Genomic DNA, 113,985 nt, shown 5'->3' on the forward strand with positions numbered 1-113,985 from the left:
ATCAGAAATCTGCTGCCAATAGTCGGGCTCATCCGCGCAGCGCGTGAAGAACTCACTGATTAACTCAGCGGCCTGCTCGCCATGATTGGGGTCGATATGAAAGCCCGAATGGCCATGTTCAATGATTTCTAGTGGTCCGCCATATTGTGTAGCAAAGGTCGGTAAGCCAGAGACCATGGACTCAATCACCGTCAACCCAAAGGCCTCAAACAGCGCTGGCTGCACGAAAATGCCGCGACGATCGGCGATAAACCGATAAAGCTCCCCGGACAGCGTCTTGTCCAAACGTACGCCCAACCAGCGAACCTGTTCATCCAAGCCATGCTCATCAAAAAGAGCGTGCATTCGAGCGATCTGCTCTCGCTCTTCACGATCATCGGATTGACTGCTATCCACATGGCCGGCAATCAGCACCAAATTGGCCTGTTCGCGAAGCCTTGGGTTCTGTGCATACCAAGTCAGCAGCCCAGTGATGTTCTTGATGTGATCCAAGCGCGCCATGGAAAACACCACTGGCTTTTCTGGATCTGCCAACACGCCTCGCGCATCTTCAGAGGGCCCGCCGAACAGCATTTCCTCAAGTTCAGTGTGCAGCCCACTAAGGCGCCGCTCGGAATTGGTGTAGGCATAGTAGACCTCGGCATCAGCACCCGGCGAGACAATGTTAAAGCGCGGATCGAACACATCCACGCCATTGACCACCCGATATAAATCCGGCAGCGTGAATTGGCCGTAGCTTTCGTACTGGCCGATGCTGTAATCCGTACCGGCGATCTCCTGAAAGGTGCTGGTGATAATAAAATCTGCCGCATTCATGGCAATCAAATCCGCCGTAAACTGACAAGAAAAATGGTACTGCGGCTCATTGTCCTGCCAGTACAAATCTGAATAGAGATACTTGGTCTTCTCTAGCGCATGGGCGATATTACACTGAGTCACATGAAGGCGATTGGCCAGCAGCGTGGCTACCAAATTACCGTCGGAATAGTTACCCACAATCAGATCCGGACGACCACCCAGTTCGGCCAATACCCGCGTCTCGGCATCGTCGGCAAAGCGTTCCAAATAGGGCCAAATCTCAAAACGGGAGATCCAACTGGGCAGGATTTCGCCATCGCTGCTGCGAAATGGTACGCGCAGAATGCGGGCGTTGCGCGTACCGCGAATGGGTTCCTCGGCCTGATCACAGGTCGTGCCCTGAGCATCGGGCAACAGGCGTGTTACCACCAGAATATTGGGGTGGATATCTAAGCCTTGTTCCACCAGACGCTGGCGCATCTCACGCTCCAAAGCCCGGACCTGATCCAAGATATAGACCACTTGACCACCGGTATCGGGCCGCCCCAAAACATTATCCTGCCCAAAAAAGCCATGTGGCGAGAGAATCAACAGACTGAAGATCATGGGGATACGCGCGAGGAATCGCTCCAAAGTATCGGGCGAGGGCGCCTCTAACAGTTCGGAAAGCAGCTGCAGAGTATCGATGGCGCGCGACGCATCACCACCCCAGCCGACCTCAAAACCAAGATCTTGCAAACGATGTGCGTGCGCCTTCCAAGGAGTCTCAGCGGGAGACTTGCGTAAGACCCGAATGGCCTCGCGGATTGCTTTGCGCAGACTATCCACATCGGCAATACGATCATTGAGCATCAACTGCTCGCCCTGACAGCGGTGTTCTCTTAAAAACCGCAGCAACTGTGTCAGACCGCGACCTTGCTGATCGAATAGTTCGCTGGACAGCTTGCGGTTAAGAAAGGAAACCCCCTGACCAATGGAGCGCGACTCTCGCATACGCGGCACATTGCGGTTAAATGCTCCGATATCAAATACCAGAGGATGTTGCTCAGCCAATGCCGGAATCACCAAGCGCTCTTTGAATGCCAGAAAATGTGAAACATCCATAGGTTCAAGCGTCAGGTCATCGGCATGCAAGCTCAGATAATAGGTACGGCCAACTCGGGGGCGCAGCGCTAAGGCTACGACCGGCCAAGCGATAGCCAGCTCCTGGATATCTTCCATCAAGCGCGCCAGCGGACTGTCTTCCTCATCCTCCATGTCGCGCTCAGCAAGCATGGCTAGGTAATGGTCTTTGACATCCGAGCGCAACAGAAAAGGTCGGCCCAAAGACTGATATCGGCGCAACAGCAGGTAAACCAGTTCTCGATGATCGCTGAGAGCCTGACGTAACTCCTTCAGCATGGCGTTCTCCCGTTTCCCACAACGAAGGGTGAATTTGAGCACTTCGGGGATAGGTGGTAGGGTAACAAAAGATCCTCAACCCATGCGATGCACTCCTGCCTGGCAGCTCTGCCTGTCGTTTCGATTAGGCAGCCAAAAGGCTGAATATTGATGACCGACAAACCCGTTTCGATCAATATCGACCGACTCAGGCGTGATGTTGAAGCGCTGGCGGCTATAGGCCGCGGCCCAGATCAGGGCATCTACCGCATGGCCTTTAGTGAAGGCGATCTGGCTGGTCGTCGCTGGCTGCAAAGCCAGATTGAGGCCGCTCACCTCGATTATTTCGAAGATGGCGCTGCCAATCAACACGGTCGCTTGGCTTGGGATGGGCAATCGCCCAGCATCATGATCGGCTCGCACCTTGATACGGTTCCTGGCGGCGGACCCTTGGATGGCGCCCTTGGCGTGCTGGTGGGCTTGGAGATTCTGCGCAGTATTCAAGAATCCGAAACACCACTGCGCCATCCCATGGAAGTGGTCAATTTTACAGATGAAGAAGGTCGCTTTGGCGGCTTATTTGGTTCTCAGGCGATGGCCGGCCAGCTCACTCCGGCGATGATCCATGAGGCCCGGGATCTTGAGGGGGTTTCTCTGACCGAGGCAATGGCAGCTTGGGGTATGGATGCCAATGCCGCGTTATTTGCTCGTCGGCCACGCGATGCCATCAAAGCTTATTTAGAGCTACATATTGAACAGGGCCCAGTGTTGGATCGCGGTGATATCAGCATCGGCGTGGTGGAAGCCATCACCGGACTATTCAAGTGGGAAGTGACCCTAAAGGGGCAAACCAACCATGCGGGCACCACGCCCATGCACATGCGTCAAGACAGTTTTCAGGGACTGGCTGAGTTCGCTTTTGCCATTGACCGCATTCTAGAAGAACATGGCAGCCCGCATAGCCGCGCGACCATTGGTCGTGTTGAGCTCTCCCCGGGAGCTGCCAATACCGTTCCGGGCAGCACGGCTTTCTCACTGGATGTGCGCGACACCGATGCCGATGTGCTCTCCAACCTCAGCGATGCGTTCCGGCGAACGCTATCAGCACTGGCCAGACGTCGGCAACTGATGTTCGAGTTTGAGGTGCTCTCAGAGATTACACCCCAGCGATGTGACGCTGGCTTGGTGCAGCTGTTGAGCGATAAGGCCCGCGCCTTGGATCTTAAGCATATGTGCCTGCCCAGTGGTGCTGCTCATGATGCACAAATCATGGCCAGCATGACGCGCACCGGCATGGTGTTCGTGCCCAGTATTGAGGGTCGCAGTCATTCCGCAGCCGAGTGGACCAATTGGGAAGATATTGAGCGAGGGGCCAATGTGCTGCTGCAAGCCTCCCTCTCATTGGCAGTGGGTACAGGAGAAACTTTACGATGAATGAGTTGGATGCACAGCGCGATACCCGCTTCGATAATCTCGACCCCTTGCGCGAGCAATATCGCGAGACCTTAATCAGTAATCGCGCCCTGAGCCGGGCTTTGGGCGCGCATCATGCGGCACTGTTATGTATTGATTTGCAGTATCTGGATGCTGCCCGAGGCTGGGGTATTTTCGCCGATGCCGAGCGTTCGGGACTGCCGGCGGAGGCTCAGGATTATTATTTTGAGCGTTTGGATAATCTGGTGCTGCCCAATGTGCGGCGGCTGCAAGATGGTTTTCGCTCGCTGGGTCTGGAGGTCATTCATACCCGCATCCAATCTATGACCCATGATGGACGCGATCGCGGACCAGGCCATAAACGTTTGGGCCTGCATGCCGCACCCGGCTCCAAGGAGGCGGAGTTCCTAGAAATCGTCGCTCCTCAAGGCGATGAGATCATCATCAATAAAACCGCCAGTGGCGTCTTCACTTCCACCAATATTGAGTACGTTCTGCGCAATCTGGAAGTGACCGCCTTATTCATCGTTGGCGTTTACAGCAATGAATGCGTCAGCACAGCCATCCGCGACGCCTGTGATCTGGGTTTTTACACCACCTTGATCAGCGATGCCGTGGCCACCGTGACCCCCGAGTTGGAGCGGGCAACCATTTTGACCATGAAAGATCGCTATGCGCGGGTTATGACGACCGAACAGGCGTTGTTGGAAATCTCCAAAATTGAGGTCGACAGCGCAGACGCCCAAGTTTCCACCGCCCTCATGGAAGAACCTCGATGAACTGGGAATCCCAACTACAAAAGCCACTCAGCCCCAAAGATGGCACGGCCGGTATTGAACGACCTCGGGCGCTGGCCGAACAAATCAGTGAGGACCCCAATCCCTTACTGACACTCTCCAATCGCCACGTGGTCTCAGCGCGGCAGTTTGATCGAGACACATTAACTCAGTTGTTTCGTTTGGCGGCTCAATATGAGAGCACTCCGGCACTGATGCATCTGCCACTGCAAGGTAAAATCCTGATCAGTGCCTTTTATGAACCCAGCACCCGCACGCGTCTGTCTTTCGAGAGTGCTTGGCACCGCCTAGGCGGTGACATCATGTCGATTACCGACCCAAAGAGCACGGGGATGGCCAAAGGCGAGTCGCTTGCCGATATCGCGGAGATGTTTAACAACTATGGCGATGTCATCGTCCTGCGTAATAACCAGAACGACTCGGTTTATGAAATGTTGGATGCCCTGCGCATTCCCATTGTGAACGCAGGCAATGGCATTGATGAGCATCCCACGCAGGCGATGGCCGACCTGTACACGATTTTTAAATGGCATCCGAACCTTTTGGATACCTCGCTAGCGGAAGCAGAGCGCATCCGCATCGGTATCATCGGCGTTCCCGGACGCATGCGCACGGTACGTAGCTTGCTCATCCTGTTATCTAAGTTCGCCTCAGCGATTTCCGAGGTGGTGATTATCAGTGATGAAGATCAGCCGTTTAGCGAGGGTCAGGAAACAGAACTGCTTGCAGCAGGGCTCTCCATTCGCGTCGCACGTAGCTTGAATACTGAGCTACCTGCTTTGGATGTGGTGTACATCAATGCCATCGCTTGGGTGGGGGACAGCTTTGAGGCCATGGGCTCGGAACTGAGGCTTTCGCAACGTTCACCACTAAAACCTGATGCCATCATCCTGCATCCTCTCGCTCGCGGTGAGGAACTGTCCACTGATTTAGATAACACGCCCCATAATTGGTATTTCGCCCAAGCCCGTGGTGCCGTGTTTATCCGCATGGCTTTGCTTACTTGTATTGTTCGACGCATCAGCGAAGTGATGGATACACCCTGAAGTTTTAAGGAGTTTTTTATGTGTGGTATTGCCGGCGTGATGCACGCCGACCCCCAAAAACCTGTTGATCCCAACACACTGGTGGCAATGGCCGCGATTCAGCACCACCGCGGTCCGGATGGCTTTGGCTATGAGGTGCAGAAAGATCGTGGCGTTGGCTTTTCTCATGCCCGCCTGACCATTATCGATTTAGACGAAAATCGCGCCCGCCAGCCTTTTGTCAGTGCGGACAAACAGCTGATGCTGGCGGTCAATGGTGAGCTTTATGACTACAAACGCATTCGCGCGGATTTGGTTTCACGCGGCGCGCGCTTTCGCACTAAGAGCGATTCGGAGATGGTCTTGCACCTCTACCCGCGCTTGGGCTTGGAAGACATGCTTCCACAGCTGCGCGGCGAGTTTGGCATTGCACTTTATGATCGCCACCGCGATCGCTTGATGCTGATTCGCGACCGCTTTGGCGTTAAACCTTTGTACTGGACCGAGGTCAATGGCACGTTAGTCTTCGGCTCGGAATTGAAAGTGTTGTTTGCGCACCCCGAAGTACCTCGTCGCTTTGAGGCGCAGGGACTGTATCACCAACTGATGCAGACTATGGTGCCGGGTCACACCGCCTTTGATGGTATCCATCAGGTCAAACCAGGGCATTGTCTGATCATTGAGCGCAGCCATGGGAAGCTGCAAATTCGTGATGAACGCTACTGGGACATGGATTTCCCACTACTCGAAGAACGCGGTCAAGAACGCGACGAGGATTTCTACATCGAGGGCATTCGCGAAACGCTCATGGAGTCGGTGCAGCTGCGTCTGGAGGCCGATGTACCTGTGGCCTGTTATCTATCCGGTGGCATTGATTCCTGTATCACGCTGGGCTTAGCAGCGGCGTCGCAGCAGTCAGCGGTCAAAGCCTTCACCATCGGCTTTGACAATGTGGACTACGATGAAACGGCAATTGCTCAGGAGATGGCCCAGAGCGTGGGCGCCGATCAAGACATCATGCGCCTCAAAGCCGAGCATCTCTATGACAATCTAGTCGAAACGCTTTGGCATGCCGAGCGCACCATCTACAACACCTTGGGCGTTGCGAAGCTGCTGATGAGCCGCCATGTCAATCAAGCCGGTTATCGGGTCGTGGTCACGGGTGAAGGCTCGGATGAGCTATTTGGCGGCTATCCCTCGTTTCGCCGCGATATGTTCCTGCATGGACTCGATACCTTAAGTCCAGCAGAGCGCGCCAGCTGGCAACAGCTGCTGTCCGAGAGTAATCAGCTGTTCTCCGGCGCCATGCTGGCGGAAAACGAATGGCGTGATCCGGCCTTGGATAAACTCGTTGGTTTTACGCCCTCCTGTTTGCAGCCATGGTTGGCTAGCGCGATACACACACCAGGGCTGATGTCGGAGTCCATGCGCGATCAAATCCATGGCTATGAGCCGGGCCGGGCGATTGCTGAAGCGCTTGATGGCGACATGATCCGCGGCCGCCATCCCTTGGATAAGGCGCAATATGTGTGGATCAAGACCATGCTAGAGGGACAAATTCTCACTTGGGGCGGTGATCGGGTAGATATGGCCAATTCCATGGAAGCGCGGCCGCCGTTTTTGGATCATCATCTCGCTGAACGCGCTGTACATCTGCCGCCGTCGATGCGCATCAAGGGCCGCACCGAAAAATATGTACTGCGTGAGGCCATGAAAGGCCTACTGCCCAAGGTGTTGTACGAGCGCGAGAAGTTCGCGTTTATGGCGCCTCCAGCGCATACCGACCCCAAGAAATGGGCGGCAATGCGGGCCTTGGCCGACCAATATTTGTCTGACCAAGCGATCCAAGATGCTGGGTTATTGGATGTGAATGGTGTCAAAGCCTTATTCCAGTTACATGAAGCCGCCGACACCAGCGCTTCGACTCAAGTGCAACTCGATGCGGTGATCAACCACATGATTGGCGTGCAGGTTCTGCACCACCAGTTCGTGGCACAAGACATCCCGGCATTGGCACGCAAGCGTGCCGCTGAGTTGGGCTGGGCGGCCTAGGAACCCATCATGGAATTCGTCGTTGAATATTTCTTGGAAGTCGCTTGGCAGGATCTGATCTTCGCCAGCCTGCGCATTTTGCTGGTAGTGGTAATCGCCTGGCTGATTGCCAGCTTCCTGAAATCCGGGCTGCGGCGTCTCGAGAAATCCCTGATCGAACGCGGCAAGCAACAAGGTGAGGTCCCCTCAGAAGCCAGCAAACGTGCCGAAACGTTGGTGCGCTTGCTGCGTCAGGCCATGGTCATCATGATTTGGGTGGTTTCCATTCTCGTGATACTCAATGAGTTCGGATTATCCATTGCGCCAATCATAGCCAGCGCAGGGGTGGTAGGACTGGCCGTGGGCTTTGGTGCCCAGAACCTGGTTCGCGATGTGATCAGTGGCTTTTTCCTGATTCTTGAGAATCAGGTGCGAGTGGGTGATGTGGCTGTGGTCAACGGCACCGGTGGTCTTGTAGAGTCGATTAATTTTCGCACCCTGCAGCTAAGAGATCTCGAGGGCAAGGTGCACATCTTTCCCAATGGCTCGATCAGTTCCATGACCAATCTCACCTACGGCTGGTCGGCCTACGTGTTTGACATCCCCGTCGCCTACAAAGAAAACACCGATCGCGTGGTGAAGCTGATTGAAAAAGTCGGTCAGGAACTGCGGGATGATCCCGAGTATCACACCAGCATTTTGGACGATATTGAAATCTTCGGCGTGGATAAATTCGACGACTCGGGCGTCATCATCAAAGGTCGAATTCGCACCCTACCGATCAAACAGTGGTTTGTGGGTCGCGAATTCCTGCGCCGCATTAAGCTATGTTTTGACGACGAAGGCATCGAAATTCCCTTCCCGCATCGCACGCTTTATCTAGGGCAGGGCGAAGAGGCCAAACTGACGGCGGCCATGCTTAATCGTGAGCAAAGCTAAGGATTAGGACCAATCCGATTTGGCTTCGATGTAGAACAATGGATCGTCAGTAGTTGCGCCGCGCATCGCGCAGATGGCGGCGGCATAAACCGATGCGCGCTGCAGAATCAACGGCCATGGCCACGCTTCAATCAGGCCGATGAGAGTGACGGCAGTAAATGCGTCGCCAGCGCCAACCGTGTCAATGAGTTGAGGTACAGCTGGGGCCGGTGTCTCAAACACACTTCCATCGCGACTCACCACGAAAGCGCCTTGCGCCGCGCGCGTCACGATCACTGCCTCAAGCTGACATTCATCGCGCAAGCACTGCGCCTGCTCAATCGGCGCAGACTCGGGTCGTGAGGACAAGATGGCCAACTCCTGCTCATTGAGTTTGGCCCATGTGGCTTGCTGCAAATACCCCACCACCTCATCATGTTGCCACCAAGGATCTCTGAGGTTGACGTCGAGAAAAATGCGCGGCTGGGTCTGATCACACAAATGCTGAAAATTTTGCCGTGAGACCTCTCCACGCAACGCCAAAGAGCCGTGATAGAGCAGCCCATGCTGCGGCATCTTCTCAAGAACCTGGCTGGCATCAATATGATCGTAAGCCTGATCGGCGAGGATTTTGTAGCTGGGCTCGCCGTTTTTTAGGTGCACCTCGACGCGACCCGTGGGGTGGTTTTCTGACATACCCAAGCCGGCAAGCGACATATGCCAGGTACGCATCGATGCAATCACACGTTGGCCTAAGGCATCATGACCCACGGCACCGACGAATAGGGGGTTTCGCCCCAAACCCTTAAGATTCCAGACGACATTAAAGGGCGCACCACCCAGCACCTGCTGATCGTCAAAACAATCAAACAGCACCTCACCAAACACCAAAATGTCGGGTGAATCAGGCATTTAATTGAATTAAAGGCTCGCCATAGAATTGGTTTAAGCGCACGCCCTCAGGCACCGTCAGCTCAACGCCCACGGGCAGATGATCCGAATAGTTCAGATTATAGACATGCACTTTTTCCACACCCAGGCCAGGAGTGACTAGGATATGGTCAAATGCGTGTATGGGCCGCCAACTGGGATAGGTCTTGGCCGATTGCAGGGGTTCTTGAAGGCGGGTTGAACGCACGAGGCGCTGGACTTCCAAGGAATGTGCTGGAGTATTCATATCCCCCATCACGACCACATGTTCGTGATCCCGCAGCACCTCACTGATGTAGTGCATTTGCTCGAGGCGGGCTTTTTTGCCCAGTGACAAATGCACCAACATGATCACTAGGGAGTTATCGCCCTCAGGCGCACCGAAATGTGCCTCTATCGCACCGCGCCCGGGAATTCGGCCAGGCAAGCGGTGCTCTACCACAGAATGCGGTTGGTATCGGGATAAAAGACCGAGGCTGTGCTGGGCGAGCTTACCCAGCTTGCGGTTGGTCTGACTGTACCAATAAGTCAGCTGGCTTTGATTGGAGAGATATTCGGCCAGATTAATGAAGTTGCTGCGCAGCGAACCGGCATCCAGCTCCTGTAGCCCCACCAAGTCAAAACCAGCAATGAACCGGGCGATACTGTCGAGATTGCCCATGCGGCCGTGATAGGGCAGCACATGCTTCCAACTGTTGGTGAGATAGTGGTGGTAGCGACCAGAGGATATTCCAACCTGGACGTTGTAGCTGAGCACCCGCAGGCTCTGGCCCGTCGGTGAGGGTGCTTCTGCTAAAGGAAGGGTGGCCGAAGCCACCCCGAGATTTTCATGCATAAGCCTTTAGTTGGCGCTGAGCGTTGCCATGAATTCAGAAACGGCGGCCATCTCCTCGTCGGTCATGCGGCCTGCGACATTGCGCATCATGCGACCGGGGTCATTGGCGCGCACGCCATCACGAAACTGGTGCAGCTGATCGCGCGAATAGGCGCCATGCTGCGCAGCCACGCTGGGGAAAATAGCCGCAGGATTACCTTTTCCGGTGGGTCCGTGACAGGCCACACAAGCAGCGACACCAGAGGCCATGTTGCCGCCAAAGTAGATTTGCCGACCCAGCGCCAGGGTTTCTTCATCAGCCGCACTGCGTCCCGGAGCGGTCGTTTGCGCGGCGAAATAAGTCGCCAAGTCGCGCATATCCTGATCGCTTAAGTTAGCCACTTGAGGCATCATCAGCGGATTGTTGCGGCGACCTTCTTTGTAGTCAGACAGCTGCTTATACAGGTAGCCTGCGTCTTTACCGGCAATTTTCGGCCAGGCAGGGTTCACGCTATTGCCATCAGCCATGTGGCAGGCGATACACGGGGTCGACAAACCTTGGCCCCGCTGGGCATCTCCACCGAGATTCTCAACCGCATTAGCGGAAAAACTCAAACCAAGGGTGGCAACGGCTAAAATAAGGTACTTTTTCATTTTGATCGGGCTCCCGGACCGCAATTCGACCAGCTGCTAACGTATACCACACAAACCTTTAAGCCGCAAAAGCAAATCCTTATGAATTCCTACTACAATCAAGCCAACTTCCTACTCAGCGCATCACGCCTTTCCGGACTGCCTGAGGACTCTGGATATGAGGTAGCTTTTGCCGGCCGCTCCAATGCAGGCAAATCCAGCGCCATTAATACCTTGTGCCGCCGGCGCGGACTTGCCCGTGCCAGTAAGACACCGGGACGCACGCAATTGATCAATTTTTTTTCGCTAGACGAGGAGCGACGCTTGGTCGACCTCCCGGGCTATGGCTACGCCAAGGTGCCTGAGGAAATCCGTCGCAAGTGGGGCAAACTCATGCGCGACTATTTGGGCAAGCGTGAGTGCCTCAAAGGATTGGTGCTGATCATGGACATTCGCCACCCGCTCACCGAGGGTGACTGGCAGATGCTGCACTGGGCCCAAGAGCACGCACTCGCCATTCACATACTCTTGACCAAGGCCGATAAGCTCAAACGCGGCCCGGCACTTACCACCGCCCATCAAGTGGCTGCTGCCCTCGGCGATGCCGATATCGAAGCCACCGTACAACCCTTTTCCTCTCTCAAGGCCGAGGGCATCGAAGATCTGCACAGCATCTTAGACGCCTGGCTCGGCTGGACTTAACAAATGGGGTACGACCCCAAATGGGGTCGTACCCCATTTGTTAAAGTTCTGGCGAAAAAAAGCCCCGGGGCCATCGGGGGAAGGCCGTATCCGGGGCAGAGCTTGGCCCGACTTGAGGGGTAACGGGCCAACCCGCTCAGGGAGGTTAGCGGGGAGCGCCGGGCTACAGCGCTCGAGTACATTGGAACATGAAATGACTGAAAAGTGTAGTAATTTACTCAGGTATTATGGGGTTACTCCACAGAAAACAATGGAGTCGTACCCCAGTGTAAAAAAAGCCCCGGCCAAAAGACCGGGGCAATCTTGGGCTCGACTTGGGGAGTCAGAGCAACCCGCTCAGGGGGTAAGCGGGCAGCGCTCAGGGGAGAGCGCTTACCCGTTATGACTCTAGTGCAAAAACAAAGTTCCCTCAAAAATCACATTGTGGTGTAGGCCACACTATGCCCATAAGTCGTATTCGCGAAGTGCTCCAAGCTTTCCTGCTTGTGGGCCATCGACTTAAAACTGCAACGCGCATGCCCAAGAACTTAAACAGGATGTTCATAGGCCTTTCAAGAAACTTCCATCGGCATTAAACATTCGCGCGTCAAGCTGCGCCCTGGGTTGCAGGACATGTCGTCCTGTTGATTTCACTTGACCTTGGGGAGCACCCTGTAATGAAACGTAAACTACTGCTTGCAGCAATGATCTCTGCGGGTATGGCCATGCCGGCCATGGCCGACACCACACTTTATGGCCGCGCCAATCTGTCGGTTGATTACTTGGACGACGGCAAAGACTATTCGGAAGTCAACGTCTCGAGTAACTCCAGCCGCTTGGGCTTCAAAGGCGAGCGCGACTTTGGTGTCGTTACCGGCATTTTCCAGATCGAAGGCGAAATTTTATTTGACACGGGCAGTGACAACACGGACATCTCTAGCCGCGATACTTTTGCAGGCATTAAAGGTGACTGGGGCATGCTGCGTATTGGCAAGTTCGACACGCCCTTCAAGAGGGCTCGCGGTCCTGCCAATTTCTTTGGTGACATCGTTGGTGACATGCGCAACTTAGCTCGGACCACCGACTTTGGCCGCTTCGATGAGCGCTTTAAGAACAGCATTCATTATCGCAGCCCCTCGATGAGCGGTTTGGTGCTTGATTTGCAGTACTCCCCAGAAACCAGTGACGCCGATACTAGTGATGGAAACAAGCGTTCGGCCGTCAGCACGTCTCTAAGCTATAGCAGCGGCCCCTTCCGCGCAGCCCTGGCTTTCGAGCAGCAGGGTATCACCGCTACTAGTATGGATGACTTCACAGCTGATGCCATCCGTCTTGCTGCCTCCTATCGAGTTAGTAGCGATCTCACTTTGGGTGGCTTCTATCAGCAATCAGAGCGCACTCGTGACGTCACTACCGCCACCAAAGGTGATAAGGCCGATGTCTATGGTTTTGGTGGTCAATACCGCTTGAGCCCAGCGTGGTTCTTGAATGCACACTACTTCACGCTGAAAGCCGACAACTTAAACGATAAAGATGCGGATCTTTATGCGGTTGGCGTTGAGTATCGCGTCGACCGCAATCTGCGCTTCTACGGTGTTTACGCTGCCACCAGCAATGACGGCGGCTCGAGCCTGACTTCATGGTCTGCTGCCCGCAGCGCCACACCCTCCGGCGCTGCTGGTCAGACTGCAAGTGCTCTATCAGCTGGAATGCGTTTGGACTTCTAAGGACTTGCTCCCCGGGCAGGGATGCCCATGTCCTCCTCTGCGCCGCTCACTCGGCGAGCTTCGGCCCGACACTGTCGGGCCTTTTTTTCATCGGCTCATCACATTGAGCATTCTCTCAAGCAGCCTGTTCAAAAACGGGCGTCAACACTTTCTTGGGTGCCTCAAGACGCACGCTTGGCCAATGCAGCAACTCCAGATTGCCATCCATATCCTCGGTAATGGCGGTGCAGTGCTCCACCCAGTCGCCGCAATTGGCATAGAGTAAATGTTCGTGCTGGCTGAGCGCCGCCTTGTGGATGTGGCCGCAAACAAAACCGTCATAGTCCTCCGCTAAAGCCCTGCCCACTGCCGCCTGCTCAAACCGAGCCACATACTCGCGGGCCATGCCCACGCGTCCTTTGATGTGTGCGGACAATGACCAGTAGGGATAACCCAACTTAGCACGCACGGCATTTAATGGCCGATTCAGGCGCAACAATATCTTGTAAGCGCTGTCACCCAATAATCTCGCCAAGCGATTGTGGGTGACCATGCCGTCGAACTCATCGCCATGGCTGACCAACAGGCGCCGCCCACTGAGCGTGGTGTGTTCGGCTCTCTGTTGAATATGTATGCCGTGGAACACGCTGCCGATCAGATCACGCACGGCTTCGTCGTGATTGCCCGGAATATAGATGACCCGAGTTCCCTTGCGCGCTTTGTGCAAGATCGTCTGGATGACGGCGCTGTGCTCACCTTTCCAATGCACGCTGCGACGCATCGACCATAAATCAAAAATATCCCCCACGAGGTAGAGATAGTCGGACTCGGTGTGGCGCAAAAACTCGAGAAGGTAATCTGCTCGACAGGCAGCAGAGCCCAGGTGGAAGTCGGAAATAAAGATACTGCGGCGGTCTAGGGTTTGCATCACACAACCCTCATCTGATGGGCTTGTCGCTATGGTGACTGAGACCTACCCCCCGGAGATCAACGGGGTCGCCAAGACTTTGCAGCAGATGGTGGTCGGCATGCTCGATCGCGGTCATGCAGTGCAGCTGATTCGCCCCGGTCAGGGCGCCGATGACCACGGTAACCGAACGCATGCCTTTGACGCCGAAGAAATCATTGTTCCCGGCGCGCCGCTACCGGGCTACAACGGCCTGCGCTTCGGGCTTTGGTGCAAGCGCCGCCTGCTTCGCCATTGGTCGGCGATTAGGCCGAACATTATTTATGTAGCGACCGAGGGACTCCTCGGCCATTCCGCTATGGCTGCCGCCCGCGACTTGGATATTCCGGTGATCACCGGGTTTCATACGCAGTTTGATCACTACAGCCGACATTACCACCTAGGGCTTTTAGAGCCGGCGATACGCCGCGTGCTGCGACGCTTTCACAATCGCGCGGAATGCACACTCGTGCCAACGCAAGACCTGCGCAAGAAACTTGAGCATCAGGGCTTTGGCAAGTGCCGAGTGATGTCCCGCGGTGTGGACATCCGCTTGTTTAGCCCGGAGCGTCGCGACCCTGCTTTGCGCGCCGAGTGGGGCCTCGGTGATCAAGACATCGCTTTGATTCATGTGGGTCGGCTTGCGCCTGAGAAAAATCTCCCGCTGGTGATCAAAGCGTTTGAAGCTTTCCGTCAGAAATTACCCAATACACGCTGCGTTTTGGTGGGCGATGGTCCGGACCGGGAAAAGCTGCAGCGCGAATATCCTGATGTGGTGTTCGCCGGCATGCGCACCGGCGAGGATCTGGCTAGGCATTACGCCAGCGGCGATTTATTCCTGTTTCCCTCGGTCACCGACACTTTTGGGAATGTGGTGTTAGAGGCGATGGCCTCCAGCTTGCCCGTGCTTGCCTTCGACTATGCCGCGCCCAGAGAGCATATTCGCTCGGGAATCAGCGGGTTTTTAGCACCCTATGGTGATGCGGCGGCATTTTGCCGAGCCGCGGCCAATCTGGCTGCGCGGGCAGAAATGATCCCCGCTATGGGACGATCGGCCCGCGGCATTGCCGAGGGCTTGGATTGGTCAAATGAGTACGACCGACTTGAAGCCCTGTTTCTCTCTTACGTGAGACGTCCTCTGGGTCGCGAGGTAGCCGCATGAGCTTGATGCAGCGATTGGATGCCGCGGAGTTAGGCCTGTGTCTGAGATTTAATCGGGCCTCGCAGCGATGGTTGATCGCACACTCTTTCGCTTTGATCAGCCGCTTGGGTAATGGGCTTTTTTGGTATGTCTTGATGCTGGCTATACCGTTGGTGTTTGGCTGGCAGGCCAGTTTGGTCAGTTTGCACATGGGCTTAGTGGGTTTGCTGTGTTTGCCGGTGTACCGCATTCTAAAAGCGGGCACCTCGCGCACGCGCCCTTGTCACGCACACGGCGGCATCATCCAATCGGTACCCCCATTGGATCAGTTCAGTTTTCCCTCGGGCCACACCATGCATGCCGTGGCCTTCACGATTATCCTGCTGGCTTATCTGCCGGCCTGGGGTTTCTGGGTTCTGCCGTTCACTCTGCTGGTGGCCCTGTCTCGATTAATATTGGGCCTGCATTACCCCAGCGATGTGCTGGCTGGCGCCGCCATTGGTGCGGGCATTGCACTGGTCAGTCTGTGGGTCATTCTGTAGAGTCGCTGGAATCATGACGAAGATACGAGTCGGTATTAATGGGTTCGGCCGCATGGGCCGCCTGCTGCTGCGCGCTGGCTGGGATAGCCCATCGGTGCAATTCGTGCGCATCAATGAGATCGCCATGAATCCCTATGGCGCGGCGCATCTACTGCAGTTCGATACCGTACATGGTCAGTGGCCGCTTGAGTGCATTGGCAGCAGCCAAAGACTTTACGTGAATGGTCATGGTCTGGAATACAGTCAGCATACCCAGCCAGCCGGTGCGACTTGGAGCGATTGCGATATCGTGATTGAAGCTACAGGCATCCACCATAAACGCCCGGGACTGTTGAATACTTATTTTGGGCAGGGCGTGAAAAAAGTCCTGGTAGCCGCGCCAACCGAGGGTGCGCTGAATTTGGTTTATGGTGTGAACCATAATACCTACGACGCTGCTCAGCATCGCTTGGTCACTGCTGCCTCCTGCACCACCAATTGCCTAGCACCGCTGGTGCAGGTGATGCATGAACGCATCGGCATCCGCCATGGCACCATGACCACCCTGCATGCACTAACCAATACCCAAGAGGTATTGGATCATGGGCATAAAGATTTGCGCCGCGCTCGCGCCTCAGGCGAATCCTTGATCCCCACGACCACAGGCTCGGCCAAAGCCATCACGCAAATCTTCCCGGAGCTCAAAGGGCGCTTGAATGGCCTGGCCGTGCGCGTACCACTACTGGGTGCTTCATTGACCGATTTTGTGTTTGAAGCGCAAAAGCCGGTGACGGTTGAAGAGGTCAATACCGCCTTTCGCGAAGCCGCCCAAGGCCGATTAGAGGGGATTTTGGGTTACGAGGAACGCCCCTTAGTGTCGATTGACTATCGCCACGACCCCCGCTCGAGCATTGTCGATGCATTATCCACCATGGTTATTAATGATACTCAGGTCAAAGTGCTGGCTTGGTATGACAACGAGTGGGGCTATGTAAACCGAATGTTGGACATTCTGCATCTGCTCGCACGTGAGCTTTGAGCGCCTATACTGGTCTGATGCAAGACGCGCTTAAGCAGTACTTCACCATCACCGGAAATTACTGGGCATTCACGCTGACGGATGGCGCCATCCGTATGCTGGTGGTTTTGCATTTTTATGCCTTGGGCTACAGCCCGTTTGAGATTGCCCTGCTGTTTCTCTTCTATGAGTTCTTCGGCATCGTCACCAATTTAGGTGGCGGCTGGATGGCGGCGCGGCTGGGCCTTAATCTCACCATGCAAGTGGGAACGGCCCTGCAAATTTTCGCGCTGTTGATGTTGACAGTACCCGATGCTTGGCTGGGCGTCGTGTATGTGATGATCGCCCAAGCGCTCTCGGGCATTGCCAAAGACCTCAATAAGATGAGCGCCAAAGCGGGCGTCAAGCTGGTCTCCGGCAATACCGATGAACGCCTGTTTCGCTGGGTGGCTTGGATTACCGGTTCTAAAAATGCCCTCAAAGGCGTGGGATTTTTCCTTGGCGCTCTACTGTTAGCCACACTTGGCTTTCGCGGTGCGCTATTGGCGCTAGCTGGCTTGCTGAGCGTGTCACTGCTGGTCACCTTGGGGCTGCCGCGCGGCATGGGCGCAGTCAAAACCAAACCGGCTTTTGCCAGTATCTTCGCCCGCGAACCGGCAATTAACTGGCTTTCAGCGGCTAGGGTATTTTTATTCGGTGCTCGCGACGTCTGGTTTGTGGTGGCCTTGCCCGTATTCTTGGTTTCGATTGGCTGGGGCTTCGAAGCGGTCGGCGCTTATCTGGCGTTGTGGGTGATTGGTTATGGCATGGTGCAGGCCTTAGCACCGCAACTATTAAAGGCTCGGGAACGTCAATTGGGTGCTGCCAGCGTCGCCTTTTGGACCACGCTATTAACCGGTATCCCATTATTAATATGGGCGGGGCTTTTTTATGCGCTCAACCCCTCGGTGGTTTTGGTGGGGGGACTGGCGCTGTTTGGCGTGGTGTTTGCCATGAACTCAGCGCTGCATTCGTATCTGATTTTAAAATATTCAGACTTTGACAAGGCCGCCATGGATGTCGGCTTTTACTATGCCGCCAATGCCGGCGGCCGCTTAGTCGGCACCGTTTTATCGGGGTTTGCGTACCAACAGATCGGTATCGAGGGCTGTTTGTTGATCAGCGCGGGCTTTGTGGCCATAGCTGCTGTCATCACCTGGTTGTTGGCGCGACGAGAGGCCTCGTCGCACCAACAACCGGCTTAGATCACCTTAACTACTCGCGGCCATCACCCGTGGCCTCAATGGCCATCTGTTCAAAACTGGTGTGGCGAACGTCTTTGCCTTTGACGAAGTAGATCACGTACTCGCAGATGTTGCCGGCACGATCACCAATGCGTTCTAGGGCGCGCGTCGCCCAGACCAGATCCATTACCCGCGGAATAGAATCCGGGTCTTCGCGCATCAAAGCCATCAACTGGCGAATGATTTCCTCATAGAGGCTATCGATCTGAATATCCATTTTTACGGCGCGCACCGCTTGATCAGCGTCCATGCGAACAAAGGAGTCCAGCGCGTTGTGGATCATCTGTTGTACGTGCCCCCCCATGGCCTTAAACTCTTCCATGGGTGCTACTTCCCGATCTTTCTCCAGTACATGCAGCGCCATGCGGCCAATACGCTCGGCCTCATCGCCCATGCGCTCAAGGTCGGCAATGGCTTTGATCACCGCCATAACTAAGCGTAAATCGGAAGCAGTTGGCTGACGGCGTGCCAGAATCTGAGTGCAGGTCTCATCCAGAGCCACTTCCATAGCGTTAATCTTGTAATCACTGGTGATCACGGTCTCGGCCTTTTCGACATTGCCCGTCACCATGGCCTCAACCGCATCGATAGTCTGCTGTTCAACTAGGCCACCCATGGCCATGATGCGTTTGATAATCCCCTCCAGCTCGGCATTGAATTGCTGGGAGATGTGCTGCTTGAAAAAATCGCTGTCCATGGTCTATGTCCTAGGGTCTGGGTAACAAATCAGCCAAAGCGGCCGGTAATGTAGTCTTCGGTCTCTTTCTTGGTTGGCGTCGTAAAGAGCTTACTGGTGCTGCCATATTCGACCAGTTCGCCAAGGTACATATAGGCGGTGTAGTCCGAGACACGTGCGGCCTGTTGCATATTGTGGGTGACGATAACGATGGTGTATTGGTCCTTGAGCTCGACCATCAGCTCTTCGATCTTCAGGGTAGAGAGCGGATCCAAAGCCGAGCAGGGCTCATCCAGCAGCAAGACCTCTGGCTCAATGGCAATGGCGCGGCCAATCACCAGACGCTGCTGCTGTCCACCCGACAAACCAAACGCATTGCTCTGCAGGCGATCTTTAACTTCATCCCACAGGGCCACGGATTTAAGCGAACGTTCAACCACCTCATCCAAGACGCGTTTGTCGCGAACCCCTTGGAGGCGAAGACCATAAGCAATATTTTCATAGATCGACTTAGGGAAGGGATTGGGTTTTTGAAACACCATACCGACCCGGCGACGCAGTTCCGCGGTGTCCGTGCCCTTGGCATAGATGTCATCACCGTGCATACGAATAGCCCCCTCAATACGACAGCCATCGACCAAGTCATTCATGCGGTTAAAACAGCGCAGCAAGGTCGACTTACCGCAGCCGGAGGGACCGATGAATGCGGTCACGCACTTCGAGGGGATACTCATGTTGACGCCATGTAGGGCCTGGGTGTTGCCGTAAAATAACTTCAAGTCCTCAACCGTTAAGGCGATGTCCTCCTGACTCAAGGAGCGACTGGCGCCGCCTTGTCCGGCGAACAGGCTCGGGTCAAATCCAGTTTCTGGGCTCATAATAAATCTCCAATAATCATTAGGCTAAGCATCAGTCGCTCTCGGCGCGGTACTTCTCGCGCAGGTGGTTTCGAATCGTAATGGCGGACAGATTGAGCACAACAATCAACAGCACCAGGATCAGCGCCGTGGCATAAACCAGCTGCTCAGCTGCCTCAGCATGGGGACTTTGGAAGCCCACATCATAAATATGAAAACCCAAGTGCATGATCTTTCGCTCGAGGTGCACAAAGGGGAAATTGCCATCGATCGGCAGGGTGGGGGCGAGCTTTACCACACCCACCAGCATCAGCGGCGCCACCTCGCCAGCCGCGCGCGCAATCGCCAAAATCAAGCCGGTCATCATCGCTGGCGTCGCCAGAGGCACCACCACCTTCCACAAGGTCTCACTCTTGGTAGCGCCCAGGGCCAAGGAACCTTGACGAATGGTGGAAGGAATGCGCGCCAGACCCTCCTCGGTAGAGACAATCACGACAGGCAGAGTTAACAGCGCCAGCGTCAGCGATGCCCAAAACAAGCCAGGGGTACCAAAAGTAGGCGCTGGCAATGCCTCCGGATAGAAGGCTTGGTCCACCTGACCGCCCACGAAGTAGACGAAAAATCCCAGACCAAATACCCCGAACACAATCGAGGGCACGCCCGCTAAGTTATAGACGGAAATGCGAATGGTCTTAAGCAGCGCCCCCTGCTTGGCATACTCCCGCAGATAAATCGCAGCCAGGACACCAAACGGGGTCACGATGATGGACATCACCAACACCATCACCACAGTGCCAAAGATCGCTGGGAAAATGCCGCCTTCGGTATTGGCTTCCCGTGGATAGCCAAAAATAAATCCGAAAAAGTCGTTGACGTAGAAGCCGACCTTCGAAGGAATAGACATATTATTGGGCTGCCACGCTTTAACAATATCCGCTAGACGAATCGTCACCTCGCGACCGTCCGCAACTTGCAAGACAAGGCTGTCACGCGCCGCATCGGCGTATAGCTGATTCAGCTGTCTTTCCAGAATCGCATACTCGGCATCTAAGGACTGGCGGCGCTGAATGAGTTCTTCACGCACCTCGGCCGTTAACTGCTCGCGCAGTTCCGCACGCCGCTGATCCAAACGCACCCGCTCTAGGGCGAAATTAATGCGTCCGATCGCGCCCCGCTCAATAGAGCGGATCTCATCGAAAAGGGCATTACTGCGCGAAAGCCGCGCTTGAAACTCTGGCCAAAGCGCATCACCCTCGGCCACAACACGCCCCTCCTCCAACAAACGCAGCGGACGACCATAGAAATCGCCCCATTCGCGCCGCTCTAGCACCGCCATCTCCCGGGGGTACTGCCAGGGCGTCATGAAATCGTCAACGAAGTAACCAAAGTCTTTACCGGTCACATCGCGATTTCCCTGTTTGATGAGATGACGAGTCACCAATACCTGCTCTAGCGGAATATCTACCCCAGCATCGCGCATGGCCTGACCGGTGAGCGTTTCAGAGCGGCGCAATTCACCGATCACCGTTTCGATCTCACCGGTGCGTGGGTCCTGATACTCTGCCTCCAGCACGGCATGAGGCCAAAAGCTACCGAAGCCACGCACCAGAATCAGCAACAACAGGCCAAAGACCATGATCATGCTGATGGTGACAGCGCCACCTGTGAGCCAGATCCAGGGCGTTCCGCCTTTCCACCAGGTCTTCATCAGATCATCCTCAACTTAAAACCGTTACAGGGACGCATAGCGCTTGCGCAGCCGCTGGCGCACAATTTCCGCCAGTGTGTTCAGTAAGAAGGTGAACACCAGCAGCACCAGCGCTGAGAGGAACAAGACTCGGAAGTGGGTTGATCCCACGGCGGTCTCGGGCAACTCCACGGCGATATTGGCCGCCAGAGTGCGCATCCCTTCAAAGAGATTGAAATTCACCACTGGACTGTTGCCCGAGGCCATCAGAACGATCATGGTCTCGCCAACCGCCCGACCAAAGCCGATCATGATGGCCGAGAATATTCCCGGGCTGGCGGTCAACAGCACCACACCCACGACGGTCTGCCAGGGCGTCGCACCGAGCGCCAATGAGCCTTGGGTCAGATGTCTGGGCACGCTGAATACCGCGTCCTCAGCGATGGAAAAGATCGTTGGGATCACGGCAAAGCCCATGGCCATTCCAACGATCAAAGCATTGCGCTGGTCATAAGGAATACCCACATCGGAAAACCACTGACGCATCGACCCGTCGAAAAAGGCGATCTCGATCCAGGGGCTACTACTGACCACCAACCAGCCAGTGCCAATCACCACCGGAATCAGCAGGGCAGCCTCCCAACCCGGGGGGACGGCATTGCGAATACGTTCGGGGAAACGGCTCCAAGCAATGGCGGCCAACAAAATAAACAGCGGGAAGAATAGGGCACCGGTAACCAAAATCGGCAGGTTGTTTTCCACATAGGGCGCCAACCAAATCCCCGCTAAGAAGCCCAAAATAACGGTTGGCAAGGCCTCCATCAGCTCAATAGAGGGCTTTACCAAGCGACGAATTTTTGGTGACATGAAATAGGCGGTGTAGATCGCCCCCATAATCGCTAGCGGGGTCGCTAGCAGCATCGCAAATAACGCTGCTTTCAGCGTCCCAACGGACAAAGGCACGATGCTGTACTTGGCCTCAAAAGCATCGTCTGCAGATGAGGACTGCCAGATGAATTCCGGCTCGCTGCGACCTTCATACCAGACCTTGCCCCATAGGCCACTCAAGGTGGTTTGTGGGTGTGGATTATCAATCTTGAGAACACCAATGCCGGTATCGTTCTCAGTGAGCACCAAAGCCAAGGAGTTGTTGGGGCCAATGGCGAGCTGGCTAATGGCATTTTCAGACACGGGCTTCATGGCCAAAGTAACATGAGAGGTGGCGTAGTGCAGTCCCACGGTGCCGCTGTCATCACCGACCAAGAAGCCTTTGCGCAGATACTCGGGCTCGATCACCATCACCGCGCCAGGATGGCTACTGAATTCGCGAATCATGCGGAGGCGTGAAATCCCCGCGTCCTCATCGCGCACCAAAAACCACTGGCGCAAGCTGCCATCAGAGCCGCCGACGATCAATGAGCGGGTGCCGACCAGAAATTCTGCGGCCGTGACTCGCGCATCAACGCCCACGAGATCGACTTCTTCGACCAAATGTGGATTGCCGCGATCAGAAATGTCAAAAGACATCAGCCAACCCCGATCGTCGATCAGGAATAGATTGCGCAAGGTTTCGTTTAGGAGCATCTGGCGAATTGGCGTGCCGATGTTGGGCAAATTAAAATCCTGCCGGCTGACCGTCATTTGCCCTGTCATCAAATTGGTGCGCGAAGAAAACATCGCCATGGCAATATCGCCTTCTTCAGAGGCGCCAGCGACGATAAACCCGCCGCGACCTTCAATGATTTCTAGGGCTGAAAAATTGCTGATGGGGCGCGATCCCAGAATGATGGGGCTATCTCCCAGCGGGAACTCCAGCTCCGGCACAATCACGCGCTGACCGGTGGAGAAGTCCTGAGCGTAAACCACGCGCAGTGGCAGGACGCTACCGTCGGAAAAGCCATAAACGAATAGGCTGCGGCGGTTCTCTGCGCGGCCAAACCGAGTAATACTGGCATTGTCGGGAATTGGCACCTGCAGGCGCGACAAGGGCGCGCCGCTGCGTGCATCAAAAAAATGAATTTGGCCATTCTCCGCAAATTGCGCACCGATGCGCTCGAAACGATCCAAGGTGTAATGAAAAGCAGGCGCTTGCGAGAGATGCGCCGGCAAACTGTATTCGGTTTCCGGTGTGACACTAACCGGCTTTAATAAAGGGAATGTTTCATAGAACAAGTAAACAAAAATCAGACCCAGGGCGATAATCACGCCAATGCCCCCAGAGCCCACTCCAAACAGAGAGAAGCGATCCCGAAACGCGCGTTTCTTGCGCAGTTTCAAACGCTTTTCCTCATCGGGCAGCAAGGAGCGTCGAGAATCGGCAGTTGCTTGTGATGCAGCCATGGTTAGATTCCTGATTCAGGCAATGGACTCGCCTAAAAAGGCCCTGACACTCTTGTGCCAGGGCCCCTTGGCGGACAGACTTAGTTCAGGTTGAACTCTCTGCGGAAACGCTCAGCGGCGGCCGCATCCAGAGTGACGTAGCCGTCACGATGCACCACACCCTGACCCTCCTTAGAGAGCACCAGACGGAAGAATTCCTTTTCCAAAGGATTCCAGCCATTGGTGGGGTGTTGATTGGCAGCAACGTACAAGAAGCGGGCCAAAGGATAGTCGCCAGTCGCAGCATTAGCGCCGCTGGCTTCAAAACCGTTCAGCGGCACCACGCGCACGCCAGAGGTGCTGTAACCGATACCCGAGTAGCCAACACCGCCTAAGGTCTGCTCAACGCCACGGACCACCGCGGAGGAACCGGGCTGTTCGTTAACCGTATCTTTAAAGTCACCGCCACATAAGGCGACTTCGCGGAAGAAGCCATAGGTACCAGACACGGCGTTACGGCCATAGATGGTGATATCGCGATTCGCCCAAGAGCCTGTCATGCCGGCATCGCCCCAAGTACGTATATCACTGCTGTGACCGCAGGCGCGGGTAGCAGAGAAAATGGCGTCTACTTGCGGCATGCTTAGATCGGCGATCGGATTATCCTTGTTGACAAACACCGCGATCATGTCGATGGCGACTGGCACCAAAGTCGGCGCATAACCATAACGATCTTCAAAACCACGCTGTTCAGAGTCACGCATCGGACGGCTCATGGGGCCGAAGTTGGAGGTCCCTTCAATCAACGCCGGGGGCGCTGTGGAGGTGCCAGCCCCCTGAATCTGGATATTCACATTGGGATAGAAGCTAGCAAACTCTTCGGCCCAAAGGGTCATCAGGTTGTTCAGCGTGTCAGAACCTACAGAGCTCAGGTTGCCGGAAATACCGGAAACGCGCTGGTAATCAGGTAAGTTGGGATCGACATCAGCCATGGCAACGGGTGCCGCCATGGTGAAGGCCATTGCCAAGCCTAGAGTGGTACGACGTAAGTTGTTCATTCAGTCTTCCTCTTATTGAGACATGTGCCAAAGACAAGCAAGGCGATTGTCCCGACGGCGGAAGACAAGAATATGTCTGCTATGTAACAGTTTTATGACAGTCAGCGAAGCCCCGGAACCGGCACTTCCCAAGCCTGCGGTTCATGCTGTGTGGGCGGCTCCAGTATGGCGATTAAATGCACCTCAAATATCAATGTTTCATCCGGCCCGATAGGACCAGAGCCGCCTCGCCCGTAACCCTGTTCGGGTGGAACAACCAGCCGCAGGGTGGTTCCGGCAGGGACCAGGGATAGAGTCTCGCGCCAAGCAGGAATGGCTTGATTCAGACGCAGACTGGCCGGTGTACCCCGACGAATAGAATTATCGAATTGCCGGCCATCGATGTGCCAGGCCTGATAGTGCACCTCAATCCAGTCATCAAGCTCAGGCTCGGGGCCATCCCCCAAAGCCAGGACTTCCACCTGAACGCCGCTCTCGAGAACTGCCACGCCCGGACGCAGAGCATTCATACGGCGATAATGCTCTCCTTCTTCGTTATTTAGGGCAGCCAAAAGAAGGCGATTCTCACTGTGTTCTGCGCCCGGACCAAACCACTGCATGCCGATAAAAATGGCGACCAACAAAGCCAAGCTCAAAATAATGGCGCGCAGCATGGCTTACTCTTCTAGGCCCTGCAGCCAGTCCACTGCTCGTTGCCGCGCGGCGTCGCGTTCTTCCGGCACAAGCTGCGCTTCGAGTCGCTGCCAGAGCATGATGGCCGCTGGGTCCTGTCCAGCCGCCGCAATATTGGCCCATTGCGCGGCCAGCGAAGGATCTACCTCAATACCAATGCCTTCACTGTAGATCCGCGCCAAGAAATAAGCCGCAATGGGGGGCTGCGCTGGCGCCGCCTCAAGCAATAAATCCCGAGCTTCAAAAACTCCCTCGGGATTCAACCCCCCTTGTGCGTCGGCGTAAAGCAATGAGGCCAAAGCAATTTGAGCTGGTGCGTAACCGGTCTCTGCGGACTCGCGAAACCAGTATTCGGCCTGTGCACGATCGTGTTCGACTCGATCACCCTGCAAGAACATCCAACCCATGGCGAGCATGGCTCTAGGCGTTGACTGAATCGGCTGATCTTCGTTCGGAGTCTCTGCAACTGCGACAGGGCTTACGCAAATAACCAGTAGCAAAAAGAAGATTTTCATGCACTTTGGTCCACGACCGGGCTCGGATTAGGCAGGTGGCTTTGACACAGACGCCCTTTCGGAAAATGGCAGAAAAATGTGCTGCCCTTGCCTGGCAAGCTTTGAATTTCGAGGTGGCCGCCGTGGCGCATCAACACATGCTTCACAATTGCCAAACCCAAACCAGTGCCGCCGCGACCCCGACTGCGCCCGTCATCCACACGATAAAAGCGCTCGGTTAAGCGCGCCTGATGATGCGTTGGGATACCCGGGCCATCATCGCTGACACGAAAATGACCGCCGCTGTTGTTCACTTCCCAGCCTATCCGCACACAAGAACCGGCGGGCGTATGGCGGACGGCATTAAACACCAGATTAGAAAAAGCACTGCGAACCTCCGCTTCACTGCCCAGCAAACTCACCTCAGCAGCGGCTTCGATAACCACTTCGTGGCGTGACTGAGCAGCCAATGCCAGTGCATCTTCACGTAAATCTTGGAGCAAGCCAGCCACATTAACGACATCATCAGGAGGGGGAGCCGTGGCGGTCTCCAGGCGCGACAGCATGAGCAAATCCTCCACCAAAGCTTTCATGCGCTCGCTCTGTTGACGCAGCAGGCGTGCCGAGTCAGCAAGCTCAGGCTCATCAGCCAATTCCTCAGCCAAGGTTTCTGCCACACCGTACACCACGGTTAAAGGTGTGCGCAGCTCATGTGACACATTCGCCACAAAATCCCGGCGCATGGTCTCCAGTCTTTGCACCCGACTCACGTCTCTGGCCAGCAACAAATACTGGCGCTTACCATAGCGAATCACGCGTATTTCCAGCGTGATGGAGTCATCCACCGGTGATGGCAAGGTGATCACTCCACCGCTGGCATCTAAGTCATCGAGAAAATCAAGAAAGTCCGGGTGGCGATAAATATTGCCAATGCGCTGGCGTTCGTCAGCCGGCCAGGTCAAGCCCAAAAGATCAGCTGCGGCTTGATTCCACCAGTCGATGCGAAAGTCTTTGCGCAATACCACGACCGCGTCAGGCATGGCTTTGGCTGAGTCGCGATAGCGACGCGTGAGTTTTTGCAGCTTTTTATAGCGATTACGTTGCCGCCGACGCTGGCGGTAAATCCCGTCAAAAATCACGCCCCAGATCCCGCGCGCCATGGGCGGATCCAGTTTGCGGCCCTCGCGAATCCATGTTTCCAGCTGATACAGATGACGTAAATGCCAGCCCAAAACAACGATCAGCAACAATAGGAGCGCAAGCCACAAATAACCAAAAATCACGCCCAGCAGCACAAAAGGCACCGCCAGAATCAGCAACTGGCGTACAAATCGCGGCCAGGGGTTAGGTGATTGCATCAAGGAGTATCGGAGAAACGATAGCCTGTGCCGCGCACGGTCTGCACGAGGTGATCATGCCCGGTGGGCTCTAAAGTCTTGCGAAGGCGTCTGATGTGTACGTCCACGGTGCGTTCCTCTACGTAAACGTTGGTGCCCCACACATGATCCAGTAATTGTCCCCGCGAGAAAACCCTCTCCGGATGCGTCATAAGAAACAGCAGCATGCGATATTCTGTGGGCCCGATGCTGATACTCTGGCCATTACCGCTCACCCGGTGGCTCACGGGATCTAGGCGCAAACCAGCCGTTTCGATCACCTCCTCACTGGTGTGCGGCGCTACGCGACGCAACACGGCTTTCATGCGCGCCACCAGTTCACGCGGAGAAAAGGGCTTAGTCACATAATCATCTGCTCCAGCCTCCAGCCCGCGCACCCGATCTTCTTCCTCACCTCGAGCAGTGAGCATGATGATGGGTAATTCCCGGGTTTGTTTATCCTGTTTAAGTTGACGCGCCCATTCCACACCACTGACGTCAGGCAACATCCAATCCAGTAAGATCAGTTGCGGCTCATGCTCGATCAGGCGTTGCCGGGCGGTGGCAATATCGCCCGCCTCCGCAACCAAAAACCCTGCTTTTTTCAGTGGCAGGCGCAGCATCTCACGGATCGCGCTATCATCTTCAACCAGTAATACGGTATTTGTCATGGTTGCAGTCCAATGACCTGAAAGTCCGAATTACATAACAAAAATATGACAATTTGATGATAGCGCGTCTCACAGCGCTCAGATACTGGGATAACGGATTAGTTTAATGCCTATTGCTTTCACCAAAATGCAGGGGCTGGGCAATGATTTCGTGGTCATCAATGCCATGAACGCCCCCGTATCGCTCGATGCCGAGCAAATCCGCGCCCTAGCGGACCGCCGCTTTGGCGTCGGCTGCGATCAAGTCTTATGGGTCGAGCCACCCGTCGATCCCAGCCGTGCCCAATTTCGCTATCGCATCTTCAATGCTGATGGCGGTGAAGTCGAACAATGTGGCAACGGCGCAAGATGCTTCGCCCGCTTTATCCATGAACAAGGCCTTTGCGATCAAAGATGTATTACTGTGGAAACACTGGCCGGCCTGATTGAGCTGATCTTGGAAGAAGATGGCCAAGTCACGGTCAATATGGGCCTACCCCGCTTCGAGCCCTCTGAGATCCCCTTTAAAGCCGCCAAGCGAGATGCGCTCTATTCCCTAAACATTTCCTCTGAAGAGCAAGTCAGCGTAGGTGCGGTTTCCATGGGCAACCCCCACGCCGTTTTACAAGTGAACTCCGTCGATACTGCAGAGGTTGCGCGCCTTGGCGCCGCGATAGAATCCCACTCGGACTTTCCGCGACGCGTCAATGTGGGGTTTATGCAGATCATCGATCGAGAACATATACGCTTAAGGGTATTTGAACGCGGCGTTGGCGAGACTCTGGCCTGTGGCACCGGCGCCTGTGCAGCTGTTGTCATCGGCCGCCAGCAGGGGCTGCTGGATGAACGCGTCACCGTGACGCTTCCCGGCGGACAGCTTGTGATAAAGTGGAACGAAGACGAACAAGAACCGGTGTGGATGACAGGGCCCGCGCAAACCGTGTTCACGGGTGAAATAGAATTATGAGCGCAGCAAGCAAATCCGCGAAAACTCAGGCCAGCGAGTCATTCGAACACACGCTGGAGACGTTTCTTCACGACAACCCGGATTTTTTTGCCAGCCGACCCGATCTTTTGGCGCAATTGGATTTGAGTCATCCCAGCGGTGGCGCCGTTTCTTTACTAGAGCGCCAAGTATCCGTGCTTCGCGACAAGTCGCGGCAGCTGGAGCGGCGCCTCTTGGACTTGGTGCAAGTCGCCCGCGATAACGAAAGACTGAGTCAGCGCATGCATCATCTGGCCTTGGGACTCATGGAGTCGGAAAGTCTTGATGCCACTTTGGCCACCACCCAAGAACAGTTGGCCAGAGAATTTTCCGCCGAGCATGTGGTGCTGCGACTGTTGGGCGAGCCCACCGAAGGCATGCACTATCTGTCCCCGCAAACACCGGGTTTTGACACCTTCAAGGATCTATTGGCCAAGGCCAAACCCGCTTGTGGCCGCTTAGCCAAAGCGCAGTTAAAACTCCTATTTGATTCCAGTGTCAGCGATCAGATTCAGTCAGCAGTTGTGGTGCCCTTATTGGATGGACAAGAAACCCTAGGGCTCTTGGCATTGGGAAGCATCCATGCTGACCGCTTTCATCCCGATATGGGCACGCTTTTCCTCGAGCAACTGGGACAACTGGTCTCACGGGCCATTCTGGGATGTCGGAACCAAAGCTAGGCACCGCTGAGGAGCCTGTCGGCGCGCTGGATCCGGCGATCACTCGGTATTTGCGGCATTTACGCCAAGAGCGGGCCTACTCCTCTCATACCTATCAGAATTACCAACGTGATCTAGCCTTGCTATACGATCACATTCAGGCGGCTTTGCCCAGCGTGAATTGGTCGGCCGTGAATACCCAACATATCCGTGAGCTGGTGGCCGGACGTCATCGTCAGGGCGCGGCCGGTCGCAGCCTGCAACGCCTGCTCTCATCCATCCGCGGTTTCTTCAACTACCTATTGCGTGAGGGCGAAGTGAGCCACAATCCCGCGAAAGGCTTACGCGCGCCGCGCAGTGCACGCAAACTGCCCCAAGTGCTGGATGCTGAGCAGGTCGCCATGCTGGTCGAAGTCCCCGGTGATGAGTTACTGATGGTACGTGACCGAGCTTTGCTGGAACTGTTTTATTCCTCCGGCTTGCGTTTATCAGAACTCACCCAGCTTAATCTGCGCGACCTGGATTTGGGTATGGCCAGCGTGCGCGTCTTGGGCAAGGGCCAAAAAGTGCGTCAAGTTCCGGTGGGACGCAAAGCCATGCAAGCACTGGAGCTGTGGCTACAGCGGCGATCCGAGTGGGCCGCTCCCGAACAAGTCGCGTTATTTGTGGGTCGCACCGGAAAACGCCTGAGTGCTCGCAGCATTCAGCAACGCATGGCTCGGCATGCCCGCACTCAGGGTTTGGATCGACATGTCCATCCGCATCTGCTGCGACATTCCTTTGCCAGTCATATTCTTGAATCCTCGCAAGATTTGCGGGCCGTGCAAGAATTATTGGGACATGCAGATATCAGCACCACCCAGATTTACACCCATCTGGATTACCAGCATCTGGCCCGAGTCTATGATCAGGCCCACCCGCGAGCACGGCGCCGCAAATAGTCTGCGGCGCGCGCCGGCCTGATTCCGTTACAATGACGGTTTTGCCGTTTCAGATGAGAGGGTTTGGCGTGGAACAGTTTCGCGGTACCACCATTGTGAGCGTCCGGCGCGGGGGCAAAGTGGCCCTAGGCGGCGATGGCCAGGTGTCTTTGGGCAATACCATCATGAAAGGCAACGCCCGCAAGGTACGCCGTCTCCACCACGAGCGAGTGATTGCGGGTTTTGCCGGCGGCACGGCTGATGCGTTTACCTTGTTCGAGCGCTTTGAAGGTAAGCTGGAAAAATACAGTGGCAATCTGGTGCGCGCGGCGGTTGAGCTCGCCAAAGACTGGCGTACCGAACGCAGTTTGCGGCGCCTGGAAGCGTTGCTGGCCGTCGCTGACAGTGAGGCCTCGCTGATTATCTCCGGCAACGGCGATGTGATCGAGCCAGAAGATGGCCTGATTGCCATTGGTTCAGGCGGACCCTTTGCTCAGGCGGCAGCCAGGTCCTTGCTGGACAACACCGAGCTCGGCGCGAAAGACATCACCGAAAAAGCACTGAATATCGCAGCGGATATCTGTATCTATACCAATCATCATTTGACGGTGGAAGAACTTTAATATGGCTATGTCCGCAATGACTCCCCGAGAAATCGTCCAAGAACTGGACCGCTTCATCATCGGCCAAGACGCAGCCAAACGCGCTGTGGCGATTGCCTTGCGTAACCGCTGGCGGCGCCAGCAGTTGCCTGAGGATTTGGCGCGCGAGGTCACGCCCAAGAATATTCTGATGATTGGTCCCACTGGGGTCGGAAAAACCGAGATCGCCCGCCGTCTGGCGCGCCTCGCCAATGCACCTTTTATCAAGGTCGAAGCCACTAAATTCACCGAGGTCGGCTACGTCGGGCGAGATGTGGAATCGATCATCCGCGATCTCGTGGATGCTGCTGTGAAAATGCTGCGTGAGCAAGAGAAAAGCAAGATGCAGCCCCGCGCCGAAGAGGCTGCGGAAGAGCGCATTCTGGACGCTTTGCTGCCACCGCCGCGCTCCTCCGGTGGTGGATTTATGGCGGGCGAGCCGGCGCAACCTCAACGCACGGATTCAGAAACGCGGCAGAAATTCAGGAAGCGCCTAAGAGAAGGGCAACTTGACGATAAGGAAATCGAAATTCAGGTACAGGCAATCCCGCCGGGTGTGGATATCATGACGCCCCCGGGTATGGAGGATATGGCCAGCCAGCTACAAGGCCTGTTTCAAAACTTGGGCGGTCAGCGCACACGCACACGCAAATTGAAGATTAGCGAGGCCCTGAAGCTGTTGACCGACGAGGAGGCTGCCCGACTGGTGAATGAGGAAGACATCAAACTGCGAGCGGTCAGCCATGTCGAGCAAAATGGCATTGTCTTTATCGACGAAATCGACAAGGTAGCGCGCAAAGGCGAGTACAGCGGCGCTGATGTCTCCCGCGAGGGCGTACAGCGCGATCTACTGCCGTTAGTAGAGGGCTGCACGGTGACCACCAAAATGGGCTCGGTACGCACAGACCATATTCTGTTCATTGCCTCTGGCGCGTTCCACCTGTCGAAGCCTTCCGATCTCATTCCGGAGTTGCAGGGGCGCCTGCCCATCCGGGTCGAGTTACAGGCTTTGAGCAGTGAGGATTTCGTGCGCATCTTGACCGAACCCCGGGCCTCACTAACCGAACAGTACGCAGCGCTGCTGCAAACCGAAGGTGTCAGCCTGCGCTTTACCGAGGATGGCGTGCGACGTCTGGCGGAAATCGCCTGCGAGGTCAACGATCGCACCGAGAACATTGGCGCCCGCCGGCTGCACACGGTAATGGAGCGGGTCATCGAGACCGTCTCTTACGAAGCCCCCGATACCGCGCCCGAGACGATGATTGATGCCGCTTTTGTCGATGCGCGTTTAGGTGATCTGGTTCAGGACCAGGACTTGAGCCGCTACATTCTTTGAGGACATCCCATGGCCAACAAAAACCGCCCCACAGACATTCGGCTGCATCAGCAGTCGCGCAAGTTAGAGCTGGTTTATGCCGATGGTGTCAGTCATCAGTTGAGCTGCGAGTTCTTAAGGGTGCATTCGCCTTCTGCTGAAGTCACTGGCCACGGTCCGGGTCAGGAAGTACTGCAGGTGGGCAAAGAAGATGTGGGCATTGTGAACATCGAACCCATTGGTCACTATGCCATCAAACTGATATTTTCAGATGGGCACGATACCGGTATCTATGACTGGAATTACCTGTTTCATCTGGGCTGCAATCAGGCAGAGCTGTGGGAGAACTATTTGCAACGGCTGGCCGCCGCTGGCCACCAGCGCAAAGCTTAGGGGAGGCGCATGAGCAGCAAGAAAACAACCGACTTTGGCTATGAACAAGTCCCAGTCGACGAAAAGGTTAAGCGGGTTGGCGAGGTATTTCACTCGGTGGCGCAACGCTATGACCTGATGAATGATTTGATGTCTTTGGGCATTCACCGCATGTGGAAGCGCTTTACCGTGGAAACTGCAGCGGCTCGGCCTGGCTGGCGGATACTGGATCTGGCAGGCGGCACCGGTGATCTCGCTGCGCGTTTTGCACGTATTGTGGGCGACACTGGCGAAGTCGTGCTGTGCGATATCAATGCCTCCATGCTGCAGGTCGGCCGCTCGCGACTCATTGATGAGGGTCTGATTGGCAATATCCGTTATGTGCAGGGCAATGCCGAGCGCCTGCCTTACCCCGATAATCATTTCGATCTGATCACGATTGCTTTTGGGCTGCGCAATGTGACGGATAAGAATGCGGCGTTAGCCTCCATGCTGCGGGTACTCAAACCCGGCGGCAAATTGTTGGTATTGGAATTCTCTCACCCGACCTCTGCGGGTTTTCAAAAGCTCTATGATTTTTACAGCTTCAAGGCGCTCCCGTTTATGGGGCGCATGGTGGCTAATGATGCCGAGAGTTATCGCTACCTGGCTGAAAGCATTCGCATGCACCCCGACCAAGAGACGCTAAAAGGTATGATGGAAACAACAGGGTTTGAGCGTTGTGATTATTTCAATCTTACCGGTGGCATCGTCGCGCTGCATCGTGGCTATAAACTCTAAGTGGATCGCCCATGATCATCCCCAGCTCCATCACGCAGCTCATCGAAGAAGCCATCAATCGCTTTTTGGGCTTAGACGCCGATAGCCAGGCACGCATTGAAAGAATGCAAAAAGCGGTCATTGCTGTGGAAATCACCGGACTCGACCTAACACTGTTTTTTCTTCCAGCGGCCGACAGCATGCAAGTACTCTCGCATTACGATGGGCAAGCGGATGCCCGCATCGCCGCCACACCCTTGGCGCTGATCAACCTCGCCACCGGCACCTCAGGGACGCAATTGCCAGAGGGGGTGGTGATCACCGGGGACGCAGAAGTGGCCAAGCAGTTCAATGATTTGCTTCGGCAAGTCGACATCGACTGGGAGGAGCTTCTGGCGCGCCTCACCGGTGACATCATTGCTCACCAAACCGGCCGAACCCTAGCTGAGATACGTCAGTGGTGGCAACGCAATAACCAGGCATGGCAAGCGGATATCGCCGAATACCTGCAAGAGGAATCGCGCACCCTACCCTCACCTCCAGAGGTCGAAGGCTTTCTGGATGCTGTTGATGCGCTGCGCAATGATGCGGAACGTTTGGAAGCGCGGTTGAAACGTCTGGAGGCGCGAGGAGCGGAGAAGGGTTCGTGAAACATTTACATCCCAGCCAGATCCTGCGGCTGGTCACCATTAACCGGGTTTTGATCCGTCATGGACTGGACGATGTGGTGCTGGCCATTCGCCTGCTGCGTCCGGTTCGCTGGGTACGCTACTTAGCCCCCTGGAATTGGTTTCGTCACATCGATTACGGTCATGGCGAACGCATCCGCCGCGCTTTGGAAGATCTCGGCCCGATCTTCATTAAGTTTGGGCAGATGATCTCAACCCGCCGCGACTTGCTGCCGGATGATATCGCCGAGGAGATGGCCAAGCTACAGGATCGCGTGCCGCCATTTCCCAATGAACAGGCGCGGGCCATTATCGAAAAATCTCTAGGCCACCCTGTAGGCGAGTTGTTTGCGCATTTTGAGGAAAGCCCCATGGCTTCGGCCTCCATTGCTCAAGTGCATGCGGCACGCATGCATGATGGCCGCGAGGTAGTGGTCAAGGTGTTACGCCCGGGCATTGAAAAAGCCATTCGTCGTGATGTCGAACTCATGTACGTCATCGCTGAACTGGCGGAGAGGTACTGGCCTGAGGGGCGACGCTTACGCCCGATTGAAGTGGTCGCCGAGTACGAGCAAACCATCCTCGATGAACTGGACTTGATGCGCGAGGCTGCGAATGCCTCGCAGATCCGCCGTAACTTTGAGAATTCCCCGCTTTTGTACTTACCCGAGGTGTACTGGGATTTTTGTCGGCGCGACGTCATGGTGATGGAACGGGTTTATGGCGTGCCCGTCTCCGATATCAAAACCCTGCGCAGTCTCGGGGTCGACCTCAAGCTACTCGCGGAGCGGGGCGTTGAAACCTTTTTCACGCAGGTATTTCGCCACAATTTTTTCCATGCCGATATGCATCCCGGCAATGTGTTCATCAATGCCTCAAACCCCGCCGACCCAAGCTATATCGCCGTTGATTTTGGCATCGTTGGCACCTTATCACCCGCTGATCAACGCTATCTGGCGGAAAACTTCTACGCCTTTTTCAACCGGGATTACGCCCGTGTGGCCGAGCTCCATGTGCAGTCTGGATGGGTGCCGCCCACGGTGCGCGTGGCGGAGCTAGAAGGTGCTATCCGCACTGTGTGCGAGCCTATTTTCGAAAAGCCGCTTAAAGACATCTCTTTTGGCCATGTGCTTGTCCGGCTTTTTCAAACGGCGCGGCGCTTTGATATGCAGGTTCAACCGCAACTGGTTTTATTGGAAAAGACATTGCTCAACATCGAGGGCATGGGCCGTGACCTCTATCCCGAACTCGATTTGTGGCAAACGGCCCGCCCTTTTATTCAGCGCTGGATGGATGAGCAGGTGGGTGCTCGGGCTTTTATCAAAGGCCTACAGCGCAATTTGCCCTTTATTTTAGAAAAAACGCCGGATCTGCCAGAACTCATTTATGAAGCCCTCCGGCATCAAGCGCAGCGACCCAGTGAAACACAGCTTTACGCCGTACAGGCCGCGACGGAGAGCCAGCAGGAAACACAAGGAAGGCAATCACAGGTGCTTGCTATCGCCGGTGGTAGCGCCCTATTAGCCGCGGTATTAGTCGCCGCACTCATTCCAGCAGCGCCGTCAGCCATGGGACTTCCTTGGGCCAGCTGGGTGCTGGGCATCGGAAGCCTGCTGGCTTTTGCACTGGCCTGGCGTCGCTAGCGATCAACGCCATTTGGCCAATCTATTGAGTCACTTAGCTTTACGGCCCACCGGCGGAATATGCAGCGGATGTCCTAAGGTCGCCAAAGCCGCTTCATGAACCGCCTCGGACAAGGTGGGATGAGCAAAGACAGTACGACCCAAATCCTCACTGGAGGCGCCAAACTCCATGGCGATCACACACTCGGCAATTAGCTCTGAGGCCCGCGGGCTAATGATATGCGCCCCCAAGATACGGTCAGTTTCGGCATGTGCGAGTATTTTCACAAAGCCGCTGGTGTCGTCCATCGCCTTGGCTCGCCCTGAGGCCACAAAAGGAAATACGCCCATCGCATAGGGGATCCCCTTGGCTTTTAGGTCCTGTTCACTGGCACCCACCCAGGCGATCTCCGGCAAGGTATAGATGACATTGGGAATCACATCGTAATTCAGGCTGACGTTCATACCCGCTATGCGTTCTGCGACCATAACGCCCTCTTCCGAACCCTTATGTGCCAGCATCGGGCCGCGTACTACGTCACCAATGGCATAAACACCCGCCAAGGTGGTCTCACAGTGATCGTTTACATGGATCAGACCACGCTCTTCCGTGGCTAGCTCGACATTGCCGGCGATCAAATCATCACTGGCCGGGCGCCGCCCCACACAGACAATCAGCTTGTCAAAATGCTCCGTATGCTTGCCCTGTTCATCTTCATAGGTCACTGCCACCGAGCGTTTACGCTTGTCGACCTTAGCTTCTGTGACGCGCGCTGATAAACGAATATCCAATCCTTGTTTGCTGAACATCTTGCGTGACTCATTGGCGACCTGGTCATCACAAAAAGTCAGGAAACGGTCTTGCGCTTCGAGCATCACCACCTCAGAGCCCAAGCGGCGCCAAACACTGCCCAGCTCCAAGCCGATCACGCCAGCACCGATCACGCCCAGTCGTTTCGGGACTTTATCGAATTCCAAAGCACCGGTGGAATCGACAATATAGTCGCCATCAAAGGGTGCAAAACCCAATTCGATAGGGACGGAGCCAGCCGCCAGAATCACATTTTCGGCAGCAATCATGGACTCTTTACCATCATGGGTCGTGAATTTGACTTGCTTATCGGGATGCAGTTGACCACTACCTTGTAACCAATCGACTTTGTTGGCCTTGAATAATCCCTGAATACCCTGGGTCAGCTGCCCCACCAATTTATCTTTGCGGGCCATCATTGCCGCCAGATCAAGCTCTAGCTTGCCTACCAAAACCCCATGAGAGTTCAGGTGCTTGCCCGTGTGTTCATAGAGCTCAGAAGATTCCAATAACGCTTTTGAGGGAATACAACCGACGTTCAGGCAGGTTCCGCCCAGCCGCGCCTGACCCTCGCCATCGCGCCAGCGGTCGATACAGGCGGCATCCAGACCCAGTTGGGCTGCGCGGATTGCAGCCACATAGCCGGCAGGACCGCCGCCAATAACCACCACATCGTATTTGTCTTTTGCCATGATGCTTCCTCCCTTATTAGACCTCGAGCAACAGACGGGTGGGGTCTTCCAGCATATCCTTGATGGTTACCAAGAATTGCACCGCCTCACGCCCGTCGATCAGCCGATGGTCATAAGACAGCGCTAAATACATCATCGGCCGGATCACCACCTGCCCATTTTCTGCCATAGGTCTTTCCTGAATGCGATGCATGCCCAATATCGCACTCTGGGGTGGATTAATAATCGGGGTAGATAACAATGAGCCAAAAACTCCGCCATTGGAAATGGTGAAGGTGCCGCCGGTGAGATCATCCATACTGAGACTACCGGCCGTGGCGCGCTCACCGAACTCAGTGATTTTGCGCTCGATATCGGGCATGTTAAGGCTATCGGTGTCCCGCAAAATGGGGACCACCAAGCCGCGTGGTGCGGAAACCGCGATGCCGATATCAAAAAAGCCGTGATAGACAATATCCTTGCCATCGATTGAGGCATTCACTTCGGGAAAGCGCTTAAGCGCCTCGGTGGCGGCTTTGACGAAAAAGGACATAAAGCCCAGGCGCACACCATGGCGTTTTTCAAAACGATCCTTATATTGCGAGCGCAACTCCATCACCGGCTTCATGTTCACTTCGTTGAATGTTGTGAGCATCGCCGCGGTTTGCTGAGCCTCCACCAAACGCTCCGCGACACGCGCCCGCAAGCGCGTCATGGGCACGCGTTTCTCGGTGCGTCCTAAGGCGGTTACCGGCGGTGGTCCTGATGCACTTGGGGCCGCAGCCGGGGCAGGGCTGGAAGCGGGGACTGCCGGCTCGACAGCCGACTCTGTTGCCGGTTTGGTCTCAACGGACGTATCACCCGCTAAATGGCGCAACACATCTTCTTTGAGCAAACGACCATCTTTGCCTGTGCCCTCAATCTGACTGACGTCTAGGTCATGCTCAGCCACCATTTTACGAACAGCGGGGCTCAGCGGGAGCTCAGCTTGGGCAGTATCAGCTTTGGCAGCGGCCGCGGGCGATGTGGCTGCTGGCGCCTTTACTGGACTTGCACCCCCTTCTTCGATATGACCAATCACCTGTCCAGCGGTAACCACAGAACCCTCATCTTCAAGAATCTTGCCCAACACGCCATCTAGCGGCGCGGGCACCTCCAGAACCACCTTGTCAGTTTCAATATCCACCAAAATTTCATCGCGCTTAACGGCTTCACCGCTGCGCTTATGCCAAGAAACAATCGTCGCGTCAGAAACCGACTCGGGCAGCTGCGGAATTTTGACCTCTGTGCTCATGGTAATGGGATCCTTGTCACTGACTTTTTAGTTTTGTCGTAATGCACGCTCAACGAGCGCTTCCTGCTGTTTCGCATGGACATCTAGGTGACCCACAGCCGGTGAGGCAGACGCGGGCCGCGTCACGTGCTGTAAGTGGTACTTCTCACCAATTAGCGGCCGAATATGGTGCTGACTGGAGTACCAAGCACCTTGATTCAGCGGTTCTTCTTGTACCCAAATAAATTCCTTGGCATTGGGATATTGGGCCAGCACCGCGGATAGTTCCTCTTCGGGGAAGGGGTAAAGCTGTTCGATGCGCAAAATTGCGATATCGTTTTTCTCCTCGGCGCGCCGCCGCTCGAGCAGGTCGTAGTAGACCTTGCCACTGCACATCAAAATTCGTTTCACCTTAGCCGCATCAAGACTATCTATTTCATCCATGACATTAAAGAATCGGCCCTGCGTCAAATCCTCTAGCGCATTCACCGCCAGTTTATGCCGCAACAGACTCTTTGGGGTCATGACGATCAGCGGCTTGCGATAGGGGCGAATCATCTGCCGACGCAAAAGGTGGAACATTTGTGCCGGCGTTGAGGGCACGCAAACTTGCATATTGTTCTGTGCACAAAGCTGCAAATAACGCTCCAGACGCGCTGAAGAATGTTCTGGACCTTGGCCCTCATAACCATGGGGCAACAACATCACGAGTCCACAAAGGCGGTCCCATTTTTGTTCACCAGAGCTGATGAATTGATCGATGACCACTTGCGCACCATTAGCGAAGTCACCGAACTGCGCTTCCCAAATGGTCAGTGTTTCTGGAGTAGCTGTGGCATAGCCATATTCAAAGGCCAACACCGCCTCTTCGGAGAGCAGTGAATCAATGACCAGAAAATCTGCCTGATCTTCATGCACATGGCGCAGCGGAATCCAGCGCTCGCCGTCGCGCTGATTGAATAACACCGCATGTCGATGAAAAAAGGTGCCACGTCCACAATCTTGGCCGCTGAGCCGCACGGGGTAGCCCTCATCAACCAGGCTGGCATAGGCACTGACCTCAGCAAAACCCCAATCCAGCGGTAGTGACCCTGCTGCCATCTTGCGCCGATCATCGACAATTTTGGCCACTCGGGGTTGCAGCTCCATACCCTCAGGCAGATCGCCCATAGCACGCCAATACTGGCGAAGCTTCTCGGGTGCCACACGCGTCACCGCAGTCTCACGCCAATCCTTGTCTAAATGAGGCTTCCAATTGATGGTGACTCGATGGCTGTTGTCCTCGCCCAGCAAGTGGTGGGGCGCGATGTCAGCACCGCTATCTAGGCGAGTGCGCAAAGCATCCACCATGGTGTCTGCTTCGGCTGCATCGATGATATTTGTCTGTTCCAGATGCTGGGCGTAACGCGCCCGTGTCGTCGGTAACGCTTTAATACTTTGATACATTTGCGGCTGGGTAGCTGAGGGCTCATCGGCTTCGTTATGGCCATGACGGCGGTAGCAGACCAAATCGATTACCACATCTTTTTTGAACTTCATGCGGTATTCCAAAGCGATCTGCGCCGCATAAACCACCATTTCCGGATCATCCCCGTTCACATGCAAAATGGGTGCATTCACCATTTTCGCCACATCAGTGCAATAGGGCGTAGAGCGAGCATCTTTCAGTGTACTTGTGGTGAAGCCAATCTGATTATTGACCACCACATGAATCGTACCTTTGGTGGAAAATCCCCGGGTTTGCGACATATTCAAGGTTTCCATAACGACGCCTTGGCCAGCAAACGCGGCATCGCCGTGGATAACCAAAGGCAGCACGCGATCACCATCAGGATCCTCCCAGCGAGTCTGCCGTGCGCGCACTGAGCCCTCAACCACTGGGCCAACAATCTCCAAATGTGAAGGATTAAATGCGAGCACCAAATGCATGCGCCCCGTGGGCAGCTGGACATTGGACGAAAAGCCCATGTGGTACTTCACATCGCCCGTGCCGGGGTGGCGCCGCCCCTTGCCCTCGAATTCCTCAAAAAGCACAGAGGGTGATTTGCCCAATACATTGATGAGCACATTGAGCCGGCCACGATGCGCCATGCCCATAATGGTCTCACGCACGCCATGCTCTGCAGCGCGCAACACAATCTCATCGAGCAACGGAATGAGACTCTCGCCGCCTTCCAGAGAAAAGCGCTTTTGACCCACATAGCGGGTGTGCAAATAGCGCTCAAGACCCTCTGCAGCCGTCAGACGATCAAGGATGTAGCGTTTCTGACCCGAGTTAAAATTCGGTTCACCACGCAGTGGTTCGAGCTTAGATTGCAACCAGCGCTTTTCGTCGGTATCGGTGATATGCATGTACTCCGCACCCAGCGTCTTGCAGTAGGTACCGATGAGAATGCGCATGATGTCGCGCAGCGAGGCCTCCTCGGGCCCCACTAATGAGCCGGTGTTGAACACCGTGCCCAGATCGTCCTCAGAAAGATGATGGTATTCCAGCGTCAACTCAGGCAGGGCGCGGGGTTCTTGAAGCCCCAGCGGATCCAGATTGGCTTGCAAGTGACCGAGAAAACGATGGGCATTGATGTACTGCAAGACACGGACTTGTTTGCGTTCGTGCTCCAAGCTGCCCATGGGCAGTCCACGCGCCGGCATTTCTGCCATACGTCGGAATTCTTCACGCACTCGTCCGTGGATGGCGGCGCCGTTTGCCTGGCCGCCAGTGAGCGCATCAAAATGCTGGCGCCATAGCTCGGGCACAGCCTCGGGCTTTTCCTGATAGGTTTCAAAAAGGTAATCGAGATAGGCGGCGTTACCCGCATCCAAATATGAATCTTCCCATTGGGACAACATATCGCGGGCTTGCAGACTTTTGCTCATGGTGACTGTGCTACCTGCCTGATGGCTGCGGAGGAGCCAAATTACAATCTATTATAGTCATATAAGTTTCCGCCTTAATAACATGACTCGCAAGTGCCCATGCTCAGGTTCGGGGCAAATTTTCCGCATGGGTTTTGCTACACTGCCGCGCATGGACGTGTCTGCAATTTTGGATGGGCTTAATGAGGCTCAGCGGGAAGCTGTTGCCAGTCCCTGCAGTCCAGTTTTGGTTTTGGCAGGGGCAGGCAGCGGAAAAACTCGTGTTCTGGTGCACCGCATCGCCTGGCTGGTTGAAGTCGAGGGCTTGTCACCGCACAGTGTTTTGGCGGTGACCTTTACCAACAAAGCGGCTCATGAAATGCGTGGTCGCTTAGAAAACCTGTTAGCGCTGCCACCCCAAGGTCTGTGGGTAGGCACATTCCATGGCTTATCACATCGCTTGTTGCGCATGCATTGGCGCGAAGCTGGCCTGCCTGAGGCCTTTCAAATCCTTGATAGCGAGGACCAGTTGCGCCTCGTCAAGCGTGTGCTGAAGTCTTTGGATTTGGACGAAGCACGCTGGCCACCCAGACAGATTCAATGGTTCATCAATGGCCGCAAGGATGAGGGAATTCGCTCAACCCATATGCAGGATAGCGGGGACCCCGTCAGTCGTCAGATGATCCGCATCTATTCGGCCTATGAGGCTGCTTGTCGACGTGCCGGAGTAGTTGATTTTGCTGAGCTGATGCTGCGCAGCCTTGAACTATTGCGCGATACTCCGGCCTTGCTTGAGCACTACCGTGAACGCTTTCGCCATATTCTGGTGGATGAGTTTCAGGACAGTAATGCCATTCAATATGCGTGGCTGAGGCTCTTGGCTGGGGCGAAAACTCCCGTATTTGCGGTGGGTGATGATGACCAGTCCATCTATGGCTGGCGCGGCGCACGTGTCGAACACATCCGTCAGTTCACCCGAGATTTCCCGGGCGCACAGACGGTCCGGCTTGAGCAGAACTACCGCTCGACTCAGAACATTCTCTCGGCAGCCAACGCCTTAATCCGCCACAACGACTCCAGGCTGGGTAAAGAACTATGGACCGCGGGTAAAGCAGGAGAGCCCATCACTCTCTATGGCGCGTTTAACGAATACGATGAAGCCCGCTTCGTCACTGAACAACTCAATACTTGGCACCATCAAGGCGGGCGCTTTAGTGAAGTCGCGATCCTCTATCGGTCCAACGCGCAATCACGCGTTTTTGAAGAAACCCTGATTGGTCAACAAATCCCCTATCGGGTGTATGGCGGGCTGCGCTTTTTCGAACGCGCTGAAATCAAAGACGCGCTCGCGTACTTACGATTGCTCGCCTCTAAAGACGATGACACCGCTTTTGAGCGCGTCGTCAATCAGCCCAGTCGCGGCTTGGGTGAGCGCACCGTTGCCTTGCTGCGTGACCATGCACGCCAGGCCGATTGCTCTTTGTGGTCAGCTGCCAAGACTTTATTAAGCCAAGGCGGCTTAACCGCGCGGGCCGGCAATGCGCTGCAAAGTTTTTTGCAGTTAATTGAGCAAATGTCACAAACCTGCTTGACGCTGCCTCTGCATGAACAAGCGGATCACGCCATCCAGCACTCAGGGCTGCGCGATCACTATGCCGCAGAAAAAGGCGAAAATGCGCAGGCGCGCCTAGACAACCTTGATGAACTCATCAGCGCCGCTCGCGGATTTCGTGTCGAGACTGTTGAGTCCGCGGACGAACCCACCTCTCCGCTAACTGCCTTTCTCAGCCATGCCGCGCTTGAAGCGGGTGAGGGTGAGGCCAATGCTTGGGAAGACTGCGTGCAGCTGATGACCCTACATTCCGCCAAAGGCTTGGAATTCCCACTGGTGTTTTTGGTGGGTATGGAAGAGGGCCTTTTCCCACATCGTATGTCTGCTGAGGAGCCAGGCCGACTCGAAGAAGAGCGACGATTGGCTTATGTCGGTATTACCCGAGCACGGCAGCGTCTGGTGATGTGCTATGCCGAAACGCGACGCCTGCATGGACGTGAAACATTTAATGCCCCCTCGCGCTTCATCGGTGAGTTGCCTGAAGAATTACTCGAGGATGTGCGTCCTCGCGCCTCACTGCGGCGGCCCTACAGCGCCGCGCAGACAGAGTCAGCAGCCACCTACACCGAACCCACACTCGGATTCTCACTGGGCAGTCGCGTACGGCACCAAAAATTCGGTGAGGGCATCGTCACCGATTATGAGGGTCGCGGCAATGCCGCCCGCGTCCAAGTGCAGTTCAGTGATGCTGGCAGCAAATGGCTGGTATTGGCCTATGCCGGCTTGGAAAGTCTTTAAAAGCTGAATAAAACCCAAGCAGGGATATGCAGGCGCGGATTGAGTTCATGGCCGCGTACATCCATGACTCCGTCACCGTCCAAGTCCACCAGATAATAAGCTGGCCCGCTTTGGGGAACCACGCGGATCATGTAGAGCTGCCCGTTGATGCGTTTCTCATGAATGGTTTCACCATCGCGCTCGATGATCGTAATTTCTGGCTCGAGCAGCTCACGCAAGCCTTCGCCACTATCATCCAGCATTGGTGGTGGCGGCGGGGCCGCCTGCTCTTGCGCCAAAGCCAGCGGCGATACGATAAGCAAAAAGGCCAGAGCCATCACAAATATAGGTTTCATCATAGGTTTGATAACCTCTCCAGTTCTTCGCGAGTCGGCTCCAGACTGCCTTTCTCATAGAAATCGAAAATAGCATCAATCACATCTTTGGGGTCGTCCACGAGGGTGTATAGCGCCAAATCCTGTTCACTGATCGTGCCAGCTGGAATCAAGGTTTGCGCGAACCAATCCAACAGGCCCTGCCAAAACTCGGACCCCACCAAAATAATGGGGATGCGCCGGGTCTTTTGGGTTTGCACCAGCGTCAGAATTTCGGCCAATTCGTCTAAGGTGCCAAAGCCGCCGGGCAAAACCACATAGGCCGATGCGTATTTCACAAACATCACCTTGCGCGAAAAGAAGTGCCGAAAGCCCAAAGAGACATCCTGATAAGGATTAGCCACCTGTTCATGAGGCAAGACAATATTCAAGCCCACAGACGGTGATTTGCCCGCGTAAGCACCCTTGTTTGCCGCCTCCATAATCCCAGGCCCGCCGCCGCTCACCACGGCAAACCCAGCATTGGAGAGCTGCAAAGCGATCTCCTCGGCGAGCTGATAAGTGGGATGCTCTGGGGGAATACGCGCTGAGCCAAAAATACTCACCGATGGCTTAATCCGCGCCAGACGCTGAAAGCCCTCGACAAACTCACCCATAATCTGAAAGATCTTCCAGCTCTCACGGGCCAGATGGCTGTCATCGACGGGCTTTAAACCTGGATGTTCGGTGCGGCGCTGCTCATTCATGTGGGCAGCATAGCGCTTCACCGCCCTCATTCGGAAGTACCCGTTTCCCCTGAGGATCGGTCTGTAACACAATAGGAGCCGAAATCACTGGAGAAGAAGCACTGTGAGTAAGACTGCCCCCTTGGTACTGGTTGATGGATCATCGTATTTGTACCGGGCCTTTCATGCCTTACCCCCGCTGAGCAATTCGCGGGGCGAGCCCACGGGGGCCGTATTGGGCGTTGCCAATATGCTGCGCCGCTTGATCAGTGATTATCAGCCCACCCACATGGCCGTGGTCTTTGATGCCAAAGGACCAACCTTTCGCGACGAGCTTTACAGCGAATACAAAGCGCACCGCCCACCGATGCCCGAAGAGCTGCGCGCGCAGATCGAGCCCCTGCATGAGTTGGTTGAGGCGATGGGTTTGCCCATGCTGGTGATACCGGGAGTCGAAGCAGATGATGTCATCGGCACGCTCACCAAAACCGCGCATGCTCAAGGCATGGAGATCGTCATCTCAACCGGCGACAAAGACCTCGCGCAGCTGGTGGAACCCGGCGTCACGCTGGTGAACACCATGAACGGCAGCGTCCTCGATGACGCTGGCGTGGAAGAAAAATTTGGGGTCACACCCCAAGGCATTATCGATTATCTGACTTTGATCGGTGACACCTCAGACAATATTCCAGGCGTGCCCAAGGTCGGCCCCAAGACCGCTGTCAAATGGCTACAGGAATACGGCAGTCTGGATAACATCATCGCCAATGCCGATGCCATTGGTGGCAAGATCGGAGAGAACCTGCGCGCCAGTCTCGAGCAGCTGCCGCTGTCGCGGCAACTGGTCACCATCAAGTGTGATGTGGATTTAGACGCATCCATCGAGCAATTACAGCTTAAAACAGTCGACCAGAACGCGTTGCAGATGCTGCTCAAACGCTTGGAACTGCGCAGCTGGCTCAAGGAACTGGAGCAAACTGAGGCTCCCAAAGAAGCCGAAATCACCGAAATTGAAGCATCGTCGAACCCAGAACCGGAATATGAACTGATTCTCGATGAAGCTCATTTGCAGCATTGGATCAAAGCGCTAGAAGAAGCGGAGCTGTTTGCCTTTGATACTGAGACCGACAGCTTGGATTACATGCAGGCTAGGGTCGTGGGCGTGTCCTTCGCGATTGAACCTTATCGCGCAGCCTACCTACCACTGGCTCATAACTATAGCGATGCCCCCACTCAGTTGGATCGCGAGACCACGCTCGAAGCACTCAAGCCTTTGCTGGAGAGTTCAGACCACAAAAAAGTGGGTCATCACCTGAAATTTGACCGCAATGTCTTAGCCAACCATGGCATCAGCTTAAATGGGATTGCCCATGACACCATGCTCATGTCGTACGTAGTGAACAGTACGTCAGGGCGGCATGACATGGATTCTCTGGCTGAACGTTGCCTAGGCGTGCGTACTACTAAGTATGAAGAAGTGGCCGGCAAGGGCAGCAAACAAATCTGTTTTTCTGAAGTGCGTTTGGAAGAGGCTGGGCCTTATGCGGCGGAGGATGCAGATATTACCCTGCGCCTGTTTCACCACCTATGGCCACAGCTGCAGGCCACCCCCAAGCTGCTTGAAGTCTATGAGTCGCTGGAGGTGCCGTTGGTGCCGGTACTCTCCCGCATGGAACGCCTTGGCGTCTGTGTCGATCCGCAGCAGCTCTTCACCCAAAGCCATGAGCTGGCCGATCGCATGGGGCAGATCGAGTGCCAGGCCCATGACTTGGCCGGCTTTGCCTTTAACCTCGGTTCGCCCAAACAAATTCAGGAAATCCTCTTTGAGCAACAAAAACTGCCGGTACTGCGCAAAACCCCCAAGGGTCAGCCCTCAACCGCTGAAGACGTATTAGAACAACTGGCTCTGGATTATCCCCTGCCGAAACTGATTCTCGAGCACCGCGGCCTATCCAAGCTCAAATCCACCTACACGGACAAGCTGCCTGATCGTATCGACAAAGATACCGGCCGAGTCCACACTTCTTATCACCAAGCCGTTGCCTCAACCGGGCGGCTGTCCTCCTCCGATCCCAATCTACAAAACATCCCTATCCGAACCGAAGCCGGCCGTCGTATTCGCCAAGCCTTTATAGCCCCCGAGGGGCAGCTGCTATTGGCCGCTGACTACTCGCAGATCGAGCTGCGCATCATGGCGCATTTGTCCGATGACCCGGGACTGCTCAAAGCCTTTGCGCAAGGCGAAGACATCCATCGCGCCACCGCCTCAGAGGTGTTTGGCACATCTTTAGATAAGGTCAGCAGTGACCAGCGGCGTGCGGCTAAGGCCATCAACTTTGGGCTGATTTATGGCATGTCTGCCTTTGGTTTGGCCCGCCAGCTGGGCATTGAACGCGGCGCAGCGCAAGAATATGTCGATCTCTATTTTCAGCGCTATCCGGGCGTTAAAGACTATATGGACCGCACCCGTGAGCAGGCCCGTCAGCAGGGCTATGTCGAAACCTTATTCGGCCGCCGCCTGTATCTTCCGGACATCAACGCCCGCAACGGGCAAATCCGCCAACAAGCCGAACGCGTGGCCATCAATGCCCCGATGCAGGGCACGGCCGCTGACATTATTAAGCGCGCCATGCTGGCCGTTGATGCTTGGATCACCCAAGAGCAGGCTCCAGCGCGTATGATTATGCAGGTGCATGATGAACTGGTGTTTGAAGTGCAGCGCGAGGTGATTAATGAAACCAAAGCGCGAATCACCGAACTCATGTGTGGCGCCGCCACACTCAAGGTGCCGCTGTTGGTGGAAGCGGGTGTGGGCGACAATTGGGATGCCGCCCACTGAGTTGACTCGCTAGCGCACGATCAACAAAGGGATAGGAGAGCGCATGATCATGTCGGTGGTCGTACTGCCCACAAACCAACGTCGCAATAGTGAATGTCCGAACGCACCCATGGCCAATAGCTGAATGTCTTGTTCCTGCCGGTAGGCGCATACCACGTCGGTGACGGCGCCTTGACGCAATGCCACCTGCACATCAAAGCCCTGAGCCGCTAGAGCGCTACGTGCATGATCCAATTTGGCGCGATTATCGCCGTTGTCTTCCGCCACCATCAGCACATGCGCCTCAAGACCTTTGAGCAATGGACTGGTGGCCACTTTATCCAGCACTTTTTGAGCGGCGGCGCTGCCGTCATAAGCGATCATAAATCGTTCGGGTTGGTTAAACGCCAGAGGCGCCACCAATACCGGGCGTGTCATTGTGCGAATTAAGCTCTCCAAATGGCTGCCGACATGTTGCTCCACCATGTCACCATCCTTGCCTTGCTTGCCAACCACAATCAAACGCGCTTCTTCCTGCATATCACCAATGGCCAGCACCACGCGGTCATTGCGCAGCAAACTCCCGGGCTCGGCTATACCTTTGGCTTGCACGCGTTCAATGGCATCAGCCAGCACAGCACGACCTTGCTCCCGCAAAAGCTTGCCGCGCGTCTCCTCAGCTTCCACCATTTGCTCGAGCAAGGCTTCACGCCCACCCAGCACCATATTGCCGCTGAAATCGGCCTTGGCTTCAGCGTGCACATTCTTGATCACATGCAGCAGTGTCAACGGTGCCTGAAGGCGCAGCGAGGCCCATGCGGCATGATCACATACCGAATGCGATGATCGAGAACCGTCAATGCAAGCGATGATTTTTTCCATGGTATCCCCTCCCACTGGTGCTTTTAATGTCCCATCAACCGATCGACGGCATCGGGTTTGTCATGGACCGCATGTTTATCGACGATGGTTGCTGTCGCCTGGTTCATGCCGATGATTTCCACCTCGGTCCCCTCACGACGGAAGTTGACGACCACTTTATCCAGCGCAGCCACTGAGCTGATGTCCCAGAAGTGCGCGCGCGACAGGTCAATGGTGACCTTGTCGAGATCCTCACGGTAATCAAACGCAGCCATGAATTTCTCGACGGAGGCGAAAAATACCTGACCATGGACGCGATAGGTGCGGTGCAAGGTTTTTTCATCCGGCAATTCGTCCGTGTCGGCGCCCACAAACATGAATTGGCTGACCTTGTTGGCAAAAAACAGCGCCGCCAGCAAAACGCCCGTCAGGACACCCAGAGCCAAGTTGTGGGTGAACACGGTGACTCCGACGGTGCTGAGCATGACGATATTGGTGCTCAAGGGATGACGCTTCATGTTCTTGATCGACGACCAATTGAAGGTGCCGATGGAGACCATAATCATGACAGCGACCAATGCCGCCATCGGGATCATGCTGAGTAATGGCGTCAAAAACACCACCATGATTAACAAAACCACCCCAGCGGTGAATGTTGATAAGCGCCCCCGCCCTCCGGATTTAATATTAATCACCGACTGACCAATCATGGCGCAACCGGCCATTCCACCAAAGCTACCCGCGACAATATTGGAGAGCCCCTGACCTTTGCACTCCTGATTACGATCGGTCTGTGTATCCGTCAGATCATCGACGATACTTTGGGTGAGCAACGACTCCAACAATCCCACGACTGCCAGCGCCAGTGAATAGGGAAAAATAATCCACAGGGTTTCCCAATTTAGTGGCACATCCGGCCATAAAAACACGGGCAGCGTATCGGGCAACTCACCCATATCCCCCACGGTGCGAATATCCAGCTGAAGCGCCCAAGCAATCAGGGTGAGCACCACAATGGTCACCAATGGAGAGGGTAGGGAGCGGGTCAAATACGGAAACAAATAAATGATCCCCAACCCCAGAGCCGTCAGCGCATAAACGTGCCAAGTGACATCAATTAGCTCCGGCAATTGCGCCAAGAAAATCAGAATGGCCAGGGCGTTCACAAAACCGGTCATCACTGAGTTAGAGATAAAGCGCAGCACCCGTCCCAGGCGCAGGTAGCCGGCGAGAATCTGCAGCACGCCCGTCAATAAAGTCGCAGCCAGCAGATACTCCAGCCCATGTTCCTTCACCAGAGTGATCATCAACAGCGCCATGGCGGCGGTCGCGGCAGAAATCATGCCCGGGCGACCACCAGTAAAGGCGATCACAACGGCGATACAAAACGAGGCGTAGAGCCCCACCTTGGGATCAACCCCGGCAATAATGGAAAAAGCAATCGCCTCAGGGATCAGCGCCAGCGCCACTACCAGCCCTGCAAGCAGATCTCCCCGGACATTAGAAAACCACTCGCGACGAATACGCGCGGGGCGATACAAACTCAGAAAACCCATATTACTTACAGCCCCTTCGAAAACCGATATGCGCCGCTACAACCCATACCGTCAGGGATGTAGCGAGATATAAGCCGGCAAAACCATACTGTTGCTCAAGCAAAAAGCTAAGCAACTCCAAACTGAAAAACGAAAATGTTGTTAATCCGCCGCAAAACCCAGCCATCACAAACTGCTGAGTTGCCGTTGAATGTTGGAATGCATGCAGCGGATGTTGCAGGCGACCAGCATACCAGCCAATCAAGCCGGAGCCTAAGACGTTGGCAAGCAAGGTTCCCCAGATAGCACCCGGCAGACCACTACTCAACAGCACAATTACCAGCACATAGCGCAAACCTGCACCCAAAGCACTGCCTAGGGCCACCGCGGTGAGAATCTGCCACCGCGTGCTCATGCCGTTGTCCCAGAGAAGAGCAGTGCAACCACAGCAAACCCTAATGCCGCGGCGCCGACACACAAGCAAACGGATAAAAGCACATTGGCCAACGCAGCGGCCCGAGCCCCTTTTTGTAACAAAGTTAGGGTCTGGAGACTGAAGGACGATACCGTGGTGTAACTGCCCAAGACCCCTATCGCGAAAAAGGCCCAAGCTGTCGAAGGCAGCAGCGTGTCACCCACCATCGCTATCGCTGCCAAGGCGCCGATAAGCAGGGCGCCAGTGACGTTGACCACCAAAGTGCCCCAAGGAAAGTTGCTTCCTAAGAGTCTCGTGACGGTTTCATTGAGTAGCACACGGGCGACACCGCCGAGCGCGCCGCCGAGCATCACTAACCCCAGATGAAAAACGCTGAATTCCAAGTCAACCCTTTGGCGTGAGCAATCGCCTAGGGATTTTCGCACAACCCGCTTGCGGTCTTGTAATCGATACCTATTGACCTGCTACTTGAAAGTTATGTTATAACATTTAATTCGAATTCAACCTTGGGGATTACTCATGCAGAAAAAGCGTTCATTCAAACTCGCGCCACTGGCAGGCGCGGTGGGGCTGGTATTTGCCGGCGCGCAGGTCAGTACCGCTAACGAGCTGGATTTGGATATTTCACTGATCATCGATGCGGTGTACTTCAACACCTTAAGCACAGGCAATGAATCCCCGGCAGGCTTCAGTAGCGGGCATCACCATCATGGCCATAGCCATGATCACGGCCACGGTCACAGCCATGGTTTTGATGAAGGCTTCAACATGGGGCACTCGGAAATCTCTATCGAAGGCACCCTCGGCGGCGCCCTAAAAGGCGTCCTGATGCTCGGCTTTAACGATAAAGAAGTGGAAGTCGAGGAAGCTTATCTGCAGACCTTAGGACTACCCAATGGCTTGCAGCTGAAAGCGGGTAAGTTCCTCTCGGGCATTGGCTACATCAACAGCCAGCACGGACATGATTGGGACTTCGTGGATCGTCCGCTGTTGAACGAGTATCTGTTTGGCGATCATGGCCTGCAGGAAACCGGCATTCAGGCCACTTGGTTGGCCCCCACTGATACCTACACTTTGTTTGGCCTTGAGCTCTTGCAGGGCGAAACCAGTGGTGTGGCCAACTACATCGGCTCGCAAGGTGATGGACGCATCCTCAAAGACGTCAGCGGCCCCCGCCTGGTTACGGGCTTCGTGAAATTTGCCCCTGATTTGGGCGATGCCAACGCCGCTCAATTCGGACTTTCCGGCGGCTATGCTCGCAGTTATCAAAATACCCGTGAGCATTCGTTGCGCAATGAGGACTGGGATGGCACGGCTTGGTTTGCTGGCGTTGACGGCGTATTCAAGCACGATGCTGGCCGCAGCTATGGCCATGGCGATTGGCGTTTGCAAGGTGAGTATTTTTATCGTGCGCAGGATGTGGACCGTCGCGATGTGGCATTCGAGGGGAGTGCGGTGTCCAATGTTCAAAGTTTCACCAACAAACAAGATGGACTCTACATCCAAGGGGTTTATGGCATCGCTCCTCGTTGGGAAGCTGGCTTGCGCGCCGAGGCGCTGGGCTTTACCAATAAAGTCGGTCGAGGAGACGGTAAAACTGAAGATACATCCTACCGCTACAGTGCTCAGCTGACTTTCCGCCCCATGGAGCCGGTGTTCCTGAGGGCGCAGCTCAGCAGTATCGACTTTGCCGATGACGACCACAGCCACGGCAATGGCTTGGAATTCATGTTGCAACTGAATGTGGCTCTGGGTGCGCATGGCGCACATCGCTTCTGAGCCAAGGAGTGAACTATTGACTCATCTTCTGCCGAAAACTTTGCCCAGCCTTGTGCTGGGCATTTTTTTACTACTGTTGATCTGGGCGTTACCCGGAACGGTCGTAGCGCAAGGACTGCAAATCGTCACCACCACCTCGACCTTGGGCATGCTGGCCCGAGAAATCGGTGGCGATGCGGTGCAGGTTCGTGTGCTGGCGCCGCCGGATCGTGACCCCCACTATCTGGATGCACGCCCCAGCTTCATGGCAGCGCTTAGGCGTGCCGACCTGCTGGTGGAAATGGGTGCCGATCTAGAAGAGGGCTGGTTACCGGTGGTGCAAACCAGCGCTGGGAACCCGCGCATCCTCAACGGCCGCGAGGGACATTTTAAGGCCTCTTCCCATCTGCAACTGCGCCGTTCCATCACCATGGATGGCCCCAATCTGGGTCATGTCCATGCCGAGGGCAATCCTCATTTTCACGTGGACCCGCTGCGCATTGCCGCTGTGGCTATGCCTTTGGCAGCGCATATGGGCACGCTCGCCCCCCAACAAGAGTCCGCCTTCATGGCCCGCGCCGAACAAATAGCCATGCGCATTCGCAGCCATGCGGCAGAACTTCGCGAGCAGGTCAGTGTGGGACGCTTGTTAATGACCTATCACGAAGATCTAGACTACCTGGAGGAATGGCTGCCGGTGGCCTTGGTTGGTCATTTGGAGCCGCTGCCCGGCATTCCACCCTCGGCGCGGCATTTGCGCACTTTGGTGACCGAACTGGCTGAACTGCGCCCCGGGGTGGTCATCCATGCCGAGTATCAGCCCGCACGCGGCGCCCGATTCTTGCAGCAAGAGCTGGGTTGGGAGGCAAAGTCCGTGCGCATGGAGCCCCCGGCTGATGCACGGCTGGAGGATTATCTGGATCTGATGCAACATTGGGTCGATGCGCTCAAGTAACGTGTCGCCGAGCCCCTTGCTGCAAGTGCAGCAGGGGGTATTTGGGTTTTCCAAAGCCGTATTCGGGCCAGTGACACTGAGCTTACAACGGGGCGACTGCTTGAGCTTGATGTCGCCCAACGGCAGCGGCAAGTCGCTGCTGCTACAAACCTTGGCCGGCAAACTGTCCTTACTCCAAGGTCAACTCATCCATGCTGCGGATCTGAAGTTTGGATTTTTGGCACAAGAGCATGCACGACCCCGACCTTGGCCGCTATCCAGCGAAGACTGGCTGGTATTGATGGGGTCTGACCCCTTTAGTCATCCCCTGTTAGATCGCCTGAGGGGCCGTCGGCTGGATCAATTAAGCGGCGGCCAGTGGCAGTTTTTGCGCTTGGCATCGGTGTTGAATCTGCCGGTGCCCCTATTGCTGCTGGATGAACCTGCCAACCATCTCGATACTGAGGTGCGCGATGCCAGCATCGAGCTTATTCAGCAGTGCTCGGCGGGTAAAGTGGTGTTGATGTCCACACATGACGCTGATTTTGCCGCCGCCGTGGGATTTCCCATCACCTCGGTCAGTGCTTTGGTGGATCAATCGTGAGCATGTGGTGGATGGCATTTGCCACTGGCTTAGGCATGGCAGCGGTGCTGGGGCTGGCCAGTGCCGGGTTGTTTCTGCGGGGTTCCATTTGGCAAGCACTGGCGGTGAGTCAATGGTCGGCGCTGGGCGGCGTGTTTGCCAGCACCCTGGCCCTACCGATACTGCCTGTGGCGCTAGGAACCGCCGCCTTGGCGATTGCTTTTTTGCATTGGAAAAATGATGCGCAGCGTTGGCCCATGCTGCTGTTTCTGGGGGGTATCGCGGGCGTGATGTTACTGGCCGGTAACTTTGGTCAAGCTGAGCTGGCGGCAGCGCGCTGGGCCGAGGGCCAATTGTATTTTGTGACGCGTGATTTGAGCCTAGTGGCGCTCTTAGTACTAGTCGCTAGTGCGATTCTCTTCCCGCGGCTGTTGCGACAATGGTTGCTCACTCAGGCTGGGCCTGATCTTGGCAAAGGAACTCGCCTGAGTCTGAGTGCGCTGCTTCTTGAGGCCAGCTGGTGGACGTGTGTGATTGTCTTGGGGACGGTCACCATGGGCCTACCTGCCTCACTCGCGTTATTACTGTTACCGGCTTGGGCGGCGACGCCCATCGCCCGCCACGCCCGCGGCTTTGTGCTGACATCGTTGGTGATTGCAGTCTTCAGCTATGTGCTTGCGTGGTTCACGGCCCTGTATTTCGACCAAGCTTTTGCCCCTGTTTTGGTGGCCTGCTTAATACTGATCACCGCTGTCATGCATTTGGGCCGACGCCTAAACATCGTGCCCGGAGCTTGATTCAGGCTAAGATGGGGGCATGTCAGCCCCCAGCAAACCGCCCGCCTCGCCACGTGGCAAGGCTGTTCCTAGCTCGCGCCTGAGCCGGCTCTGGCACCTGGGCATGGCCACCGGTTCGTTGGCAGCAGGCCTTGGCACCAAAGGCTTAATGGAAATCAGTCGCCGCCAACCCAGTCAGCGCGGTCCAATCGAACTAGCACCGGCACAAATGCGCCGCTTTACCGAAAGACTGGCGCAGATGCGCGGCGCAGTGATGAAGATGGGCCAGTTGATGTCCATGGATGGCAGTGATCTGCTGAGTCCAGAGATCGCGGAAATACTGGGCACTTTGCGTCATGATGCCGAGCCCATGCCGCTGGGCCAGTTGGCTGCCACATTGAAGAATGCCTATGGAAAAGGCTGGGAAAGCGGTTTTGTGCAGATGCAACTCCAGCCCATTGCCGCAGCCTCGATTGGCCAAGTGCATCGAGTGAAAACTGCTGATGGGCGGGAACTGGCACTGAAAATCCAGTTTCCCGGCGTGCGCCGCAGTATCGATAGCGATATCCGCAACCTACGTTTTTTATTGACCACCTTTCCACTGCTGCCGCGCGACTTGGATATTGCACCGATGCTTGAAGAGGCTCGCCTGATGCTGCATCGTGAGACCGACTATGGGGCAGAAGCTGATGCCATGCGGCGCTACGCGGATCGAGTTGGTACGCATGAGCATCTACGCGTACCGCGCCCCCATGAAGATCTGACCACCCCGGAAATTTTGGCGATGGATTTTTTGCAGGGGGAGTCAGTCGAGCGCGTCATGCAACAGGGCGCTGAGCGTCAGCATCGGGATTTGATCGCGCAGCTGCTGGTGGAACTGAGTTTTCGTGAGCTCTTTGAATTCGGCTTGGTACAGACCGATCCCAATTTTGCCAATTATCTGTATGACCGGCCGACTCGGCGGCTCAGCCTGCTGGATTTCGGCGCTGCGCAAAGTGTTGAAGCGCAGTGGGTGGAATGCTATCGCCAGCTCGCGCGTGCGGCGCGGGCCGATGACCGAGCGGGTATTCGCGAGGGCTGTGAAGCGCTGGGCTATATCGATGCGCACACGCCACGCGAGGATGCCAACGAGATGATCGATTTGCTGCGACTCTCAGGGGAGCCGGTCAGACAATCCGGAGCCTATGACTTCGGCCAATCTGATCTGTTCGAGCGCGTCTACTATCGCGGCCGAGAATTATTCATGGACAATCGTTTTCGCCGCACCCCAGTTCCCGGCACCTTGTTTTTGCATCGCAAATTCATGGGCACTTTTATGCTTTGTCGTAAACTGCGAGCATCGGTCGATATTCATGGGATGCTGGAGCCCTATTTATGAACAGCATATTAACGCCGATGACAAAAACGCTCAGCGGCTGGGGTGTGTGCTTATTGGCCACTTTGTTTTTGGTGGCAATGACTCCGGCAGAAGCACGCGAGCGTATCGAATACCCCGAATGGTTTGTGCAGGGCTTTTACGATCTGCGCGGAGATCTAGAGGCAGCGGGTGATCGCGGCAAACAGGGCATTGCTTTGTTTTTTAGTGCCGAAACCTGCCTGCATTGTGTCGCTATGGCGCGGCGTACCTTTCAAGATGAGACCGTGGTAGAGCGCTTTGCGGCGCAATTTGATGTCATGGCCATCGATGTGTTTAGTGATGTCGATATCACCGATTTATCGGGTGAGCTGATTCGCGCCCGAGAACTGTCAGAGCGAGAACGCGCCACATTCACTCCAACCCTGTTATTCATCAATCAACAAGGTGAGCGCATGCTGCGTCATGTGGGTTTTGCCGATCCCGAGCGCATGCATTTAATCCTCGACTTTCTGGCCTCAGACTCTTGGCAATCCATGTCTTTGCGTGAATTTGCTGCACTGGAACAGCCGCCTAGGCCGAGTCCGGCTAGCCCCCATGCCTTAGTGCCCCAATTTCAGCAGGCGCCAGCCGATCTAAACGCCCAGCGACGCGCCAACCCCAAGCCCGCAGTGGTCTTGTTTAACCGAGATGATTGCGAGGAGTGTCGGCGGCTTAGTCAGCTGATTTTGCAGCATCCCGAGGTGCAAGCTGAACTTCAGGGTTTCTACACGCTCGAACTCAACAGCGATGCGCTTGGTCAGGTCGTATTGCCCGACGGGCAACATGGCTCGGCACAGTCTTTGGCCGCCGCGTTGGATTTGACGCATCGTCCGGGTCTGGTATTTTTTGCAGAGGATGGTTCGGAAGCCTTTCGCATGGATAGCACTTGGTTGATTGATCATGACGGACATCTGCCTAGCGAAACCCGTGATGATCATTTGCAGAGCTTTTTGGCGCGCCTTGACTATGTGCGAAGCGGGGCTTATCGCGACTGGCCGCAATATCAGCGCTGGCGGGCACAACGCGATCGCAATGATTAATTCTGCTTAAGCCGTAGCAAATTGCTAAGGTTTTTGTATGATGGGACACAGTTGATGAAGATCCACCGTTTCAGGGGTGTTTTGAGTGAGCGCTGAACACGAACAGGCGATTGTGCTGCCAGAGGCCAGAGCCTCATGGTTGGCTTTGGCCATTTATCGTTATTTCAAGGATTTTCGCTACGGCACACTGCGTTTTCGCGTCGATGGCCAGAATTATCTGATTGAAGGGGCCGAACCCGGGCCCGAAGCCCATATCCACCTGCACAATCCCATGCGCGTTTTGAAAAAAGTCGCGCGCCGCGGAGACACGGGCCTGGCTGAGGCTTACATGGATGGTGACTGGGACTCAGGCAACCTGACGGAACTGTTGTTTTGGGGTGCGCGCAATTTTCATTCGCTGAGTGAGACCCTAGGAGCCAAGGGCCTGGTGCGCTGGGTGCTGCGCTTAAAACACATGCTGCGCAGCAATACGCGCAAGGGAAGCAGACGCAACATCGAAGCGCATTACGATCTAGGTAATGATTTTTATGCGCAATGGCTGGACCCCAGCATGACCTACTCCAGCGCCCTCTTCAAACATGAAGATGAGCCATTGGAGCAAGCGCAAACCAACAAATATGCGCGCTTGCTAGAGTCTTTAAATGCCAAGCCCGGCGACCATATTCTTGAGGTTGGCTGCGGCTGGGGTGGCTTTGCTGAGTACGCCGCCAAGCAGGGCATGCGCGTCACCGGCATTACTTTATCGCGCGAACAACTGGCTTGGGCCCGTGAGCGTATGGCCAAGGCAGGTCTTAGCGATCGAGTGGATTTACGACTGCAGGATTACCGCGATCTGAACGAACGGTTTGATCACGTAGTCAGCATCGAGATGTTCGAAGCGGTGGGTGAGGCCTATTGGGGCACTTATTTCAAAATGCTGCACAAAGTGATTCGCCCAGGTGGCCGCATCGCCTTGCAGATAATCACCATCAATGACAAAGATTTTGAGACCTACCGACTGTCAGCAGATTTCATTCAGCTGTACATTTTTCCCGGCGGCATGCTGCCCTCACCGGGTGTTTTGCGCCAACTGGTCGATGAAAAAGGGTTTACGCAAATCGCCTGTGATTGTTTTGGACAAGACTATGCCCAAACATTGGCACAATGGCATGAACGCTGTAACGCCCATGCCGCGGCTATTCGTGACCGCTTTGATGAGCGCTTTTTGAGAATGTGGCGATACTATCTGTCCTATTGCGAAGCCGGTTTTCGGGATGGGTGTATCGATCTGTGTCAGCTGGTACTGCAAAAACCGCAAGCTGCGACATAAATGCAGACAGCCTCCCAGGAGCGGGCCTGGCATTTTTGGCTTTATGGCCTGCCCGGCCTGCCGTTGGCCGCTTTGGGCCTGCCCTTGTATATCTACCTACCGACCTTTTATGGCACCGAGATCGGCCTAGGGCTGGCTACTGTCGGCTTTCTATTGCTGCTGGCGCGCGCCACCGATGTGATTTCCGACCCTTTGATTGGTGCACTGTCGGATTATCTGCCGATCAAACATCGCCGCAAATGGATGATGGCGGTTGCGGCGCCTTTGTTGATGATTTCCATCAGCGCTTTGTTCACGCCGCCCGAAGATGCCGGAGCCGGCTGGCTGTTATTTTGGAGCCTGCTGGTTTACCTGGCTTGGAGTCTGATTACTCTGCCATATAGCGCCTGGGGCGCTGAATTGTCCGAGGATTACCACCGGCGCAGCCAGATCACCGCGAGCCGCGAGGGCTTTGTGCTGCTGGGAACGCTGGTGGCTGCCGGCCTGCCACTGGCGCTGGGGCTGGCCAGCAACCAAACCGGTGAGATTCTCTCGGCTTTGCAGTGGATGCTGCTCATTGCCTTACCTTTGGCTTTGTTCATCGCCCTTTGGTGGGTGCCTGAACCACAGCGTCGCGGGCCACCCGTGCCGGTAGTTCAAGGGCTGTCTTTGCTGCGCGAGAACCCATACTTTGCGCGCCTGATCAGTGCCTATTTGTTGAATGGCTTGGCTAATGGTCTACCGGCCACGCTGTTTTTATTGTTCGTCACTTACGTTCTGCAGACACCAGATCAGTTCGGGGTATTGCTGGGCATATACTTTGTCAGCGGCATTTTGGGCTTACCCATTGGCTTGGCGTTGGCGAAAAGATGGGGAAAACACCGGGTCTGGAGTCTATCGATGCTTTGGGCCTGCCTGATTTTTATGTGGGCGCCGTTTCTGGGTCCCGGGGACTTTTGGCCATTTTTCGTGATTTGCGCGCTCAGCGGCCTAAGCTTGGGTATTGATATGGCCCTTCCAGCATCCATTCAAGCGGATGTCATTGATATGGATACCGCCCAGGGCGGCGGTGAGCGAGCCGGTTTGTTTTTTGGCCTATGGGGCATGACCACCAAACTGGCCTTGGCTTTGGCGGTTGGATTGTCTTTCCCCTTATTGGCACTGACTGGCTTTAGCACCGATCCTGCGCCTGACGCCAATGGCAATCCATGGGCACTGGCTTTACTCTATGGGGCATTGCCTATTCCTTTTAAGCTCGCAGCCGCCCGCATGATGTGGCGCTTTAGCCTAGATCAGGCCACGCAACAGGCACTGCGAGAACGCATTGATGGAGAGCGCGCTTTATGAAACGTCTGATTGCCTTTATGCTTTTGCCATTGGTTCTGCTGTTCTTGAGTGCCTGCAGCAGCGTTTCCATTGAAAACTACCGCCATAGTGAGCCGCAATTGAACCTAGAAGACTATTTCATTGGCCAGACCCGTGCTTGGGGCATCTTTCAAGACCGCAGTGGCCAGGTACAGCGCCAATTCACGGTAGACATCCATGGCTATATGGATGGCGATGAATTGGTGCTCGATGAAGATTTTTTATACAGCGATGGCGAGGTCGACAAACGCATCTGGCGTCTGCGGCGTATTGATGAGAATACCTATGAAGGGCGTGCTGATGATGTCATCGGTGTTGCCAAAGGGCATCTTGAAGGCAATGCCTTTAATTTCAGCTATACCTTGGATCTGCCTTATCGCAACGGCACGATTAAAGTGAAGTTTGATGATTGGATGTTTCTTCAGTCTGATGGTGTGATGATCAACCGTGCCGTCATGAGCAAATTTGGCATCCGTTTGGGTGAAGTCACGCTGGTATTCCAGCGCACAGATTGAACCAGTAAGAAGTGAGATGGTCGTATCTGGGTAGAATCCCTGTGGAGCTGACCCCATGATCACTCGGGCAAAAAAAGTGTGGTTTGCGCCGCTTGCATTGATGCTGATGTTAAGCAGCTCTCTTGGCGCAGTATCAATGATTCCCTCAAACCAAGATCTTGTGCTCAAAAGCAGTGGTACGGCCACCTGGATGCGCTTTGTGCGCGTCTATGATGCCGCTTTGTTTGCGCCCAGCGATGCTCGGGTTGAGCAGGTGTTGCAAAAAGATGTGCCACTGAGTCTGAAAATCGAATATCTGATTGGCGTGAGTGCCGATAACATCGTTAAAGCAGCGGATGTGGCATTAGCCCGGCAGCACGGTCCAGAAGTTTTGGATCGGTATTCCACACATATCCAAAGACTGCACCAAAGCTATCAAAGCACCGAACCAGGCGACCGCTACCGCCTCGATTACCGTCCCGGCGAAGGCATCAGTCTGTGGTTCAATGATCAGTATTTGGTCAGCATCAACGATGACAAATTCGCGCGCCTATATGTGGGCATTTGGCTGGGTGAGCAGCCACTATCTGAGCGTTTGAGAACCGCTTTGCTTAACTGGGAGGATTAAAGCGCACGCCGGTACCACCCAGCCCACAATAGCCGCCAGGATTTTTGGCCAGATACTGCTGATGGTAGTCCTCAGCGAAATAAAACTCGGGCGCGCTGATGATTTCTGTGGTGATCGGGTCATGCCCTGCTGTCGTTAAAGCCCGTTCAAAAGTCTCAAGACTGGCGTCGGCCTGGTCTTTTTGTTCTGAATCGTAGCAATAAATGCCTGATCGGTACTGAGTGCCTACATCATTGCCTTGACGCATGCCCTGTGTGGGATCGTGGCTCTCCCAAAATACTCTCAAAAGCTCCGTGTAAGCGATTTTTTGAGGATCAAAAACCACCAACACCACCTCATTGTGTCCGGTCATACCGCTGCAGACCTCGCGATACGTCGGATTGGGGGTGTGACCAGCGGCATAGCCAACAGCAGTCGCATACACCCCGTCTAGCTCCCAGAACTTGCGCTCAGCACCCCAGAAACAGCCCAAACCAAACAGCGCTTTACGCATATCCGCGGGATAGGGCGGCGTCATGGGTGTCTGCAAAACCGCATGTTTTTCTGGAACTGCCATGGGCTCAGTACGGCCCGGCAAGGCCTCCTCAGCACTGGGCATGGCGGCTTTCTTGAATAATCCAAACATAATTCACCCTACCTTACCGTAGGCCTGAGCATCCCCAAGCCAGCGATCAATCAGTAACTCCACGCGGTCAGGATAATCTTCCAACAAACTGGCGGCTACCTGTTTGGCATCGTCGATCATGGCCTCATCGCGCAGCAAATCGGCAATGCGAAATTGCATCATACCCGTTTGTCGGGTCCCCAAAACTTCCCCGGGACCCCGCAATTCCAGGTCAATTCGCGCAATCTCGAATCCATCGGTGCTGGCGCGCATGGCATTGAGGCGGTGCTGCGCGGTCTCTGACAAAGGCGGATGATACATCAGCACGCAGGAACTCTGAGTGCTACCTCGCCCCACACGCCCACGAAGCTGATGCAGCTGAGCCAAACCGAGGCGCTCGGCATTCTCAATCACCATCAATGAAGCGTTGGGCACATCGACACCTACCTCGATCACCGTTGTGGCGACCAAGAGTTGAATATCACCCTGCTTAAACGCCGACATCACCGCCTCTTTTTCACGCGGCTTCATGCGGCCATGTATTAAACCCACGGAAACATCACTTAAGGCTGTTCGCAATGCTTCATGAGTGTGCTCTGCTGCCTGCGCCTGCAAAGCATCAGACTCCTCAATCAGAGTACAAACCCAATAGGCTTGGCGACCCTCACGAATCGCATGATGAATGCGATCCACCACCTCATTGCGCCGCTGATCACTGATCGCTACGGTTTGCACCGGTTGGCGCCCTGGCGGCAACTCATCGATCACCGAATAATCTAGGTCTGCATATGCGGTCATGGCCAAGGTTCTTGGGATCGGTGTGGCGGTCATAATCAACTGATGTGGCAAGTGACCATCTCGTTGTCCCTTGTCGCGTAGGGCCATGCGCTGATGTACGCCAAAACGGTGTTGTTCATCGACCACAACCAGAGCCAGATTGCGAAACTGAAGCTCTTCCTGAAATAAGGCATGCGTGCCGATCGCAATCGCCGCACTACCCGTTTCGATGGCTTCCAGAGCCTCACGCCGTTGTTTGACGCCTTGCTTACCGGAAAACCACGCAGTTTGGATACCCAAGGGTTCCAGCCACGCCTTAAAATTTCGCAAATGCTGTTCAGCGAGTAATTCAGTGGGAGCCATGACCACCGCCTGATAACCTGACTCGATGGCCTGCAAACAAGCCGCCAACGCCACTAGGGTTTTGCCGGAACCCACATCACCTTGCACCAGACGCAACATCGGCTGGGGTCTGGCCATGTCCTCCAGTATCTCGGCAATGACTCGCTGTTGCGCCGCCGTCAGTGCAAATGGCAACTGGGTTTTCAGCGCATCTAGGAGCTTACCCGCGCTGCGAAGGGCTGCTGCGGGTTGTTGGGTGGTCTGGCGGCGCAGCTTCTCCATGCTCAAGTGATGCGCCACTAACTCTTCAAAAGCGAGGCGCCGCTGCGCCGGGTGTTGTCCCTGCAGCAGTTCATCCAAAGGCGCATCTTGGGGAGGGCGGTGCACAAAGCGCAGGGCCGAGAGTAGGTCGGGCAGTCCCGCCAGTGCCAGCAATTGCGGGGGCAGATAATCCGGCAGAGAATCCACGCGCTGCAAAGCCTGATCAGTAAGTCGCCTCAAGCCGAGCTGGTGCAAACCCTCGGTAGTGGGATAGATCGGCGTGAGGCTCAATTCCAGCGGCTCACCTTCGGGCCGCAGAATCCGATACTCAGGGTGTACCATCTCCAAGCCCTGTCCCCCAAGGCGGATTTCACCAAAACAGCGCAGCAATGTCCCGCGCGCGAGCATATTCTGCTGCGCCAGGGAAAAATGAAAAAAGCGCAACGACAGGCTGCCGGTGCCGTCGGCAACGCGCACCACCAGCATGCGCCGACCCCTTAATATCACCTCATTGAGCTGAACTGTGGCATCAATGGTGACTTCTTCCCCGGGGCGCACACTGCCCAGGGGCCGGACGCGCGTGCGATCCTGGTAGCGCATCGGCAAGTGGAACAACAAATCGGTCACACTGTGGATGCCCAGCCGCTCCAGCCGGACGGCCATTTTCGGGCCGACACCTTTTAGCGTGTCGAGACGATCCTCACTCCAAGACGAGGATGGCATCCATCTCTACCTGCGCATCCTTGGGCAGGCTGGCCACACCAATGGCGGCGCGCGCGGGGTAAGGCTCGTGGAAGTATTCGCTCATCACCTGGTTGACCAGAGGAAAATGCGCCAGATCGGTCAGAAACACGTTGAGCTTAGCCACATCAGCGAGACCGCCGCCGGCTGCTTTGGCTACCGCGGCCAGATTGTCGAATACCCGTCGGATCTGAATCTCCATGCCGCCTTCCACCATTTCCATGGTGTCTGGCACCAAGGGAATCTGCCCCGACAGGTAGACAGTGCTGCCCACTTTGATGGCTTGAGAATAGGTACCGATGGCTTGGGGGGCATCGAGTGTGGTAACGATTTCGCGTGGCATCGCGGACTCCTTAATCGGGCAAAAGGGTTTCTCGCGCCAGCAGGGCATCCAGGCTTTCTCGAGGGTTAACGAGATAGGCCCGGTCCCCGTCGACCATGATTTCCGGTGGACGCGGACGCGTATTGTAATTCGAACTCATCACATAACCATAAGCACCGGCGGAGCGAATGGCCAGCAAATCACCCGTCTCTAAAGCCAGTGCTCGAGATTTACCAAGAAAATCACCGGTTTCACAGACAGGCCCAACAATATCCCAAGTGGCTGGCGCTACATCACGCGGCCGCACGGGCACAATGTCCATCCAAGCATCATAAAGAGCCGGGCGAATCAGATCGTTCATGGCCGTATCGACAACCGCAAAATACTTATCGGCAGTCGGTTTCAGGTACTCCACCCGAGTCAAGAGCACCCCGGCGTTACCGGCAATGGCCCGCCCAGGCTCTAATAAAATCTCGTAATCCAAGTCTTGCAGTTCCGCCAGCATCTCCCGAGCGTAGTCCTCTGGCAACGGCGGATTCTCATCGCGATAGCGGATTCCCAGGCCACCGCCAAGATCCAAATGCTGGAGATGAATACCCTCCGCATTTAGTGAACCGACCAAATCCAGCATTCGCCGCAAGGCGTCAACAAAGGGCTCGGTGCGGGTTAGCTGCGAGCCGATGTGACAATCAATACCAACCACCTGCACATGCGGCAGATCCGCCGCTTGGCGGTATACCGTCAGCGCAGTCTCAACATCCAAACCAAACTTGTTCTCTTTGAGCCCCGTGGAAATATAAGGATGCGTCTTCGCATCCACATCCGGATTGACTCGCAAGGAGATCGGCGCCAAGACCCCCAGTTCGCCAGCGATTTGATTGATGCGCCTGAGCTCAGGCTCAGATTCAACATTAAAGCAGCGGATACCCACCTCTAAGGCACGGCGAATTTCTTGGGGCTGCTTGCCGACACCGGAAAACACCACTTTGTCGGCTTGCCCACCGGCTAGGAGCACGCGCTCCAACTCACCCACCGAGACGATGTCAAAGCCCGAACCGAGGCGTGCCAACACATTGAGCACGGCCAAATTACTATTGGCTTTTACCGCATAACAAATGAGATGAGGCCGCGCAGCCAGCGCCTGATCAAACGCTTTCCAATGGCGCTCTAGCGTCGCCCTTGAATAGACATAGGCAGGGGTTCCGTGTTGCTTAGCAATATCTTCAAGATTGACTTGCTCAGCATGCAAGACGCCGCCCGAATAATTGAAATAATCCATGAGGGCGTATCAGTCCTGCTGCGGTGCGTCACTGGGCAGGAAAAGGTCACCTTTTTGACCACAACTGGACACCATGCTGGCCGTGCCCAGCACCACAACAATGACTACAAAAACGCTTCTGGCCCAGCAAAAAGGCATCACTATCCCCAAATACTCCGGTCTTTACCCGATTCCCACCACTTCGCTGGCCGCCTGCGTCACTACCTGCTCCAGTTCGGCCCGACAGGCAACGATATGGCCGATGACGATAATCACCGGCGCAGCAAAATCCTCCTGCTGCATGTGTTCCTCAAGCTTATCTGCCGTGGTAATCAATACTCGTTCATCTGCAGTGGTCGCGGAGGCGATGACCGCTGCCGGAGTCTGAGGCGCCATACCGCCAGCAAATAGGTCACTGAGTATGAGAGGCAGATTTTTCAGGCCCATATACAACACGATTGGCTGCCCCAGCTTGGCCACCTGCAACCAATCGATGCCGTCTGGAGTCATTTGTTTGCCGGCCCCATGGCCTGTTGCTAGGAAAATCGCCTGATTGACCCCACGATGAGTGGCGGGAATACCCACAGCACCCAAGCCGGCCAGACCAGCCGTGAGCCCAGGGATCACTCGGTGACCGATACCAGCCGCTTTTAATGCGGCCACTTCCTCGCCACCACGCCCGAAGATGTAGGGATCTCCCCCCTTGAGACGCACCACCCTAAAGCCGCGTCGCGCCTGGTCAATTAGCGTCACAACGATATCGTCTTGCGGGGTAGAGGGTTTGCCGCCCCGTTTACCGACAAAAACCCGCGCCGCACCGGGCCGCGCCAAGTTTAGGACACGCTGATCCACCAAGGCATCATGGACCAAGACATCGGCCTGCATCAATGCGGACAGGGCATGCACTGTGAGCAAACCCGGGTCACCCGGACCGGCACCCACAATCCATACATCCCCGGGCGTGAGTATCGGCAGCCCCGGCACCAAAGTGCCCAAATTATTGGTGGCAATATTCATTTCTGGTGAAATTATACCCGGTAGCGACGGTGATAATCTGGATCATACAATGCGCTTTCGCGAAAATCCTGTCCACCCAAAGCAGGACCGACCAAAATGAGGCCCGTTCGCTCCAGTTCATGGGCACTGCTTGCAGCTACCAGCTGTCCTAAGGAGGAGCGCACCAATAACTGTTGCGGCCAGGTGGCGCGAACGACGACCGCGGCTGGGCAGTCGGATCCATAAAAGGGCAAAAGTTTTGCCACCACTTCTTCCAATCGGTTGACCGCCAGATGAATGGCTAGCGTGGCACCACTACCAGCAAACTGCTCTAGAGTCTCGGACTTAGGCATTTTCGAGGCGCGTCCCGACAAGCGCGTAATCACTAGGCTTTGGCTGACTTCGGGCAGCGTCAGTTCCCGCCCCAATTCCGCCGCAGCGGCGGCAAATGCGGGCACACCCGGTGTCATGGTCCAGGCAATCCCAAGACGCTCCAAGCGACGAATTTGTTCGGCCACAGCGCTATAAATCGATAAGTCGCCAGAGTGCAGGCGTGCCACATCCTCGCCCGACGTATGCGCTCGCTGATACTCGGCTTCGATGGCATCGAGATCCAAGGGGGCAGTATCCACCAATCGAGCGCCTGGTTGGCAATGGCTCAGCACCTCCTTGGGTATAATTGAGCCGGCATAAAGACAAACTGGACAGGCCGCCAATAGGCGCACGGCTCGCAAAGTCAGTAAATCAGCCGCGCCCGGGCCAGCGCCGATGAAATGTACGGTCATAAAACCATCTCCGGCTTTTGCACTACCCACTGTAAAACGGTCATGCCAGGACGAAAAGCGTGCATTTGTCCGACTGCATCCAAGCGCTCAACCGACAGGCGACTGAGATGCCCACCCAGCTTTTGCCAAGCATTTTGTACCACCAATTCGGTTTCTACTGCCACGCAATTCACCACCAGACGACCGCCAGCACGCAGCGCCGTCCAGCAAGTTTCTATTAATTCAGGATTACGCGCACCACCGCCAATAAAAATGGCATCCGGAGTGGGCAGATCCAGCAATAAATCGGGCGCCTGACCGATGCGCACCTCAAACTGTGGCACACCCAAGGCCAGACTGTTGCGCGTCGCCCGCGCTGCCCGATCAACATCCACCTCGATACCGATGGCCTGGTTGGCTTTATGCGCCAAGAGCCACTCAATAGACACGGACCCCGAACCGCAACCCACATCCCATAACAATTGCCCTGCCTGGGGTTGAAGGCTGGATAGGGTCACAGCCCTGATCTCACGCTTGGTAATCTGGCCATCATGTTCGAACCAATCATCCGGCAAACCACGGGCTACGGGCCAGATGCGCGCTCCGGGGTCTGCCTTGACCTCCAGCCCCATGAGATTGAGTGCAGCGACATCTGCAAAAGTGAAACGCTTAGCCAAACACTGACGAATGCGTTCGCGCGGACCACCCAAACTCTCCAGCACCCAAACTCGGCTGTCACCAAAGCCCCACTCACTCAGCGCCTCACAAACAAGCCGCGGCGAGCTAGCATCTGCACTTAACACAAACAAACCCCGACCCGGCTGTAGAGCCGGTCGCAGACACTCCAAGGGACGATGCGTCAAGGAAACCACCGGTCTGTGTTTTTGTTCCCATTTGAGTCGGGCAGCGGCCAGCGTCAAACTGGAAAGCGTAGGGACACAAAGCATTTCCTCAGCAGGCAAAAAGCGGCGCAAAGTATTGCCAATGCCATGCAAAAAAGGATCGCCCGATGCCAGAACCGCCACAGCTTCACCGCGCAGTTGCATCAAGTCAGCCATACTGTCGCTCAGCGGCGATTTCCAGGCGACCCCCTTATCACCGATCAAAGATTCGGTGAGCTGCAAATGACGACGCGCGCCGAACACATGATGCGCTTGTGCCAGCAATTGCCGAGCTGCTGGGGACAGACCCTCGACGCCTTCCTCACCCAAGCCTATGATGCTAAGCCAAGGAGTGGATGTTTCCGGCGGTGTTGACTCATGGTCCATGAATTTGCCTTTGCCTTCGGTTTGCTCAAGCCAGCGCGAGCGAAGCACTCATAATGCCCGGCCCAGTGCGCATTTTGCTACTGGGTGGCACTCAGGAAGCGCGGCAAATTGTCGAGCACCTGATTCCAAACAGTGAATATCAAGGCGTTTACTCACTAGCAGGACGCACCCAATCGCCGCAGCTTCCCAACTGGCCGGTGCGCCAAGGCGGGTTTGGCGGCATTCCTGGCCTGATCGACTATTTGCGCCAGCAAGATATCGATCTCATTATCGACGCCACCCATCCTTTTGCCGCACAAATGTCTCGCCACGCCGTTGAAGCTGCGGCGACAGTGGGTATTGCAGTGCTGCGTGTGGAACGTCCTGCTTGGCAACCCGAAACCGCTGATGACTGGCGCTGCATGAATGATTGGGTCAGCCTGATCAAAGCCCTAGGAGCCGAATCCAGGCGCGTGTTTTTAAGCATTGGCCGGCAACATGTGGGCGAGTTTGTTGCTGCCCCCCAGCATTTTTACCTGCTGCGCAGTATCGAACCGCCCGAGCAGATGCCGCCCAATAGCCTCTGTCTACATGATCGTGGGCCATTCAGTCTGGCTGAGGAACTAGAGCTACTGAAAAAGCACAAAATCGAGGTAATCGTCAGCAAAAATTCGGGGGGTCAGGCCACCCAAGCCAAGCTCTTAGCCGCCCGCGAACTGGGTTTACCCGTGCTGATGCTTAATCGCCCCGCCATGCCCCCTGCGACCGCCGTGGCGGCCGATGCTGCGGCGGCATTGAGCTGGCTGAGCGCTTACAAGCCGCCACCCACAGAGCGCGGCGTATAAACCCAGGCGCCACCATCGGGGCGCTCAAGGCAGCGGGTCTCGGCTGTGCCGATCAGCACTAAGGTGCGCATATCCGCCTGCTCTGGCTGGGCATCCTGCAGTGAAGTCACAAGTACAGCTTCGTCTTCACGGCTAATGGCACGGGCGAAAATCACCGGCACGCTGGCCGGCAGATGACGTCGCAACAAGGCAAAAGTGCTACCCAATTGCCAGGGGCGAGATTGTGAGATGGGGTTGTACAAAGCCATCACCAGGCCTGCTTGCGCTGCGTGGGCTACGCGGTGCTCAATCACCGTCCAGGGCTTGAGATTATCCGACAAGGAAATCACACAAAAATCATTGCCCAGTGGCGCACCCAGCCGGGCGGCCACAGCCAATACCGCGCTGATGCCGGGATGCACTTGGATGGGGAGCTCACGCCACTGCAGATCGCCCTGTTCTAGGGCTTCAAAGACCGCCGCTGCCATGCCAAATACGCCAGCGTCGCCGGCCGAGACCACAGCGACTTGGCGGCCGTCCGCAGCCAACTGCAAGGCATGCCGAGCCCGCAGGATTTCCTCGCGGTTATCAGAGGCATGCACACATTGCTCAGGATGCGCTTGAACTCGCTGCACATAGGGCAGATAGCCCAATAAGTCCGTCGCCTGATGCAGGGCTTGGGTGGCGCGCGGACACTGCAGATCTGCAGCGCCTGGCCCCAGCCCGATAATGTCTAGTCGCCCGCCGCTCATCGTTGACCCAGCCTGCCGGGCACCAGGACGATGCTGAAATACGGGGGGATCTCTTCCTCGGGCACGTCGGCCAGACGCCGTACGCGCTGCTCAGGCATGCTGCCACCTTCTACCAGATAGGCGCGCTGTAAGCGACCAGCCTGTTGCAGGGCCGCGCGAATTTTCGGTAATTGCCGACCCACTTTCATGAAAACCAGGGCATCGCTGCTGGGGATACGCGCCTGCATCTCACTAGCGGGCAATGTGCCAGGCAGAACGGTGAGCACATCATCGCCATGGGTGATGGGTGTATTCGCCGCCGTCCAGCAGGCGCTCATTCCCGTCACGGCGGGCACGACCTCGGTATCATAGTGCTCAGCCAGTCGATCATGTAAGTACATGTAAGACCCATAGAAAAACGGATCCCCCTCACAAATCACCGCTACATCCTGGCCGGCATCAAGCAATGCCGCGATGCGCACTGCGCTGTCATCGTAAAATTGGTGCATTTGCTCATGATAACGGCTGTCGCTGAGCGATACTTCAGTGGTGAAGGGGTATTCCAAGCGCAGCTCTTTTTGCCGCGGCAAAAGATGTGGCGCTGCAATGCGCCGAGCCTGACCTTCGCGACCAGGTTTGACGAAATAAGCGACCACCGGCGCGCTTTGCAGCAGGCGCAATGCCTTCAAGCTGAGTAGTTCCGGATCGCCCGGTCCCAAGCCGATTCCCAATAAGCGACCTATCGCCATTATTCGCGCTCACAGGCCAAAGCATTAATCGCCGCTACTGCCATGGCACTCCCGCCCAGACGCCCGTGCACGACGATGGATGCGAGGGCACTTTCATCGGCCAAAGCTTGTTTCGACTCGGCGGCACCGACAAAGCCCACTGCCATGCCGATAATCAAAGCCGGGGGCGGTGCACCAGCATCCAATAATTCCAGCAAATGGAACAAAGCCGTTGGGGCATTGCCGATGGCAACCACAGCTCCCCGCAGCCGCTCACCCCATAGGTCTAATGCCACCGCCGAGCGGGTATTGCCCTGTGCGCGAGCTAAGCTGGGCACCTGCGAATCATTAAGCGTGCAAATCACCGGGTTATCAGCCGGCAAACGCGAGCGCGTGATGCCGTGGGCCACCATTTCACTGTCACAAAGAATAGGGCATCCCGCGACTAAGGCCGCCCGACCAGCGTCAGCAGCCCCCGGAGAGAACGCCAGATGCGGTGTGACATCCACCATGCCGCATGCGTGGATGATGCGTACCGCCACGCGCTCCTCCCAGAAGCTCAGCCCAGACAGTTGTGCCTCGGCACGAATGGTGGCAAAGGATTGTTCGTAGATGGCAGCGCCATCGCGGATGTAATCTCGCGTCTCAGTCATGGTGGGTCCGTTACTGATCAGCCAGTCGCTGCAACAACAAGCAGCAAATGACTCAAAAATGAATCCTGTTAGAATGCGAACACTTAGCTCAAGCTAGCCATCTTATCAGGATCAGGGGAAAAGCTTTCATGCCCAGCAAAGATGTGGATCTTTTTTCGCGTTTGTACGCCGGAGCCCTGGACCTCAAGAACCGAGTTGTCATGGCACCAATGACCCGTGGCCGCGCGGCGGATGACGGCACGCCGACCGAGTTAATGGCCGAATACTATGCTCAACGAGCCAGTGCCGGGCTAATTATCACCGAGGGCGTTTATCCCTGCGATATGGGCAAAGGCTATTTGCGTACGCCGGGCATCTGCACCGATGAACAAGTCGATGCATGGCGGCAAATTACCGATGCAGTGCATGCCGCAGGCGGGGTTATCGTGATGCAATTAATGCATGCCGGGCGCATTTCTGATCCCAGTTTTCTACCGGGAGGCGCCACCCCCGTGTCGGCCTCGGCTGTGCCGGCCCGGGGAGAGTCACTCACCGACGCTGGGCCCAAACCCTTTGTCACACCGCGAGCTATGACCATTGACGAGATTGAGGAAGTGATCGAGGACTACCGAACCGCGACGGCGACCGCCTTATTCGCGGGGTTTGATGGCGTCGAGCTGCATGCCGCTTCCGGTTATCTGCCGGAGCAGTTTCTGTGCTCCCGTTCGAATCTGCGCGATGATGAATACGGCGGCAGCTTGGAAAACCGTGCTCGGTTTATTCTAGAGCTGGCTGATGCCATGGCTTCGGTTCGTAGTGGTGACTACATCGGCATCAAACTGGCACCAGAGATGGTATTCAACGACATTGCCGACGATACGCCCCAAGATACCTATAGCTACTTGGTCGAACAACTTAATGATTACCGTTTGGCCTATCTCCACGTGGCGCAATTTGAAGCCAGCACCGACTATCATGAACTGCTGCGACCCTTGTTCCGTGGCGACGCCTATCTGGCGGGAGGCAATCTCACACAAGCATCTGCTGAGGAGATGGTTCGCTCGGGGCGCGCCGATGCGGCGGTGTTTGGCAATGCCTTTATCAGTAACCCTGATTTGCCGGAACGTTTTCGACACAATGCGCCGCTGACCGAGCCTGATCGCGACACTTTTTATACGCCGGGTCCCAAAGGCTATACCGACTACCCGCCGATGTCCTAACTACTCACGGAAACAAGGAGGTTTCCTCATGGCAATTCATGAATGGCCGGCTGAGTTGCGGCCGCGCGAGAAATTATTACTCAAGGGTGCTGCATCGTTATCGGATGCGGAGTTACTGGCTATTTTTCTGCGCGTTGGCACGCAAGGCGTGAGCGCGGTGGATTTGGCTCGGCAATTGCTAACCCAGTTTGGCGGCTTGCGACCATTGCTGACGGCCACTCAAGAATCATTTTGCAGCTACAAAGGGCTGGGCTCAGCCAAATACGCCCAACTGCAAGCTGTACTGGAAATGCACCGTCGCCACATGCTGGCAAAGCTCGATCGCGGCGAGAAGATCACCCACCCAGCACAAACCTGCGAAGTACTGGCGGCGCAGCTGCGTGATTATCCTTATGAGGTTTTTGGCTGCCTATTGTTGGATAAACGCCATCGGGTCTTGGTTTTTGAGGAACTGTTTCGCGGCACGATAGACAGCGCCGGAGTCCACCCGCGCGAGGTGCTGCGCTTGGTGATGCGTCATAACGCAGCGGCGGTGATTCTGGCCCACAACCACCCCTCAGGAGTAGCCGAACCCTCGCGCGCCGATGAGCTAATAACCCGCCGCATCCAAGATGTTCTGGCCTTAGTGGATGTCAGCGTACTGGACCATGTCATCGTCGGTGATGAGTGTGTCTCACTGGCAGAGCGCGGCCTGATCTAATCGCGTCGACTTAGGTTAAGGGCTAAGGTGCTGGTGCATGAACTGGGATGAGCGCTGCAAGGCATCCCGAGTGGCAAGATCATCAGCAAAAGTGCGTATCGGCAAATCGCGGAAATCGAAACCTCGACCGATCCCAGGATAGGTGAACAGCTGCACGGGTAAACCCTTGTCACGCATGCTTTCTACCGCCGTATCAATGCCGCGTTTGCGCTGATACTGCTCATTTTCACCGACAAAAATCATACTCGGAATGCGCAATTGGTCCGCCTCCAACGCATAACGATAGACCTGCATAGGCTCGGGTGCATTGGGGTCCTGCATGTGCGGGTAATAGCTCACGAAGCAGGCCAAGGCATCGGCTTGGCGCTCAAAAGTCACGGCGAGTTTCAGGGCTAAATACCCACCACGAGTGTGTGAGTAGACGCAGAGCTTGTTTCCACCGTGGCGTGGCCCAGCGATGATGGCATTCAAGACCTCATTCAAATCGCTCTCAAGCACATAATCATGCTCGATGGGCATCGTCTCAATGAATCGCGCCTGATAAAGATCCGGAGCGTAAACCACAAATCCCCGGGCGGCGAGACGACGCACGTGCCCCTGTAGCAAAGGATCTACACCGCGGCGCCCATGCACGAATAACACCCCGGGAAAATCACCTTGTGCATCGGGGCGGGCCATAAATACCGGCACATCCACCTCATCGGTAGATATCTCAAAGCGCTCCACTTGGACCCCATAATTATCGGGCACGGGCAGCTGGCCATCAGACCACCAAGCTCTGTCCCACCAACCGGGCTGGGTATCCGCCTTAGCAATAGCCACGCAGGTCAGGCTCAATAGGAGAACCGAAAACCACCACATACGACGCTTGATCAGGCTCATGTGCAACTCCTTCATCCCCCAGAAACCCGAGTATCGGCGTGCCCTCCCACCAGGGTCAAGGGTCAGGCGCTGCTATACTGTAGCCTCTGCTCTCTATCTTTGTTGGATCCCCTATTGGCCGAACATGATTTCAGTATCAGTGATCGCCCCACCAGCCTGAACCTGAGGGTATTGGGGCGGCTACTGGGTTTTGCCAAACCGCACCTGGGGCGGGCCATGCTGGCGGTGTTGGCACTGGTCATCGGCTCTGGCGCCGTTTTGGCCTTTGGCTTGGTGCTGCGCCTGGTGATTGACCGCGGCTTGGCAGATGGGGATGCCAGCGCTCTGAATTTGGCATTGGGCCTTTTGCTGTTGGTCATTGCTGTGATGGCGGTCGCTGTTGCGCTACGGCTTTATCTGGTCACTTGGATTGGTGAACGCGTGGTGGCCGATGTGCGCCGCGCTGTCTTCACGAGGGTACTGCGTCTGGACCCCAGCTTTTTTGAGGTGACGCGAACGGGTGAGGTGATTTCCCGGCTCACTACTGATACCTCCTTGGTGCAGGTGGTTGTAGGCTCCACTCTGGCGATTGCTATGCGCAATTTCCTGCTTTTTTGCGGTGGCTTGACCCTGTTGGCCATTACCAGTCCTAAACTCACATTCTGGGTCATGTTGGGCGTGCCCTTGGTGTTTATTCCTATTTGGATATTGGGGCGACGCGTACGCGATTTATCCCGCCAAAGTCAGGATCGCGTTGCTGATGTGGGGGCGTACATCGATGAAACACTGTATGGCATCCGGACGGTACAGGCTTTTTGCCGCGAGGCCGTCGATACCCTGCGTTATGGTCAGCAAGTGGAAGGCGCGTTTCAGGCTGCGGTCAACCGCACCCGAGTCAGCGCCCTACTCAGCGCTTTGGTCATGCTCTTGGTGTTTACCGCAATTGCCTTGGTGTTGTGGGTGGGCGGTCATGATGTGCTCGCGGGCCGTATGACTCATGGGCAGCTGGCGGCCTTTGTTTTTTATGCGGTGCTGGTGGCGGGCGCCGTGGGCGCGCTCAGCGAGGTCATCGGTGAATTGTTGCGCGCTGCTGGTGCTGCGGAACGTCTGATTGAACTTTTGGATACCGAACCCACGATTACCTCACCAGCGATGGCCGCAGCTTTGCCCGTTCCAGCGGCAGGCAAAGTCGAGTTCGACAATGTGGTTTTCCGATATGCCTCACGCCCGGATAGCCCCGCGTTGGACGGCATTCATCTCACTCTGGCCCCCGGCGAGAAGCTAGCGCTGGTAGGCCCCTCGGGAGCTGGAAAATCAACTTTATTACAATTACTGCTGCGTTTTTATGATCCCGAATCGGGCGTCATCCGCTTCGATGGCGTGGATTTGCGCTGCGCCGATCTGGCTCAGTTACGCCAGCGCATGGCGTTGGTTCCACAAGATCCGGTGATTTTTGGTGCCAGCGCATGGGAAAATATCGCTTTTGGTCAGGATAACGCTTCTGCTGATGCGGTCCGGGCCGCTGCCGAGGCGGCTTATGCCAGTGAATTTTTGGACCGCTTGCCCGATGGATTCGACAGCCATTTGGGTGAGCGCGGCGTGCGCCTATCAGGCGGCCAGCGCCAGCGCATTGCCATTGCGCGGGCTATTTTGCGCGATCCTGCGCTGTTGTTGCTGGATGAAGCCACCAGCGCTTTAGATGCTGAAAGCGAGCGTTTGGTGCAAGAGGCCTTGGAGCGTCTCATGCAAAACCGCAGTACGCTGATTATTGCGCATCGTCTCGCCACTGTGCGTCAAGCAGATCGCATCATTGTGATGGATCAGGGATGCATCGTCGCCACGGGTAGCCACGATCAGCTCATCGCTCAGGGTGGCCTTTATGCCCGTCTGGCTGAGCTGCAGTTTCGGGATCTGGCCGCTTAATATCGCGTTATTTGCGCACCAGTAACACATCAGCCTCTTTGATCTGATGAACCACGCGGCGGGCAACACCACCGAGCAGTACATCCTTAATTCGGCCTCGCCCATGAGTACCCATGACCACCAAATCGGCTTTGGTCTCAACCACCGTCTTGGCGATCATGTCATGAGCCTGACCCAAGACCAGCTTAGCCTCATAACGCCCCTCACCCAGTTTACTGGCATCCAAAAAGCGCTCTAACTCTAACTGCCGGTCCGCCTGGACATCTTTCTCGATGCGCTTGAGTTCGCTGGCTTGCAGACGATTGCGCAGTACTTCATCCAAAGCACTCATATCAAAAGCGTGAATCGCGAGCAAAGGGCTTTGAGTAGCCAAGGCGTTGGCCCAGCGCAAAGCCGCGGAAGAGAGCGCCGAAAAATCGACCGGGACCACGGCACGCTGGTAGGCACTGGCCGCGGCATTTTTCACCACCAGAATCGGACGCTCGGTGCGATTCACCAAGTTATGGGTGGTGGTTCCCAGCAGCACGTCCTGAATACGGCGTTGTCCATGCGAACCCACCACGACCAAGTCTGCCTTCATAGCCTCGGCGTGTTCGAGGATCTTGCGATAGCCCTGACCCTGTTCACACACGTATTCCGTGCGTCCATCATCCACCGTGCCCAGAGCCATCAACCGCTCACGCATTGATTGCGTCTGATCGTCTATTTGCGCCGCCAAGGCCGTATCGCTGTCCGCTCCAGGGGCGCGACCACGCGCTTCAACTCCGAAGCCACCGCTCAGAACGCTTAAAACCCTCAGAGTGGCACCATGCTCAGCCTGTAACTGTAAAGAGCGACGACCTGCATTATCCGCACCCGAGGACAAATCCGTTGCGTAAAGAATGCTCTTTAATTTCATGTGATTGACCCCTTAAACCAGGCTGGGTGATGCGGGCTGCGACACCTTCGGTTACCATGAATTATACCCCTGCACCAACGACAAACCCCAGAGTAGGCTTATGACTGAAAACAATCCTGGCAAAAATGGTATGCCGCGCTGGGCGCGCCTGCTAATTACCCCGCTGATCATTATTAGCGCGGGCCTATTTATTTGGAGCCAGTTGCCTTCGGGTTCTTATCCCACTGATATGAGTCGTATTGGCGACGGGCGCCCTGCTCTCGTGCTCACTTATGATCTTGCCTTTTTGTCGGGGCAAGCGGTTATCGAAATGATGAATGAAGTGCGAGACCGTTATGAACCGCACATGCACTTTCTGATTGCCAACCTAGGCGAACCTCAAGGACGCGCTGTTGCAGAACGCAATAATGTGGGCGATGGCGCCGTGTTATTGTTTTCTGAAACCGGCGAGCGCCTATTCCTTTTTTATCCACGCAACACCCAAGAACTCGCGCAGGGCATTGATCAAACGTTTCGCTTCGACGCTGCTTATTGACCATGCCAGCGGGAACCCAGCGACTCCAGTTTGAGGGAAGCCTTGGCCATGTTTTAGCAGCACGGCTAGATTTACCGGAGGGCAAACCCCGTGCCTATGCGCTTTATGCGCATTGTTTTAGCTGCTCTAAGGATATTCTCGCTGCCGCCCGTCTCAGTTCCGCGCTGCGTAAACACGGGATGGCGCTGCTGCGCTTTGACTTCACGGGGCTTGGCGACAGCGGCGGCGATTTCGGCGAAACCAATTTTGGCTCGAATTTAGCAGACCTGCGCTGTGCGGCCGAGTTTATGCGCCGCGAGTATGCGGCGCCACAGTTGTTGGTGGGGCATAGCTTAGGCGGGGCCGCAGTGCTAGCTGTTGCTGGCGATATTCCCGAAGTGCGAGCAGTAGCCACTATTAACGCTCCCAGTAATGCTAAGCATGTAACGCATTTGTTCGATACCCACTTGGACACCATACGCCGCCATGGAGAGGCTAAGATTTCTCTTCAGGGACGTGACCTCAGTATTCAAAATCATTTCATCGAAGACTTGGGCCAGCATGATATTCTGGGGAAAGTTGCCCAGCTCAATCGTCCGCTCATGATCTTCCATTCCCCTCAGGACGATGTGGTGTCGATTGACCATGCGGCAATGATCTACCGAGCCGCGCGTCATCCCAAAAGTTTTATTTCGTTGGATCATGTAGACCACATGCTAACCCGCTCCGAAGACGCCAATTACGTGGCGGGCATTCTTTCTGCTTGGGCGGCGCGTTTCCTCGATGCAGCGGATGCGCTAGAGTAGCGCGCCTTCACTCTCTATCGTGTTAAATCCTTATGACTGAAACCATGCCTGCGCGTCTTGCGCACTTTCCCATCGCCTTTTACGCCATGCTCATGGGCCTTTTGGGTTTTGCCATTGTTTGGCTGCGCGCCGACAGTATTGTCGCCGTGCCCCATATCATTGGCTTGGGGATTTTGGCATTTGCTGGCCTTGCCTTCTTGGCGGTCACAACGCTTTATATCCTAAAATTCCTGCGCCATCGCGACGCGGTTTTGGCCGAGCTCAACCATCCGGTGAAACGTAACTTTTTCGCCACGTTCTCCATCACCCTAATCTTGATCTCAATTGCCTTGATGCACTTGGCGCCCGGCATCTCTTTGGGATTTTGGGTTGTTGGCAGCGCTCTGCAGTTGGTCTTTTTGCTGTATGTGATGTCGATTTGGATCAATCACACCAGCTTTCAAATCCAGCACATGAACCCCGCTTGGTTTATCCCTGTAGTGGGCAATATCATTGTACCCATAGGTGGGGTATTCCACGGTTTTGTGGAAATCTCTTGGTTTTATTTCAGCATTGGCCTGATTTTCTGGATCGTGCTTTTGGGGATTATTTTTTATCGGGTCATTTTCCACGACCCATTGCCCGAGCGTCTGGTGCCTACCCTATTTATTCTCATCGCGCCGCCGGCTGTGGGTTTTCTCAGTTACATGGTGCTGACCGGCCACTTGGACGCGTTTGCGCGCATATTGGTGTATGCCGCCTTCTTTTTCACCCTGCTTTTGTTCACCCAAATAGGGCTATTTAGCCGGATTAAATTTTTTCTTTCTTGGTGGGCCTATTCATTCCCCATGGCAGCCATGACTTTGGCCGCTATGGTTCTCTATGAGCACACTGGTCTACATGCCCACCATGTGCTGGCTATCGGGCTGCTGGTGATCTTCACCCTAATCATTATTGGTTTGATCTACCGCACAGCCCTAGCCATCTGGCGCAACGAGATTTGCGTGCCTGAATAACTAAGCTGGGCTTGAGCCTTCTTGCGGCGGCATTACCTCAGCCACCGTTTCCTTGGCCTCTGCAGGCTTAGCAGCTTTGGCTGGCTTTTTCCCTTCCAGCATGCCCGCTACCGTGGTCTTGGCCAGACGCGCGGCTGATCCCTGTTCGGGATCGATAAAGCCGAGCGGCAGTTCCACTTCTGCGCAGACCTCGCTTAAAAACGCATCGCGATCTGGAATCAGCGGACTGCCAGGCTTACCGCTGCGCACACGTACGGCGCATATCGGAGAGGAATCACTCTTACGCACCACCACGTAGTCCAGCTTCTTGCCTTTAAGCCGGGCGGTCAGAGCCTGTCGGTAGGGCTGATCCTGGGTGACTTTGACATTCATGATGTCCAACGCATCGACTTTGGCAAACACCCGATACTCATCCCCTACGGTATCTTCGATAGCCTGCAACATCTGCATGTCTTCCTGATTCAGAAAGTGTTCAGCCTTACTGTAGTTATAGCTGGATGCTGGGGGCGGGGTCAGGGCGGCGCGGTAACGGCTGTAGAACATGAGACCGGAAACCACAATTATGACCAGCAGAACAAATTGAACAGCCATCATTTTAGATTTTCCTCCAAGTCGAGTGATGTTTTTATCAAACCTGATTGTGTCTGCGGGCTTGGCAAAAATACAAGAAAAAAGTGTCAGAATTTATTCCTGTATAAAATTTGCCAGAGCATCAACCAGTCGGTCAATGTCTTCCTGCTCGTGTAAAGCGCTCAGAGTAATGCGCAATCGGGCTTGGCCTTTGGGTACGGTAGGAGGACGAATGGCCGGCACCATAAAGCCCGCTTCCCAAAGCTGCTCGGCGATGCGCAGAGCATGCATCGATTCACCCAGAATCAGAACTTGGATGGGGGTCGCCTGGCGCCCACCAATGGCCAGCCCCTGCTGCTTGGCAATGTGCAGAAAATAATCAATATTTTCTTGCAGGCGAGAACGCGGCTCGGGGTCCTCGCGAATAATACGGATACTTTCGAGCGTTGCCTGGGCCAGAGCTGCTGGCATGGCTGTAGTGTAAATATACGTTCTCGCCGCTTGTATCAGGGTCTCAATCAATTCATCGGACCCTGCGACAAACGCCCCCGCTGTTCCCAAAGCCTTACCCAGCGTGGCCATCAAAATGGGCACCTCACTCTGACTTAGGGAAAAGTGCTCCAATGAGCCGGCGCCACTGGATCCTAAGACACCAAAACCATGAGCATCATCTACCATCAGCATCGCACGCTGGTGGGTCAGCTCAGCCAACTGGGGCAGGGGTGCCAGGTCTCCATCCATAGAAAATACCGCATCTGTACTGACCAAAACCTGTTTCTGGGTGGCTTGCAGTCGGCGCTGCAAAGCTTCGACATCGGCGTGTGCATAGCGCTGCAACCGGGCACCACTTAGGCGCGCCGCATCAATCAAAGAGGCATGATTGAGGCGATCTTGGCAAATCAAGTCATCTCGACCCAACAAAGCCTGAGCGATGCCCAAGTTCGCCATGTAGCCCGTAGAGAACAACAAAGCGCGCTGCCTGCCCGTCCAATCGGCAAGCGTTTCCTCTAGGTGATGATGGGCGCGGGTGTGACCATTGATGAGATGAGCGGCGCCCGCACCGACGCCAAAATGTTTTGCTCCCGCCTGAAACGCAGCCTTTACCCGCACATCATTGGCTAAACCCAGATAGTCATTGCTGCAAAAAGCCAGTACGCGGCGACCATCGATGATTTGATGAGGCTGTTGAGGCCCGTCCAAAATTCGCCGCTGGCGATATTGGTGAGCGGCTTGCAGATCCTCTAGACGGCCACGCAAATGCTGCATGGGCTTTTTAAGCTGCGTCAGTGTGGTCTTTGGCATCCGCCAGCGCTTCAATACCCAGGCGATCAAACAAGTCTTGATCGCGAGACGTTTCGCTGTTGGCCGTAGTCAGCAATTTGTCACCGTAAAATATCGAGTTGGCGCCAGCAAAAAAACACAACGCCTGAGTCTCATCACTCATTATGTCGCGCCCGGCAGAGAGCCGAACATAAGACCGCGGCATCAAAATCCTTGCGGCCGCAATCACCCGCACAAACTCCAAAGGATCTAGGGCTTTTGCCTGAGCCAAGGGCGTTCCTGCTACCGGCACCAAGTGGTTAATGGGTACCGACTCGGGATGCTGGGGCAGGTTAGCCAACTGACGCAGCAAACTGGCTCGGTCCCGGCGTGATTCCCCCAAACCCAAAATACCGCCACTGCAGACGTGAATACCGGCCTTACGGACATGCTCTAGGGTATCGAGACGGTCTTGGTAGGTTCGGGTAGTGATGACCTGGCCATAAAACTCGGGTGAAGTATCTAGATTATGGTTGTAATAATCCAATCCAGCCTGACTCAGACGCTCAGCCTGATCAGCCGTGAGCATACCCAGGGTCACGCAGGTCTCTAAACCCATGGCACGCACGCCCTCTACCATCTCAATCACCCGCTCGAGATTCTTATCGGTGGGATTACGCCAAGCCGCCCCCATGCAAAAACGACTGGCGCCTTTTTCTTTGGCGGCGCGCGCCTGTTGCAAAACACTTTCCAAGGACAATAAACGCTCACGCTCTAAATCCGCATTATGGTGAGCACTCTGAGCACAATAACCACAGTCTTCACTGCAAGCGCCGGTCTTGATCGACAGCAAAGTACTGACCTGCACCTGATTGGCGGGGAAATACTGGCGATGGATGGTATGTGCTTGAAATAACAAATCATTAAAGGGGAGATCGAGTAAATGCAGGATCTCTTCCAATTGCCAGTCATTGCGGATTTCAGCCATGAGATTCACCGTGGGGGTACTCGATATCACGCCAAGCCTCTCGACTAATGCGCATCAGGTCCAATATGGACCAAGGAATGATAATCAATGCTGCCAGCAGCCAGTAGATTCGAAAATAAAAAATCTCTGGCGGGAAGAAGGTTCCAACCACCACCAAAGAGCCCATTAGGGCGTAATACCGATAAGCTGCCTGCTGCGTGTAATGACCCACTCGCTCATCCGGATGGTGGCGATTCAGCGCATACACCAACATCGAGCCACCGAACCAAAGTACCAGCGGAACAATGCCCATAATGGCCGCGATAATCGTGGCCGTAGCGACCTCACCGGTGACCAAGAACAAGGGTACCCCAGACAGGGTGACGGCAATCATCGTCCCGTAATTGAACAAACGGGCGGAGTTGGCGCAAGAGCGCGCAGTTAACGATGAAGTGACGGGATTTTCAGACATAAGGGCTCGGCCGCGACTCAGGCGCAAGTCAGAATATATCGCAATGTGTCACCGGGGGACAGGGACATGATCCGCGGGCTATCCAAGCTGCAGCAGTGGCGCAGTCAATTGATCCAACTGGCTTATCCTGATATCTGCCTGTTATGTGGTGCTCCGGGCTGTGCCAATCTGGATCTGTGCTCTGGCTGTCTTGACCAGCTGCCGCGCCAGTATAGGCGCTGTGAACGCTGCGCAGCCCCGCTACCAGAACAACAGGTGCAGGCCTGCTGCACCTCATGCCGTAAGCAAAATCCCGCCTATGATCGCGCTTGGGCAGCCTTTGATTACGCAACGCCCATTGACTGGCTGCTGGGCCGATTCAAATTTAATCGTCATTTGCATTACGGGCGACTTTTAGGCCTATTGATGGCGCAATCCTTACAAGGCGTGGTAGACCGGCCGGATGTCATCATACCGGTGCCCCTACATCCTAACCGACTGCGTGAGCGAGGGTTTAATCAAACTGTGGTCTTAGCTCAACCCATGGCCAAAGCGATGTCTATGCCTATTGATCGCCATGTCATCAAACGCCAACACAACACCATTTCTCAGCGACGACTGTCTGCGCAAGAGCGCCAGCAAAACCTCTCTGGGGTATTCACCATCCATCGCCACTGGCAGGCGGATCACGTCGCCGTGGTCGATGACGTGATGGCCACGGGAACCACCATCAATGAGTTAGCATTGTTGCTAAAAAACCATGGTGTGCGCCGAGTGGATGTCTGGCTGCTGGCACGTACGGACTTGCTCAACGGCGAACATCCGCTCACATTACTTCGAGGACAATAGCCAACCAGATAACCGCCCCGAAGCTGTTGTTGTTCAAAAAAGCACGAAAACATAAGGCCGGTTCACGGTCTTTGATCAACCATTGCTGATAGGCTGCCAGTAGCAACGCGATACCCAAACCGGCGAAATAAAACCCGCCCAGCCCCAATTGCCATCCGACCAAGCTGAGCAACCCTAGAACAGCCAACTGCAGCAAACCAACCACCCAACGATCGTGTTCAGCGAATAAAATAGCGCTCGACTTAATGCCAATGCGCAGGTCATCAGGCCGGTCGACCATGGCATACATGGTGTCATAAGCTGTGGCCCACAATATGGTGGCAACAAATAAAACCCAGGCCATGGCATCAGGCATTTGACCGGTTTGTGCGGTGTAGGCCATCGGAATACCCCAAGCAAAAGCGGTACCCAAATGAACTTGCGGCAAATGATGAAAACGCTTCATGAAGGGGTAAGTCGCGGCTAAAAGGACCGCTACGAAAGACAAGGCCACGGTTAAAGCATTGGTCATCAGCACCAAACCAAAGGCGATGAGTGCCAAAAACATGGCCACCAAGACAGCTTCAGTTGGGCGAATTTGGCCAGTTGCCAAGGGTCGATCTCGAGTCCGAGTGACGTGGCCATCAACGTGTCGATCCGCAAAATCATTAATCGCGCAGCCAGCCGAGCGCATGAGGGTGACACCCGCGACAAAAATCAGCAGCACCAGAGGATCTGGAAATCCATCAGCTGCCAACCACAACGCCCACAGTGTGGGCCACAACAACAACAGGATGCCCACGGGTCGATGCAAACGCACCAACAGGGCATACTGACGTAATCGTTGCAACATATCTGTGGCTGTAACAGGCTTGGGTGTACTCATGGCAGAACATTATGACTTGCTCACCATCGGTGCTGGAAGTGGCGGTTTATCCGTAGCGGAACGCGCCGCTCAGTATGGGGCGCATTGCGCCGTTATCGAATCAGGGCGTCTGGGCGGCACCTGTGTCAATGTCGGCTGTGTCCCCAAAAAAATCATGTGGTACGCCGCAGATGCAGCACATCGCTTGCACAATGCTGCGGGTTTTGGTCACAAGCTAAGCTACAGCGGCCTGGACTGGTTGCAGCTGGTCACCGCCCGGGAGAAATATATTCAGGGCATCAATGATTGGTACAGCGGATATCTGGCTGACGCCGGCATCGATCTGATCACAGGTCAAGCAAGCTTTGTCGATAAAAAGACCATCGCTATCGGTGAGCAAAAAATCACCGCCGATCACATTGTGATCGCCACCGGCGGATATCCGGCGCTGCCCGATATCCCAGGAGCTGAACTGGGCATCAGCTCCGATGGTTTTTTTGCCTTGCGCGAACAACCTCGCTCGGTGGCGATAGTTGGCGCCGGGTATATCGCCGTGGAACTGGCCTGCATGCTCAACGCCCTGGGCAGTGAGGTCACGTTATTTATGCGCCATAAGACACCATTGCGCAGTTTTGACGCTATGTTGCGCGAGACCTTGATGCAACAAATGCAAGCGGACGGCATCCAGGTGACCCCAAAAACGGAAATTGGCCGAGTGTTGGCTCACCCCGATAGCGTCGAACTCATCGATCAGAGCAAACACAGCCAAGGGGTTTTCGAGCAGCTTATTTGGGCGATCGGCCGCCATCCTGCCAGCCAAGACCTGGATCTGCAAAAAGCCGGCCTGACAGCGGATACCCAAGGCTATATCACCACGGATCTCTACCAAAACACCGAACAAAAGGACATTTATGCCGTAGGTGATGTCACCGGCCGTGCGCAGCTTACCCCAGTTGCCATTGCTGCGGGACGTCGCTTGGCAGACCGTCTGTTCGGCAAGCAGCCAGACCGCCACCTGGATTATGAGTTGATCCCCTCAGTGGTCTTTAGCCATCCACCCATCGGCAGCGTCGGGTTGACTGAAGAAGCGGCTCGCGCCTCGCATGGAGACGCCGTGAAAGTGTATTCCTCGCGCTTCACACCCATGCAGCACGCTCTGGCACCTCATCCGGTGCCAACAGCAATGAAACTAATTACTTTGGGCCCTGAGGAAAAAGTGATTGGCTTACACATCTGTGGCCCAGATGCCGACGAAATGCTGCAGGGCTTTGCAGTGGCAATACGCATGGGCGCGTGTAAACGTGATCTGGATGACACCATTGCGCTACATCCCACCAGCGCCGAAGAATTGGTCACTATGAAGTGAGGCTAACGCAGAGCAGCCATCACCGAGCGTGTGTCTGGGCGTTGCCCCCGCCAAATCAAAAAAGCCTCGGCTGCCTGTTCAACCAACATACCCAGACCGTCACGCTGCCAAGCAGCGCCCTGCTGCTCAGCCCAACGTAAAAAAGCCGTAGGCTGATCACCATACATCATGTCGTAACATCCGCCTCCACTGGCCAATAAGCCATCGGGCAAATCGGGCATTGCACCCTCAAGGCCTGCCGCCGTGGCGTTGATAATCAAGTCAAACGAAGTTTGCTGGTTCAGCGTTTCCAACCCGCCGCCTTGCACAGGGCCCAAATCAAGAAAGTCCTTAGCCAGCTGGCGGGCCTTGCCTGCGGTGCGATTGGCTATGTAGAGATAACTGGGAAGCTGCTCTAATAAGGGCGCCAAAACGCCTCTGGCCGCACCGCCGGCGCCCAAAAGTAAGACGCGCTGTCCGGCCAACCGGGTTTTTTGGTGTTGCAACAAATCCGTCACGAGTCCAACGCCATCGGTGTTATCACCGATAATTTTTGCTGACTGGATGCTCAAAGTATTCACCGCCCCAGCTCGCTGCGCCCGCGCACTGAGCACATCACACAGATCAAACGCCTCTTCTTTGAAGGGCACAGTGACATTGAATCCCAAGTAGCCACGCCTGATTAGGGATTGTAGCGTGCCCTTGAAATCATCCAGGGGCGCCAGTACCGCCTCATAGGTCATGAGCTGGCCGGTCTGCTCGGCAAACAGCTGGTGAATGCGCGGGGATTTGCTGTGCGCGATGGGATGCCCGATGACGGCATAGAGATCCGTCATGCGCACTCAGTCCAACCACTCCACGGCTTGGCGGGCGTAGTAGGTCAAAATACCGTCTGCGCCGGCACGCTTGAAACAGGTGAGCGCTTCCAGCACACAGGCTTTTTCCTGAATCCAACCATTTTGCCCGGCGGCTTTGAGCATGGCGTATTCACCGCTCACCTGATAGGCAAAAGTCGGTACCTGAAAGGTTTCTTTGACCCGCCGCACGATATCCAAATAAGGCATACCAGGCTTGACCATCACCATATCGGCCCCTTCCTCCAAATCTAAGGCCACCTCATGCAAAGCCTCATCGGAATTGGCTGGGTCCATTTGGTAGGTATATTTGTTGCCCGCCCCGAGATTAGCTGCAGAGCCCACGGCATCACGAAAAGGACCGTAGAAGCTCGAAGCATATTTGGCAGAATAAGCCAGAATGCGGGTGTGGATATGCCCTGATTCCTCGAGCGCCTCACGAATGGAGCCAATACGCCCATCCATCATATCGGAGGGAGCCACCACATCAGCACCCGCTTCAGCATGTGAAAGCGCCTGCTGGGTCAGGACATCCACGGTCTCATCATTCATGACATAGCCGGTATCGTCGATCAAACCATCTTGGCCATGAGTGGTGAATGGGTCCAAAGCCACATCGGTAATCACACCCAAATCGGGCACCGCGTCTTTTAAAGCTTTGACAGCGCGTTGAGCCAAGCCATTGGGATTATAGGCCTCAGCTGCGTCCTCAGATTTCTGCTCTATGGGTGTCACCGGAAACAAGGCCATAGCCGGGATGCCCAAACTGGCACACAGCTTGGCTTCCTTGACTAGCAAATCAATGGATAGCCGTTCCACACCCGGCATTGAGGCGACCGCCTCGCGCTGGTTTGTACCCTCAATGACAAATACCGGATAAATGAAATCACTGGGTGTTAGACCATTCTCGCGCATCAAACGTCGCGAGAAATCATCACGCCGCATGCGTCTAGGACGTGTCAGAGGATAAAAAGCATTGTAATGAGACATCTCAGACTCCGCTGCCAAGGCAACATCAATTAAAGCCAAAGCATAGCCGATTTGACCCCAGCGGTCATATGGTCAAAACCGACCTAAAAAAGCTATGCTGCGCGTATGAATGATCTTCCTCATGATGCTGTGATCGTTGATACAGCTAGCAGCCCACGCTGTTGTGTTCTCTGGTTGCATGGTTTGGGTGCCGATGGGCATGACTTTGAACCCATCGTCTCAGAACTGCCCTTACCGCCTGACTTGAGTATCCGATTCATCTTCCCGCACGCCCCCATTCGGCCAGTGACCATTAATGGCGGCATGCACATGCGCGCCTGGTACGATTTTTTCTCTTTAGATCCCGGTGCTGGTGAAGACTACACACAGGTTGGCGAAACAGCCCGCCAGGTGCAGCAATGGCTGAACAGTCTCAGAGCAGATTTCGATCGACTGATTTTGGGTGGGTTTTCACAAGGCGGCGCCATGGCACTTTTGGCTGGTCTAAGTCAGGATTCCGTCGCTGATGCCGTATTTGGCTTGTCCACCTATCTTCCCGATCCCGAAAAAGCGGGCATGCCACTCAAGCCAAACTTAGATAGTGTGCCGATTTTTATGGCGCATGGTAGTTTTGATCCGGTCATTCCGGTGCATTATGGCCGACAGACACTGGAGCGATTGCGGTCAAACAACGCCGCGATTCAGTGGCATGAGTATCCTATGCAGCACAGCGTCTGTATCGATGAAATCCGCGATTTGGGCCAATGGCTAGGCCGACAATTGACCTGAACCCAATTCCGCTGGCGGGCTCATGGGCAGACGGAATGTGAAGCGGGTGCCCTGACCTAGTTGGGTCTCAACCGATATTTCGCCACCCAATGTCTCGATAATCGTCTTGCAAATCGCCAACCCAAGGCCCGTACCCTCAGGCTTATTCGTAAGCGAATCGCCGACCTGACGAAACTTATCGAACAGGCTGGGCAAAGCTTCCTCGGGAATCCCCGGGCCGTTATCGGCGACGCTGAGCTCGATATGCCTTGCATCGGACAGCGTCAGGCTCAGCATCACACGCCCGCCAGCTGGGGTAAATTTCACAGCATTAGAGAGCAGATTAATGACCACCTGCATTAATCGATCGCGATCTGAACGCATCGGCACGACCTGGTCTGGCAACTGGATTTCCAATAAGACTCCTTTGTCGCGAAACAGCTGACCGGAGGCACTCACTGCATCATTAACCGTGGCAATCACATCCAAATTTTCGATGTGCCACTGCATCGCCCCGGAATCCAGCTTGGCCAGATCCAAGACTTGATTGATCAGGCGTGACAAACGTTCACTCTCGCTGATGATGATGGACAAGAATTCAAGACGCTTATCGGCCTCTATATCCTGATTGTCATGCAGGATTTCGGAGAAAGACCGAATGGAGGTGAGCGGAGTGCGCAGCTCATGGGTTACCGTGGAAATAAAATCATCTTTCATTCGGTCTAATTGCTGCAATTGAGCATTGGCTTCCCTCAATTCCTTAGTAGCATCCTCTAACTCCGCTGATTTGGTTTCCAGTTTTTGGCTGTAGGCAATCACCTGACTGGCTTCATCAAGAATTTGCATGACCTCATCGAGGCTGACGACATTACCCTTAGCCACATTCGATACCATAACCCGGGCTGATGCTGCGCCGATTGACCCCGCCAGCAATTGCTCGGTCAAATAAACCAACTCGGGCGCGGCCTCAGGATTATTGGCAAGCTCAACCCCACAGTCATTGGCATATCGATCAAAAGCTTCTCGCGCCCGGGTTTCGCCGATGAAGCGCTTGAGCAGATCAAAAAGATCATCGACTGTAGCGCTGCCGCGCCAAAAGCCTGACAGACCACGGCGATCCTCACTGAGTCGAAACACATCAACAAAAAGGCTGGCCTGAATGCGCTCGACAGTGCTTTGCTGAGTGAGCAACGAGACCATGATGTAAGCGCCGATATTGGCCATCATGGACCATATGAGGGAATGCGTGATGCGATCCAAACCCTCGAGGCCAAACAATGCATAAGGCCGCAGCCAATCAATGCCAAACAGGCCATCACTGATAAAGGCCTGAGGCAGCCAACCTGACTGGGCAAATGATGGCAACAGCAGGGTATAAATCCACACCATAAAACCGGCTGCAAGGCCTGCCAAGGCACCTTTTTGTGTGGCGCCTCGCCAAAAAATACCTCCCAATAAAGCTGGAGCAAACTGTGCCACGGCACAAAATGACACCAGCCCCATGCCCACAAGGGCCACGGTGTCACCCGTTACGCGCACGTACACAAACCCTAAAAAGATGCCAAACAAGATGGAACCGCGCCGAATGAACAACAGCAGACGGGTAAGATCTTGACGCTCGGCCAGGCGCAACCAGCGAAGCCGCAACAAGGCCGGCATGACAAGGTCATTACATAGCATGGTCGCCAGAGCTACCGTTTCGACAATAATCATGGCGGTCGCCGCTGACAGGCCGCCCAGAAAGACCAACATAGCCAAAAATTGCATGTCTTGAGACAGCGGCAGTGCCAACACAAAACTATCGGGATGCACCGGCGCATCGCCAAACAACAACACGCCAGCAAAGGCAATGGGCAATACGAATAAGTTAATCAGGAACAAATAAAGCGGGAACATCCAAGCCGCTTTGCGTATGTGGGCCTCATCGACATTTTCTACCACGGCCACCTGAAACTGACGCGGCAGGACCAGAAGCACCACCATGGCGAGCAATGTCAGAACAATCCAGTTGCCGTATTGCGCCAATTCTCCGACGCGAAACAGCTCCGAAAGTTTAGCGTGCTCTGCTGCCTGAGCGAAAAGGTCGATCGGGCCTTGAAACATCACGAATGTCACGACTAAACCCGCCATCAAAAACGCGACCAACTTGACCACCGACTCAAAAGCGATGGCCGCCACCATCCCCGCATGATGCTCTGAAGCATCGATATGGCGGGTACCAAATAAAATGGCAAATACAGCGAGAATGAGGGAGACATAAAATGCGGTGTCTGCATAAAAGGGCAAGGTCTGTGGATCAGGCATGCTGGCCAAATCGGGGTAACTCACCATCACATTGAACGTCACCGTGACCGCCTTGAGCTGCAAAGCGATATAGGGCACTAGACCAACCAAGGCGATAATAGTGACCAAACCTGCCAGCAACTGACTTTTGCCATAGCGAGAGGCAATGAAGTCAGCGATCGAAGTAATACGATTGACTTTGGAAATGCGCACCATCTTGCGCAACACAATCCACCCCAGCGCAGCCATCAAAGTTGGGCCCAGATAGATCGGCAAATAGTGGATACCCCCCTGAGCGGCCAAGCCAACGCTGCCGTAAAAAGTCCAGGACGTGCAGTACACAGCGATTGAGAGGGAATAAACCAGGGGGTTATTGATGACGCTGCGACCTTGGTCAGAGCGCTTATCCCCCCAATAGGCAATGCCAAACAGTGTCAGCAGGTAACACAGCGAAACACCGATCACCAAACCCATATTCATGGCTTGGGATCCTGTTCTACTGGCTCCGGCACTCCCTTTTCAGCATGACTGGTGACTTGGGCAATCACTGCAATCAACAAAATCACTAGGGCCCAAGCCAAGTAAAGGTATAAAAAAAGAGATGGAATCCCGAACGTGAGTCCGGGTATGTCGAAAACCACCAAAAGCGGTGGGAAAAATAGCGCCAGCCCCAACATGAATACTGCAACATAACGCTCGCGGGCTCCACTGGGAGGCGCCATACGCAGGTTACGTGGTGTCGTCATAAGCGTTTATGCGCCGGAGCCGGAATTTCCGTTGGCATGGGCGATGGTCCGTTCCCGCTGACGCAGCTCAGCCGCCATATTGGAGCGTTTCATCACCTCACCGAAAGTAGTGAAGCCGCGCGACTGCGCGCGCTCCAGCAACCGCACCAGTAATTGTGCTGTGCCAATAGCATCCCCCAAGGCGGTGTGCCGACCTTCAATGCTGATGCCATAACGCTCAATCAAACCATCCAAGGAGTGATCCTCGCCGTCATCCTCCAACATCACCGATAGCAGCAAGGTATCCAGAACTGGATTATCAAACACGACCCCAGTCTGTTTTTCCTTCATGCTCAGGAACTTCATGTCAAAAGCAGCGTTATGGGCGACCATCACCGAATCCCCCACAAAGGTCCGGAATTGCGGCAAAACCTCGGCAATCGAGGGCTTACCTACTACCTGATCATCGGTGATGCCATGAAAACGAATGGACGCGGGCGGGATGGGTTTACCTGGATTAATGATGCATTCAAAGGTCTCCCCGGACAGAACGCGCCCCTTCACCATCCGCACACCCGCAATCGAAATAATTTCGTCACCACCCACTGGGTCCAAGCCGGTCATTTCGCAATCGAATACCACGTAGCTGAGTTCATTTAGGGGTGTTGCCGCCAAGCTTGCGTCTCCGGCATGCTCGCGCATCAAGCCAAAGTCATAAAATTCCGGGCGCGGCGGCAGCTGACCCTCGTCTGTCGCAAATTGCATTCTCTTCGGGGCAATCATCGGCAGCCTCAAGAAACAATGATCACCTTCACCACGCCGTTGACTCCACAGCTCAAGTCCATGTCGTTCGAAAACGTCTCTCAGGCTTTGATTACCCAGTTCTTCGCCACAACTCATCTCCAACCAAGTGCTGAGTTGGGCGTTCGACACCCCTTTTCCACGCCAGTAAAAATCCAAATAAACGCGTCGATCACCCAACAGCGCCTCCACCTCAAAGGATGCAGCACTGGTATGCGCAGCTAAGGTTCGCAATAAACACTCTAGGGCACGGACCATAGTCAAACTATCGGCCATCAGCCACAAAGGCTGGCCTACAGGAATAAGCCTGGGGTCTCCGTCTTGACTGAGTCGGCGATTCACCGATTCCAGTAGGTCGACACTGAGGATATCCGCCATAGGATAACGACCCAAGGCGTGACCCCGGAAATACTGAGCCAAAGCCTCGAGCTTATCGCTGGCCTGCTCACTTTCATCGCGCAATACCGCGTGAAACCGCTGTCGCAACTCCTCAGACATCTGCGGATGGGCTTCGACCACCTCTGCCGCAGCGCGAAGGTTGCCAATAGTCTCACGCAAATCCACCGTGACAGCCCGTCGCACCGTATCAACTGAGGCGATCGTGTCTACATCAGCGCTGATATCCACCAGGGTAATCAAATAAGCGCTGGTTTGTCCTTTAGGATCGGGGATCAAAGCCATACGGCCCTGCAATAGGCGGTTGCCGGCGATGTTGGCGCAAACGAACGAGTCGGATAAATCTTTAAAGGCCGCTCCTTCCTCAAACCGGCGCTCCAAGCGCTCAAGGGTGTGCTCAATGGGCGCCTTGGGAATCACCGCGAAAAGCGGCCGCCCCAGCCCCACTGCCTCAGGCGTACCCAAAATAGACACTACCGACTGATTAAACAGCAGCATTTGATGGTTGCGACTGCAGACCAACACGCCTTCATCCAGCCCCTGAAGAATGACTTCTAACCAAGTCTTTTGCTCATCTATCTGCGCGGTTGCTGAGGCCATGGCACTGCGAATCTCACGGCGCGCTGCACGTAAACCGCCCGCAAGCGCAGCTACAGCTTCTGGCAAATCTTCCAGGGCATGTCGCCTTGGCAAAGCCAGTTCAGCGTCAGTTTTCGGGGATTCCAATAAAGCACGTATATCACGCGACAGGACTTTGGTCGGTCGGTAAACATTTTTACGTAGTATAAAAAAGGTGAGTAATACAAAGGCTGTTGGCAATAGAGTGAACGATAATGGCAAGCCCCAGCTAAGGACCCCCTCACCAGCCAGCAGAAGATCCCAGTGCGTGGCCAACACCAAGCCGACGAAAGCCGCCAACACCGTCCCGATCAGGGAAGCCACAATCACTGCGCGCTGATTCACGATAGACCTTCCCGATGGTTTAACGCAGCGTCAAAGGACGCCACAAAAATCAGCCCACATCGCCAATGAGGGCTTTGACTTTTTCCACGATTTCCCGGGTTGAGAAGGGCTTGGTGACATAGTCATCCGCACCCATGGCCAGGCCTTTCTCTTTTTCTATCTGGCGGCCTTTCGCCGTCAGCATGATGATGCTGATGTCATTCCAAGCGGGATTTTCGCGAATGGTCTGACAAACATCATAGCCGTCTCGCTTGGGCATCATGACATCCAACAAAATCAGATCTGGTGGATCGGATTTGACCGCCTCAAGAGCGGCCTCACCATCTCTGGCGACCCGCACATCATAGCCTGCCTCGCGGAACAAAAATTCCAGCGATAACACGATGTTGGGTTCATCATCGACGACCAATATGGACCGAGACGCCATCACACCCTCCTAAGTCATCCCATCGCACCGGAAAGGCGTCGCAGGATGGTTATATGGTCATAAAAAGACCTTGTATGAACACTAGCACAGCTCGTTCACAACGTCATGATGCTGATGCGCTATTTGCTTGCTTTAAGGCGGTTTCTAGCCTCTTGAATGCGCTTTAGCACCTGCTCAGGGGCTGTGCCACCATGTATCGAACGCGCCGCTACTGAACCTTCGGGGGTCAACACATCAAAAACATCTGCCTCAATCAAGCTGCTAAAGGCTTGCAGCTCTTTAAGATCCATTTGTGATAAATCGCACCCGGTGTCCACACCCAGCTTCACAGCACGCCCGACAACCTCATGGGCATCCCGAAAAGCCATGCCTTTGCGCACTAAGTAATCAGCCAGATCGGTGGCCGTAGCAAAACCTTGATTCACCGCTAAGCGCATGGCGTCTGCGCACACATGAATATTGGGCACCATATCGGCAAAAGCCCGCAAACTGCCAGCCAAAGTGTCTACGGTGTCAAACAAGGGTTCCTTGTCTTCTTGGTTGTCCTTGTTGTACGCCAGCGGCTGCGCCTTCATTAGGGTCAGCAAGGCGGTAAGATTGCCGTTGACTCGCCCGGTTTTGCCGCGCACCAATTCGGGAACATCCGGGTTTTTTTTCTGCGGCATGATGGAAGAACCGGTACAGAAACGATCAGGCAGCTGGATAAAACCAAATTGTGCGCTGGTCCAAAGAATCAGTTCTTCGGAAAAACGCGATAGATGCGTCATGATGAGCGCACCTGCTGCACAAAACTCGATTGCGAAATCACGATCGCTGACGGCATCCAAAGAGTTATCGCTAATGCCCTCAAAGCCCAATAGTTCAGCCGTGTAATGGCGATCCAGTGGGTAGGGTGTGCCTGCCAAGGCAGCAGAACCCAGAGGCATAATATTGACGCGCTTACGGCAGTCGGCCAAACGCGCATGATCACGCTCCAGCATTTCAAACCAAGCCATCATGTGGTGCCCAAAGGTGATCGGCTGTGCCGTTTGCAAGTGGGTAAAGCCGGGCATGATGGTGTGCGCTTCGCGTTCGGCCAAATCCAATAGGCCCTGTTGTAAGCGGCGCAGCTCAGCACTGAGCAAATCGATCGAATCGCGCAGCCAGAGACGGATATCGGTAGCCACCTGGTCATTACGCGAGCGGCCAGTGTGCAGCTTCTTGCCGACCTCGCCGATGCGCTCAATCAGCCGTGATTCAATATTCATGTGCACATCTTCCAGCGCCACTGACCATTGCAAACGACCCGTTTCAATGTCTTCCTGAATCGCTTTTAGTCCCGCGATAATTTGTTGCGCCTCTTCGGCGCTGAGTATGCCGACATGGGCCAGCATGGTGGCATGGGCGATGGAGCCCTGAATATCGTGTCGATACAGGCGCCAATCAAAACGGATAGACGCGGTAAATGCTTCGACAAAGGCATCGGTGGGCTCAGCAAAGCGGCCACCCCAGAGCTTGTCCTGTGCGGTCTTGTCATTCATGAATGGGTTTGTTTCTTGACCGGGGAAATGTGAATGCAGTATACCATTGGTTATAGGGTTCGCTAAGACAGGCACTCTATAGCTTTGCCCAGGAAGGGGCTAAATCTCATTGGCATCCAAGGAGGGATCCATGAAAATATTTATTGCTGAACAAGCAGGTGTCACCCGTGATCGGGTCCAATCCATCTTGCGATCAAGCGATCAGCATCAGATCGTCGGTACCGCAGACACCGGTACTAAGACGGTTTCCATGGTCCGTCATATCAAGCCCGATGTGCTCATTCTAGATGACACGCTGGCCGAGACGGGTGGGCTACAAGTCGCTCAGCAGGTGAGTAAATTACCTTTGCCGCCGGCGGTGATTTTGCTCACTGGCTATCTCGAACATCTCGTCAACAATGCGCTGTTGCCCACTGAGGCGTGTCTGCTCAAACCAGTCAAGCAGCATCAACTAATCAGCGCCTTGGATAAGGTCTGCCGGATTAACCAGGGCCATATACGCGGACTGATGACACGTAAACAATCTGCACCTCGAGATTATGTGTGTGCTCGCCATGGACAGGACTTTAAGCGCATTCCAATTGATCAGGTGATCTACTTCATGGCCCGCGACAAATATGTCACCGTGCGTTATGACGAAGGTGAGGTCCTGATCAATGATTCTATTCGAGAGCTGGAGGCAGAATTCAAACGAGACTTTATTCGTGTACACCGCAATGCCCTGATCTCACGCTCACGATTCTCGACACTGAGTCGACGCGGCGACAATGGGCATTGGGCGATACTGGCCCCTCAGGGCGACACGATACAGGTCAGTCGTCGCTACCTGTCAAAAGCCTATGCGTTTCTGCGCTTAGGGGTTTCACAACGACATCTGGTGTAAGTGTGTCGGCAAAGCCTGCCTAGGTCAGGATGAGGTGCGAGATTGGTTGAACAAGGGCGGGATGTGTGCTTGAGTTGAGGCTTATCGCTGCCGAGGGGCAGCTCCTGCAAAGCAACTCAAAGCACATGTCAAAAAAAGAACTCAAGATCGCCACCCGAAAAAGCCCACTTGCCCTTTGGCAGGCTGAGGAAGTTGCCAGCCGCGTGCAGGCCTTATTTCCTGATGTCACGGTCACCTTGATCAAGATGTCGACTCAAGGTGATCGTATCCTTGATACGCCATTGGCTAAGGTGGGTGGCAAGGGCTTGTTTGTCAAAGAACTGGAGCATGGTTTGCTTCAAGGTGATGCTGACATCGCCGTGCACTCCATGAAAGATGTCCCTATGTCGCTGCCCGAGGGCCTGCATCTGCCGGTGATACTGGAGCGTGAAGATCCTCATGATGCCTTCGTCTCTAATACCTACAGTAGGCTAGAAGACCTACCGAAGGGAGCCCGTGTTGGCACCTCCAGTTTGCGGCGTCAAAGTCAGTTGCGCGCCCGCTTCCCGCATCTGCAGGTGCTGGATTTAAGAGGCAACGTCAATACACGTCTGGGCAAACTCGATGGGGGTGAATACGATGCCATCTTGCTCGCTGCAGCTGGATTGAAACGTTTAGGATTTGCAGGACGTATCACCCAAATTCTTGATGCCGATGCCAGCCTTCCTGCCATTGGCCAGGGCGCCATCGGTATCGAGTGCCGCAGCGAAGATCCTCAGATCATGCAATGGATCACTCCACTCAACGACGCCGACACCCATGTTCGGCTTGCCGCAGAACGGGCCTTTAATCTGCGCCTTAATGGCGGTTGCCAAGTACCCATTGGGGGTTACGCCGAATTGGATGAAGAGGGGCAAATATTCATGCGCGGCCTAGTCGGTGAGCCCGATGGTTCCATTATTTATCGCGCCAGCTTGCATGGACCTAGAGACCAGGCCGAGGCACTGGGCACTGCCCTAGCGGAACAATTACTGCGTGAGGGCGCCGAGGGCATTTTGCGTGACTTGGGCTTGGCGCCAGCTCCGGTAAATGATGGGTGATTCCGAACGTGACGCTGACTCAGGGCGCGACAACATTGTCAGGGGTGCGGGTCATGGTGACCCGACCGGCACATCAGGCTGAGCCTTTTTGTCAGATGATCACCGCCCACGGCGGCATCGCTCATCGATGCCCGGCAATGGCAATTACAGCCGGCAGCAACCCAAAAGCGATCGATCAATGGGTGGAAAAACTCGAGACAGTCGACTTGGCCATCTTTGTCAGCCCCAATGCCGTGGAATATGGTTTACGGGAGATCTATCGGCGGCGTACCGATTTGCCCGATAGCATGCGCCTTGCCACCGTGGGACAAAAATCCGCCCAGGCATTGGTACGAAATGGCCTCTGTGTGGACATCTGTCCGGACAGCGGATTTGATAGTGAGGCTTTGCTGACGGAACCTGTATTGCAACAAGTGGAAGGACAACAAGTCCTTATCTTTCGGGGCAATGGGGGCCGTGATCTGCTGGGTGCGACACTCAGAAATAGGGGAGCGAGGGTAGATTATGTCGAGGTCTATCGCCGCATCCTACCGCCAGTCAGTCAGCAGCAAATGGCGCCTCTCAAAAATGGGGAGATCGACGTTATCGCGGTAACTAGCGCTGAACTACTGAATAACCTTTGCGCGTTGATACCTGACGATTTGCACGTATTTTTTTTGCAGCAGGCTTTGGTCACGGGATGCGAACGCATCAGTGAAAAAGCCAGAGCACTTGGATTTTCGGGCAGCATCATCAGCGCGGAAAATCCCAGCGACGAAGCCATGCTCAACGCCTTAAAAAAATGGGCTCAAATGAGGGAAGCCACTCATGAACGAAGACGACCAAAAACCATCAGCGGAGGAGCCTGACAAGGCTTCCAAAGTCAAACCCACCGCGCCCCAAAAACCAGCGGCTGTGGTGAGTCAGTCACGCTGGCCTTTATGGCTTGTTCTGCTTGTGTCTTTGCTGGTTGGGGGTTTGGCCGTCATCGCCGCTCTGCATGCCCAATCAGCTCGTGATTTGGCGTTGAACAATCAGCAAAGTCTCAACAATGCGTTGGCACAAATAACCGCTTTTGAGGCCCAGGTTAGCGCGGTACCAGAGCGTCTGACTCAAGCTGAGGATGTGCTGAATAAACAGCTAGAAGATGGGCTTCAGGACCTACAAAAAGAACTTTCATCTGCGGCAGAACAACATCAGCGTCGGGTGCAAAACTTAGAGGACAGCCTCACAGCGCTGCATGCCGAACTGTCCCAGCCGCAGCGCGATTGGCAACTGGCTGAAGCCCTTTATCTGGTAAAGGTCGCCGCCCATCGGTTGGAGTTCCACGAGGATGCCCCTGCTGCACAAGCAGCACTTCAAGCAGCCGATGGGGTGCTCAGGGGTATTGGCGATCCTCGCATGATTCCCGCCAGAGAAGCTTTGGCAGAGGATATTCAAGCCTTGGAGAACTACCAAGGTGTCGCCATCACAGATTTGCTAACAGCTCTAGATGACCTAATGACAGATGTGCGTCCTTTGCCGTTAAAAATGCCAGAAGTCAGTGCCGATGATCCCGAGGTGGCAGTGGGTGGATCGCCACCCGATCCCGACGCTGCATGGTGGTCTCGTCAACTACAACAGCTTTGGCAAGAGGTATCACAGCAATTCACGATTCGCCGTCATGCCCAAGCGGTTCGCTCCATGCCCGATGCCGAAGCTGAAATGTTTATTCGTCAGATCATCGCTCTGCGCATAGAGAGCGCGCGTATGGCTGTTCTGCGCCGCGATCAAAGCGACTTTGAAGCTCATCTCACCCGAGCAGCAAGTCTGCTAGAAGATTATTTTGCAGCAAGCCCCGTGAGCGACATTCTGCCGCGCATCGATGCGCTGCGCGCGCAATCACTGCACTCGGAACTGCCCTCACTCAAGCAGTCTCTGTCTCAGTTACAAGCGCTGGAGGACTGAGCAATGAAAACACTGATCACTCTTTTTATTGCGCTTATTGCCACTGCAGTCATCGCATTGGCTTTGCTGGATGAACCCGGTTATGTGCTTTTCGCCTATCAGGACTTGTCAGTTGAGACCAGCCTGATTTTCTTTCTGCTCAGTGCCATTTTGGTGATTTTGCTTTGCTATTTCGCGATTCGGTTACTGGTCGGCATTACTGGGCTGCCATCACGGCTGCGCCAAAGACGAGAACAGAAACAAGCCGTCATCTGTCAGCAAGGGCTGGTCGATGGGCTGATCGAGATGCTCGAAGGACGCTGGGCACGGGCTGAGAAGGTCTTGGTGCACACCGCTAGGCGCGGGAATCAGCCGCTGCTCAACTATCTAGAAGCAGCTCGCGCTGCTCAATACCAAGGCATGTTTGAGCGCCGAGATGAATACCTAAAAGAAGCTGCGAAGTCGCAACCCGAGGCATTTTTGCCTGTTGCATTAACCCAAGCTGAGCTGCAGCTCGACCATGCGGAGTATGATGAGGCTGCACAGACACTGGCGGAATTGGAAGAAAAAGCAGCTGGACATCCACAACTGCTGCGCTTACAGGCACGCCTTGATCGCGCAACAGGCAACTATGAACATATGTTCAAAAGTTTGCCGCAATTTCGTAAATCGGGCGTATTCGCCCAGGACACGCTCGAAGAGTTTGCTTGTGAAGCATTTACCTCACTGGCTAAAGAAGCCGGTGAAAGTGGCGAAATGGCTGAAATGGAAGGTGCTTGGGCCAAGCTACCCAAGTCGGCGCGCTGGGATGTTGCCTATGCCAAGCCCTATGTCATGGCGTTACTCCAACAGGAGCAGGTTGATCGTGCCGAATCTGTGCTGCGCGATGCTCTAAAAAACAGATGGGATACGAGCCTGATTCGTCTCTATGGTCGATTGCCGCTCAGTGATAGCAATGCTGCTTTAGCAACCTGCGAGCGCTGGCTGCGCTCCCGCCCAGACGACCCTGAGCTATTACTGTCACTAGCTTTTCTGGCCAGCCGCGTGAGCGCCTGGGACAAAGCCCGTCGTTATGCACAATCAGCGATTAAACTGACACCAACAGCTGAAGCCTATGGTCTATTGACGCAAATACACGAAAACAGCGGTGCCCATGAAGAAGCGCTAGCAGCGGGCAAAGAATGGCATGAGTTAACCCTGCGAGAGTCCGGAGCAGTGGGCTGAAGAGGATGGCATACGTGAAACCTGTGCTCATCATCGGTTGTGGCTATGTGGGCAAGCGCGTTGCCCGTCGACTCCTTGCAAAGGGTCGTCAAGTAACGGCTGCGGTACGTAGTGAGGAACGGGTGAGTGAACTCGAGTCAGACGGCATTACAACCCGACAAATCGACCTAGACAGTGGCCAAGGTCTGGACCAATTGCCGCTCAGTGGTGCGCAAATTCTTCATAGTGCGCCGCCCCCCGCCACAGGCGAAACCGACCCGCGCACGGATAGATTGCTGTCTGTTTGCAGAAAACACCCACCCGCCAACATCGTCTATATCAGCACTACTGGGGTGTATGGCGATCGCGGCGGCGATAGTGTTGATGAATTGACGGAACCTGCGCCCCTATCTGATCGGGGTAAGCGCCGACGTTATGCTGAGCTGGCCTTGTTGGCATTCATGCAAGAAACAGGAGTCCCCGTTACCATTATTCGTGCCCCCGGAATTTATGGGCCAGGACGACTGCCCATTGCTCGCATCAATGCTGCCGAACCCGTGGTTAACGAACAGGAGGCTGGTCCGGGCAATCGCATTCATGCCGATGATCTGGCGAGCATCTGTGTCGCAGCCATGGAACACGGACCCGCTGGCCGTATTTATAATGCGGGCGACGGTGATCATCGCTCGATGACCGCTTTCGTGATGACAACCGCCGAATTGGCCGGGCTTCCCAAGCCCCCTGAAATTAGCCTTGCCGAGGCAGAAAAACGTCTCAGTCCAGGCATGATGTCGTTCATACGCGAGTCCCGCGTTGTTCGGGCCGATCGTGTTTTGGTTGAGCTGGATTTGAACCTGCGGTATCCGCGCATGGAACAAGGCATTCAAGCCTCATTGGCTGAACAGGCCGACCACAAATAATAAAAATGGCCCACCCTTAGGTGGGCCATCTTGCCCATGCCTATTGCATGCGTTCCTGCGCCATTTCTTGAATTTGACGCACCATTTCTGGATCGTGCTGCACTTGCATAGCTACTTGGTTGTACTGGTCAACACTCATTCCCTGATTTTCTACAGCCTCGACCATTGCCATCTGTGCTTCCTGTTCCAAAGTCTCAGCGGCAGCAGCATCTTCCACGGCACTCAACTGCTCAGAGTATTCTTCACGCACCTCCTGCACAGCGACAAAAGCATCCACAAACCGGTCTATGGTCTGGGTATCCAGTTGCGGGGCCTGCTGGCCCGTGGGGGTTTGGGGAGCCGTCGAGCCATATTGTGCGAATGCCAATCCTGGCATTAAGAAACACGTGGCAAGCAGGCCAATGAGAGTCTGTTGTCTGAACTTTAAAAACATAAAAAACCAACCTCTTGAATCAATGAATGGCTAGCGGGAAATGGCTTCCCACTCTTAGTGCGACTCAAGAGTCCAGTCCGAGTTCATTCCAAATTTGATCAACGCGTTGCTTGACCTCGTTGTCCATAACAATCGGGCGACCCCATTCACGCTGAGTTTCACCCGGCCACTTGTTGGTGGCATCCATGCCCATTTTTGAACCCAAGCCAGATACCGGCGAGGCGAAATCCAAGTAATCAATGGGTGTGTTCTCAATCATGACCGTATCGCGCGCTGGATCCATCCGGGTGGTCATCGCCCAGATAACATCCTGCCAGTCACGCGCGTTGACATCATCATCAACGATAATCACGAATTTGGTATACATGAATTGCCGCAAAAAGGACCACACCCCCAGCATGACGCGCTTGGCATGACCGGGATACTGCTTTTTCATGCTGACTACCGCTAAGCGGTAGGAGCACCCCTCAGGAGGCAGGTAAAAATCACTGATCTCGGGAAATTGTTTTTTCAAAATGGGGACGAAGACCTCATTTAAGGCCACGCCCAAAATTGCCGGCTCATCCGGTGGCCGACCCGTGTAGGTGCTGTGATAAATCGGATCTCTTCGGTGGGTGATACGCTGCACCGTGAAAACCGGGAACTGATCGACTTCGTTGTAATAACCTGTGTGATCGCCAAAGGGACCTTCGGGTGCCATATCCTCAGGATGAATGACCCCTTCAAGAATGATTTCTGCCGTTGCCGGAACCTGCAATTCGTTACCGATACAAGTGGTGAGCTCCGTTCTTGAACCCCGCAATAAACCCGCGAAAGCATGCTCTGAAAGCGTATCGGGAACGGGCGTTACCGCTCCCAAAATAGTCGCCGGATCTGCGCCCAAAACCACTGATATGGGAAAGGGCTTACCCGGGTGAGCCTGCTGCCATTCCCGAAAATCAAGAGCACCACCGCGGTGGGAAAGCCAGCGCATGATGACACGATTGCGGGCAATGACCTGTTGGCGATAAATACCCATGTTCTGACGTTCTTTATGAGGCCCTTTGGTAACCACCAGCCCCCAGGTGATCAAAGGGCCAGCATCGCCAGGCCAACAGGTCTGCACCGGCAAGCGGTTTAGATCAACGTCATCGCCCTCGAGAACCACTTCTTGGCAAGCGCCCCCACGAATTTTTTTCGGCGCCATATCCAATACTTTCTTAAAGATAGGCAACGTATTCCAGGCCTCTTTGAGGCCTTTTGGTGGATCCGGCTCTTTCAAAAAAGCCAGTAACCGGCCGACTTCTCGCAAAGCTTCGACCGAATCCTCTCCCATACCCATAGCCACGCGTCGGGGCGTGCCAAACAAATTTCCCAGCACGGGGATCTGATGACCCACGGGATTTTCAAATAAGAGGGCAGGGCCGCCGGCGCGCAGCACGCGATCACAGATCTCGGTCATTTCAAGATGAGGATCCACCGGGGTGTGAATACGCTTCAACTCACCCTGTTTCTCCAAGCCAGCGATAAAGTCCCGCAAGTCCCGATATTTCATCAATGCGACCCAATTTGTTCAAAACAGGCATAAACCGGTGCGTGATCGGATGGTCGCTCTAATTTTCTGGGTTCAACATCCACTGCACAAGCCGTGCAGTTTTCTGCCAGCATTTTGCTCGCCAAAATAAGGTCAATGCGCAAACCCAAATTGCGGCGGAAACCCGCCGCACGATAATCCCACCAACTAAACGTGGCATCAGGATGATCAAAACGCCGGAACACATCCTCCAAACCCAAACTCAGCATATCCCGAAAGGCTTGGCGCTCAGGAGTGGAACACAGAATCTTTTCATGCCAGGCGGCCGGATCATGAACGTCGCGATCCTCGGGAGCGATATTGAAATCACCCAGCACCACCAGGTGTTGGTGCTGGGCCAACTCCTGCTCTAAGAATCGTGTTACCCGCGCCAGCCAGTCCAACTTGTAGGCATATTTTTCGGTACCCACATCCGAACCATTCACCACATACAGGTTAACCACCCGAACCCCGCCAAAGGTACCGGCGATAATGCGGCGATCCGGGCTATCTACGCCCTCTGGATCGGTGATCACATCGCCGGCCACCTCACGCGATAACAAGGCCACACCGTTGTAGGTTTTTTGTCCCACGAAAGCCGCCTGATACCCAGCCTCAGCCAGCGCAGCCAGGGGGAAGGCATCATCCTGTAATTTGGTTTCCTGCAGCGCAAGCACATCGGGCTGATGTTCAGCCAACCAATCCAGAACATGCGGCAAACGCACTTTCAGCGAATTAACATTCCAAGTGGCGATTTTCATGCGGCTAGACCCGAATGCCGAAGCAAGGCTTCAATATCGGGATCGCGACCCCGGAATGCTTTAAAAGAGTCTATGGCTGGACGTGAACCGCCCTGTTCCAAAATTTGCTGCAAAAAGGACGCGCCCACACTGGGATTGAATAAGCCTTCTTCTTCAAATCGCGCAAAGGCATCTGCGGACAGCACTTCAGCCCATTTATAACTGTAATACCCTGCGGCATAGCCGCCAGCGAAAATATGCGAAAACCCGTGTTGAAAGCGGTTGAATGATGGCGGTTTAACCACAGCCACCTGAGCACGAATGCGATCCAATGTCTCTTGTATGAGAGCACCTCTTTCCGGGTCATATTCCCCATGCAAGCGCATATCAAATAGCGCGAACTCCAGCTGCCGCACCAACTGCATCGCCGCCTGGAAATGGCGCGTCGCAATTAGCTTATCAAACAACTCCTGCGGCAAAGATTCACCGGTCTCATGGTGCGCGGCGAACATGTCCAACGCCTCGCGTTCCCAACACCAGTTTTCCATAAACTGACTGGGTAACTCGACCGCGTCCCACTCCACGCCATTAATGCCCGCCACATCTGCGCAATCCACTTGTGTGAGCATATGATGCAGCCCATGTCCAAATTCGTGGAATAAAGTCAGTACTTCGTCATGAGTGAACAGCGCCGGTTTGCCATCCACCGGCGGGGTAGAATTACAGGTCATGTAGGCAACCGGCAGCTGCAGCTGTTCACCCACACGCATACGATTGAGACAAACATCCATCCATGCGCCGCCGCGCTTGTGACGCCGTGCATATAAATCGAAATAGAATCCAGCACGCACTGCACCCGACTGCTTATCGAGGATCTCGTAGTAACGTACGTCTTCATGCCAGACCGAGACCCCTGTTTTTTCCTGAATGCGCACGGCAAAGAGCTTTTCAACCAGAGCAAATAAGCCCCGCACCACGTGATCGGCTGGAAAATAAGGCTTCAGGTCTTCTTGGGAAAGGTCATAGGCCTGCTTGCGAAGCTTTTCTGCGGCATAACCGATGTCCCATGGCTGCAAATCCTCAAGCTGTAAATGCTGCGCAGCAAATTCCCGTAATTCTTCGAGCTCACGACGTGCTGCGGGCACAGCGCGGTCGGCAAGATCCTCCAAGAAACTAATGACTTCTTCCGGAGTCTTGGCCATTTTTGTGGCCAGCGATAGATGTGCATAACTGGCGAATCCCAATAGACGAGCCTGCTCATGACGCAGCGCCAAAATGCGATTCATGATTTCCGAATTATCGTAGGCAGCATCATGGGGACCCTGATCAGAGGCACGAGTGCAATAAGCCGTATAGACGGTTTCACGCAGCGCTGGATCATCGGCAAATGTCATGATGGCGTAGTAACTGGGAAACTCCAGAGTAATCAAAAACCCCTCTAGGTCGCGCTGGCGCGCATTTTGTGCCAAGAGGTTGAGGGCATACTCAGGTAGGCCACTTAGCGCTTCGGCCGAGCCCACGTGCTGTTGCCAAGATTGAGTGGAATCCAGCACATTTTCTTCGTATTTTGCGGTGAGTCGCGACAGCTCTTGGGCGATTTCACGATAACGAATCTTGCGCTCCTCGGGCAGATCAACCCCGCTCAAGCGAAAATCTCGCAAGGCATGGTTAATCACCGTTTGCTGCGCAGCATTGAGGTTATTGAATTCAGGACCACTGGCCAGTTCTTCATAGGCCTTAAACAAGGCCATGTTCTGGCCCATTTCGGTAGCGTAATCGGACAACTTAGGAAGACAAGCATTGTAGGCTTCGCGCAGCGATTCACTATTCATCACGCTGTTGAGGTGGCGCACCGGCGACCAAGCACGGCTGAGCTGATCATCCAGCAGACTCAGCGGATTCACGAGACTCTCCCAAGAAAAAGACTTTTGCGATGAGGTCAGCGCTTTTATCGCCTGGCGATTGGCCGCCAGGACTTGGTCAATGGCTGGCTCAACGTGCTCGGGTTTAATGTCGGCAAAACAAGGCAAGCCGTGAGTGTTTAACAGAGGATTATTGGTTTCCATGGGTTCCGTCATTTGTCTTCGTCCGATGTTCTAGTATAGCCCTAGGCCACTACAATGCTGCGCTTAGTCTCCCGCCAGCCCCCGCTCAAAAGTCGCGAGCATCTCATCCACATGGGCGCGGACCCGAGCCTCATCCTGGATCGCAAAATCCAGGAAAGTTTGTGCAATCAGTGACAATACTTTCCGTTTGGGATGAACGATATGCCATTGCCTGGAAATCGGAAAATCCACCACATCCAACAAAGCGATTGGGCCCTGTGTACCCTCCGCACTCAAAGAGTGCAGGGACATTACCGCAATGCCCAGCCCACTGATCACCGCTTGTTTGATTGCTTCATTGCTGCCGAGTTCCATGCGGATGCGCGGACGCAGTTGGTGTGTGGCAAACACCCTCAGGGTGGCTTCGCGCGTACCTGATCCGGGCTCGCGCATGAGAAAATATTCTTTGGCAAGGCGGTTGATGCTGATATGTCGCTTACCAACCAAGGGATGATTGCGAGGCGCCATCACAACCAACGGATTGGGAGCAAAAGGGTAAATGGCGACATCATCAAGTCGATCGGGGACATGGCCAATGATGTACAGATCGTCTTCGCTGCTTGCTAAGCGGCCCAGCACGTTATCAAAGTTACTCAGCTCTAAAGAGAGATCAATTGCCGGATAACGCCGCGCGAACTCCCCCAGAATACTGGGTGCAACATATTGGGCTGTGGTAATGGCCGCGAGCTTTAGGCGACCGCGTTTCATACCACGCCTGTCCGCCAACTTGGCTTCCAAATCACTGAGTGAACCCAAGATCTCGCGACAGCTCTGGTAAAGTTCGCGGCCCACCTCCGTGGGTTGTGCTTTGCGTCCGACCTGTTCGATCAAAGGCAAACCGACGGAATCAGCGAGTTTTTTTAGCTGAATGGATACCGTCGGTTGAGTCAGATAAAGCTCCTCGGCCGCCTGAGTAAAACTTCCAAGACGAATGACGGCTTCGAACACCTGTAATTGGCGCAAGGTAGCATGGCGAATCAAGTGACCCGGGAGCTCGGATTTGAGCATAATTTCGGGCGAGTCAGACGCCGAAGTGACACCAGGCGAAGAGGATCCAGCAGAAGCCTTATGGGTCATCGAAGTCAGTTTTGTAGCGTCACAGGCAAGGTGTACATCAAAAGCCCGTAGTCCACATCATACTTGGCAATCAGACTCTGGATAATTCGCTCGCAAAGCGCACCGTCGCCGACCACTTCAATACGAATATTTCCGCCCTGTGTCCAACGCCCCGAGCGTTTACCATGGGTGCCTTTGCCGCGAGCTTCCGTGATCGTATAACCCTTGGCACCGAGCTCAGTAATCTCATCAATAATCATATCCTCGAGCAAGGACTCGCTGATGATGACCAGCAGCATCATCTCCTGCGTCTGCATATGTTCAGCCTCCTACTGTATGGATGAAACGGGCCATCCAGAAATACAAGGGTATGCCCAAGAAAATATTGAAGGGGAAGGTAATCCCTAGAGCAGCCCCGATGGATATTGCAGGATTTGCCTGCGGCACAGCAATACGCATTGCTGCTGGTGCGGCGATATAAGAGGCACTAGCGTAGAGCGTGGCAAGCAACATCGTGCCACCCACAGACAGACCTAACATCCAGCCTAGCACCGTGCCCAGCGCTGCTGAAAGGATCGGCGTCACAATCGCAAAGGTCACAAGAAACGCGCCATAGGTTTTGAGGCCAGCAATTCGACTCGCCGCCACCAGACCCATTTCCAATAGAAACAGAGCCAACACACCTTTGAACAAATCAAAGAACAGAATATCCAGAGGTTTAATGCCCTCTGCACCCGCCACAAAACCAATTAGCAAACCACCGGTGAGCAGCAAAATACTTTTTCCAAAGAAAACTTCATGCACCAGTTTGCCCCAGCGAACAGTGCCGACACCATAGCGCGCCAACATCACGCCAATCACCAACGCTGGGATCTCCAAAAGCACGAGGAAGACGATCATATAACCTTCGAAATCCACGGATTCTTGCTGCAGCAAGGCCACCGCCACAGAAAAAGTCACCACACTCACCGAGCCATAGTGGGCAGCGATGGACGCAGCATCGGGACGCTTTAATTTACCGAGGATCTGCAATACCGGGAAAACCGCGACGGGGATGATACAGCCCACAGCGAGGATAATAAGCGCCGGGACAATCAGCTCAAGCAGCTCGAATTCTGCCAGCTTCACCCCACCCTGAAGACCGATGGCCAGCAACAGGAAAATCGATAGTGCTTCGTAAATCGATCCGGGGATCTTTAAGTCTGACCCAATCAGGCCGGCAAAAACCCCCAAGAGAAAAAACAGCACCACTGGTTCAAATGCCATTACCCATCCCTCTGATCACGCGGGCTTATTGCAGGGCCCGAAACATTCACTCCAGCCACTTGGTCAGATACGCCTCGATCACTTCGATCACTGCTGCAGACTTAATCACCAATCCTAAATCAATCATTTCGGAGCCCATGACTACGCCATTTTGCTGCGGCGGCACTGGCCCGGGAACCAGTTGATTGGCTTCCTCTCGAAAAAAAACAGCGGCAATAACCCCTGCAAAAAGAAACTTGCGCGACTGATTAGGCCGCAACACATCCGGTTGATATACAAACACAGGACTACCACTGGAACCGGGGTATACCGCAGCATCAATCAAAAACTCGGCTCGCCCCTCAAAATTAAGGGCCATGGGCGTAGCCGTGGTTCCCCGACGCATAATCGGCATTAAATTGACATGATCCCAAACGCCGCTGGGATAACCAATAAACAACACTTCCTCAAGGGCATCTAGACCCCGGAGCGTGGCTGCGTCCGGTGCTAATCGACTATCAATGACATGATAGTAGAGTTCCACGCCCTGATCGCGCGCCGCTTGCTCCAACGGACGCATAGGCACGATGGCCAGATCAATATCGGGGTTGGGATGAGTAAACCAAGCATGGGGGAAATCCTCGATATTCAGCTGAAAGCGCTGGCCCAGAACTGGCTGTCCATTATGCTTTTGGGTGAATACCAGCCCTCCCTCACGGACCCCGTCGACCAAGTGACGATTGGTCACGATGAACGTATGCGTGCCACGTCGGTGGGCATGTGAAACAACAAATGCCGTGCCGGACCCCTCGCTGCCATCTTCCATCACGGTATCGACACGAACCGTGTTAAAGAGCAATTTTTTGCTGAGCGAGTTAATGTCCATTGCGCGCCTAGCGGGTCAGGCCCAAATACAACATGGGTAGTTTCTCGGGCAGACGCTCGACATGATCGAGAACCGTGAAGTGACTGGCACCGAAAATACGCGATACATAGTGATCAGCGTGTGGATCTAGCGACAAGGCATAGGTCATCACACCCTCACGACTGAGTTCCTCCACAGCGCGTTTGGCATCATGGCGGAGATACTGAGGATCTCGTGTATCGTTATCAGCAGGCTCACCGTCGGTAATGATGATGAGTAATTTTTTACTCTTGGCCTGCTGTTTCAAATAATGGCCGGCGTGGCGCATGGCGGCGCCCATGCGCGTTGAATAACTGCCTTGCATGCCAGCCAAGCGTGCCTTAACCAAATCATTGTAAGGCTGCTCAAAATCCTTAAAGCGATAATAATGAACGTCATGGCGGCCATCAGAACAAAAACCGTGCAAGGCAAATGGGTCGCCAATGCGGTCCAATGCATCAGCAAACAGTACAGTCGCGGCACGGGTCAAATCCATGATGCTGTAGTCTTGGCCTCTAACCTTATCGTTAGCCGATTCCGACATATCCAGTAACACCATCACCGCCAGATCACGGACATTGCGCTTGTAGCGCATCATCACTCGGGTATCGGGTTGCTGGCCGCTGCGGATATCAACCATGGCGCGGATGGCCGCATTGATATCTAACTCATCACCATCCTCCTGACGACGCAAACGCTGCATACCTTGGGGAATCATCGACTCAATCAAGTATTTCAGCTGCGAGATCACGGGTTTGTAATCGGTGATGATTTGTTCAATCGCGTCCAACTCACCCAGCACAGGGTTTCGTTCCAAAACTGTGACCCAACTGGGTCGCTCCAGCTGAATCTGATAATCCCATTCATGGTAGTGAAATGGCTCTGAGATGGGCGGACGTCCTTCCAGCTCATTGATGGTCACGCCTTCTTGATCCAAATAAAACTCGGTGGGCAGGACCCAGACTTCTTGCGCGTCATCACCCGCGAACTCGTAATCTAATTCATTGACCATCTCCATAACACTGACTTCACGGCGCACCTGCTTGCCACCCCAAGTGGCCTCTAAGGCAGCCTGGACGTCGTATTCTTCAGACTCCCAAATGGTGCGGTTATCATCGCGGTAAATGGCATGTTGAATATCGGTACGGAAGTTAAACTCTGGCAATGGAATGCGACCCAAACTGTGAGATAAAGCCACGCCAATATTCCAGCTGATCTGATTACTGCTTAGATCTGTCTCTTCACGAAACAATTGCACACCCTCACGCACCCATGGATGGGGATCGGCAGAGTCAGGCTCGAGTAACGCGCGTGCTAGACGATTGAGCAATGCACCAATGGTCTGGGGTTCGCCAAAATCGACCTTAGGGTGCAGGGCCAGCCAGCTGGCGCGCATCCCCGGAAACTGCTGACAAGCCAATTCTTCAACACGAGCGTCTTCAATGACACCGATGATCGCCATCTGAACCAAGTCGAGTTCTTCCATAGAGAGCGGATCTTTGGTAAAGACCAAATGCGCAGCGCAATGGTTAGCAGCAGCGCGGTAAACCTCTAGGCCAGAGACCAACTGATCTTCAGCGGTAGCATCTCCCTCAGGCCGGTAGTCGTCATAAGCATCGGCGATATGCACAACATAGTGCTCAATAAAAGGCTTTAGCCCCTCACGGGATTCGTAATCGCCAGCCGTGGGTCGCATGAAAAAATCTCGGCCCCACATAGCACGCAAATAGATATTTAAGCGGCGCTGCACATCCACAAAAAGCGTGCCCTTGCGTTCTGCTTTCAAGACGGAAACAGCATCGGGGCTGTGCAATGAGAAATAATTAACCTGCCCTTCAAAGTCCGTTTTATAAGCCTGGGCACCCCAATTCACCCAACGACGCAGACCGCCCAGAGTAAGCTGGGTGAGCAAGCGATCTAGATTTTCCAACATCGGTCTAAGGCCTCGCGGCGCTTGTGCCAGCATCACTTGCAGCACGCCGAGAAAACCTCGGAAAAGGGTGTCATCACCCAAGCGCTCGGCAGCTAAAGGCGCTGTGGAAATAATCAATGAGAGGACTTGACCGGAAGTTTTTGAAGCCATGCCCAAAAGGAAATTAACCAGTTCGGGCAGGACATCTTCGCCAATAGCCCGTGACATGGCCGGCATTTCCTGCAAAAAGCTGACCACTAGATCCTCACCACGACCTAGGTTATGAAGCGCGACAGCCCCTTTTAGGTAATTGTCCAAGCCTCGCGGCGAAAAAACGCGCGCCGCTTCATGCCAGGCACCCGTGAGAACCTCCCGTGCATCGTGAGGAAGGTCTTCGAGCAGCTCCTCATATTCTTCGAGGTGGATCGCCATGGGCCCAGTCTCTTCTGTGCCCTGTTTAGAAGTAGGTGGTTACGGCAGAATCCAGTGCATCGCGCATATCCGGATCATCGGTAATCGGCCGCACCAGCGCCACCCGACAAGCAGCACGCGGATCAATACCGCTGGCAATTAGCGAACCGGCGTAAATCAACATACGCGTAGATAGCCCCTCATCCAAACCATGACCCTTAAGGTTTCTGGCACGCTCACCGATGTGCACAAGATTTTTGGCGGCCTCCAGGTTTACCCCCGATTCATGAGCCACAATCTCAGCCTCAATATCGTGTTCAGGGTAATCAAAATCCAAGGCGCCAAAGCGCTGCTTGGTAGATTGCTTGAGGTCCTTCATCAAGGACTGATAACCGGGGTTGTAGGAAATCACCACCTGAAAGTCTGGATGCGCTTCGATGATTTCGCCTTTTTTCTCCAGTGGCAGTACACGACGCGCGTCAGTCAAAGGGTGAATCACAACGGTCGTGTCCTGACGAGCTTCAACCACCTCATCTAGATAACAAATAGCGCCATGGCGGGCCGCCACTGCCAAAGGACCATCTTGCCAGCGAGTCCCATTCGCATCGAGGAGAAAGCGGCCAACAAGATCAGACGCTGTCATGTCCTCGTTACAAGCCACGGTGATTAAAGGTTTGCCCAAGCGCCACGCCATGTATTCAACAAAGCGGGTTTTACCGCAGCCCGTTGGGCCTTTGAGCATCATGGGCATACGCACGGAGTAGGCCGCCTCATAGAGCTCAACTTCATCAGCTACTGACCGGTAATAAGGCTCCTGCTGGATGCGATACTGGTCAAGACCCAGTTCCTGAGTATGCTGAGCAGGTGAGCGTATCGCTTGGGCATCGGCCATGGCATTGCGGCGCATTGTAGGGTTACCCCGGCGTGGCCCGTAAACTCGAGGGTTGGCGTCTTCATACATGACAAATTACCTGAAATGATGGCCTAGTCGGGCCAAATACGTGTCGGGAATAAATTCGACGCTTTGGCTTTGGGTTCCGAGCGGGTCACGCTGCTGGCGGTTTTTTTTGGTTTAGCCACAGCGCGTCGAGCAGGTGCTGCCTTTTCGGCTGCTGCCCGGGTCTTGGGTTTTGCTGGCGTTTTGGGTTTCACTGCGGGCTTAGCCACAGGCGTCTCGGTGGCCGCGGCTTTAACTTGGCGCAGGTTCGCTGCCAACTTGTCTTTCATGTTACTCATTTCGGGAAGACCTCCTTAATAAGGGCTTCAAGTTCGGTCACGGCAGCCGCACCTCTGGCGCCTGACTGATAAACACTCATGCCATCCAAAGCGGTGCTGCGGTAAATGGCGCGGCGACGCAAGCTGGCATTAAGCACAGGAATATCAAATTCGCCCAAAGCCTCTCGCATTGACTCTGATAGAGCGCTGCGCGGTTCTAGCTGATTCAACACCACAAAGGCCTTAAGACGTGGATTAGACTTGCGTGCCTCGGCAATCTCCGCAGGCAAGCGCAAACTGGACCAAACATCCACCGGAGAGGGCAAAATAGGGATCAATACCCGGTCACTGGCCCGCAAAGCCATTTGCGTCGCCTCTATTTCGATCATTGGCGGACAATCCAAAAGCACATGCTGATAGGCGCGGAACTGCTTTTTTAACGCCGCAGCATCCCAACGTCCCGCCATTTGCTTCACCGTAGCCGGGAAGGGCACTGCGCCTAATGTGGACCATTGCAGTGAGGAGCCCTGAGGATCCAAATCCACCACCACAGTGTCACCCCGCTGAGCTAGCCCCGCAGCAAGATTCATGGCCAGCGTGGTCTTACCAGCGCCGCCTTTTTGATTGACCACAGCCGTGATTTGGGTGGCCATATTAAGCTCCTGTCACGAGTGCATTGATCTTCGCTGCAAAGTCCCGCATCGCTAGGCTATCCGGGTCAGTTTCGTCAGACTCCAAGGTCACATTAACGTAGGTCGTCCCAAAGTTAATGTTCTGTGGATGTAAACCAGTTTCCTCGCTCAGTGCCGCAAGTGCATCCAAAAACCCTCGTGTTTCACGATAGCTTTGGAACTCAAAGCGCCGAAACAAGGCCGGCGGGGTTCCGCGTGCTTCCCAGCCTTGCGGCCAATCAGCCATGACGCGGATTACCCCCACCGCTTGTTACATTCACAGCCCAGGACCTCAAATCAGGCCGAGGGGGCAGTCGGCAGGATGCCTTCCACTTCGTTGTGCACGCGGGCAATGATGTGAGCAGCCACTAAGCCGTCTCCCACACGCTCGCAAGCATCGGCGCCAGCACGAACCGCAGCATTCACTGCACCCGTCTCACCACGCACCAAAACCGTCACATAACCACCACCCACAAACTGGCGACCAATCAGACGAACCTCAGCAGCCTTGGTCATCGCATCGGCGGCTTCAATCGCCGGTACCAGACCGCGGGTTTCAATCATGCCAAGGGCAATACCGGTTGCATTTGCCATTTCCTTACACTCCTCAAATAGTTACTGCGCTGTGAATGAAAAACTTACTCTGAAGGCTTGGTCGGCAGGATGCCTTCCACTTCGTTGTGCACGCGGGCAATGATGTGAGCAGCCACTAAGCCGTCTCCCACACGCTCGCAAGCATCGGCGCCAGCACGAACCGCAGCATTCACTGCACCCGTCTCACCACGCACCAAAACCGTCACATAACCACCACCCACAAACTGGCGACCAATCAGACGAACCTCAGCAGCCTTGGTCATCGCATCGGCGGCTTCAATCGCCGGTACCAGACCGCGGGTTTCAATCATGCCAAGGGCAATACC

The 113,985-nt window shown here is 54.9% G+C and carries 111 protein-coding genes (1 of these 111 cut by a window edge); 48 read left to right on the top strand and 63 right to left on the bottom strand.

Annotated features, from left to right (window positions below):
• On the bottom strand, positions 1-2,199 hold the 5' portion of the coding sequence (locus CKX93_RS04100; RefSeq protein WP_076755433.1) for a sucrose synthase. The gene continues 189 nt to the left of window position 1, outside the view; only the first 2,199 of its 2,388 coding nucleotides appear in the window; the start codon lies at positions 2,197-2,199; the stop codon falls past the left edge of the window.
• Between the two features lie 150 nt (positions 2,200-2,349).
• Between CKX93_RS04100 and CKX93_RS04105 the strand changes: the two genes are divergently transcribed.
• The 5 genes from CKX93_RS04105 to CKX93_RS04125 are packed head-to-tail and all read left to right on the top strand — an operon-like array spanning position 2,350 to position 8,404.
• Complete coding sequence (locus CKX93_RS04105; protein ID WP_076755434.1) at positions 2,350-3,612, top strand: Zn-dependent hydrolase; 1,263 nt, start codon at positions 2,350-2,352, stop codon at positions 3,610-3,612.
• Positions 3,609-4,391, top strand: coding sequence for a cysteine hydrolase family protein (locus CKX93_RS04110; RefSeq protein WP_076755435.1), 783 nt, complete (start codon positions 3,609-3,611; stop codon positions 4,389-4,391). Before CKX93_RS04105 ends, CKX93_RS04110 begins: the two co-directional genes overlap by 4 nt.
• Positions 4,388-5,455 (top strand): aspartate/ornithine carbamoyltransferase family protein, encoded by a 1,068-nt coding sequence (locus CKX93_RS04115; protein ID WP_076755436.1) that lies wholly within the window; start codon positions 4,388-4,390, stop codon positions 5,453-5,455. The genes CKX93_RS04110 and CKX93_RS04115 overlap by 4 nt, the downstream gene beginning before the upstream one ends.
• An 18-nt stretch (positions 5,456-5,473) precedes the next feature.
• Entirely contained in the window at positions 5,474-7,486 is a 2,013-nt protein-coding gene (gene asnB / locus CKX93_RS04120; protein ID WP_076755437.1) for an asparagine synthase (glutamine-hydrolyzing), read from the top strand.
• 9 nt (positions 7,487-7,495) lie between these two features.
• The gene (locus CKX93_RS04125) at positions 7,496-8,404 is read left to right on the top strand and encodes a mechanosensitive ion channel family protein (RefSeq protein ID WP_076755438.1); all 909 of its coding nucleotides are present in this window, start codon (positions 7,496-7,498) and stop codon (positions 8,402-8,404) included.
• A 3-nt stretch (positions 8,405-8,407) separates the two neighbouring features.
• Here CKX93_RS04125 and CKX93_RS04130 read toward each other — a convergent pair whose 3' ends face one another.
• Genes CKX93_RS04130 through CKX93_RS04140 form a run of 3 tightly spaced genes read right to left on the bottom strand, consistent with a single transcriptional unit; the run spans position 8,408 to position 10,781 of the window.
• On the bottom strand, positions 8,408-9,295 hold the full coding sequence (locus CKX93_RS04130) for a PfkB family carbohydrate kinase (RefSeq protein WP_076755439.1): 888 nt from the start codon (positions 9,293-9,295) through the stop codon (positions 8,408-8,410).
• Positions 9,288-10,148, bottom strand: a complete 861-nt coding sequence (locus CKX93_RS04135; RefSeq protein WP_084178655.1) for an endonuclease/exonuclease/phosphatase family protein — start codon at positions 10,146-10,148, stop codon at positions 9,288-9,290. Before CKX93_RS04135 ends, CKX93_RS04130 begins: the two co-directional genes overlap by 8 nt.
• A 6-nt stretch (positions 10,149-10,154) precedes the next feature.
• Positions 10,155-10,781 (bottom strand): c-type cytochrome, encoded by a 627-nt coding sequence (locus CKX93_RS04140; RefSeq protein WP_076755440.1) that lies wholly within the window; start codon positions 10,779-10,781, stop codon positions 10,155-10,157.
• An 81-nt stretch (positions 10,782-10,862) separates the two neighbouring features.
• Between CKX93_RS04140 and yihA the strand changes: the two genes are divergently transcribed.
• Positions 10,863-11,462 carry a ribosome biogenesis GTP-binding protein YihA/YsxC gene (gene yihA / locus CKX93_RS04145; protein WP_076755441.1) on the top strand — a complete coding sequence of 200 codons (600 nt, stop codon included), beginning with the start codon at positions 10,863-10,865 and terminating at the stop codon, positions 11,460-11,462.
• A gap of 656 nt (positions 11,463-12,118) precedes the next feature.
• The gene (locus CKX93_RS04150; RefSeq protein WP_076755442.1) at positions 12,119-13,168 is read left to right on the top strand and encodes a porin; all 1,050 of its coding nucleotides are present in this window, start codon (positions 12,119-12,121) and stop codon (positions 13,166-13,168) included.
• Positions 13,169-13,283: 115 nt separating this feature from the next.
• On the opposite strand, the gene CKX93_RS04155 is transcribed toward CKX93_RS04150, so the two are convergent.
• A complete protein-coding gene (locus CKX93_RS04155; RefSeq protein ID WP_076755443.1) occupies positions 13,284-14,075 on the bottom strand; it encodes a UDP-2,3-diacylglucosamine diphosphatase in 792 nt (263 codons plus the stop codon).
• 31 nt (positions 14,076-14,106) lie between these two features.
• On the opposite strand from CKX93_RS04155, the gene CKX93_RS04160 reads away from it, so the two are divergent.
• From CKX93_RS04160 to arsJ, 4 genes are read left to right on the top strand one after another with little or no spacing between them, the layout of a single operon-like run.
• Positions 14,107-15,255, top strand: coding sequence for a glycosyltransferase family 4 protein (locus CKX93_RS04160; protein WP_076755444.1), 1,149 nt, complete (start codon positions 14,107-14,109; stop codon positions 15,253-15,255).
• A complete protein-coding gene (locus tag CKX93_RS04165) occupies positions 15,252-15,776 on the top strand; it encodes a phosphatase PAP2 family protein (protein ID WP_200799817.1) in 525 nt (174 codons plus the stop codon). Before CKX93_RS04160 ends, CKX93_RS04165 begins: the two co-directional genes overlap by 4 nt.
• Before the next feature lie 13 nt (positions 15,777-15,789).
• Positions 15,790-16,794, top strand: coding sequence for an ArsJ-associated glyceraldehyde-3-phosphate dehydrogenase (locus CKX93_RS04170; RefSeq protein ID WP_076755445.1), 1,005 nt, complete (start codon positions 15,790-15,792; stop codon positions 16,792-16,794).
• Positions 16,795-16,811: 17 nt separating this feature from the next.
• Positions 16,812-18,017 (top strand): organoarsenical effux MFS transporter ArsJ, encoded by a 1,206-nt coding sequence (arsJ, locus tag CKX93_RS04175; protein WP_076755446.1) that lies wholly within the window; start codon positions 16,812-16,814, stop codon positions 18,015-18,017.
• 10 nt (positions 18,018-18,027) lie between these two features.
• Here arsJ and phoU read toward each other — a convergent pair whose 3' ends face one another.
• The 9 genes from phoU to phoB form a co-directional block, all read right to left on the bottom strand.
• The gene (gene phoU / locus CKX93_RS04180) at positions 18,028-18,753 is read right to left on the bottom strand and encodes a phosphate signaling complex protein PhoU (RefSeq protein WP_076755447.1); all 726 of its coding nucleotides are present in this window, start codon (positions 18,751-18,753) and stop codon (positions 18,028-18,030) included.
• Positions 18,754-18,782: 29 nt separating this feature from the next.
• Positions 18,783-19,610 (bottom strand): phosphate ABC transporter ATP-binding protein PstB, encoded by an 828-nt coding sequence (pstB, locus tag CKX93_RS04185; RefSeq protein ID WP_076755448.1) that lies wholly within the window; start codon positions 19,608-19,610, stop codon positions 18,783-18,785.
• A gap of 31 nt (positions 19,611-19,641) precedes the next feature.
• The gene (gene pstA / locus CKX93_RS04190) at positions 19,642-21,297 is read right to left on the bottom strand and encodes a phosphate ABC transporter permease PstA (protein ID WP_076755449.1); all 1,656 of its coding nucleotides are present in this window, start codon (positions 21,295-21,297) and stop codon (positions 19,642-19,644) included.
• A 24-nt stretch (positions 21,298-21,321) separates the two neighbouring features.
• On the bottom strand, positions 21,322-23,616 hold the full coding sequence (locus tag CKX93_RS04195; RefSeq protein WP_076755450.1) for an ABC transporter permease subunit: 2,295 nt from the start codon (positions 23,614-23,616) through the stop codon (positions 21,322-21,324).
• 80 nt (positions 23,617-23,696) lie between these two features.
• Positions 23,697-24,653, bottom strand: a complete 957-nt coding sequence (locus CKX93_RS04200; protein WP_076755451.1) for a PstS family phosphate ABC transporter substrate-binding protein — start codon at positions 24,651-24,653, stop codon at positions 23,697-23,699.
• 101 nt (positions 24,654-24,754) lie between these two features.
• Positions 24,755-25,306 (bottom strand): FKBP-type peptidyl-prolyl cis-trans isomerase, encoded by a 552-nt coding sequence (locus CKX93_RS04205; protein ID WP_076755452.1) that lies wholly within the window; start codon positions 25,304-25,306, stop codon positions 24,755-24,757.
• Positions 25,307-25,309: 3 nt separating this feature from the next.
• The gene (locus CKX93_RS04210) at positions 25,310-25,840 is read right to left on the bottom strand and encodes a tetratricopeptide repeat protein (protein ID WP_084178656.1); all 531 of its coding nucleotides are present in this window, start codon (positions 25,838-25,840) and stop codon (positions 25,310-25,312) included.
• Positions 25,837-27,177 (bottom strand): phosphate regulon sensor histidine kinase PhoR, encoded by a 1,341-nt coding sequence (gene phoR / locus CKX93_RS04215; RefSeq protein ID WP_076755454.1) that lies wholly within the window; start codon positions 27,175-27,177, stop codon positions 25,837-25,839. Before phoR ends, CKX93_RS04210 begins: the two co-directional genes overlap by 4 nt.
• On the bottom strand, positions 27,177-27,866 hold the full coding sequence (phoB, locus tag CKX93_RS04220; protein WP_076755455.1) for a phosphate regulon transcriptional regulator PhoB: 690 nt from the start codon (positions 27,864-27,866) through the stop codon (positions 27,177-27,179). The genes phoR and phoB overlap by 1 nt, the downstream gene beginning before the upstream one ends.
• A 106-nt stretch (positions 27,867-27,972) precedes the next feature.
• Between phoB and dapF the strand changes: the two genes are divergently transcribed.
• The 9 genes from dapF (at position 27,973) to ubiB (ending at position 35,807) form a co-directional block, all read left to right on the top strand.
• Positions 27,973-28,812, top strand: a complete 840-nt coding sequence (gene dapF, locus CKX93_RS04225) for a diaminopimelate epimerase (protein WP_076755456.1) — start codon at positions 27,973-27,975, stop codon at positions 28,810-28,812.
• Positions 28,809-29,510: a DUF484 family protein gene (locus tag CKX93_RS04230; RefSeq protein ID WP_076755457.1), complete on the top strand. Its 702-nt coding sequence runs from the start codon at positions 28,809-28,811 to the stop codon at positions 29,508-29,510. Before dapF ends, CKX93_RS04230 begins: the two co-directional genes overlap by 4 nt.
• Positions 29,492-30,430, top strand: coding sequence for a tyrosine recombinase XerC (gene xerC, locus CKX93_RS04235; RefSeq protein WP_084178657.1), 939 nt, complete (start codon positions 29,492-29,494; stop codon positions 30,428-30,430). The genes CKX93_RS04230 and xerC overlap by 19 nt, the downstream gene beginning before the upstream one ends.
• Before the next feature lie 68 nt (positions 30,431-30,498).
• Positions 30,499-31,032: an ATP-dependent protease subunit HslV gene (gene hslV, locus CKX93_RS04240; protein WP_076755920.1), complete on the top strand. Its 534-nt coding sequence runs from the start codon at positions 30,499-30,501 to the stop codon at positions 31,030-31,032.
• A gap of 7 nt (positions 31,033-31,039) precedes the next feature.
• Positions 31,040-32,386 carry an ATP-dependent protease ATPase subunit HslU gene (gene hslU, locus CKX93_RS04245; protein ID WP_076755921.1) on the top strand — a complete coding sequence of 449 codons (1,347 nt, stop codon included), beginning with the start codon at positions 31,040-31,042 and terminating at the stop codon, positions 32,384-32,386.
• A gap of 9 nt (positions 32,387-32,395) precedes the next feature.
• Positions 32,396-32,758, top strand: coding sequence for a gamma-butyrobetaine hydroxylase family protein (locus CKX93_RS04250; protein WP_076755458.1), 363 nt, complete (start codon positions 32,396-32,398; stop codon positions 32,756-32,758).
• Positions 32,759-32,767: 9 nt separating this feature from the next.
• Positions 32,768-33,517, top strand: a complete 750-nt coding sequence (ubiE, locus tag CKX93_RS04255) for a bifunctional demethylmenaquinone methyltransferase/2-methoxy-6-polyprenyl-1,4-benzoquinol methylase UbiE (protein WP_076755459.1) — start codon at positions 32,768-32,770, stop codon at positions 33,515-33,517.
• Positions 33,518-33,528: 11 nt separating this feature from the next.
• Positions 33,529-34,146, top strand: a complete 618-nt coding sequence (locus CKX93_RS04260) for a ubiquinone biosynthesis accessory factor UbiJ (protein ID WP_076755460.1) — start codon at positions 33,529-33,531, stop codon at positions 34,144-34,146.
• The gene (gene ubiB / locus CKX93_RS04265) at positions 34,143-35,807 is read left to right on the top strand and encodes a ubiquinone biosynthesis regulatory protein kinase UbiB (protein WP_084178658.1); all 1,665 of its coding nucleotides are present in this window, start codon (positions 34,143-34,145) and stop codon (positions 35,805-35,807) included. The genes CKX93_RS04260 and ubiB overlap by 4 nt, the downstream gene beginning before the upstream one ends.
• Before the next feature lie 30 nt (positions 35,808-35,837).
• Here the strand turns inward: ubiB and lpdA are convergent, their stop codons facing one another.
• Genes lpdA through CKX93_RS04280 form a run of 3 tightly spaced genes read right to left on the bottom strand, consistent with a single transcriptional unit; the run spans position 35,838 to position 41,415 of the window.
• Positions 35,838-37,289, bottom strand: coding sequence for a dihydrolipoyl dehydrogenase (gene lpdA, locus CKX93_RS04270; protein WP_076755461.1), 1,452 nt, complete (start codon positions 37,287-37,289; stop codon positions 35,838-35,840).
• Between the two features lie 16 nt (positions 37,290-37,305).
• Entirely contained in the window at positions 37,306-38,562 is a 1,257-nt protein-coding gene (gene odhB / locus CKX93_RS04275) for a 2-oxoglutarate dehydrogenase complex dihydrolipoyllysine-residue succinyltransferase (RefSeq protein ID WP_076755462.1), read from the bottom strand.
• Between the two features lie 27 nt (positions 38,563-38,589).
• On the bottom strand, positions 38,590-41,415 hold the full coding sequence (locus tag CKX93_RS04280) for a 2-oxoglutarate dehydrogenase E1 component (protein WP_076755463.1): 2,826 nt from the start codon (positions 41,413-41,415) through the stop codon (positions 38,590-38,592).
• A 151-nt stretch (positions 41,416-41,566) separates the two neighbouring features.
• Here CKX93_RS04280 and uvrD point away from each other — a divergent pair, with 151 nt between their 5' ends.
• Complete coding sequence (gene uvrD, locus CKX93_RS04285) at positions 41,567-43,744, top strand: DNA helicase II (protein ID WP_076755923.1); 2,178 nt, start codon at positions 41,567-41,569, stop codon at positions 43,742-43,744.
• Here uvrD and CKX93_RS04290 read toward each other — a convergent pair.
• Together CKX93_RS04290 and CKX93_RS04295 are read right to left on the bottom strand one after the other, a co-directional pair.
• A complete protein-coding gene (locus CKX93_RS04290) occupies positions 43,741-44,082 on the bottom strand; it encodes a DUF2782 domain-containing protein (protein ID WP_076755464.1) in 342 nt (113 codons plus the stop codon). The genes uvrD and CKX93_RS04290 overlap by 4 nt on opposite strands.
• Positions 44,079-44,804, bottom strand: coding sequence for an LOG family protein (locus CKX93_RS04295; RefSeq protein ID WP_076755465.1), 726 nt, complete (start codon positions 44,802-44,804; stop codon positions 44,079-44,081). Before CKX93_RS04295 ends, CKX93_RS04290 begins: the two co-directional genes overlap by 4 nt.
• Before the next feature lie 103 nt (positions 44,805-44,907).
• On the opposite strand from CKX93_RS04295, the gene polA reads away from it, so the two are divergent.
• Positions 44,908-47,622 carry a DNA polymerase I gene (polA, locus tag CKX93_RS04300; protein WP_076755466.1) on the top strand — a complete coding sequence of 905 codons (2,715 nt, stop codon included), beginning with the start codon at positions 44,908-44,910 and terminating at the stop codon, positions 47,620-47,622.
• 9 nt (positions 47,623-47,631) lie between these two features.
• Here the strand turns inward: polA and CKX93_RS04305 are convergent, their stop codons facing one another.
• From CKX93_RS04305 to crcB, 4 genes are read right to left on the bottom strand one after another with little or no spacing between them, the layout of a single operon-like run.
• Positions 47,632-48,483, bottom strand: a complete 852-nt coding sequence (locus CKX93_RS04305; protein WP_076755467.1) for a universal stress protein — start codon at positions 48,481-48,483, stop codon at positions 47,632-47,634.
• A 23-nt stretch (positions 48,484-48,506) separates the two neighbouring features.
• Positions 48,507-50,018 carry a SulP family inorganic anion transporter gene (locus tag CKX93_RS04310; RefSeq protein WP_076755468.1) on the bottom strand — a complete coding sequence of 504 codons (1,512 nt, stop codon included), beginning with the start codon at positions 50,016-50,018 and terminating at the stop codon, positions 48,507-48,509.
• A gap of 1 nt (position 50,019) precedes the next feature.
• Positions 50,020-50,412 carry a fluoride efflux transporter FluC gene (locus CKX93_RS04315; RefSeq protein WP_076755469.1) on the bottom strand — a complete coding sequence of 131 codons (393 nt, stop codon included), beginning with the start codon at positions 50,410-50,412 and terminating at the stop codon, positions 50,020-50,022.
• On the bottom strand, positions 50,409-50,816 hold the full coding sequence (crcB, locus tag CKX93_RS04320) for a fluoride efflux transporter CrcB (RefSeq protein WP_234982805.1): 408 nt from the start codon (positions 50,814-50,816) through the stop codon (positions 50,409-50,411). The genes CKX93_RS04315 and crcB overlap by 4 nt, the downstream gene beginning before the upstream one ends.
• Positions 50,817-50,952: 136 nt before the next feature.
• On the opposite strand from crcB, the gene CKX93_RS04325 reads away from it, so the two are divergent.
• From CKX93_RS04325 to CKX93_RS04370, 10 genes are all read left to right on the top strand, one after another.
• Entirely contained in the window at positions 50,953-52,212 is a 1,260-nt protein-coding gene (locus CKX93_RS04325) for a TonB-dependent receptor (RefSeq protein ID WP_084178659.1), read from the top strand.
• 16 nt (positions 52,213-52,228) lie between these two features.
• Positions 52,229-53,146 (top strand): metal ABC transporter substrate-binding protein, encoded by a 918-nt coding sequence (locus tag CKX93_RS04330; RefSeq protein ID WP_420828610.1) that lies wholly within the window; start codon positions 52,229-52,231, stop codon positions 53,144-53,146.
• Position 53,147: 1 nt separating this feature from the next.
• The gene (locus tag CKX93_RS04335; RefSeq protein ID WP_076755925.1) at positions 53,148-53,729 is read left to right on the top strand and encodes an ATP-binding cassette domain-containing protein; all 582 of its coding nucleotides are present in this window, start codon (positions 53,148-53,150) and stop codon (positions 53,727-53,729) included.
• Between the two features lie 11 nt (positions 53,730-53,740).
• Positions 53,741-54,505: an ABC transporter gene (locus tag CKX93_RS04340; RefSeq protein ID WP_234982806.1), complete on the top strand. Its 765-nt coding sequence runs from the start codon at positions 53,741-53,743 to the stop codon at positions 54,503-54,505.
• 19 nt (positions 54,506-54,524) lie between these two features.
• Positions 54,525-55,862: an ABC1 kinase family protein gene (locus CKX93_RS04345; protein ID WP_076755472.1), complete on the top strand. Its 1,338-nt coding sequence runs from the start codon at positions 54,525-54,527 to the stop codon at positions 55,860-55,862.
• Positions 55,859-56,920 carry a thioredoxin family protein gene (locus tag CKX93_RS04350; RefSeq protein ID WP_076755473.1) on the top strand — a complete coding sequence of 354 codons (1,062 nt, stop codon included), beginning with the start codon at positions 55,859-55,861 and terminating at the stop codon, positions 56,918-56,920. The genes CKX93_RS04345 and CKX93_RS04350 overlap by 4 nt, the downstream gene beginning before the upstream one ends.
• An 85-nt stretch (positions 56,921-57,005) precedes the next feature.
• The gene (locus CKX93_RS04355) at positions 57,006-58,229 is read left to right on the top strand and encodes an SAM-dependent methyltransferase (protein ID WP_076755474.1); all 1,224 of its coding nucleotides are present in this window, start codon (positions 57,006-57,008) and stop codon (positions 58,227-58,229) included.
• Positions 58,230-59,555 carry an MFS transporter gene (locus CKX93_RS04360; RefSeq protein WP_076755475.1) on the top strand — a complete coding sequence of 442 codons (1,326 nt, stop codon included), beginning with the start codon at positions 58,230-58,232 and terminating at the stop codon, positions 59,553-59,555.
• On the top strand, positions 59,552-60,088 hold the full coding sequence (locus CKX93_RS04365; RefSeq protein ID WP_084178660.1) for a DUF3833 domain-containing protein: 537 nt from the start codon (positions 59,552-59,554) through the stop codon (positions 60,086-60,088). The genes CKX93_RS04360 and CKX93_RS04365 overlap by 4 nt, the downstream gene beginning before the upstream one ends.
• A gap of 136 nt (positions 60,089-60,224) precedes the next feature.
• Entirely contained in the window at positions 60,225-60,695 is a 471-nt protein-coding gene (locus tag CKX93_RS04370) for a chalcone isomerase family protein (RefSeq protein ID WP_159435525.1), read from the top strand.
• Here the strand turns inward: CKX93_RS04370 and msrA are convergent.
• The 8 genes from msrA to cbiE are packed head-to-tail and all read right to left on the bottom strand — an operon-like array spanning position 60,679 to position 68,076.
• The gene (msrA, locus tag CKX93_RS04375) at positions 60,679-61,320 is read right to left on the bottom strand and encodes a peptide-methionine (S)-S-oxide reductase MsrA (RefSeq protein ID WP_076755477.1); all 642 of its coding nucleotides are present in this window, start codon (positions 61,318-61,320) and stop codon (positions 60,679-60,681) included. The two genes, CKX93_RS04370 and msrA, sit on opposite strands and share 17 nt — an antisense overlap.
• A gap of 3 nt (positions 61,321-61,323) precedes the next feature.
• Positions 61,324-63,402 carry an ATP-dependent DNA helicase RecG gene (gene recG / locus CKX93_RS04380; RefSeq protein ID WP_076755478.1) on the bottom strand — a complete coding sequence of 693 codons (2,079 nt, stop codon included), beginning with the start codon at positions 63,400-63,402 and terminating at the stop codon, positions 61,324-61,326.
• Entirely contained in the window at positions 63,380-63,763 is a 384-nt protein-coding gene (locus CKX93_RS04385; RefSeq protein WP_076755479.1) for a Rid family detoxifying hydrolase, read from the bottom strand. The genes recG and CKX93_RS04385 overlap by 23 nt, the downstream gene beginning before the upstream one ends.
• Before the next feature lie 10 nt (positions 63,764-63,773).
• A complete protein-coding gene (gene lysA, locus CKX93_RS04390; RefSeq protein WP_076755480.1) occupies positions 63,774-65,021 on the bottom strand; it encodes a diaminopimelate decarboxylase in 1,248 nt (415 codons plus the stop codon).
• Between the two features lie 9 nt (positions 65,022-65,030).
• Positions 65,031-65,159 carry an LPS translocon maturation chaperone LptM gene (gene lptM / locus CKX93_RS09540; protein WP_076755481.1) on the bottom strand — a complete coding sequence of 43 codons (129 nt, stop codon included), beginning with the start codon at positions 65,157-65,159 and terminating at the stop codon, positions 65,031-65,033.
• Positions 65,160-65,183: 24 nt separating this feature from the next.
• Positions 65,184-66,017 (bottom strand): uroporphyrinogen-III C-methyltransferase, encoded by an 834-nt coding sequence (gene cobA / locus CKX93_RS04400; protein ID WP_076755482.1) that lies wholly within the window; start codon positions 66,015-66,017, stop codon positions 65,184-65,186.
• A gap of 11 nt (positions 66,018-66,028) precedes the next feature.
• Complete coding sequence (gene cobM, locus CKX93_RS04405) at positions 66,029-66,781, bottom strand: precorrin-4 C(11)-methyltransferase (protein WP_076755483.1); 753 nt, start codon at positions 66,779-66,781, stop codon at positions 66,029-66,031.
• On the bottom strand, positions 66,778-68,076 hold the full coding sequence (gene cbiE, locus CKX93_RS04410) for a precorrin-6y C5,15-methyltransferase (decarboxylating) subunit CbiE (protein ID WP_234982807.1): 1,299 nt from the start codon (positions 68,074-68,076) through the stop codon (positions 66,778-66,780). The genes cobM and cbiE overlap by 4 nt, the downstream gene beginning before the upstream one ends.
• Positions 68,077-68,081: 5 nt before the next feature.
• Here cbiE and CKX93_RS04415 point away from each other — a divergent pair, with 5 nt between their 5' ends.
• Positions 68,082-68,852, top strand: coding sequence for a cobalt-precorrin-6A reductase (locus CKX93_RS04415; RefSeq protein WP_076755484.1), 771 nt, complete (start codon positions 68,082-68,084; stop codon positions 68,850-68,852).
• Here CKX93_RS04415 and cobJ read toward each other — a convergent pair.
• Genes cobJ through CKX93_RS04430 form a run of 3 tightly spaced genes read right to left on the bottom strand, consistent with a single transcriptional unit; the run spans position 68,819 to position 70,961 of the window.
• Positions 68,819-69,583 carry a precorrin-3B C(17)-methyltransferase gene (cobJ, locus tag CKX93_RS04420; protein WP_076755485.1) on the bottom strand — a complete coding sequence of 255 codons (765 nt, stop codon included), beginning with the start codon at positions 69,581-69,583 and terminating at the stop codon, positions 68,819-68,821. The two genes, CKX93_RS04415 and cobJ, sit on opposite strands and share 34 nt — an antisense overlap.
• Positions 69,580-70,311 carry a precorrin-2 C(20)-methyltransferase gene (locus CKX93_RS04425; protein ID WP_076755486.1) on the bottom strand — a complete coding sequence of 244 codons (732 nt, stop codon included), beginning with the start codon at positions 70,309-70,311 and terminating at the stop codon, positions 69,580-69,582. Before CKX93_RS04425 ends, cobJ begins: the two co-directional genes overlap by 4 nt.
• Complete coding sequence (locus tag CKX93_RS04430) at positions 70,311-70,961, bottom strand: precorrin-8X methylmutase (RefSeq protein WP_476700547.1); 651 nt, start codon at positions 70,959-70,961, stop codon at positions 70,311-70,313. Before CKX93_RS04430 ends, CKX93_RS04425 begins: the two co-directional genes overlap by 1 nt.
• 110 nt (positions 70,962-71,071) lie before the next feature.
• Between CKX93_RS04430 and CKX93_RS04435 the strand changes: the two genes are divergently transcribed.
• Positions 71,072-72,142 carry an alkene reductase gene (locus tag CKX93_RS04435; RefSeq protein ID WP_076755488.1) on the top strand — a complete coding sequence of 357 codons (1,071 nt, stop codon included), beginning with the start codon at positions 71,072-71,074 and terminating at the stop codon, positions 72,140-72,142.
• A gap of 28 nt (positions 72,143-72,170) precedes the next feature.
• Complete coding sequence (radC, locus tag CKX93_RS04440) at positions 72,171-72,842, top strand: RadC family protein (RefSeq protein WP_076755489.1); 672 nt, start codon at positions 72,171-72,173, stop codon at positions 72,840-72,842.
• Positions 72,843-72,857: 15 nt separating this feature from the next.
• On the opposite strand, the gene CKX93_RS04445 is transcribed toward radC, so the two are convergent.
• The gene (locus CKX93_RS04445) at positions 72,858-73,724 is read right to left on the bottom strand and encodes a dienelactone hydrolase family protein (RefSeq protein WP_234982808.1); all 867 of its coding nucleotides are present in this window, start codon (positions 73,722-73,724) and stop codon (positions 72,858-72,860) included.
• A gap of 114 nt (positions 73,725-73,838) precedes the next feature.
• On the opposite strand from CKX93_RS04445, the gene CKX93_RS04450 reads away from it, so the two are divergent.
• Entirely contained in the window at positions 73,839-75,626 is a 1,788-nt protein-coding gene (locus tag CKX93_RS04450; protein WP_076755929.1) for an ABC transporter transmembrane domain-containing protein, read from the top strand.
• A 7-nt stretch (positions 75,627-75,633) separates the two neighbouring features.
• Here the strand turns inward: CKX93_RS04450 and CKX93_RS04455 are convergent, their stop codons facing one another.
• Positions 75,634-76,524: a universal stress protein gene (locus CKX93_RS04455; RefSeq protein WP_076755490.1), complete on the bottom strand. Its 891-nt coding sequence runs from the start codon at positions 76,522-76,524 to the stop codon at positions 75,634-75,636.
• Positions 76,525-76,624: 100 nt separating this feature from the next.
• Here CKX93_RS04455 and CKX93_RS04460 point away from each other — a divergent pair, with 100 nt between their 5' ends.
• The 3 genes from CKX93_RS04460 to CKX93_RS04470 are packed head-to-tail and all read left to right on the top strand — an operon-like array spanning position 76,625 to position 78,839.
• Complete coding sequence (locus tag CKX93_RS04460) at positions 76,625-77,059, top strand: hypothetical protein (protein ID WP_076755491.1); 435 nt, start codon at positions 76,625-76,627, stop codon at positions 77,057-77,059.
• A 2-nt stretch (positions 77,060-77,061) separates the two neighbouring features.
• On the top strand, positions 77,062-77,844 hold the full coding sequence (locus tag CKX93_RS04465; RefSeq protein ID WP_076755492.1) for an alpha/beta hydrolase family protein: 783 nt from the start codon (positions 77,062-77,064) through the stop codon (positions 77,842-77,844).
• A gap of 44 nt (positions 77,845-77,888) precedes the next feature.
• Positions 77,889-78,839 carry an SLAC1 anion channel family protein gene (locus CKX93_RS04470; RefSeq protein WP_234982809.1) on the top strand — a complete coding sequence of 317 codons (951 nt, stop codon included), beginning with the start codon at positions 77,889-77,891 and terminating at the stop codon, positions 78,837-78,839.
• Here CKX93_RS04470 and CKX93_RS04475 read toward each other — a convergent pair whose 3' ends face one another.
• The 4 genes from CKX93_RS04475 to CKX93_RS04490 form a co-directional block, all read right to left on the bottom strand.
• Positions 78,840-79,433, bottom strand: a complete 594-nt coding sequence (locus tag CKX93_RS04475) for a DUF2726 domain-containing protein (protein ID WP_076755494.1) — start codon at positions 79,431-79,433, stop codon at positions 78,840-78,842.
• A gap of 90 nt (positions 79,434-79,523) precedes the next feature.
• Positions 79,524-80,675, bottom strand: a complete 1,152-nt coding sequence (gene bioF, locus CKX93_RS04480; protein ID WP_076755930.1) for an 8-amino-7-oxononanoate synthase — start codon at positions 80,673-80,675, stop codon at positions 79,524-79,526.
• Positions 80,676-80,682: 7 nt separating this feature from the next.
• On the bottom strand, positions 80,683-81,657 hold the full coding sequence (gene bioB, locus CKX93_RS04485; RefSeq protein ID WP_076755495.1) for a biotin synthase BioB: 975 nt from the start codon (positions 81,655-81,657) through the stop codon (positions 80,683-80,685).
• Positions 81,650-82,108: a hypothetical protein gene (locus tag CKX93_RS04490; protein WP_076755496.1), complete on the bottom strand. Its 459-nt coding sequence runs from the start codon at positions 82,106-82,108 to the stop codon at positions 81,650-81,652. The genes bioB and CKX93_RS04490 overlap by 8 nt, the downstream gene beginning before the upstream one ends.
• Before the next feature lie 66 nt (positions 82,109-82,174).
• On the opposite strand from CKX93_RS04490, the gene CKX93_RS04495 reads away from it, so the two are divergent.
• The gene (locus tag CKX93_RS04495) at positions 82,175-82,936 is read left to right on the top strand and encodes a ComF family protein (protein WP_076755497.1); all 762 of its coding nucleotides are present in this window, start codon (positions 82,175-82,177) and stop codon (positions 82,934-82,936) included.
• Here CKX93_RS04495 and ubiA read toward each other — a convergent pair.
• Positions 82,914-83,768, bottom strand: coding sequence for a 4-hydroxybenzoate octaprenyltransferase (gene ubiA, locus CKX93_RS04500; RefSeq protein ID WP_076755498.1), 855 nt, complete (start codon positions 83,766-83,768; stop codon positions 82,914-82,916). The genes CKX93_RS04495 and ubiA overlap by 23 nt on opposite strands.
• A 31-nt stretch (positions 83,769-83,799) precedes the next feature.
• On the opposite strand from ubiA, the gene gorA reads away from it, so the two are divergent.
• Positions 83,800-85,146: a glutathione-disulfide reductase gene (gene gorA, locus CKX93_RS04505; protein ID WP_076755499.1), complete on the top strand. Its 1,347-nt coding sequence runs from the start codon at positions 83,800-83,802 to the stop codon at positions 85,144-85,146.
• 2 nt (positions 85,147-85,148) lie between these two features.
• Here gorA and aroE read toward each other — a convergent pair whose 3' ends face one another.
• Together aroE and hemB are read right to left on the bottom strand one after the other, a co-directional pair.
• The gene (gene aroE, locus CKX93_RS04510; protein ID WP_076755500.1) at positions 85,149-85,961 is read right to left on the bottom strand and encodes a shikimate dehydrogenase; all 813 of its coding nucleotides are present in this window, start codon (positions 85,959-85,961) and stop codon (positions 85,149-85,151) included.
• 6 nt (positions 85,962-85,967) lie between these two features.
• Positions 85,968-86,969 (bottom strand): porphobilinogen synthase, encoded by a 1,002-nt coding sequence (hemB, locus tag CKX93_RS04515; RefSeq protein ID WP_076755931.1) that lies wholly within the window; start codon positions 86,967-86,969, stop codon positions 85,968-85,970.
• Positions 86,970-87,074: 105 nt separating this feature from the next.
• Here hemB and CKX93_RS04520 point away from each other — a divergent pair, with 105 nt between their 5' ends.
• Positions 87,075-87,737, top strand: coding sequence for an alpha/beta hydrolase (locus CKX93_RS04520; protein ID WP_076755501.1), 663 nt, complete (start codon positions 87,075-87,077; stop codon positions 87,735-87,737).
• Here the strand turns inward: CKX93_RS04520 and CKX93_RS04525 are convergent.
• The 5 genes from CKX93_RS04525 to argH form a co-directional block, all read right to left on the bottom strand.
• Entirely contained in the window at positions 87,717-90,479 is a 2,763-nt protein-coding gene (locus tag CKX93_RS04525; RefSeq protein ID WP_076755502.1) for a sensor histidine kinase, read from the bottom strand. The two genes, CKX93_RS04520 and CKX93_RS04525, sit on opposite strands and share 21 nt — an antisense overlap.
• Positions 90,476-90,745: a hypothetical protein gene (locus tag CKX93_RS04530; RefSeq protein ID WP_200799818.1), complete on the bottom strand. Its 270-nt coding sequence runs from the start codon at positions 90,743-90,745 to the stop codon at positions 90,476-90,478. The genes CKX93_RS04525 and CKX93_RS04530 overlap by 4 nt, the downstream gene beginning before the upstream one ends.
• Before the next feature lie 6 nt (positions 90,746-90,751).
• A complete protein-coding gene (locus tag CKX93_RS04535; RefSeq protein WP_076755504.1) occupies positions 90,752-92,884 on the bottom strand; it encodes an exonuclease domain-containing protein in 2,133 nt (710 codons plus the stop codon).
• A 49-nt stretch (positions 92,885-92,933) separates the two neighbouring features.
• A complete protein-coding gene (locus CKX93_RS04540) occupies positions 92,934-93,311 on the bottom strand; it encodes a response regulator transcription factor (protein WP_076755505.1) in 378 nt (125 codons plus the stop codon).
• A gap of 119 nt (positions 93,312-93,430) precedes the next feature.
• Complete coding sequence (argH, locus tag CKX93_RS04545; protein ID WP_076755506.1) at positions 93,431-94,831, bottom strand: argininosuccinate lyase; 1,401 nt, start codon at positions 94,829-94,831, stop codon at positions 93,431-93,433.
• 130 nt (positions 94,832-94,961) lie between these two features.
• On the opposite strand from argH, the gene CKX93_RS04550 reads away from it, so the two are divergent.
• The 6 genes from CKX93_RS04550 (at position 94,962) to CKX93_RS04575 (ending at position 100,821) form a co-directional block, all read left to right on the top strand.
• A complete protein-coding gene (locus CKX93_RS04550) occupies positions 94,962-95,714 on the top strand; it encodes a LytR/AlgR family response regulator transcription factor (RefSeq protein WP_076755507.1) in 753 nt (250 codons plus the stop codon).
• 125 nt (positions 95,715-95,839) lie between these two features.
• The gene (gene hemC, locus CKX93_RS04555; RefSeq protein ID WP_076755508.1) at positions 95,840-96,793 is read left to right on the top strand and encodes a hydroxymethylbilane synthase; all 954 of its coding nucleotides are present in this window, start codon (positions 95,840-95,842) and stop codon (positions 96,791-96,793) included.
• A gap of 95 nt (positions 96,794-96,888) precedes the next feature.
• Complete coding sequence (locus tag CKX93_RS04560; protein ID WP_240076665.1) at positions 96,889-97,641, top strand: uroporphyrinogen-III synthase; 753 nt, start codon at positions 96,889-96,891, stop codon at positions 97,639-97,641.
• Positions 97,601-98,719, top strand: a complete 1,119-nt coding sequence (locus tag CKX93_RS04565) for a uroporphyrinogen-III C-methyltransferase (protein WP_076755510.1) — start codon at positions 97,601-97,603, stop codon at positions 98,717-98,719. The genes CKX93_RS04560 and CKX93_RS04565 overlap by 41 nt, the downstream gene beginning before the upstream one ends.
• A 3-nt stretch (positions 98,720-98,722) precedes the next feature.
• Positions 98,723-99,922, top strand: a complete 1,200-nt coding sequence (locus tag CKX93_RS04570; protein WP_076755511.1) for a heme biosynthesis HemY N-terminal domain-containing protein — start codon at positions 98,723-98,725, stop codon at positions 99,920-99,922.
• Between the two features lie 14 nt (positions 99,923-99,936).
• Positions 99,937-100,821, top strand: a complete 885-nt coding sequence (locus tag CKX93_RS04575; protein ID WP_084178685.1) for an NAD-dependent epimerase/dehydratase family protein — start codon at positions 99,937-99,939, stop codon at positions 100,819-100,821.
• A gap of 40 nt (positions 100,822-100,861) precedes the next feature.
• Here CKX93_RS04575 and CKX93_RS04580 read toward each other — a convergent pair whose 3' ends face one another.
• The 15 genes from CKX93_RS04580 to CKX93_RS04650 all read right to left on the bottom strand — a co-directional run.
• Complete coding sequence (locus CKX93_RS04580; RefSeq protein ID WP_076755513.1) at positions 100,862-101,254, bottom strand: DUF4168 domain-containing protein; 393 nt, start codon at positions 101,252-101,254, stop codon at positions 100,862-100,864.
• A gap of 64 nt (positions 101,255-101,318) precedes the next feature.
• Entirely contained in the window at positions 101,319-102,788 is a 1,470-nt protein-coding gene (ubiD, locus tag CKX93_RS04585) for a 4-hydroxy-3-polyprenylbenzoate decarboxylase (protein ID WP_076755514.1), read from the bottom strand.
• On the bottom strand, positions 102,788-103,567 hold the full coding sequence (gene xth, locus CKX93_RS04590; protein WP_076755515.1) for an exodeoxyribonuclease III: 780 nt from the start codon (positions 103,565-103,567) through the stop codon (positions 102,788-102,790). The genes ubiD and xth overlap by 1 nt, the downstream gene beginning before the upstream one ends.
• Positions 103,564-105,624 (bottom strand): oligopeptidase A, encoded by a 2,061-nt coding sequence (prlC, locus tag CKX93_RS04595; RefSeq protein ID WP_234982811.1) that lies wholly within the window; start codon positions 105,622-105,624, stop codon positions 103,564-103,566. The genes xth and prlC overlap by 4 nt, the downstream gene beginning before the upstream one ends.
• A 51-nt stretch (positions 105,625-105,675) precedes the next feature.
• The gene (locus CKX93_RS04600) at positions 105,676-106,659 is read right to left on the bottom strand and encodes a LysR family transcriptional regulator (protein WP_076755516.1); all 984 of its coding nucleotides are present in this window, start codon (positions 106,657-106,659) and stop codon (positions 105,676-105,678) included.
• A gap of 74 nt (positions 106,660-106,733) precedes the next feature.
• Positions 106,734-107,024 carry a P-II family nitrogen regulator gene (locus tag CKX93_RS04605; protein WP_076755517.1) on the bottom strand — a complete coding sequence of 97 codons (291 nt, stop codon included), beginning with the start codon at positions 107,022-107,024 and terminating at the stop codon, positions 106,734-106,736.
• Between the two features lie 4 nt (positions 107,025-107,028).
• A complete protein-coding gene (locus tag CKX93_RS04610; RefSeq protein ID WP_076755518.1) occupies positions 107,029-107,973 on the bottom strand; it encodes a sodium-dependent bicarbonate transport family permease in 945 nt (314 codons plus the stop codon).
• Between the two features lie 46 nt (positions 107,974-108,019).
• Positions 108,020-108,838, bottom strand: a complete 819-nt coding sequence (locus CKX93_RS04615; protein ID WP_076755519.1) for a S1 family peptidase — start codon at positions 108,836-108,838, stop codon at positions 108,020-108,022.
• Positions 108,839-108,845: 7 nt separating this feature from the next.
• Positions 108,846-111,200: a nitric oxide reductase activation protein NorD gene (locus tag CKX93_RS04620; RefSeq protein WP_076755520.1), complete on the bottom strand. Its 2,355-nt coding sequence runs from the start codon at positions 111,198-111,200 to the stop codon at positions 108,846-108,848.
• A gap of 25 nt (positions 111,201-111,225) precedes the next feature.
• A complete protein-coding gene (locus CKX93_RS04625; protein WP_076755933.1) occupies positions 111,226-112,071 on the bottom strand; it encodes a CbbQ/NirQ/NorQ/GpvN family protein in 846 nt (281 codons plus the stop codon).
• Positions 112,072-112,163: 92 nt separating this feature from the next.
• Positions 112,164-112,415: a hypothetical protein gene (locus CKX93_RS04630; protein ID WP_076755521.1), complete on the bottom strand. Its 252-nt coding sequence runs from the start codon at positions 112,413-112,415 to the stop codon at positions 112,164-112,166.
• Positions 112,412-113,047, bottom strand: a complete 636-nt coding sequence (gene parA, locus CKX93_RS04635) for a ParA family partition ATPase (RefSeq protein WP_076755522.1) — start codon at positions 113,045-113,047, stop codon at positions 112,412-112,414. The genes CKX93_RS04630 and parA overlap by 4 nt, the downstream gene beginning before the upstream one ends.
• A gap of 1 nt (position 113,048) precedes the next feature.
• Positions 113,049-113,312, bottom strand: coding sequence for a 4a-hydroxytetrahydrobiopterin dehydratase (locus CKX93_RS04640; protein WP_076755523.1), 264 nt, complete (start codon positions 113,310-113,312; stop codon positions 113,049-113,051).
• A gap of 50 nt (positions 113,313-113,362) precedes the next feature.
• Positions 113,363-113,659 (bottom strand): alpha-carboxysome major shell protein CsoS1, encoded by a 297-nt coding sequence (locus CKX93_RS04645; RefSeq protein WP_076755524.1) that lies wholly within the window; start codon positions 113,657-113,659, stop codon positions 113,363-113,365.
• Positions 113,660-113,703: 44 nt separating this feature from the next.
• A partial coding sequence (locus tag CKX93_RS04650; protein WP_240076644.1) for an alpha-carboxysome major shell protein CsoS1 occupies positions 113,704-113,985 on the bottom strand: 282 nt, incomplete at its 5' end.

The organism is Ectothiorhodosinus mongolicus, from assembly GCF_022406875.1.
Lineage (GTDB): Bacteria > Pseudomonadota > Gammaproteobacteria > Ectothiorhodospirales > Ectothiorhodospiraceae > Ectothiorhodospira > Ectothiorhodospira mongolica.

Bases quoted from the DNA above. Each gene is read 5' to 3' on its own strand.
- CKX93_RS04105 (WP_076755434.1), top strand. From the start codon at position 2,350: ATGACCGACAAACCCGTTTCGATCAATATCGACCGACTCAGGCGTGAT.
- CKX93_RS04110 (WP_076755435.1), top strand. From the start codon at position 3,609: ATGAATGAGTTGGATGCACAGCGCGATACCCGCTTCGATAATCTCGAC.
- CKX93_RS04115 (WP_076755436.1), top strand. From the start codon at position 4,388: ATGAACTGGGAATCCCAACTACAAAAGCCACTCAGCCCCAAAGATGGC.
- asnB (WP_076755437.1), top strand. From the start codon at position 5,474: ATGTGTGGTATTGCCGGCGTGATGCACGCCGACCCCCAAAAACCTGTT.
- CKX93_RS04125 (WP_076755438.1), top strand. From the start codon at position 7,496: ATGGAATTCGTCGTTGAATATTTCTTGGAAGTCGCTTGGCAGGATCTG.
- CKX93_RS04130 (WP_076755439.1), bottom strand. From the start codon at position 9,295: ATGCCTGATTCACCCGACATTTTGGTGTTTGGTGAGGTGCTGTTTGAT.
- CKX93_RS04135 (WP_084178655.1), bottom strand. From the start codon at position 10,148: ATGCATGAAAATCTCGGGGTGGCTTCGGCCACCCTTCCTTTAGCAGAA.
- CKX93_RS04140 (WP_076755440.1), bottom strand. From the start codon at position 10,781: ATGAAAAAGTACCTTATTTTAGCCGTTGCCACCCTTGGTTTGAGTTTT.
- yihA (WP_076755441.1), top strand. From the start codon at position 10,863: ATGAATTCCTACTACAATCAAGCCAACTTCCTACTCAGCGCATCACGC.
- CKX93_RS04150 (WP_076755442.1), top strand. From the start codon at position 12,119: ATGAAACGTAAACTACTGCTTGCAGCAATGATCTCTGCGGGTATGGCC.
- CKX93_RS04155 (WP_076755443.1), bottom strand. From the start codon at position 14,075: ATGCAAACCCTAGACCGCCGCAGTATCTTTATTTCCGACTTCCACCTG.
- CKX93_RS04160 (WP_076755444.1), top strand. From the start codon at position 14,107: ATGGTGACTGAGACCTACCCCCCGGAGATCAACGGGGTCGCCAAGACT.
- CKX93_RS04165 (WP_200799817.1), top strand. From the start codon at position 15,252: ATGAGCTTGATGCAGCGATTGGATGCCGCGGAGTTAGGCCTGTGTCTG.
- CKX93_RS04170 (WP_076755445.1), top strand. From the start codon at position 15,790: ATGACGAAGATACGAGTCGGTATTAATGGGTTCGGCCGCATGGGCCGC.
- arsJ (WP_076755446.1), top strand. From the start codon at position 16,812: ATGCAAGACGCGCTTAAGCAGTACTTCACCATCACCGGAAATTACTGG.
- phoU (WP_076755447.1), bottom strand. From the start codon at position 18,753: ATGGACAGCGATTTTTTCAAGCAGCACATCTCCCAGCAATTCAATGCC.
- pstB (WP_076755448.1), bottom strand. From the start codon at position 19,610: ATGAGCCCAGAAACTGGATTTGACCCGAGCCTGTTCGCCGGACAAGGC.
- pstA (WP_076755449.1), bottom strand. From the start codon at position 21,297: ATGAAGACCTGGTGGAAAGGCGGAACGCCCTGGATCTGGCTCACAGGT.
- CKX93_RS04195 (WP_076755450.1), bottom strand. From the start codon at position 23,616: ATGGCTGCATCACAAGCAACTGCCGATTCTCGACGCTCCTTGCTGCCC.
- CKX93_RS04200 (WP_076755451.1), bottom strand. From the start codon at position 24,653: ATGAACAACTTACGTCGTACCACTCTAGGCTTGGCAATGGCCTTCACC.
- CKX93_RS04205 (WP_076755452.1), bottom strand. From the start codon at position 25,306: ATGCTGCGCGCCATTATTTTGAGCTTGGCTTTGTTGGTCGCCATTTTT.
- CKX93_RS04210 (WP_084178656.1), bottom strand. From the start codon at position 25,840: ATGAAAATCTTCTTTTTGCTACTGGTTATTTGCGTAAGCCCTGTCGCA.
- phoR (WP_076755454.1), bottom strand. From the start codon at position 27,177: ATGCAATCACCTAACCCCTGGCCGCGATTTGTACGCCAGTTGCTGATT.
- phoB (WP_076755455.1), bottom strand. From the start codon at position 27,866: ATGACAAATACCGTATTACTGGTTGAAGATGATAGCGCGATCCGTGAG.
- dapF (WP_076755456.1), top strand. From the start codon at position 27,973: ATGCCTATTGCTTTCACCAAAATGCAGGGGCTGGGCAATGATTTCGTG.
- CKX93_RS04230 (WP_076755457.1), top strand. From the start codon at position 28,809: ATGAGCGCAGCAAGCAAATCCGCGAAAACTCAGGCCAGCGAGTCATTC.
- xerC (WP_084178657.1), top strand. From the start codon at position 29,492: ATGTCGGAACCAAAGCTAGGCACCGCTGAGGAGCCTGTCGGCGCGCTG.
- hslU (WP_076755921.1), top strand. From the start codon at position 31,040: ATGTCCGCAATGACTCCCCGAGAAATCGTCCAAGAACTGGACCGCTTC.
- CKX93_RS04250 (WP_076755458.1), top strand. From the start codon at position 32,396: ATGGCCAACAAAAACCGCCCCACAGACATTCGGCTGCATCAGCAGTCG.
- ubiE (WP_076755459.1), top strand. From the start codon at position 32,768: ATGAGCAGCAAGAAAACAACCGACTTTGGCTATGAACAAGTCCCAGTC.
- CKX93_RS04260 (WP_076755460.1), top strand. From the start codon at position 33,529: ATGATCATCCCCAGCTCCATCACGCAGCTCATCGAAGAAGCCATCAAT.
- lpdA (WP_076755461.1), bottom strand. From the start codon at position 37,289: ATGGCAAAAGACAAATACGATGTGGTGGTTATTGGCGGCGGTCCTGCC.
- odhB (WP_076755462.1), bottom strand. From the start codon at position 38,562: ATGAGCACAGAGGTCAAAATTCCGCAGCTGCCCGAGTCGGTTTCTGAC.
- CKX93_RS04280 (WP_076755463.1), bottom strand. From the start codon at position 41,415: ATGAGCAAAAGTCTGCAAGCCCGCGATATGTTGTCCCAATGGGAAGAT.
- uvrD (WP_076755923.1), top strand. From the start codon at position 41,567: ATGGACGTGTCTGCAATTTTGGATGGGCTTAATGAGGCTCAGCGGGAA.
- CKX93_RS04290 (WP_076755464.1), bottom strand. From the start codon at position 44,082: ATGATGAAACCTATATTTGTGATGGCTCTGGCCTTTTTGCTTATCGTA.
- CKX93_RS04295 (WP_076755465.1), bottom strand. From the start codon at position 44,804: ATGAATGAGCAGCGCCGCACCGAACATCCAGGTTTAAAGCCCGTCGAT.
- CKX93_RS04305 (WP_076755467.1), bottom strand. From the start codon at position 48,483: ATGGAAAAAATCATCGCTTGCATTGACGGTTCTCGATCATCGCATTCG.
- CKX93_RS04310 (WP_076755468.1), bottom strand. From the start codon at position 50,018: ATGGGTTTTCTGAGTTTGTATCGCCCCGCGCGTATTCGTCGCGAGTGG.
- CKX93_RS04315 (WP_076755469.1), bottom strand. From the start codon at position 50,412: ATGAGCACGCGGTGGCAGATTCTCACCGCGGTGGCCCTAGGCAGTGCT.
- CKX93_RS04325 (WP_084178659.1), top strand. From the start codon at position 50,953: ATGCAGAAAAAGCGTTCATTCAAACTCGCGCCACTGGCAGGCGCGGTG.
- CKX93_RS04340 (WP_234982806.1), top strand. From the start codon at position 53,741: ATGGCATTTGCCACTGGCTTAGGCATGGCAGCGGTGCTGGGGCTGGCC.
- CKX93_RS04345 (WP_076755472.1), top strand. From the start codon at position 54,525: ATGTCAGCCCCCAGCAAACCGCCCGCCTCGCCACGTGGCAAGGCTGTT.
- CKX93_RS04350 (WP_076755473.1), top strand. From the start codon at position 55,859: ATGAACAGCATATTAACGCCGATGACAAAAACGCTCAGCGGCTGGGGT.
- CKX93_RS04360 (WP_076755475.1), top strand. From the start codon at position 58,230: ATGCAGACAGCCTCCCAGGAGCGGGCCTGGCATTTTTGGCTTTATGGC.
- CKX93_RS04365 (WP_084178660.1), top strand. From the start codon at position 59,552: ATGAAACGTCTGATTGCCTTTATGCTTTTGCCATTGGTTCTGCTGTTC.
- CKX93_RS04370 (WP_159435525.1), top strand. From the start codon at position 60,225: ATGATTCCCTCAAACCAAGATCTTGTGCTCAAAAGCAGTGGTACGGCC.
- msrA (WP_076755477.1), bottom strand. From the start codon at position 61,320: ATGTTTGGATTATTCAAGAAAGCCGCCATGCCCAGTGCTGAGGAGGCC.
- recG (WP_076755478.1), bottom strand. From the start codon at position 63,402: ATGCCATCCTCGTCTTGGAGTGAGGATCGTCTCGACACGCTAAAAGGT.
- CKX93_RS04385 (WP_076755479.1), bottom strand. From the start codon at position 63,763: ATGCCACGCGAAATCGTTACCACACTCGATGCCCCCCAAGCCATCGGT.
- lysA (WP_076755480.1), bottom strand. From the start codon at position 65,021: ATGGATTATTTCAATTATTCGGGCGGCGTCTTGCATGCTGAGCAAGTC.
- lptM (WP_076755481.1), bottom strand. From the start codon at position 65,159: ATGCCTTTTTGCTGGGCCAGAAGCGTTTTTGTAGTCATTGTTGTGGTG.
- cobA (WP_076755482.1), bottom strand. From the start codon at position 66,017: ATGAATATTGCCACCAATAATTTGGGCACTTTGGTGCCGGGGCTGCCG.
- cobM (WP_076755483.1), bottom strand. From the start codon at position 66,781: ATGACCGTACATTTCATCGGCGCTGGCCCGGGCGCGGCTGATTTACTG.
- CKX93_RS04415 (WP_076755484.1), top strand. From the start codon at position 68,082: ATGCCCGGCCCAGTGCGCATTTTGCTACTGGGTGGCACTCAGGAAGCG.
- cobJ (WP_076755485.1), bottom strand. From the start codon at position 69,583: ATGAGCGGCGGGCGACTAGACATTATCGGGCTGGGGCCAGGCGCTGCA.
- CKX93_RS04425 (WP_076755486.1), bottom strand. From the start codon at position 70,311: ATGGCGATAGGTCGCTTATTGGGAATCGGCTTGGGACCGGGCGATCCG.
- CKX93_RS04435 (WP_076755488.1), top strand. From the start codon at position 71,072: ATGCCCAGCAAAGATGTGGATCTTTTTTCGCGTTTGTACGCCGGAGCC.
- radC (WP_076755489.1), top strand. From the start codon at position 72,171: ATGGCAATTCATGAATGGCCGGCTGAGTTGCGGCCGCGCGAGAAATTA.
- CKX93_RS04445 (WP_234982808.1), bottom strand. From the start codon at position 73,724: ATGAGCCTGATCAAGCGTCGTATGTGGTGGTTTTCGGTTCTCCTATTG.
- CKX93_RS04455 (WP_076755490.1), bottom strand. From the start codon at position 76,524: ATGAAATTAAAGAGCATTCTTTACGCAACGGATTTGTCCTCGGGTGCG.
- CKX93_RS04460 (WP_076755491.1), top strand. From the start codon at position 76,625: ATGACTGAAAACAATCCTGGCAAAAATGGTATGCCGCGCTGGGCGCGC.
- CKX93_RS04465 (WP_076755492.1), top strand. From the start codon at position 77,062: ATGCCAGCGGGAACCCAGCGACTCCAGTTTGAGGGAAGCCTTGGCCAT.
- CKX93_RS04470 (WP_234982809.1), top strand. From the start codon at position 77,889: ATGCCTGCGCGTCTTGCGCACTTTCCCATCGCCTTTTACGCCATGCTC.
- CKX93_RS04475 (WP_076755494.1), bottom strand. From the start codon at position 79,433: ATGATGGCTGTTCAATTTGTTCTGCTGGTCATAATTGTGGTTTCCGGT.
- bioF (WP_076755930.1), bottom strand. From the start codon at position 80,675: ATGCAGCATTTGCGTGGCCGTCTAGAGGATCTGCAAGCCGCTCACCAA.
- bioB (WP_076755495.1), bottom strand. From the start codon at position 81,657: ATGGCTGAAATCCGCAATGACTGGCAATTGGAAGAGATCCTGCATTTA.
- CKX93_RS04490 (WP_076755496.1), bottom strand. From the start codon at position 82,108: ATGTCTGAAAATCCCGTCACTTCATCGTTAACTGCGCGCTCTTGCGCC.
- CKX93_RS04495 (WP_076755497.1), top strand. From the start codon at position 82,175: ATGATCCGCGGGCTATCCAAGCTGCAGCAGTGGCGCAGTCAATTGATC.
- ubiA (WP_076755498.1), bottom strand. From the start codon at position 83,768: ATGTTGCAACGATTACGTCAGTATGCCCTGTTGGTGCGTTTGCATCGA.
- gorA (WP_076755499.1), top strand. From the start codon at position 83,800: ATGGCAGAACATTATGACTTGCTCACCATCGGTGCTGGAAGTGGCGGT.
- aroE (WP_076755500.1), bottom strand. From the start codon at position 85,961: ATGACGGATCTCTATGCCGTCATCGGGCATCCCATCGCGCACAGCAAA.
- hemB (WP_076755931.1), bottom strand. From the start codon at position 86,969: ATGTCTCATTACAATGCTTTTTATCCTCTGACACGTCCTAGACGCATG.
- CKX93_RS04520 (WP_076755501.1), top strand. From the start codon at position 87,075: ATGAATGATCTTCCTCATGATGCTGTGATCGTTGATACAGCTAGCAGC.
- CKX93_RS04525 (WP_076755502.1), bottom strand. From the start codon at position 90,479: ATGAATATGGGTTTGGTGATCGGTGTTTCGCTGTGTTACCTGCTGACA.
- CKX93_RS04530 (WP_200799818.1), bottom strand. From the start codon at position 90,745: ATGACGACACCACGTAACCTGCGTATGGCGCCTCCCAGTGGAGCCCGC.
- CKX93_RS04540 (WP_076755505.1), bottom strand. From the start codon at position 93,311: ATGGCGTCTCGGTCCATATTGGTCGTCGATGATGAACCCAACATCGTG.
- argH (WP_076755506.1), bottom strand. From the start codon at position 94,831: ATGAATGACAAGACCGCACAGGACAAGCTCTGGGGTGGCCGCTTTGCT.
- CKX93_RS04550 (WP_076755507.1), top strand. From the start codon at position 94,962: ATGAAAATATTTATTGCTGAACAAGCAGGTGTCACCCGTGATCGGGTC.
- hemC (WP_076755508.1), top strand. From the start codon at position 95,840: ATGTCAAAAAAAGAACTCAAGATCGCCACCCGAAAAAGCCCACTTGCC.
- CKX93_RS04560 (WP_240076665.1), top strand. From the start codon at position 96,889: ATGATCACCGCCCACGGCGGCATCGCTCATCGATGCCCGGCAATGGCA.
- CKX93_RS04565 (WP_076755510.1), top strand. From the start codon at position 97,601: ATGAACGAAGACGACCAAAAACCATCAGCGGAGGAGCCTGACAAGGCT.
- CKX93_RS04570 (WP_076755511.1), top strand. From the start codon at position 98,723: ATGAAAACACTGATCACTCTTTTTATTGCGCTTATTGCCACTGCAGTC.
- CKX93_RS04580 (WP_076755513.1), bottom strand. From the start codon at position 101,254: ATGTTTTTAAAGTTCAGACAACAGACTCTCATTGGCCTGCTTGCCACG.
- ubiD (WP_076755514.1), bottom strand. From the start codon at position 102,788: ATGAAATATCGGGACTTGCGGGACTTTATCGCTGGCTTGGAGAAACAG.
- xth (WP_076755515.1), bottom strand. From the start codon at position 103,567: ATGAAAATCGCCACTTGGAATGTTAATTCGCTGAAAGTGCGTTTGCCG.
- prlC (WP_234982811.1), bottom strand. From the start codon at position 105,624: ATGACGGAACCCATGGAAACCAATAATCCTCTGTTAAACACTCACGGC.
- CKX93_RS04600 (WP_076755516.1), bottom strand. From the start codon at position 106,659: ATGCTCAAATCCGAGCTCCCGGGTCACTTGATTCGCCATGCTACCTTG.
- CKX93_RS04605 (WP_076755517.1), bottom strand. From the start codon at position 107,024: ATGCAGACGCAGGAGATGATGCTGCTGGTCATCATCAGCGAGTCCTTG.
- CKX93_RS04610 (WP_076755518.1), bottom strand. From the start codon at position 107,973: ATGGCATTTGAACCAGTGGTGCTGTTTTTTCTCTTGGGGGTTTTTGCC.
- CKX93_RS04615 (WP_076755519.1), bottom strand. From the start codon at position 108,838: ATGGACATTAACTCGCTCAGCAAAAAATTGCTCTTTAACACGGTTCGT.
- CKX93_RS04620 (WP_076755520.1), bottom strand. From the start codon at position 111,200: ATGGCGATCCACCTCGAAGAATATGAGGAGCTGCTCGAAGACCTTCCT.
- CKX93_RS04625 (WP_076755933.1), bottom strand. From the start codon at position 112,071: ATGGCCGATGCCCAAGCGATACGCTCACCTGCTCAGCATACTCAGGAA.
- CKX93_RS04630 (WP_076755521.1), bottom strand. From the start codon at position 112,415: ATGAGTAACATGAAAGACAAGTTGGCAGCGAACCTGCGCCAAGTTAAA.
- parA (WP_076755522.1), bottom strand. From the start codon at position 113,047: ATGGCCACCCAAATCACGGCTGTGGTCAATCAAAAAGGCGGCGCTGGT.
- CKX93_RS04640 (WP_076755523.1), bottom strand. From the start codon at position 113,312: ATGGCTGATTGGCCGCAAGGCTGGGAAGCACGCGGAACCCCGCCGGCC.
- CKX93_RS04645 (WP_076755524.1), bottom strand. From the start codon at position 113,659: ATGGCAAATGCAACCGGTATTGCCCTTGGCATGATTGAAACCCGCGGT.